Raw genomic sequence first — 96,928 nt, 5'->3', positions numbered from 1 at the left:
GGACAAACGTGATGCACCATAACCGTACGGGATGCTGATGAAGATCGTGCGTTCTCGTTTCGCCGAAGTCAACTTGCATCTGCTGTCCCATGGGCGGGTCTTCCACCGCTTCGTACTGGCGCATCGGTTTGCTTTTCGGGATACCATGCCGCTCACGCAAGTGCCGGACGAAGTGCCGAACGGTGCTCTCGCAGACGTTGGCATCCAAGCGCCGTTCCTTCAACCAGTCATGAATCTGAGCGGCCGATAGGTCCGGATATTCCCGCAACCATTGAAGAACTTGGGATTCAAACGGATCCAGCTTCTTTCGCCGCGTCTTCACCGATTCGATGAATGCCTGCATTTCTTCCGGCGACATGTTCAGATATTTGTACACGGTGTTTCGAGAAATGTTCAGTTTGCGGGCTATCTGTGAAACATTGAGCCCCAACTGTTTCAGTTGATAGATTTCAATGTACATAGGCCACCTTTCCGCAGATTTCATTCTCCTCACCCTACACTGATGAATTTCCAGCTTGATTATATCGGGTGAGGGAGAATCAGGGAATTCGTGTTCAAGATTATTTCGTGTTTCTTGTTAATTTTATTTTAGCGGTTACACAGGGTACTTGAAGGAACAATTTCCATCTCTCAAACCGAAACATGTACTGGCGGACAGGGATATGACGGCGAACCGGTATATCGCCAAATCCGGGAAATTGGAGCGTTTCCGATCATCCCGCTGATTCATCGTGTCAAGCAGCCGGAAGGCGAGGATGAGCATCTGCTTCCGACTTGCAAACAAGGTCACGCGTATGTTTACGACAGTTACGACGCCAAGCGGGATACGGTGAGATTCACAAGGCCGAAGGAATGTGCCACTTGCCCTTTTCAAGCTGACGGTTGCCGGAAAGTATTCAAATTTCGCGTGGAAGAAGATGTTCGCCGATTCACTGCACCCGGACGCGGGAGCGAAAAATGGGCACAGCTATTCAAGCAGCGAACCGCGATTGAACGCGTATTCGCCTACTTGAAGCTGTACCTGGAGTTGGGTTCAACCCGAAAACTGAAAAAGCGTGCGTTAATGGATGTTCAATTGAGTTGCTTGACTTACAACCTGTGCAAACTCGCACTGGACCGGTGGAATAAAACGATGCTGCAGTCTCAAGTTGCCTAATTTTTTTGAAAAGGCATGTCGATTATTGGACTGACTCAGCCTGTTAAATGATTTATGAAATTGACTTTTCTATAGAATTGAATTATATCAGACTCGTCTTCTTGACCTATATTTTCTCTCAAATGTAAAACAAAGTGTTTCATCCTGCTTGTAAAAGGACTATAATTTTCGAGATCTTTTCTTGCAATTATCCATGCTAACGCAAATATTAGATCTAAATAATAGAAGGGCTCACAGTATATTTCATAGTGAAACCTCCCTTGTTCGCTCCAGCATCCTGTAATAGTCTCCATACTTGCTTCGAAGCTCACTATCAGTTGCGTTTTCAAGTATATAACCTTCATGCATAAACAAAACTTTATCAAAAGGCCTGATCCATGAGTAATCATGAACAACAATTATCAATATTTTATCGGAAAAAGCTTTTTCTGTATCTTTTATAATCTTATGCTCTGTTTTTTGATCAAGGTTCGCTGTAGGTTCATCCATAAGAATGATTGGTCTATCGGTAAATAATGCTCTCGCTAATGCAATTCTCTGTTTCTGTCCACCGGACAAATTTGACCCGTTTCTGTCTAAAACTGTATTATACCCGTTTGGCAGTTGACATATGAAATGATGCGCATTTACAGCCTTGGCTGCGTCTATAATTCTATCCATATCAATCGTGCCTAATCCAATATTTTCCGCTATGGTTCCATCAAAAAATGCTGCATCCTGTTCTACATAGCTAACGTAGTTCCGTAACTCCAGCACATTTTCTACCAATTCATTATTGATATAAATTTTTCCTTTTATATCGGTCGTTAAACCTGCCAAAATTGACAAAAGTGTAGATTTACCTGCGCCACTTTTCCCTATAATGAAAAGTCTCTCACCCTTAGCAAGATCGAAACAAACATTTTTTAGTTCAAATCCTTCGCGCTTCAAGCAGATATTTTCCAAACGCAAACGATCAATTTGTCTGCTTGTAACCTGAACCGGCGGTTTGCTTTCAGGAAGCGCAAGAATTTCATTCAATCTTTTTGCGCATGCAGCTCCTTCACTGATCATGCTCATTTGGCTGCCTATACTGACCAAAGGAGTCAGAAGATTGTTATAAAGCATTATGAATGCGGTTAATTCTCCAATAGTTAAGTCTCCTGAAAGTACCAACCATCCTCCGACAAAAACATTAACCAACTCAGGTATTGCCCCCGTAAATCCCCTTACTCCAAAAATGGTGGCGTTAATCCTTGCCTTTTTAACCCGTAAAGTATGATATTCATTTAAATGTTCATGCCCTTTCTGAAGTAAATAGACTTTCAACTGATCAAATACCTTTGTTAGTTTGTTCATTCTGAGAATATCCATAAACAAATTGCTAACGGAGGATAGCTTGTTTTGCATGGAATTTGTCATTATTTCCAAGGACTTTCCAGTCTTTGACGCAAGAAATAGTACAAATATCGGAAAAAACAAATCAATACATGCCAACAACCAATTCATGTTGATCATTAGAGCGAATGTGGATATGGCATAAACACTATTCGAAAGTATTGCAATCACACGCCAACCAACCAATTGTGATGAGCCTTCGATATCCGATTGGAATCTGGTAATCCAATCGCCTTGTTGATATTTTGAAAATTGATCGTGAGAAGTATCAATTGATTTTGATAAGATTCTTTTTCTCACCGAATTCGAATATCCACTTTGTACTTTTTCCACGCAAAAATATTGTAATGACGCACCAATTTGTACAATAAGTGCCAATAAAGCAAATTGAAGCGCCAGAATAATGATCTGGGAATTTTGCATATTCCCTTTAGTCAAGTAATCTACCAACTCTTTAATAATTCTTACTTGCCAAACATCACTAAGATTAAATGCGGCAGTAGCAATTATCGCTATCAAAAGCCAACCCCAGTATGACCTTGCCCAATTAATAGTTCTAATCCATATCCAGATTATTCCTTGGTATTTGCTGTGTTTCATTCAGTTGACTCCTTACTAATTTTATGATTGTATCAAAATTTGCAAAGTTGTTTTCAGTTATTTTTTCTGCATCGAGTTTGATGTCCATTATTTCCTCTAATCCAACAACAATTTCATATACCGCCATTTTGTCAAGTTCACATTCCAATGAATACCCTAAACAGCAATCTTTTTTCTTTGGACAACTTTCCATCATGATGGTTTTCACAGCCTCATCAAGCGACATAAAACCACCCTGTAGCGAAATCATAGTTTAAAAAATTCATGAATAGGCCAGAAACACCCTGAAGTGTTTCTGGCCTAATATGCGTCAATTGTCACTTAGAGCCTATCCGAAAACCATTATAAGCAAGTAGGAAAAAGTGGCCGAGTTGGGATATGTCCTTCATTTGCGTTCGCGCGGCGAAGAGAAAGAAGAAAAAGCGGCGATTCCCGGATACCGGGCCAGACGATGGGTGGTCAACACTCTTGGATGAATCGCTTTCGCCGCTTGCTTATTCGTTGGGAAAAGAAAGTGGAGAACTACGAGGCCATGCTCCATTTTGCCTGCGCCTGGATTTGTTTCCGCTGCGCAGAGGTTTTCGGATAGGTGCTTAGTGAGATAGACTCATCAGTAGAATTCCTTTTATGATATTGATGATAGTTTATTGCATGTTTATTTATTTTTGATGGTTCCTTTATTTTTTTGCAATCGATATACGAGATCTGTGTCCTCCATTCCCCAACCCTTATAGTTCTCATCGAAATATCCTGCTTCATCTAAAAATTCGCGTCTTACAGACATGTTTGCGGTTGTGCCCAACAACCATTTAAAGCGGAACCCCTCAAGATCTTTTCCGAATTCTTCATAAAATTCAAGGAAATTATCAGGTGCGTCATGAACAATATATTGATAGATCGACTCGTTTTCGAAATCCAATAATTGATCATCAATGATTTTTGTTAATTTTTCAGGAAATAAATCTATTTCAACTAATTTGTTATTCTTTTTTAATAAATCATATAAATGATTTGTCCGTATATTTAAGTCTCTTTCAGCAAACGTTAAAATATTCCCTTTTCATCCTAATGCAACTATATTAGGTTTATCATGTGTTTTTATTTGCTCATTAAGAAATTGTGGTGTTACAATTCTGTCGTCGTCATTAAAAAGTATAATCTCGCCTTTAGCGTTTTCAATCGCCACATTTCTTGCTGCAGAACGCCCTTTGTTTGATTGCTCAATGTATGTAATTCTCAACTTATCCAGAAAGCTCTCGACAATTTGTTTTGTGTGATCAGTACTCCCATCATTCACGATTACAATTTCATAATTGAAATTACAACGTTGATATTCAAAAGACCTAAGCGTTAAGTCAAGGTAAATCAGCTTTATCAAATGTTGGTATAATAACGCTTACAATTATTTCGGAACTCTTTCCATTCACCGGGTAACCACCCCACGATTTCTATTCTCGAATAGCATTATATATACCAGATCACAATGCCGGTAGTTTATGTTTCTTGTTATTTACCAGTTTACTATGATTAATCGTGTTGTCAATAATTTTTGGGTCTATGATTATTATATTCCAATAACACATGTTCTTGACTGTATTTAATGAAATAGGCTTCGAAACGTCTTAATAAACAGATACGTTCGAAGCCCGTAATTCATCTCTACCTTTAATTATATCTAACTGATTAAGGTGCCCGTATCAATCCATCCGCCGGATGCCGTCCTCCGTGACGACGGACAGGATGAGCGGCCGCACCGCCGGCGGCTCGCCGCCGATCTCGAACGCCTCCGCGGCGAGCCGCATCGCTTCGGCTTCGGCATCGCCTTCGCGCGCGGCGTGCAGCTCCGCCAGCGGTTCGCCGGCGCCGACCCGACTGCCGAGCTTCTGCGCGAGCACGACGCCGACCGCGTGGTCGATCTGCGCGTCCTTCACCGCGCGCCCCGCGCCGAGCATCATCGCCGCAAGGCCGAGCTTCTCCGCGTCGATGCGGCGCACGTACCCGGCGCGCTCCGCCTTCACGCAGATCCGGTGCGGCGCCGAGGGCAGCCGATCCGGATCGTCGACAACTGCCGGATCGCCGCCTTGCGCGGCGACGAAAGCACGGAACTTGTCCAGCGCTTCGCCGGACTTCAGCTTCCGCTCCAGCAGCAGGAGCGCTTCATCGATGCTGGCCGCCTTGCCGCCGAGCACCGTCATATGCGCCGCCAGCGTCAGGCAGAGCGACGTCAGATCTTCCGGGCCATCACCGCGCAGCGCGGCGATCGCTTCTTTCACCTCGAGGGCGTTGCCGATCGCCCGTCCCAGCGGCTGGTCCATGTCGCTGATCACAGCCGCGGTCTTGCGGCCCACGAGCCGGCCGATCGCGACCATCGCCTCCGCAAGCCGCTCCGCATCCTCCAGCGTCTTCATGAACGCGCCGCCGCCCGTCTTCACATCGAGCACGATCGCGTCGGCGCCGGATGCGATTTTCTTGCTCATGACGGAACTTGCGATGAGCGGAATCGATTCGACCGTCGCCGTCACGTCGCGGAGCGCGTACAGTTTCTTGTCCGCCGGCGCCAGATCGCCGCTCTGGCCGGCAACGGCCAGCCCGATCTCCCCGACCTGGCGGAAGAACGCCTCGGGGGCAAGCTCCGTGCGGAAGCCCGGTATCGACTCCAGCTTGTCGATCGTGCCTCCGGTATGGCCGAGCCCGCGGCCGGACATTTTCGCAACGGGAACACCCGCCGCTGCGGCCAGCGGCGCGACGATGAGCGTCGTCTTGTCGCCGACGCCGCCCGTGCTGTGCTTGTCCACCTTGATGCCCGGAATGCCGGACAGATCGAGCTGGCTGCCGGACCGTGCCATCGCCAGCGTCAGCTCCGCCGTCTCTTCCGCGGTCATCCCCCGGAAGAGCACGGCCATGGCGAACGCGGACATCTGATAATCCGGAATGTCGCCCCGGCAGTATCCATCGATCAGGAACGCGATTTCCCCGGCGGTCAACTCCCCGCCGTCCCGCTTGCGCCGTATGATGTCAACCGCACGCATGCCTTTCCCTCCTGATCGTCAACATTTCTGTTTTCTCGGAGGCCGCTTCATGAGCTGAACCAGCACGATCAGCTCGTCAAGCGACTGGCTCAGTTCCAGCACTTCGCGGTGCTGCATGTCGTTCCTTGCCCGGAACGCCGTGTTCATTTGATTGCGCAACCATTCGACTCGTCCCAACAACTGCTTGTCCATGAAAAATTCACACTTCTCCCTCTTTCGGATTCACGGGCCATTATACGACGAAACGGAGGGAAGAACGTGTCGCACCCGGTCGAGTCGAACGGTGCATTTTCGCTTCCTGCAAAGTCCTACAAACGGGGGATGACGCCTGTGACCAGAGCCAGAAAACGGGACTTCACGCGCTCGGTCGTCTCCATCACTTCGTCATGGGACAGCGGTTGATCCAGTATGCCTGCCGCCATATTGCTGATGCAGGAAATGCCCAGCACCTCAAGTCCGATGTGGCGCGCGGCGATGACCTCCGCCACCGTCGACATGCCGACAGCGTCCGCGCCCAGCGCGCGAAGCATGCGGATTTCCGCCGGCGTCTCATACGATGGACCCAGCAGTCCGGCATAGACGCCTTCCCGCAGCTTGAGGTCCTGTTCCCGCGCCGTTTCGGTTGCGATGGCGCGCAGCCGCCGGCTGTAAGCTTCCGACATGTCCGGGAACCGGGGGCCTAGTTCGCCGTCGTTCGGCCCGACCAACGGATTGCGTCCGGTCAGGTTCAAATGGTCGGCAATCAGCATCAGATCGCCCGGTTCGAAAGACGTATTGATGCCGCCCGCCGCGTTGGTCACCACGAGCGTCTGCGCGCCGAGCGCCTTCATGACGCGAACCGGGAACGCCGTCAGCTCCGGTCCGTATCCTTCGTACATGTGGAACCGTCCGCGCATGATGACGACCGTCCGTCCGGCCAGCCGGCCGATGACCAGCTCGCCCGCGTGTCCTTCAACGGTGGAGAGCGGGAAATGCGGAATGTCCTCGTATCGGATCACGGCCGCGTCTTCCACATGATCGGCGAGCACGCCGAGGCCGGAGCCGAGAATCAGTCCGATCTCCGGCACAAGCGCCGTCTTTCCGCGGATCGATTCCGCGGCTTCGCGAATATGCACTGCCGTCAATGTCATGGGATCATCCTCCTGACTCAGGTTGCCGCGCCGGGTCTCAGGCGAGGCCGAGATCGTTAAGAAAGCTGGTGCCGTGCGGCGGGCGCTGCACGCCGAACAGTTCGGCGATCGTCGCGGCCAGATCCGCGAACGTCGAACGGGTGCCGAGCGGACGGCCGCCCATGCGCGGGTTGTACAGGAGAATCGGCACATATTCCCGCGTATGGTCGGTGCCGTGGTGAACCGGATCGTTGCCGTGGTCGGCCGTAATGATGAGCAGGCCGTCGTCGCCGGTCCGCGCTTTCAGTTCCGGCACTGCCCGGTCGAATTCCTCAAGCGCCCGCGCGTAGCCGACCGGATCCCGCCGGTGGCCGTACAGCGAATCGAAGTCGACGAGGTTCGTGAAAACGACGCCCCTGCACGGCTTCTCCATCAGTTCCAGCATCCGTCGGATTCCGTCGGCGTTGCTCTTCGTCGACCAGGCGGCCGTGATGCCTTCCCCGCTGAAAATGTCGTTGATCTTGCCCACCGCCCATACTTCGTATCCGGCGTCCTTCAGCGCGTTCAGCACCGTCGGCTGCGGCGGTTTCACCGCGTAGTCGTGCCGGTTCGGCGTGCGGGTGAACGCGCCGGGCTTGCCGACGTACGGCCGGGCGATGACGCGGCCGACCGCGTGCGGCTCGTGCAGCGTCAGCTCGCGCGCAATTTCGCACGCCCGGTACAGCTCGTCCAGCGGGATGACCTCCTCATGCGCCGCGATCTGGAAGACGCTGTCTGCGGACGTGTAGACGATCCACGCTCCGGTCCGCAACTGCTCTTCGCCGAGCTCCTCGATGATCGCGGTGCCGCTCGCCGGCTTGTTGCCGATGACCGGACGGCCCGTCCGTTTCTCGAACTCGCGGATCAGTTCCTCCGGAAAGCCGTCCGGAAACGTGCGGAACGGCACGGGAATGTGCAGGCCGGCCAGCTCCCAGTGGCCGGTCATCGTATCTTTGCCGGCCGATGTCTCGGCCATCTTGCCGAAGGCCGCTTCCGGCGCCGGATGCGGCGCCCAGTCGGCGATCTGCGCGATGTTGGCGAGGCCGAGCCGTCGCAGTTCGGGCAGATCGAAGCCCGGCACCGTTTCCGCGATGTGGCCGAGCGTATGGGCGCCCGCATCGCCGAACGCCGGTGCGTCCGGCAGCTCGCCGATGCCGACGCTGTCAAGCACGATCCAGGTCACTCTTGTGATCTTCACGGGTCAGCACCACCTCTTGTTCTCAAAGATATGCATGGATTCAAGTTGTCAAGCAGTCAAGCCGTCTAGCCGTCAACGCGCCCTCGGATGGGCCGATTCATAGACCGATTTCAGACTCGGCCGCGCCATCTTCGCGTACGCTCTCGTCGCCGAGATGTCCTTGTGGCCGAGCATCTCCTGCACGGCGCGCAGATCGGCGCCGCCCGCGACCAGGTGCGCGGCGAACGCATGGCGCAGCATGTGCGGGCTGACGCCCCCCAGGCCGGACGTCTCGGCATGCTTCTTCATCAGCTTCCAGAACCCTTGCCGCGTGAGCCGGCTTCCGCGCCGGCTGACGAACAGCGCGCGCTCCGGCCGGTCCGGACGGACCAGATGCGGACGGCCGTCCTTCAGGTAACGCTCCAGCGCCTCCGCGGACGCCTTGCCGAGCGGGATGAACCGCTCCCGTCCGTCCGGGCCCGCGCAGCGGACGTACCCGAGGGAAGGATTGACGTCGTCCACGTCGAGTCCGATCAGCTCGCCCGCGCGGACGCCGGTCGCGTACAGCAGCTCCAGCATCGCCCGGTCGCGCAGGCCGGAAGGGCCGCAGCCGTCCGGCGTCTCCAGCAGCCTGACCGCTTCCGCCTCGGTCAGAATGCGCGGCGGTTTCCGTTCCGGTTTCGGCAACCGGATATGGGCTGCCGGATCCGCCTCGATCGCCTTCAGGTCGGCGGCCAGACAGCGGAAGAACGCGCGGATGCTTGACGCGGCGCGGGCGATGCTCGCCGGCGCCTTGCCTTCCGACCTCATCCCGGCCAGATAGGCCGTGATATGATGCGGCTTCACCTGCCCGGGATCGCTGATGCCCTGTGCTTCCATCGCGGCGGTGAACGCCTTCAGATCGCGGGCGTACGAATCTGCCGTCGAGCGGGAAAAGCTGCGCGATTCCATGCGGCTCGCGAGAAACCGCTCGAGCAGATCCGGAAAGTCCGGCATGTCCGTACCCCTCCTTCCCTGCGGAAATGCGTGCTTCAGTCGCCGGTCAGATAAAACAGGCGCAGACGGTCGAGGACGAACGGCGAGGGCCCGCCGTCCGGGTCGTTCACGAACACTTTGACCGCCCGGCCTTGCGGCGCGGCATAAGGGTCCGGCATCCGCAGCCATTCGGCAAGCAGCCGGAATGCCGCCGAGATCACCAGCGTCAGCATCAGGAACAGCACGACGAACAGCAGCCTGCGCAGCATGCGGCGCAGCGACAGCACCATGCAGGATCACCTCCGCCGCCCGACGGGACGGGCTTGCTGCTAACACTCTATGTATCCGTTCCGCCCGCCAGTACCGCGAAGGGAGCTGCAGCTTGCGATCGCGGCCGTCGTTTTTTTTCACCGTCGATGCAAAAACTCCCGAACGGCCCCGCTAGGGTCCCCGTCCGGGAGCATGCGCTGCGGTTTACTCATTGGATTCGCGGGATTCGCGGCAGCGGCGGCAAATGCCCTGAAAATCGAGCCGGTGATCGATGACATGGAAGCCGTACTCCTGCTCCAGCCGTTCCTCGAGCGGGATGAGCCAGTCCTCCATAATCTCTTCCATCGAGCCGCATTGCACGCAAATCAGATGATGGTGATGGTGCTTGGAACTGTCCGTCCTCAGATCATAGCGCGCGACGCCGTCGCCAAAGTTCAATTTCTCCACGACATGCAGCTCGCTGAGCAGTTCCAGCGTCCGGTACACGGTGGCCAGACCGATCTCCGGCGCGATCTCCTTCACGAGCATAAAAACGTCTTCCGCGCTGAGATGGTCTTCCTCGTTCTCCAGCAATACGCGAACGGTCGCTTCCCGCTGCGGGGTCAACTTGTAGCCCTGCGACTGAAGCTGCTGTTTGATTTTCTCTACCCGGGCTTCCATGTTCTCCCCTCCGCGAATCGGCAACCTTCGCTGTTACGATGTTTGGAATCATTATCATTATAGAAGGAGGTTCGAACGAAAGTCAAACCTTCCGGCGCAGTCCGTGATGCGAAGTCAGGATGCAAGCAGCGGCGCCGCCCAGCCGATCAGATTCGGCGCGACATAAGCTTCGATGAACGCGCCGCCGGTCATGACGGCAAGCAGGATCAGCGCGGCGGACGTATGGGCGAGCAGCGGCTCCCTGAGGCTGCCGGACGGCTGCACCAGCCGGTACCTGAACACGTGCAGCGCAAAGGCGACGGACGAGACGCTGGCAAACAGAAGCGCCGGAAGCACCAGCAGGTTCCCGGGCACCATCGCCGCCAGGGCGAACAGCATCCCTTTCCACCCGTACGCCTGGACAAGCACGCCAAGGCTGAAGCCGATCAGCACGCCCTTCAAAAAATCGAGCACCAGCACGAACGGTGCCCCGATCACCGTCACACCCAGCAGCCAGACGGCCAGCAGCCATTTCCCGTGCAGCATCGCCCGGTCGCGCAGCGTATCCTTGACATCCGCCAGCTGCCCGGCTTCGGCCGTCAGCGCGTACCGCGCCAGATCGGAAGCCAGATTGTCCTGCTGATCGAGCGTCAGCGTCCGGCTGGCCAGCACCCCGAACACGATGCCCGCCGCCGTAAGCACCGCAATGAAGACCAGCAGCGTCTGCCGGTACGCCGCCGTCGTGAAGCTGAATTCCGCCCGCATCGCCGTCTCTCCCGTTCCGGAAAAATCAGACATGCTGTACCATTGTATGTTTCGGGTCGAAAGGGTATGCCGGCGTGCCGATTGCAGCGTTTCAGCGGATGGCGTCTAGCCCGACAGCGCCTTGCCGTAGCGGCCTCCGCCGCCCGCCTTGAGGCCGATCCGTCCTTCCCGGGCGGCGAGGATCAGCGCGGCCGTCTTGTCCCCCGCCGTTTCGGCCAGCGCTTCGGGCGAAGCGTCATGCAGCACGTTCATTTCCGTGCCGAAGCGGTCCAGCAGCCGGTCGAGCAGTTTCGGTCCGACGCCCGGGATGAACTCGAGCGGCACCTGGCAGATGTACGGCGGCCTCTCCGCATCGATCCGCGGGACGTTGCGTCCCGCGAGCCGGCCGAGGGCGTGCACGCGCCCGGACACGCCGCGGATCAGCTTCGCCGATCCGCAGAGCGGGCAGCGCATTACAGCGTCCGGGCTTGCCGGCATCTCGCCGTCCTCCACGTCCAGCGTCGTTCCGCAGCCCGCGCAATGCGTCCGGTGGTACTTGCCGAGGCGCGGATCAAGGCCGTAGTTTGCGGCGATCCCGCGGCCGTCTTCGCCGCGCAGCGCCTTGCGCAGCTCGTCGAACGACGGTTCGCCGAGGATGAGCGAGTTGTATTCCCGGCCAATGCGGGCAAGCGAGTGCGCATCCGAGTTCGTCAGGAACGGATACCGGTCCAGCTCGGGCACGAGACCGGCCATCGCCGTGTCCGCGCTCAGGCCGAGCTCGACCGCGTCGATGAGGTCGGGATCGAGCACGTCGGACAGCCGGTCCGTGCAGCTGCCGTACAGGCTGCGGTGCGGCGTGAAAATGTGGGCGGGGATGAACAGCCCGCCCCGCGCCGCCGTCTCCCGCTGCAGTTCCGGGCCGCTTGCGCGGATGCGCTGCGAGCTGAGCCCGACGTTCGTCATCCGCTCCTTGAGCCAGTCGGTGAACGAGCGCATCGCCTCGAAATCGCGCAGGAAAACGAGGTGATGCGCCGGTCCCCGGCCGGGTTCCTTCACCTCGATCTCCGTACCGAGCAGCAGCGTGACGTCCCGGTAGCGGATGCCGCCGCCCGGCGCCTCCGCCATCTCGCCGCGGTCGAGCAGTTCCGCAATGTCCCGCTGGACGCCGGGCGAATGGGCGTCGATGACGCCGAGCAGCCGGATGCCCTTGCGGCAGGCGGCTTCATGGGCGATGTTCCGGAACGTCAGCGCCCGGCTGGCGCTGATCTTCACCGGCTCGCCGCGTCCCGTGGAGCCGATGTGCAGATGCAGATCGGCGAATACGCGGCGCAGGCCAGCGCCCGGGCCGTGCTTGAGGGTTGTGCCAGTGCCGCCCATGTCAGACGAACGACCCGGTGAGCCGCTTCAGCCGCCACGCCTGCACGGCGATGATCGTCTTCGCGTCGCTGATCCTGCCTTCGCGGATGTAGCTTTGCGCCTGCTCGAACGTGATGGCGTCCACGTTCAGATGTTCGTCCTCGTCCGGCGCGAAGTTTCCGCGCGAGAGGCCGTATGCCGCGTACAAATACAGCCTCTCGTCGGCGAATCCGGGCGAGGTGTAGAAGGCATAAAGCGGCTCGAGCCGCTCCGCCCGCCAGCCGGTCTCCTCCTCGAGCTCGCGCCGCGCCGTCTCCATCGGATCTTCGCCGGGTTCGAGCTTGCCCGCCGGAATCTCAACCTGCATCTTCCCGAGCGGCTTGCGGTACTGTTCGACGACGATCAGCCTGTCGTCGTGCAGCGCGAGCACCGCGGCCGCGCCCGGGTGTCTGACAATCTCGCGCGTCGCCGTCTTCCCGCCGGGAAGTTCCACCGTGTCCACCTGCAGGGAAATCAGCCGGCCCTGAAAGACCGGCTCCGTGCGGACGGTCCGCTCGGGTTCCGGCCGCTCCTTCTCTCCGCTCCTGTCGTTCATTTTTGTTCTCTCCCCTGTGTGATAACTTGTCCGCTCCGCGCATAGGATGGGGCATACCCACCCCGAAACGGAGGTTTGATGAATGAAACAGTACAACGATCCGAACGGCATCCGCCTCGTCGGCAAAGCGTGGGAAATCCGCCACAGGCTCCGCGTGCTGGCGGGCGTGCGGAAAAAGCTGTCCGACTATGTCCGCTCGCATGGCGGCCCGGCCGGCTCGAAGTAAGCGCCGGGGCTTGCTCCGCTTTCCGCGCAGGCCGACCGAAGTGGCGGTGCGCGAATGCCCCGCTTCGCGCGGGACGCCGGGCGCGCTTCACCGCCTTGCGTCGAACAGGACGAGGGCGGCCGGCGTCGATGTCGGCTGCTCGCTTCCGCCTTTCGGCTCGGCGCTGAGCGAAATCATCTCGGCATTCGGCAGAAGAAGCGAACGAACGTGCAGATGGGCGATGCCGTCGACCAGTTTGAGCACGCCGAGGCTGTCCGCGTGCGGTCCCCGAACCGCCCAGGCCTGATAGTCGACCAGATCCGTGTCGGGCAGACCGTACAGATAGAGCAGCGCTTCCTGCGCGTCGCCGCTCAGCCAGATATAGCCCTCGCCCGCCGGTCCGAAGGAATGGACGACCTTGAACTGCGTCGTGTCCGGAGCGGTCAGGACGGTGCCCGCTTCCGGCTCGCGCATCAGCAGGTACTCGCCGGGCGATTCATGCCGCGCGGACGGCGCGAACGGATCCGCGGCCAGCCCCGCGCGATGGAGCAGTCCGGCGGTCAGCAGCACGACGGCGGCCGCCGCGGCCGCGGCGATCACCGGACCCCGCAGCCTGCGGCGCAGACCGATCGCGCGGACCGCCCGTCTGAGCGACCGCCGGCGACGCTCGGGCAGCAGCGGCACGGACGGCGCATCCTGCGGCCGGCCGCCAGGCGCGGGCGCAAGCCGCAGCCACTCCGCCCGGCGTGCGGCGCAATCACCGCATGCGCCGGCATGCGCCTCCATCGCGGCCGCATCCTTCGCATCCAGGAGCCCCAATGCGAAATCCGCCCACTCCCGATCGGTAAATCCGAGCGCGCACCGTTTCAGATCGAAGCCGCCTTCATTTCGCATCATGCCGCGTACCTCCTTCCCCGCCGCTCAGCCAGCCGCGCACGGCCAACTGTTTCCGCAGATTGGCGATGCCGCCGCGTATCCAGGACTTGACCGTGCCGAGCGGCACGTTCCACTCGTCCGCCATCTCCCGCTGCGTCTTCTCCCGGTAATAGGCGGTCGCCAGCGCGCGGCGCTGCTGACTCGGCAGCGCGGCGAACGCTTCCCGGACAGCCGCCTGCTGGAATCGCAGGACGACCGTATCCTCCAGCGCGGACGCAGCGGTCTCCAGACCCGCGATCCGTCCGATGGCCGCGTCCGCCCCTCCGGGAACGGCGCGCCGGGCCCGGCGCAGCCGATCCAGCCCGCGGCTGCGCGTCAGGACGGCCAGCCAGCTCTCGATCGACCCCCGCGAGCGGTCAAAACGTCTGCCGGTCCGCAGCACTTCGAGGAACACATCATGGCAGAGGTCTTCCGCTTCCATCCGGTCATCCATCACCCGGAGGGCGATATGCATGACAAGCGGCGCGTACCGTTCGTAGAAGAGGTCGAATGCCTCGACGGAGCCGGCGCACATCGCTTCCAGCACCGTCGCCATGTCATCTCCCCGTCTGTCCAATCCGCTATCCTCCCCGCCGACAGCATTTTCTGCTTGTTATTTTAGCAGAAGCAGGGATGGGCCGGAAGTTTCGCCGGGCGCCGAAAAAATTGGTTTGAACTCATTAATCCGCGCCCGCCGCTCGTTCGTAATGTAAGCGGAATCGCAATTTTTCAATTCAGAAGGGGGATTGGAAGCATGCTTGCCGCATGCCGCAACATCTGGATCAAGCTTGGGCTTGCCGCCCTGATCGCGGCCGGAGCGGCCGCCTCGTCCGCGGGTCAGGCCGATGCCGCGGAACCGTTTGAACTGTACACAACCTACGTCAACCTGGCCGCGCCGCCCGGGGAGTCGATCACGTACTCGGTTGAAGCGATCAACCGCAGTGATGCGACGAAAGTGTTTCCGATCACACTGGAGACGAACGGCAACAACTGGGAGTACAAAATTACGTCCGGCGGACGCACGGTCCGGGAAATTGCCGTCAAGCCGGACGAGTCGGAATCGTTCAACGTCCAGATCGAAGTACCGCTCGAAGTGAACAAGGGCGAATACCGGTTCACGGTCGTCGCCGGCAATCTGGCCCGGCTCCCGCTCGTCATCAACGTCACCGAGCAGGGCACGTTCGCGTCGGAATGGACGGTGGAGCAGCCGAACATGGAAGGGTACGCCGACGATACCTTCACGTTCTCGACCGAGCTGCGCAACCGGACCGCTGAAGAGCAGACGTATGCGCTGGCCGCGGCGGTGCAGCCGGGCTGGGACGCCCGCTTCTCGGTCAGCGGCGACAGCGTCCGTTCCGTGACGGTGGAGCCGAACGCGACGAAGACGATCTCCGTCCAGATCATTCCGCCGGAGTCGATCGAAGCCGGCACCTATCAGATTCCGATCGCGGCGACGAACAATTCGACGCAGGCCGAAACGACGCTCGAAGTCGTCATCACCGGCACGTACGGCATTGACCTGACGACGGCGGACGAGCGGCTGAACACGAAAATCAAGGCCGGCGGCACGCGCACGGTCGATCTTGTCGTCAAGAACACCGGCACGGCGAAGCTCGAAGACGTCAGCCTGACGTCCAACTCGCCCGTCGATTGGGAAGTGACGTTCGAGCCGTCCAAGATCACGTCCATCGAGCCGGGTCAGACGGCGACCGTTCAAGCCACGATCAAGTCGACGGACAAGGCGCTCGCCGGCGACTATGAAGTGGACATCACCGCCCGCTCGGCGCAGAAGTCGGACACGATCGCGCTGCGCGTCGCGGTGCAGTCATCCGTGCTGTGGGGCTGGATCGGCATTCTGATCGTCATTGCCGTTGCGGGAGGCGTCTACTACCTGTATCGCAAATACGGGAGGCGGTAATCGTGGACGTGCGCAGCGGTGAACGCGAGCCGGTCATCGAACTGAAAGGGCTGACGAAGATGTACGGCGAGCACGCGGCCGTGAACCGTCTCGACCTGACGATCGGCCGCGGCGAAGTGTTCGGCCTGCTCGGGCCGAACGGCGCCGGCAAGACGACGACGATTCTGATGATGCTCGGGCTGACCGAGCCGACTTCCGGATCGGCCCGCGTGCTCGGCCTCGATCCGACCCGCAGCCCGCTGCAGATCAAGCGACGCGTCGGCTACATGCCCGACGATATCGGCTTCTATGAAGACCGGACCGCCATCGACAACCTGATCTATACGGCGCGGCTGAACCGGATTCCGCCGGCGGAAGCCGAAGCCCGCGCGCGCGAGCTGCTCGAACGCGTCGGTCTGGCCGAAGCCGCCGATAAGCGGGTCGGCGCCTTCTCCCGCGGGATGCGCCAACGGCTCGGTCTCGCCGACGTGCTGATCAAGAAGCCCGAGATCATCATTCTCGACGAGCCGACGCTCGGCATCGACCCGGAAGGGGTGCGCGAGCTGCTGGAACTGATCACGCGGCTAAGCCGCGAAGAACGGATTACGGTGCTGCTCTCGTCCCACCATCTGCATCAGGTGCAGCAGGTGTGCGACCGGGTCGGCCTGTTCGTCAAGGGACGGCTGATCGCCTGCGGCGACATCGAGTCACTGTCGAAGCAGCTCGACGAAGACGGCACGATTACGGTCGAGCTCGAGCTCGAAGCGTGGCCAGACGCGCTGGACGAGGCGCTGAACGGACTCGGGGGCGTCGTATCCGTGAGGCGCGGCGAAGGCGGCAAAGCCTCCGTCATCTGCAGCTCGGATCTGACCGCGGACATCGCGCAGGCGGCAATCGGATGCGGCGGGCGGCTCTTGGCCATCAGCCGCCGGAAATACGGGCTGGACGACATCTATCATCGCTATTTCGAAGGAGGGGAAGCCCATGGCGCTTGACGGCAAGGCGATTCTCGGCCGGCTGACGCGCCGCGCGGGACGGCGGGACGGCGCCGAAGACACCGGCGCCAGGGAAGCGCAGGGCGCCGCGATCTCTCCTTTCTGGGTCATCGTGCAGAAGGAATTCGGCGACCATATCCGCAGCTGGCGGTTCACGATTCTGCTCGCCATCATTACGCTGGCGTGCATCGGATCGATCTACTCCGCCGTTTCCGCCATTCGGGGCGGCGCCCTGAAGGACGAGCTGGACTTCCTGTTCCTGCAGATGTTCACGATCTCGGACGGGACGCTGCCGAACTTCATTACGTTCGTCTCGTTCCTCGGCCCGCTGATGGGGATTGCCCTGGGGTTTGACGCCGTCAATTCGGAGCGGAACCGCGGGACGCTCAGCCGGCTCATGTCGCAGCCGATCTACCGGGACGACTTTATTCTGGCGAAGTTTACGGCTTCTCTGCTGCTCGTGACGGTCGTCATCTTCGCCCTGGGCCTTCTCGTCATGGGGCTCGGCCTGTTCACGATCGGCTATCCGCCGACGCCGGAAGAGTTCTGGCGCGTCTTCTTCTTCCTCGTGCTCGCGGTCGTCTACGTCGGGTTCTGGCTCAACCTGTCCATCCTGTTCTCGATCCGGTTCCGCCAGGCCGCGACATCCGCGCTGTCGAGCATCGCGCTGTGGATTTTCTTCACCGTCTTCTACGGGCTGATCCTGAACCTGATCGCGCGCGCGATCGCGCCTTCGTCGGACGCCGCGGTGCAGCGCATCCTGAACTACCAGGAGACGATGCTGTGGCTGAACCGGCTGTCGCCGGCGGAGCTGTTCTCCGAGGCGACGACGACGCTGCTGACGCCGAACGTCCGCACACTCGGACCGTTCACGCTCGAGCAGGTGTATCTCGCGATCAAGAGTCCGCTGCCGCTCGGCCAGAGCCTGCTGCTCATCTGGCCGCATGCGACCGGGCTCATCGCCGCGACGGTCATCTGCTTCGGCATCTCTTACGTCATGTTCATGCGGCAGGAAATCCGTTCGCGCTCGTAAAAGATGCCGCGCGGATACACGAAAGCCGGCCGGGAATGGCTCCCGGCCGGCTTCATTGCACCGTTCATGCTTTCATATCGGCGGCCCGCTTGATGATCTCCACGACAAGCTCCGTCGTCTTCACAAGATCGTCGGCGCGGATGCGCTCCCGCGTCGTGTGGATCTCCTCGTAGCCGACCGCGAGGTTGACGGTCGGCACGCCGTGGCCGTTGAAAATGTTCGCGTCGCTGCCGCCGCCCGAATGGAACGTCCGCGCCTTGCAGCCGATCGCTTCGATCGCCTCGACGGCGAGCTTGACGACCGGATCGGCTTCCGTATAGCGGAACGACGGATACAGAATCTCGCTCTCGAATTCCGCCCGGGCGCCGAATTCCGCCACCGCGCTCTCGAGCGCCTGCCGCATCGCTTCCACCTGCCGGTCCAGCTTCACCCGGTCAATGCTGCGCGCTTCGGCGTCGAGCCTGACGAAATCGCAGACGATGTTCGTTGCGCCGCCGCCTTCGAACCGGCCGATGTTGGCGGTCGTCTCATGGTCGATGCGGCCGAGCGGCATGCGCGAGATCGCCCGCGCGGCCACCTGGATCGCGCTGATGCCGTCCTCGGGGTTGACGCCCGCGTGCGCCGATTTGCCGTGCACCTTCATCGTGATCTTCGCCTGGGTTGGCGCCGCGACGGCGATGTCGCCGATGCTGCCGTTCGAATCGAGCGCGTAGCCGAACGCCGCCTTGAGCCGGCCGCGGTCCATGGCGCGCGCGCCGTTCAGCCCGGCTTCCTCGCCGACCGTGATGACGAACTGGACCGGTCCGTGCGGAATGTTTCGTTCCTTGATCACCCGGATCGCTTCGAGCATCGCCGCAAGGCCCGCCTTGTCGTCGCTGCCCAGAATCGTCGTGCCGTCGCTGCGGATATAGCCGTCATCGTCCAGCCGCGGCTTGATCCCCCGGCCCGGCGCGACGGTGTCCATGTGCGACGTGAAGAAAATGACCGGCGCATCCTCCGCCCCGTCGGCTTCCAGCATCGCGAACAGATTGCCCGCGCCGTGTCCCGTCTTCTCCGCGGCGTCGTCTTCCTCGACGGCAAGACCGAGACCGGCGAACTTCGCTTTGAGCACGCGGCTGATCTCCTGTTCGTGGCCGGTCTCGCTGTCGACGCGGACGAGTTCCATGAACTCGTCAATCAGTCTCTGACGATCAATCATCGCTTTCCTCCCGTCTCGCATATCGGATAAAATAGAATCTGTACAGCCTGGCTGAAAGGAGCGTTCAGCAAACCATGATCAACCGCAAATGGATCCGGATCACCGCCATCGTGATCGTCGCCGCCATGCTGCTCTCAACCGTCGTGGCCGGCATCGGCCTCCTCTTCTATTAAGGGCCCGGCGCTCCTGCCGAATACGCGGCAGAAATGCGGCACGATCTCCCGCGCCGCCCGCTCCGGCGGCATCTCCATCTCCGTCAAATCTTCGAAGCTGGTAACACCGTATTCGCGAATGCCGCACGGGATGATTCCCGCAAAGCCTTCGTTCCCGATGCCGGCGCGCAGGTTGAGCGCGAAGCCGTGGCTCGTAATGAAGCCGCGACGGCTTCGCGCTTTGTTGAATTTGACGCCGATCGCCGCGATTTTCTCTTCCCCGACCCACACGCCGGTGTAGGCTTCCTTGCGGCCGCCTTCAATCCCGTAATCGGCCAGCCAGTCGATGATAACCTGCTCAAGCGCGCGCAGATAGCCGTGCAGGTCGAGCACCGCCGGATTCAGGTAGAGCAGCGGATAGCCGACGAGCTGGCCGGGTCCGTGATAGGTGATGTCGCCGCCGCGGTCGATCTGAAACACGCGGATGCCCCGCGCGTTCAGCTCTTCCTCGCTCAGCAGCAGATGCTCCGGATGCTTCTGCGACCCGATGGTGTAGGTCGGCGGATGCTGGAGCAAGAGCAACGTCTCCGGCCGCTCGCCGCGGTCGATTCCGCGCACGATTTCCTTCTGTCTGTCCCACGCCGCGGCGTAATCGATCATCGGGATGTAGCGGATATCGAGCAGTTGGTTATCGTTCATGGCGAGCCTCTCAATACAATGTGGTCGTCTCGATGCTGTAGCTTTCGAGATTCTCTTTCACCCGCTGCAGGAACCGTCCGCAGATGACGCCGTCGAGGATGCGGTGGTCAAGCGAAAGACACAGGTTCACCATCGAGCGAATCGCGATCATGTCGCCGATGACGACCGGTTTCTTGACGATCGATTCGAACGTGATGAGCGCCGCCTGCGGGTAGTTGATAATCGGCTGCGACAGAATCGAGCCGAACGAGCCGGTGTTGTTGACCGTGAACGTTCCGCCCTGCATGTCGCTGAGCGACAGCCGGCCTTCCCGCGTCTTGCGCGCGAGGTCGTCGATCTCGCGGGCCAGCCCGGCGATGTTCTTCTGGTCGGCGTTCTTGATGACCGGTGTCCAGACGCCGTCCTCCGTGCCGACGGCCAGCGAAATGTTGATGTCGCGCTTGACGATGATTTTGTCGACGGCCCACACCGAATTCATGATCGGATAGTCCTTGATCGCGTTGATGACCGCCTTCAGGAAGAACGCGAGATATGTCAGGTTGATGCCTTCGCGCTTCATGAACTCGTCTTTCAGCTTGTTGCGCAGCGCGACAAGATTCGTCACGTCCGCCTCGATCATCGTCCAGGCGTGCGGAATCTCCGTGACGCTCTGCCGCATCCGGGTCGCGATCGTATGGCGGAGCGGCGACACGTCGATGAAGTATTCGCCGCTGCCCGGCGCCGCCGCCTCGACTTCGATCGCGGGCAGCTTCGGCTCTTCCGACAGATGCAGGCCGCTGGACCGGACCGGCTGGCGCGCCGGATCGGCCGAACGGCTGTCCGCGGGTTTGCCGGATGCGCGGCCGGATTCGATGTAGTTCAACACGTCCTTGCGGGTAATGCGCCCGCCGAGCCCGGTGCCGCGCACCTCGGCCAGATTGACGCCGTGTTCGGCGGCGAGGCGTTGCACCGCCGGCGAATAGCGGCCGCTCATAGACGCCGCGCCTTCATCCCCGTCCGATGCGGCCGCCTGCCGTGCCTGCGGCTGCGCCGCATCTCCCGAATCCGGCGCGGATTCTGCCGGAGCGCCGGCCGACGCCGTCTCGACGAGACAGATCGGTGCGCCTACGTCCACGGTCTCGCCTTCGCCGGCCAATATTTTGACCAGTTTCCCGGTGACGGTCGACGGCAGCTCCGCGTTCACCTTGTCCGTGTTGATCTCGCAGATCGGCTCGTACATGTCGATCCGGTCACCCGGCTGCTTCAGCCAGCGCTCGATCGTCGCCGACACCAGCGATTCCGCCAGCTGCGGCATGACGATTTCCTGAAGACCCTCTCTCACGTTCTCAACTCCTTCTTCCCATCCCGGATTGGACCATAAGGTCATCAATAAAGCGCCAACTGCCGCATCGCATCCCGCAGTTTCTCCCGATTCAGCATGAAATGTTTCTCGCCCGGCGCATGAATCGGCATCGCCGGCACGTCCGGACCGCACAGCCGCATGATCGGCGCGTCCAGCTCGTACAGCAGCTCCTCGGCGATGATCGCCGCCACTTCGGCGCCGACGCCGCCCGTCTTGTTGTCTTCGTGGACGATGAGCACTTTGCCCGTGCGGCGGACCGCTTCGAGGATCGCTTCCTTGTCCAGCGGCTGCAGCGTGCGGAGATCGAGAATGTGGGACGAGATGCCTTCCGCCTCCAGATCCTCGGCCGCCTGCATCGCGAAATGAAGCGGCAGGCTGTATCCGATCACCGTGATGTCATCGCCTTCGCGCAGCACGTTCGCCTTGCCGATCGGCACGATGTAGTCGTCCTCCGGCACTTCGCCGGAGACGAGACGGTAACATTTCTTGTGTTCGAAATAGAGCACCGGGTCCGGATCGCGGACGGCAGCCTTGAGCAGCCCCTTCGCGTCGTAGGCGGTGTACGGTGCGACGATTTTCAGGCCCGGCGTGCCGAAGAAGACCGATTCCACGCTCTGCGAATGGTACAAGCCGCCGAACACGCCGCCGCCGATCGGGGCGCGGATGACGACCGGGCACGTCCAGTCGCTGGCCGAACGGTAGCGGATTTTCGCCGCTTCGCTGATGATCTGGTTCGTCGCAGGGAAAATAAAGTCCGCGTACTGCATCTCGGCGATCGGCTTCAGGCCGTACATGGCGGCGCCGATCGCCGCGCCGGCGATCACCGACTCCGCAAGCGGCGTGTCCAGCACCCGCTCCGGCCCGAACTTCTCGAGCAGTCCTTTCGTCGTTGTGAAGACGCCGCCCTTATAGCCGACGTCCTCGCCGAGCACAAACACATCCTCGTCGCGGGCCATTTCTTCTTCCATGGCCAGCCGGATCGCGTCGATGTAATGCATGACCGCCATGTTACCACCCTCCTTCCGCATCGCCGGCATAGACGTGGTGCATGATCGATTCCGGAGAAGGGTATGGCGCCTTGTCCGCATACTCGGTCGCTTCGTCGAGCATCTGGCGGATGTTCGCGTCGAGCGAACGGTCCAGCTCTTCGTTCCACAGCCCGCAGTCAATCAGGTACTGTCGATAGCGCGGCAGCCCGTCCTTCGCCCGGTGCTCCTCGACTTCTTCCTTCGACCGGTAGGCCAGGTCGTTGTCGGATGTCGAGTGCGGCGACAACCGGTACATCACGGCCTCGATAAGCGTCGGACCTTCGCCGGCGACGGCGCGCTCGCGCGCTTCCTTGACGGCCTTGTACACTTCCAGCGGATCGTTGCCGTCGACCCGGACGCCGGGGAACCCGTAGCCGATCGCCCGATCGCAGATCCGCCCGGCAACCTGCCGCGAAATCGGCACCGAAATGGCGTACTGGTTGTTCTCGCACATGAAAATGACCGGCAGTTTGTTCACGCCCGCAAAGTTGCAGCCCTCATGAAAATCGCCCTGGTTGCTTGAGCCCTCGCCGAACGTCACGAACGACACATAGGGCTGCCGCTTCAGTTTGAGCGCGTATGCGATGCCGACCGCGTGCGGCACCTGGGTCGTCACCGGGCTCGATCCGGTGACGATGCGCAGCCGTTTGCAGCCGAAGTGGCCCGGCATCTGCCGGCCCGCGCTGTTCGGATCTTCTTCCTTCGCGAACAAGGACAACATCAGCTCGCGCAGCGTCATGCCGACCGCCAGCACGAAGCCATAGTCACGGTAGTAGGGAAGAAACCAGTCGTTCTCCCGATCCAGCGCGAAGGCGGCCGCCACCTGCGCGGCTTCCTGTCCGATTCCGGAGATGTGAAAATTGATCTTGCCGGCCCGCTGAAGCAGCAGTGCCCGCTCGTCGTATCGTCTTGCCATCAGCATCGTCGCGTACATCTGCACCGCTTCGTCGTCCGTAAGACCGACCTCGCGGTGGCGGAACGTCCGCTTGGTACCGGTATTGGCCATAAAATGCCTCCTTCTCCCGGCTGCAAGAGAGCCGCCCGTTCGAGGCCAGCTCTTAACACCAGGTACTAAAGGTAAGATGCATCCATTATACCCTGTTTTGCCGAAAAAAGAAATGAACCGATCGCCCCGAACCTTCGAGTCAGAACGACAAGGACACGCCGTCGATCGCCAGCATCGCCTCGCCGAGCATTTCCGACAGCGAAGGGTGCGGATGAACGAGCTGGCCGGCTTCCCATACCGAAGCGTTCAGAAGATCCGCGAGGCCCGCCTCGGACAGCAGTTCCGTCACATGCGGTCCGATCATGTGGACGCCGAGGATGTCGCCGGTCTTCCGGTCGGCGATCACTTTCACGAAGCCGTCCGTCTCGCCGAGCACGATCGCCTTGCCGCTCGCCCGGAACGGAATCCGGCTCGTCTTCACGTCATGGCCGCGGGAAAGCGCCTGGCTCTCCGTCAAGCCGATGGAGGCCACTTCCGGCCGCGAGTAGATGCAGCGCGGAATGCGGTGCGGCTGAAGCGGCTCAGTTTTGAGGCCGGCGATATGTTCGGCCGCGATCACCCCTTCGCGCGCCGCCGCGTGCGCAAGCTGCACGCCGCCGATGACGTCGCCGACCGCATAGATGTGCGGTTCGGCCGTCTGGTACGACGCGTTGACGGCGATAAAGCCGTCCTTGACCGCCACATCGGTCGCTTCCAGGCCGATCCCGTCGACGTTCGCCGTCCGTCCGATGGCGACGAGCATCCGCTCGGCGGACAGCGCGACCGCCCCCTCGCCGGTTTCGATCTTGACCGCCACGCCGTCGTCTTTCCGCTCGAACGTGTCGGTGAGCAGCTTCGCCGAAGTGATCACGCGGACGCCGCGTCTGCGGAGCAGCCGCTCCATCTCGGCGGACACGTCGGCGTCTTCCCCCGGCAGCAGGCGCGATGCCGCTTCGACCAGCGTCACGGCCACGCCGAAGTCGTTCAGCATCGACGCCCATTCGATACCGATGACGCCGCCCCCGACGATCAGCATATCGCGCGGCAGCGTCTCCATGTTCAGCGCATCGTCGCTGCTCAGCACCCGGATCCCGTCAAACTTCAGTCCCGGCAGCTCGCGCGGACGCGAACCGGTCGCGATGATCAGCTGCTGCGGCACGACCGTCTCCATCTCGCCGTTCTCCAGCTCGACCGCGACCGAACCGCTGCGCGGCGAGAAGATCGACGGCCCGATGATTCTCCCCTTCCCGTGGATAACCTCGATGTTGTGCTTTTTCATGAGCGACGTGAGTCCGCGGTAAAGCTGCTCGACGGCGGCGCGCTTCCGCTCCAGGACAGCGTCGTAGCGCAGCTCCGGCTCGCCCTGGACCGCAATGCCGTAGCGGGCGGCTTCCTTCACCGTATGGAACACTTCCGCGCTGCGCAGCAGCGACTTGCTCGGAATGCAGCCCCGGTTCAAACAGACGCCGCCAAGCCGGTCCTGCTCGATAATGACCGCTTTCTTGCCGAGCTGGGCGGCCCGGATTGCGGCTGTATAACCGCCGGGTCCTCCGCCGAGTACCGCAACGTCCGCATGTATCGTCATGTGCATTCTCCTCTTCCCGGTCTTGGGTGTTGATCCGTACTCTACTATTTTACCTTTCCCGCGCGTCATATAACAGACCTGTCCCCGCGTTGGACAGCGAATACGCTTTCGCGGTATGATATAATGTGCTGGGATTTGCGTCGCACGCTGGACAACGGAAGGATGGTAAAAACATGAGATTGGTGCTCTCGCGTTTTCTCGCCGTGCTGCTGCTTGTCATTCCCGGCATCGGGGCGGCTTACGGCTTTCTGCAGATCAAGAACACCCTGTTCGATTATTTCGCTGCCTTCGGGCCCGACGACCCGGCTCCGGTCTTCAACTGGCTTCGGTTTATTATCGGCCTCATCCTGTTCCTTGGCGGCGTCGGCTTCATCGGCGGCTGGATTTTCTTCCGCGACCGGAAGCGCAACTATGTCGCGCCGCGCTTCCGGAAGAAGCGTCCCCGACCGCCGAAGCCTGTCCGGCTGCCGGACAACGAGCAAACATGACAGAAACGCCGCATCCGGGCTTGCATCCCGATGCGGCGTTTGTCATGGCTATGCAAGCAATCCGCGCCATAACGCGGTCGACCATCCGTGTTCATGCCGCAGCTCGAACGTCGCTTCTGCGCGGCTGAACCGGGTCTTGTCCATCCACGTGAAATCGACAATGCTCCGGCTGACCGTCGCATCCAGCACGACTTTGCCGTCACGGACGAACACCAGTTTCTGGAGAGAGTCGTCGTCGACCGGGTGCCGGCCGATCGGCGTGCGGCGGATCAGGTAATCGGCATAGGATTCGTACCAGGCTCTCCCGACCTGCTCCTCCATCTCACGCCAGGTCGTGTATGGACCGAAGATGTACAGGGTATCCCATTCGAAATCCGCCGCCTCCGCCATCCCGAACTGATCCGCCGTCAGCGCGATAACCGAAAGCTCGCGAATGAACCGGCTGTCGTCGTCATACATCGTCTTGGCCCGCGTGTATTCGCCAAGCGACGCCACAACCGGAATGGCAAGCAGCACGATTGCCGCTGCGATGGTATAAACCGCAATTCTTCTCATTTCAAACCCTCGTTTCCGATCCTCATTCGAATCAGACGAGGGCGGCGCGGGAAAAGTTGCAAGCCGGGCCAGCCCCACAGGCTCCTTAGAGCCTATCCGAAAACCCTTATGACGCCCATGCTGGACGTACTACCACGAAGACGCACTTGCCCGATCGGGCAAGTGCGTCTCAATGTTCCGGGATCGATCCGATCCTCAGGAATAAATCTTCATGTAGATCCTGTACAGGAACATCGCGGTTTCCGCCCGGGTCGTTTGCGCACGGGGATTCAGATACCCGCCGCTTCCGACAATGAGGCCTTCCTGAATCAGCGCGGACAGGCTAGATGCCGCATAATCGGCGATGCGCGCCTTGTCCCGGAAACGCTCCAGCACGGCCGTATCCCCTGCAGCCGACAGGTTCAACGCGCGCGCCGCCATCACCATCATATCCTGACGCGTGATCGGCGACTCCGGATCAAACCGGTTATCGCCGCTGCCCCGGACAATGCCCAGCTGCTTCGCAATGCCCACGGCTTCCGCATAATAGGCCTCCTGCGGAACATCCGCGAAACCCGCCCCGGGTTGCCCGGGTTTGCCCGCAAGTCCCAGCGTCCGGACCAGCATCGTGACAAATTCCGCGCGGGTCACCGGCCTGCCGGGCGCAAACATGCCGCCGCCGACTCCATTCACGATGCCTTTGGACGCCAGCACTTCCACGGCATGTCGCGCCCATTCCGCACCGGCCAAATCATCGAACGTCCTTTCGACATAGACGACGGCAAAATGGCTGAAATGGGTCGTGGAGAAGCGGACTGCGCCGGCGGCGTGATCATACCGGCCGCTAGGTACGGCGACGGGAGTGCCGCTGCCGTCCACGTACCATACCGTCAGCTTGTCGGGATTCCGCATTTCCTCATCCGTCGGGGTGTAAGGAACAGTGACGATAACCGGAGCGTCCGGATTGTTCCATTCCAGCTTCACCCCGTCCAGCAACACTTCCAGTTGTATGACAGGCCTGTCGCCCACCGCCGTCTTCACATCATCCGGCAGGTCGGACGGATCGGCCCGGCGGATTATGATGGCGGCTTCCCGATCCGTGGAACCAGGCAGTTCGGACAGCATGTTGCCCGGGATCATGATGCTTCCGAGTTCCGTCTCGAGTTTCAGGATGCCCGTGCCATGGGCGCCGGACAACGAATCCATCGGCAGAGTCACGGCATACGCGTCCGCATCGGGTACGGCCGGCACGGTCAACACCGTTATACCCGGATTGGAAAACACCGTTTCGGACAGATCGTCCAATCGCACGATCGCCTCGTTCGCTTCCACCCGCATCTCGAGCGCCGTCTCTTCCAACCCCTCCGCCGCAATGATTGCAACCGGCTTGGACGGCTCGCTCGCGGCCGGCGGATTGTTCACGACGGGCGGGTTATTGGCGTTTCCGCCGCCATTCCCCGACCCGGATCCGGGATTCTCTCCGGATTCTTCGCCGGGCTCTTCCGTCGGCGGTTCGATGACGGTCGAGCCGTCTTCCTCATTGGCGTTTCCGCCGCCATTCCCCGGCCCGGATCCGGGATCCTCTCCGGGTTCTTCGCCGGGCTCTTCCGTCGGCGGTTCGATGACGGTCGAGCCGTCTTCCACGTAGGTGCCGAAAAACTCCACCTCCGACAGATTCCCGAACCAGACGCTGTCGTTGATAATCCGGATATAGCGGAAATATCGGTTGTCGGTTACGATCAGTCCCTGCCAATCCCACAAGAGTTTCGTGCGGGAATCGGTGATGGTGACAAAGTTCTTCCCGTCATTCGATCCCTGGACATAGACGCCGATCATCCGGCTGGCGTGATTGGTGGTCATGCGGGGCGCGACTTCCACGCTCGTCAACGATACGGCGCCCTCGCCAAAATCGAAGAGATAATACACACCACCACCGGCACTTTTCTCGTTCCGGACATCGACGAAGGTGGTCGTGTTGCGGTCGAACAGACGCGGACCGATTTCGGCGCCGTTGTCCGTTGGCCGGTTGAAGCTGACCGTCGCCTTGCTCATGATATCGTCTATGCGTCGGGAAACATCCGATATCAGCACCGAACTGCCGTCGGTCGTATCGGTCAACACCGCTCCTTCCGTCTCCACATTGTTGTTCTTGGCATCCAGATAGCGGTAAGTGATTTCGATGGAAGCTTTCCTGCTGGCATTGCGCCGGGCAGCTTCTTCATCCAATACGACTTCGGCGACGTAATTCAGGTCATCCACCCGGGTGACAAGCGCATCCATGCCTGCAAGCTTGACGTTCAGCTGCGTCAGCGGCTGCTTGGTCTTGATTTCCAGCCACAGCTTGTTTCCCGCAACCGCCTTTTTGACCGGCACCTGCATGCTGTTGGCGGCGTCGCTGCCTTGCATGTGCTGGGTCAGCGGAGTCGCGTCCGTATGGATGGATACATGGGAAATTCTCGTCGGAATTTCGATGCGTTCGCCGTAAATCCGGAACTCGCCCACACTCAGAATGGTATTCTTGCGGGCATAGTAGTCGGTGGATTCCAGCGTCGAAACCTTGAAGAAGCGATAGGCTTCACCGAGCCGTTCTTCTCTTACGCTCAATTGCTGCATTTTGTTTTCGTACGCGGCTTCGTCCGTCAGCCGAACCCAATTGTCGCCGTCGTTGGAGCCGAAGATGATCGCGCCGGACATGCGCTCAGGCCAGATGTTGCGAGGCTGCAGCGCGAACGCGGTCGGAGCGACCCGGAAATTCGGCCCGAAATCCATCGTGAAATATTTGGCCGTCAAATCGCCGGAGAAGGTGACCGGGTTGTTGTCGACCAGATAGGAGTCAAAACCGGGCTGCAGCGACGTGCTGACCGAGCTGCGGGTGAAGTCCAGGCTGCCGTCAGGCAGCAGCGGATTCAGAAGCTTCAGGTCCGCGACCGCTTTCGTCAGTTCGTCCAGCGCCGCATAGAAATCGCTATCCGAAGCGGAATCCAGCATGCCGAGCACCTGGTCATAAAAATGTTCGAACGACTCCAACGAATCCGACTCGTATGCCTTGTCCGGCCGGTAAGGCGCGATCACGTTCGCGATGGCAGCCATGCGGTCGGCCGCCACATGAACCGTCAGCTTCAAGGTCGATACGGATACGCCGTCGGATGCAACGATCAGACTTTGATAGGTGCCGGCTTCCGCCTCCGTGGGCGACCAGGAAAATGCGCCGGTTGCCGGATTCAGCGCCGCTCCGGGAAGCGCGTCTCCCTGCAGCTCATAGCTCACCGTATCCGAGTTGTTCGGATCTGTCGCCGAGAAATCATAATTTACGGTACTGCCCGCGAACAGGGACAGCGTCAATCCGGGACCTTCGATCTTATTGAACACAGGCGGAGTCAGCGTATTGTCGGCCTTGATGTCCATATAGTCAATGTCCACTGTGCTCCCGTCACCCACAACATTGACGTACATCAGGAAGGTCCTGTTTGGGAACTGGCCGTACGACACGGAATTTTTCCCCATGTCGAACGTGATGAATCTCCATTCGCCACCGGTATCCGGGAGCTCCAGTGTGCGGAACGGCGCCGAGTCCTTGTCCTTCTTCAATTCCAGCAACGCCCGTCCGTTGGTTCGGAACTTGAGCGCGACATTCGAGGTGTTATTCCGGTTGATGAAGAAGATCCGGTATGCCGCGAACAGGGTCTGATTGTCGCTGGCGATCGCACGGATATAGCGGACATCGCCTTCGGACTCCGTCCAAATCAGATCCGCGCTTTCCTTCACCTCGTTGGACCCGTCGATAATGCTGTAAGCTTCATCAAGCTGCAGGATGTAACGCTGCTCCTGGGGAACGCTCGGTTTCACCCTGCGCGCGATCGAATCCGCCGGTTCCTGCGCGACTTCCGCCGGGATATAGACCCACCATTCCGCCCCCGTCTCCATCCTGGCGACGTCGGCGCTCGAACCGTCGCCGGAGAAATAATGGTTCGGCTCAACCCGCGTCCGGAATGCCTTGACGAAGTACGGAGCCTTCTGCTCCAGCTCCTCTTCCGTATATCCCAACTTGTAGCGGTACACGTAGTAGAGATCCCATCCGCCAAGACCCAAATAGTGGAATCGTCCTCTGTATTCGTCCGACGGAATCATGTAGATTTTCTCTTTGGCCGTTTCGGATGCCGCCGTGGCTTTTACCGGCGTCCAGACGATATCGTAGCCCAGCGCGTTTTTCGCGTAGTAATCGGCCCCCTTCAAAATGCGGTCGTTCAGGAACTCGTAGATCGATACGCCGTTCCCGTCTTCCGCTATCGTCCCGGTAACCGGATCCACTTTGGTCCCCTGGGCATCCACCAATCTGGCAAGATTGATGAAATTGACGACGTCTCCTTCGCCATGGGCCAGGTCGCGCCCCATTTCCACGTGCTGGACATGGGGTTCAACCGGATCGCCGGTATCGTCGTTCTGCGTCATTTCCCGGAAGAGCCAGTAGATGGAGCCCGTCATGTACGGATCCGGCGCCGATGCGTTGACCGTCAGCCATTCGACCGCTTTGGCGTAATTTTCCTTGTCATCGGTGAAGATGTAAGCTGCGATCGATCCGTACAGCGGGTAGTTGTGCTGATTCATGAACTTGTCGTTGAAGTCCAGGAATGTCCGGACCGTCGGATTCACTACATGCCGGACGAACGTCTCCGTATCCTCTTCCGTCCATCTCAGCTCCTCGGACGAAGTGGTGTACCGGAGAATTTCCGCCGCCGCGATCATGTAATAGAGCGGAATGCCGTTATGGATGTGGGCGTCCGTATAGTATTGATACTTGTCCGGGTCCATCTGCCCCCAGATCCGGAGAATGCGCAGTGCGTTGGCGCGGTACGTCTCATCGCCGGTAATGAAGTACAGCAGCGCTTGCGTGAACGCCCGCTGGCCGTCATTCAACGCCATATCTCTCACGTTTCTGGCGTTGTAGGCGTCCTGTCTGATGTTTACCCCGTCCAGGGAGTTGGACATGGAGAAATTCTTGCTCGCAAACGAAGTCTCCAGCATGGCCTGGTAATAGCTGTACCATGGCTCCTGTTGGTTCAGGATCTGTGTCCGGAGATTCTCCAGCACTTCCTTGGTCAGACCGGCAACGCCGGGATGAATGAATCCTTCCGGGCTGATGGTTTCCAGCACCCGCACCTCTACCTTCAATCCGTTGATGGCGGCGGTCAGAGCCGCGGTCAACGCATCCAACTCCTCCTGGGTGATCGAGCCTCCGTCCAGTTCATCCAGAGCAGCCTGCGCTTCTGCGAGCGCTTGCAAGAGCGCCTGCCAGGTATCGTCGGAATAAGATTGCTGTCCTTTGTCGACGATCGCCTGCGCGGCATTGACCTGAATCTGCAGGTCGTCGGGATACAAGTCGCCGGCCTGCCGGAACTTTCCGTAAAACTTGATTTCGGACATATTCAGGTACCATCTGTTGTCGTTCGTAATTTTCAGATAGCGATACGATAAGGGATCGGTGATGGTCAACGTCTGCCAGTCGGCCGAGGCGGCCGCTTTGCCGCTCACCTGGATCCAGGTTTCGCCGTCATGGGATCCTTGCAGATAGGCGCCGGCGATTCTCGTGACCTGGTCCGGCCGCGCCAGCAGGTAAACCCGGTCCAGAGAAACCGCGTTGCCTTCCCCCATGTCGATGACGAGAGAGGCATACCCGTCATTGTTCGGGCCGTTCCAGTTGGCATAGGTGCTCGCATCGCGGTCCATGATCCTAGAGGCGAAGTCTCCGGCCTGAGACGAGCCGAAGTTGATGCTCCCGTTCGCTGTCGGAATGCCGAAGGCGGCGGCCAGCGTCAGCAGATCCAGATGATCGTCTGGCTCCTCCACGGTCACGCTGCTTCCGTCCGTGGAAGCGAAGGCCGTTCTTCCGTAATTCCCAGTCGTGTCCGTATAGGCGACGGCAAACGCTACCGGTTTCGGAAAATCATACGGACTGACCGTAAAGCTCGCCGTCCAGTGAATCTGGTCCTCGCTTTGGGCGGCATACGTTTTCCCGTTGACATACAGCTTCACATTGGCGATCGGTTCGGTCGAGGTGAACGATACGGTCACGGTATCGCCGGCAAGCGCTTTCGACGGATCGTCGGGATGATCGGAGAAAATGGCTACATCGCCAAGCAGGTTTTCCGGCTCAACCAATTCTCCGGAAATCCGGAGTTCCCCGATGTTGAAAATGTTGTTGCTGCCATCCCCCATGATTCGCAGGAACCGGTAAGGAACAGCCTGGTCTTCGAGCAAGATATCCAACGTCTGCATATCCGTTACGCTGCCGGACGCCCTGGAGACGGTAATTTCCTTCCAGACCGTCCCGTCCAGGGAGCCAAGCACCCGCCCGTTGCTCATGCGCGCAGCAAAATTGGCGCGGGCCTGCATACTCACCTGCGACACCTTCACGCCGTTGCCCACGCCGAAATCAAGCGTAAAATAACTGTTCGGCGTATAGAAGTCGCCGGGATGGGTGGCGGTGTCGTCGTCATTCAGTTTCGAGAGATCCACCGGAGAAAACGTTGTGCTGTTCTGGCCGAAGATGCCGGTCGCGGTCGCAAGCGACGGATAATCGAGGGTTCCGTCCGCGGGAGCCGGCGTCGCTTGCGCCGGTAATGGCGCGCACGACAAGACCATGATCGCCGACAGCCATGCAGCCACCCACCGGCGGAACCGGGAAACGCCTGCCGGTCGCAATACCCCTGCCATGCTCATCAACTCCTTTTGCGATATTGACTTGCGCAGTCGATTCGAATATAACAGGAAGCTTGCAGGGGTTGAATGCATTTTTTTTAGAATCAACCGCTGTGTTTTTAAAATCGAGTAGGAGGGGGCGACTTTAAGGGCCCTCCTTGCGGCGTCCCCTCTTCCGTGTCATGGACCACTCCGTTTACCGTGACTCCCGCGTTCAGTAAGAGCGAATCAGTTACAGGACGCGCTTGTCCCTTACTTTCCGCGTCACCCGCACCATCAGGATGTCATGGTTGACCCGGTTGAAGAACTTCTCCAAATCCATGTCCACCACCCAGCGGTATCCGTCCCGGATGTACGCCTGGGCTTGCCGCACCGTGTCATGGGTTCGCCGAATCCAAAACTCAGGTGGGAGAATCCACCGTCGATAATCGGTGTCAACACTTGCAGCAGGGCTTGCTGGATCAGACGGTCCCGATTGCGGTTACGAAGTCACTTCGCGTATTCCGCAGGCCTCCCCAGATAAGATCGTCATCTTTCCGCCCGCGACCACTGGAGTTACAGGACTGGCCCTTGGCGGCTTTGGATTTCGTCATGTCGTGGTGACTCATCCGGCCAACCCTGCCTCAAATCCCGTTCGTGAACCTTGGCCCGTGCGTTTGCCTTCGGCTTCCTTCGGATCCTGCCTCGCGACAGGCACCCTTGCCTTTGGCTAATGGTAGACGCTCGCCAGCCCCCGTTCGGGACTTCCGCCCTATAGATGACGCCCATGCTGGGCGTACACGCATCAGGCGGGGCCCACGGCCCCGGCCTGACGGCATCCGGATGCGGCACTTCGTCACCAGATGAGAAAAGACCGCCCCAGCAGACGAAGCACGCCTTCGAGGAAGAAGTAATCGCCGTAGATGATCGGCTTGCCGGTGATCCCATGGTCGCTGTGATAGGCTTCCACGCCGCCAGCGACGATGGAATCCGAATCGATGTCCCAGTTGCAGAATTTGCGGTCCGTCGCCTGCATGATCCGGACGGCGGCGTTCGCGTACAGCGGGCGTTCCAGCTCGCCGACGGCATCGGCGATCTCCAGCAGGCCGCAGGCGGCGGTGACGCCGGCCGTCGAATCGTACATCACGGGCTCCGCCGGCGCGCGGAAATCAACCAACGGCACGAAATCCGTTCCGGCCACATTGGCGATGAAATAATGCGCGACCTGCTTCGCGGCGCTCAGATACCGTTCTTCCCGCGTATGCCTATAGCTGAGCGCGAACCCGTACAGCGCCCAGGCCTGGCCGCGCGACCAGGACGAGCCCGACGCGTAGCCCTGGCCGCCGGGATTGTCGACGAATTCGCCGGTTTCCGGATCGAGAATGACGATGTGGTTGCACGATCCGTCCGGGCGCACAACATGCTTGAGCGCCGTATCCGCATGATCTTTCGCGATATGGATGAACCGCGGATCGCGCAGCGTCTCGCCTGCCCAGTACAACAGCGGGATGTTCATCATGCAGTCCACGATCATCCAGCCGGTGCAGTCGTCGTTCCAGGCGCGGATGAATCGGCCGCGCGGATTGTACCGTCCGGCCAGCAGGTTGGCCGCGTGCAAGCCCCTCGCTTTCGATCGTTCGCTGCCGGTCATCCGGCAGTTGGCCACCGCCGTATGCAGCCACATGAAGCCGACATCGTGGTGCAGTCCGGTGAAGCCGTCCAGTGCCTTGTCCAGCCTCGCCTCCACCGCCTCGGCCGCGGCCCGGTATTTCTCCTCTCCCGTGGCGTGATACATCTGCCACAGCATGCCGGGCCAGAAGCCGTTCGTCCACCAGTAAATGTCGGTTTCGCCCTTGTCCTCCGCGTATTTTCCGCCTTCCGGCGCATAAGGAATTCTGGACCCGATCCGGTCGCATTGCGCGGACATCTTGGCCTGCAGCTTGTCCCAGACCTCATTCAGCCAAGATCTTTGCTGATCATTCAGAAAATCTGCCACTGCGAAAAATCCCCCCGACTTCGTATTCTCCACTTCAGGTTCAACCTTTCACGGCACCCGTCGCGATGCCCTTGATGAAATACTTTTGCAGGAAAATGAACACCAGGAACACCGGCACAATGGACATCGTCGTGCCCGCGAAGATCATGTCCCAGCGGGACACATACTCGCCGACGAAATAGTAGATTTCAACGATCATCGTCTTCGCCTGCCCGGACGGCAGCACGAGCATCGGCATCAGGAAGTCGTTCCAGATGCCCAGCCCCTGGAGCACCACCATGGAGGCCGTACAGGGCGCCAGCAGCGGGAAGACGATCTGCCAGAACATCCGCAGGCGCGAACAGCCGTCGATTTGGGCGGACTCTTCGATCTCCACGGGCACGCCTTTCAGAAAGCTCGTGAACAGCAGCACACCGAATCCGACCGAACCGGAAATATAGATCACGATGGGACCGGCCAGATTGCCGAACAGGCCGATCATCTTCAGTTCCCGGAACAAAGGAATCATGTACACCTGAAACGGCACCATCATGCCGAGCAGGAAGTAAACGTACATCATGTTGGTCCAGCGCTTGTTCGTCCTGCCGATGGCGTACGCCGCCATCGGATTGATCACGATCATGAGCAGGATGGACAGCACGGTCAGGATGACGCTGTTGACGATCGCCCGCGGATAGCGCGTCTCCGTGAGCAGGTATTTGAAGCTGTCCAGATACAGGTCTTTCGGCAGCGCGATGGCGTCCCGCAGAATTTCGCCGTTGCTCTTGAACGCGGACATGACGTTGAAGAAGATCGGGAAGAAGAAGACAACGGCCAGGAGCGCCGTAACGGCAAACAGCAGGATGTCCTGGATCAAGCGTTCTTTGCGGTTCATGTCACATTTCAACCTCTCTTCTGCGAAGCACTCGGATCTGGATGACAGAGACGATCAGGATGATCAGGAACAGCACGATCCCCAGCGCGGTACCGAATCCTTGCCTCAGTTCGCCGAAGGCGACTTTGTAAATAATGTAGGTCAGCGTTTCCGTCTCGAACCCGGGCCCGCCGTCCGTCATGACCGCAATCTGGTCAAAGATTTTCAGTGCGCTGATCATCGACAGAATGACGCAAACCGTGATGGCGCCCGCCAGCAAGGGAAACGTGACATTCCGGAACCGTTGCCAGCGTCCGGCGCCGTCGATGCTTGCCGCTTCCAGCAGCTCTTTCGGAATGCCCTGCAATCCCGCCAGATAGATGACCATGTAATAGCCGACCGATTTCCATACGGTCGCCAGAATGATCGAAATCATCGCAAAATCGGGGTCGCCGAGCCAATCGCGTTTCCACGCCGACAATCCGATCAAATCCAGAAGCTGGTTGACCACGCCGAAATTGTAGTTCAACAAAATGACCCAGATGAACCCCATGACGATGCCGCTCATCAGCACTGGCAGATAGAAAATGCTTCGGAACAATTTACTGAACCAGCGCACCTGGTCGACAATCAGGGCCAGCGCAAGCGCGACGATATTTTCCAGAATGACAAGCACAACCGCGAGCAATAGCGTATTGTACAAGGCGTTGTGGACACGGGAGCTCGCCCAGATCTCCCGGTAATTTTCCAGTCCAATAAAACGAATATTGGAACTGATGCCATCCCACGAAGTCAGGCTGTAGTAAGAGCTGCTGACCGTCGGGAGGATGACGAACGCGGTATAGAAGACGAAGGACGGAAGGATGAACCACAGCGCGTAATGCTTCCAGGGTTGCTTTCTCTTCGGTTTCAATGTCTCGTGCAAGGCTCCGCAACCTCCCCGTGCAAGCTTTGATAAAAAGATAACCTCCGCACGGGAGGTTATCGTTCGTCATGCGCCCCTTATTGCTGATTCGCTTTCAAATCGTTGTCGTATTGCTCGTCCGCCTTTTTCATGTAGGTCACGACATCGCCGTCGTTTACCACCAGTTCTTGCAGATGCTTGTAGAACCAGTTACGGAATTGCGGCGGGATGGCGTTTTCCCCGTACCATTGGTTGAACATGAGGGACTTGGTGACGGACGGATCGGCAATCAGCCGGAGCACTTCCTGCATCTGTTCGCCCGCTTCGTACGACGCGTCCGCTGCCGTGATCGGAATGCTGTTATTCTTCTTTAGGGTTTCCCTGTAAATCTCCGGATCGTAGAAGAACCGGATGAAGGTCTTCATCGCTTCCAGCTTGTCCGGATCTTTCGCGGCCTCGGCGGAGAAGGACCAACCCGACAGCGTCGGCAGGCCTACGACGTTTACGTCCCCTTCGCGGTCGGGGATCGCGTAGAATCCGAACTCGAAATTCGGATCGGCTTCCTGGATCTGCGCGAACATCCACGGTCCGGAGTAAAGCTGCGCGGCCTTGCCGGTCACCAGGAACGACGCCGTCTGGTTGTCTGCGGTGCTCAGCCAACCCTTGTCCACGTATTTCTGGAACAGTTCCTTGTAATCCGAGATCGCCTGCACCACGTTCTCGTCGGTGAAGCTTGCCTCGCCCCTGTTGCGCTTCGAGTTCCAGTCCGGATCTTCGGAATAGACTTCATTGATCAGGAAGTAGTTGACCCAGAAGCCCATGTGCCAGATGTCCTTGCCGCCGACGACAATCGGGGAGATGCCGGACTGCTTCAGCTTCTCCTGAATTTCCAGGAATTCTTCATAGGTCTTGGGCAGTTCCGTAATGCCCGCGTCCGCATAGGCCTTCTTGCTGTAAATGATGCCGATCGGCGCCGTGCCGGCCAACGGAGCGTTGTAGTACTTGCCTTCAAATTGCGGCAAGAAGGCGAACAGGCTGTGCAGATCTTCCGGCAATTCGGCGAGTTTCCCCGCTTCGACGAACACCTTGGTGTCGCGCATTTCTACCAGGTCGGGGAATTCGCCAACCGCCTCCTTCGTCTTCAGCCAGTCCAGGTAGGATACGGAGGCCGCCGAGTCGCTGACGTTGACGACCTTGATGTGCGGATAGGCCGCGGTAAAAGCGTCAATGACGTCTTCGATCGCCTTCTTGCCCGCCGGATCCCCCGTCGCAAACCCGATCGTGAAAGAAACTTCCTTCGGCGGCTGCTCGGCCGTTCCGCCGGAACCGCTTCCCGTCGTCGTGGATGAACCCGTGGAGGAACCGTTGTTCGTCGATGTCGACTGGTTGTTCGCGCCTTTGCCCCCGCCGCAGGCCGCCAGGATCAACGCCACAGCAACCAGCAGGCTGACCAGACGCAGAGCGTTTTTTCTTTTTGCCATTGCTTGACCTCCCTTGAATTTTGTCGATTTCAGATTAGCACCGGAGACGGGAGGCATGAATGACGTTTTTTAAGGCGCAAGTGCCGTATCTTTAAGATGATGATCCGCTCCATTTCGCTCTCTGTTCCTGCCGGTAATCGTTCGGCAGCTTGCCGTACATCTTCCGGAACACACCGCTGAAATGTCGCGCATTCTGGTAGCCGACCCGCTCTGCGATTTCGTAGACCATCAGATCGGTCTGCAGCAGCAGCCGCACCGCTTCTTTCATGCGCACTTCGGTCACATACTGTTTGAAGTTCTTCCCCATGTGCTTCTTGAAGAAGGCGCTGAAATAGTACGGGTTCATGTACGCGAGCGCGGCGGCCGATTCCAGGGTGATCTCGTCCATATACTGCGTCTCGACGTATCGCTTGATTTTCTGGATCAACTGCTTGTCCTGATGGCTGGCGCTGTTTTGCAGCTGTCGGAACAGGCAGCCGATCCGGTCCCGCATCTTCATCTGCAGTTCCTGGTACGTGTCCGACCGGTTGAAATCGGCATGCACGTTGGCGGGATTGGCTTCCCATTCTTCCAGATCATAGCTGGCGTTCTTCAACTCGCGCACGAACAGGAACAGGGAGGTGACGCAGACGTTGACAGCGAGTTCCTTATTGCCGAACGTCATCCGTTCAATGCTCCGCAGAAGCTGATCCAGCGCGATGTTGGCCGCTTCCCAGTCCAGATGCGACAATCCGCAGATCACGGCCTGCTGATTCTCGTAAAGCTCCTTCTCCGAAGGCATCTCGCCGGTCAGGGGCTTCCAGGGAAGCAGCCGATTCAAGCCGCGGAAGAACTTGCTGCGCAAGGCGTCTATGGCCTGTCGGCCGGAGACCGGAACCTCCGCGGCCGTCTGCACGGAGCCGCCGATGCCGATCGACACGTCCAGCTTCAGATAGGTATTGATCTTGTGCTGCACATCCGCGGCAAAAGCCAGCACGGCGTCCGGATCCATGTCCAGAAATACCAGAAAGAACCGTCCGTCCCGAAAACACGTCATGATGGAAGGCATGCGGGAGGTCATCTCGTAAAGGACATTCCGGATCGCGAACACGACCAGATTTTTGTCTTCATCCCGCCAGCTTCCGGTCTTGCTCCCGGGCTGATCCGGTTCCATCGCCGCCACCGTGAACGTCGCAATCTCCCGGCCGTCCCCCAGCCTATTGCCGAGATGTCCGATGTTCACCGGCCGCCCGTCCAGCAGGCGGTCGAGCATCTCTTCCTCCATCTCCTGCCGCTTGCGTTCTTCCCAGAACAGGAGCCGTTCCTTGATCGTATGATCCTCGCGTTCCTTCAGGATTTGCGCTTGCGCGCTGCGCAAGGTCTCTTCCAGTTCCCGCCGGTCGATCGGTTTGACCAGATAGCCCAGGGCACCGCAGGAGACGGCATCCCGGGCATAGGAAAATTCCTTGTAGGCGCTGATGAAGATGACTTTCACCTCGAGATTCAGATCCTTGATCCGCTTGATCACTTCAATTCCCGACAGATTCGGCATCTGGATGTCGCTGACCAGAATGTCGGGCGGATCCGACAGGAGAACCGCCGCCAGTTGGGCGCCGTCCTCCACTTCGCCCACAATCGTCATCCCCATCTGCTCCCATGGCACCAGCTTGCGCAATCCCCGCAGGATGATGGGCTCATCGTCGGCCAGAAGCACCTTGATCATCGGGCTCACCTCTCTTTTCCGGATGCCAATTCCTCCCGCAGGAGCCGCTCGCCGAGATATTCCGCCAAATGAACCGACACTTCGCCTGGTTCGATCCCTTGAAGCGCTCCCGCCGTCGGCGAAATGCGCGGTTACGGTGAGGTTCGCCGATTCCTCCCGAAGCATCAGGCCAAGCTTTAAACCATGCCAGCCCATGACATCCAGCGAGGCGTCGTGGCCGCGTTCGAAGCCGATCGGGTACCAACCTTTCGCATGTTCAGGCGCCGGAAACTCGAGGCGAAGCCCGCGCATCAAGGAATATCCGCCTGCGATTCTTTCCCCGTGAACGTTCCATTCGGTCAGCAAATCAACAGAAAGCTGCATGTTCCTACCCCTCTCTCGACAACAGGTTTTAGGTGATCGTACTTGCAGCTTTACCCATAGCACGGCTGTTCTGTTTCCACGACCGTAAATTCGAACGAAACCATCAGATTCCCAAGGGGACGAAACTTCAAATGCGACCGAAACGTTCAAATTTTGCACAGGCCGGCCGCAATTCCACATTAGTCTTGAATCGCGGCGGCATAAATGACGCATTTTTATGATCGATGTGCCGGTTCTTTAAGAGGTTCGGATCGGATAGGTCAGCCGAACGCAGGTGCCGACGCCCGGTTCGCTTTCGATTTCCACGCCGTAAGGTTCGCCGCATGCCGACCGGATGCGTTCGTGCACATTTTTTAAGCCGACCTTGGCCGCGGGAGTGCGGGCATCGTGCAGACTGGCCATCAACTCGGCCAGCCGCTCCGATCCGATCCCGACGCCGTCATCCTGAACGAAAACGACAAGACGATCGCCTCGCTGCTCCAGCATGACGATGATCGATCCCCTGCCGCCGTTCGGCATGATACCGTGCTGCACGGCGTTCTCCACGATTGGCTGCAGAGACAGCTTCAAGATCATGATTTTGAGCAGACGCTCGTCGTTTACATGCACTTGAAGCCCGATGCGATTGTCGTAACGGACGCGGATGATGTAGAAGTAATCTTGCAGATGGTCCAGTTCCTGGCGCACGGTCACCCAATCTTCCCCGTAGTCGATCACGTACTTCAGTTGATTGGACAGCGACCGGATCATCTCGGCGACTTCCTCGTCGTCGTTGTAGACGGCATTCATCCGGATCACTTCCAGGGTATTGTACAAATAGTGCGGCCGAATCTGGCTTTTCAGCGCGTTCAGTTCGGCTTGCTTCTGCTTGATCTGCGCCACGTACGCATCGTTGATGAACGCGTTCAGCCGCTCGACCATCCGGTTGAAACTGTGGGCCAACCGGCCGATTTCGTCCCGTCCGTACCGCTCGATCTTGGTGTTCAGATTGCCCGACTCGACCTTGAGCATGTGCTGTAGCACGTTCTGGATCGGCGCCAGCAGCCGTTTGGAGAACCACATGCCCATCACGACGATGACCAGCGTGCAGAACACGATCGCGATGTACACCGCCGTCCGGGTCGTGGTCAGTTGCTCGAACAGATCCCGGCGGGGAATGCGCAGTATGACCTGCCCGTTGATGTACGGAACCGACTCGCGATAAACCAGATGATGGCCGTCATCCCCGCCCCCGGCCGCCGCAGCGTCCCCATAGTTCCTGGTGCTGCTGAAGAAGACGCGCTGAAGGCCGTCCAGCACGTGAATCTCTCCCTTGGCGCCCAGATCGAGCCCGTTGAACAGACTTTCGAAAGCGGCCACGTCCACATCGAAAAACAGCGTGCCCACCACCTTTGGATCCGGCTGGGGGTTGCCCGAAATGTCGATCAGATTGCGGCCGAACGTGACGACTTTCCGGTCTGTTCCCCAGTAATAGAAGTCATCATGGGTGGGAATGATCGCCAGCCGGTTCGGCTGTTCGCGCAAAGATTCCATCCATTCGCCGACCGGCAGCCTTTCCGGGGTGAACGCCGTGGTTTCCTTGGTCTGAAAGTACAATTTCCGGTCCAACGCGCGCACGAAATAGGCGGAGCGGATATGTTTGTCGCTGCTGACGATGATCTGGAGAAAGCTCTCAATGGAAGTGTTGTTGATCTTCTCTTCCTCGTTGACATTGACCGTCTGGCTGACCCAGGTATTGATCGTGCCCCCTTCATACCGGCCGGTGTACATCAGCTTGGAAATCTCGTCGTAGTCGGAAAACAGATTGTTGATGTTGTAGCTCATATAAAGCGACATTTGCTGCAAATTGTTCATGGTGAACTGTTGTACATGGCCTGTAAACGTTTGCAACGAAAAAATGCTGAGGGCGATGAGCGGGACCAATCCCACCAGCAGAAACGATGCGGAAAACTTGACAAATACGCTCTGCCACAATCTGCGGAATAGCCTCATCTCATCGCCTCCTACGGAAACCGGATTTCGCCCAAACCCGCTTTGTGTCGAATGATGCGCTTGTTCAGGGGATTGATTATACCCCCATTATAAAGCGTCGGGCAACAAAAAGATTGGTGAAATTACTTGTTCGGCGCCAGATGGATCGCCTGTCCGCCGGACGGCGCCATCGTCACGCGCAGAACGTCGCCGGCCTTCACTTCCTTCACCGAGACGGCCACCCGGGTTCGGGAAACCGCGCCTTCCGGATCGTCGGCGTAAATGCGGGCAATATATGGAATGCCCGGATCGAGGAAGTCAAGGGTAATGTCGAGCTCCCACCCGTACTCGTTCGCAATACATCCGACGAACCATTCATCTCCGCTCCGCCGGGCGATGACGGCGAATTCGCCGATCCGATGCAAATGGGTTTTCATGGCATTTTTTTAAAAAATGCCCTTTTGCGGGTTCTTTGGCATGCACATTCTTGAAATCAGCTTACATACCTGCCATTTCATCGACATATCCGCCTCATTCACCCCTCATTCGGACTCAGAACCCTGCTTTATTTCCGAGCCTCTATTTTTTAAAATCTGTCTTGACAAATAGGGCCACCTTACGCTTTCCGCGCCTGATCCACCACCACCGTGTACTTGCCGCGTTCCCGGAGGTACTTGATGTGCTGGCGGATATGGCCGGACTGCACGTGGGCCGGGTCCGTGATAGCAAACTTGTCCCGCAAATACGCCGCAAACAACTTGAGCGACTGCTCATAACTGGCCAGCGTCTTCCGGGACAGGTTTTTGGACGTGCAGTACAGCATGAAGTTTTCGATCTGGAATTCAAATTCCGTCATAAAAACACCCCTGCCATTGGTTCTGCTGCAAACCAATAAACAGGGGAATTTTATCGGCATGGATTTTCAATGTTTGTTGGCCTGAAAAATATTGGTCGGTTTCGTCAGAAAATTCACGAAAACCCGTAAACCCTTGCCCCGCCTGGCCTACGACACCTTGTGCTCGATCCGCAATTTGTCGGCAACCATTGCTATAAATTCGCTGTTCGTCGGTTTCGACTTGCTGATGTTGATCGTGTAGCCGAACAGATGGCTGATCGAGTCGATGTTGCCGCGTGTCCAGGCGACTTCGATGGCGTGCCGGATGGCGCGTTCGACGCGGGATGGCGTCGTCTTGAACTTCTCGGCGATTGCCGGATAGAGCGTCTTCGTGATCGCGCCGAGAATTTCGATGTTGTTGTACACCATCGTGATCGCTTCGCGCAGGTATTGATACCCTTTGATATGGGCAGGCACGCCGATCTCGTGGATGATGCTCGTGATGTTGGCGTCGAGATTTTTGCTCTTGCCGATCGGCACGACGTTGGTTGTCTTCGGCAGCACCGAGCCGTAGCTCGCGGCCGGCGACAACACGGGATTGTTCACCAGCTGGCGGATGCGGTTGGCCAAGATTTCCATGTCGAATGGCTTCAGTATGTAGTAGGACGCGCCGAGCTGAACCGCCTTCTGCGTAATATTCTCCTGACCGAATGCCGTCAGCATGATGATTTTCGGCATCGGATTGAGATCCATGTCGCGCAGCCGTTCAAGCACGCCAAGGCCGTCGAGATGCGGCATGATAATGTCCAGGATGAGGACGTCCGGCGCCTTGCGGGATTCCTCCAGCAGCCGAAGCACTTCTTCGCCGTTGTAGGCTACGCCCGTGACTGTCATGTCGCTCTGTTCTGAGATGTACTCGGAGAGCAGATTCGTAAATTCACGGTTGTCGTCAGCCAGCAATACTTCAATTCTTTGCAAGGTGTGAGTCCTCCTTATTCGAATGGGATTCACTTGTGGAAGGTCTGTTTCCTCCCCGATATATTACCGCTTCGACACGGGGAAGGAAATTCCTTCATGTTAAAATATTTTTCTTTACTTTTTTTGTGATGATGAATATAATAAAAATTTATTCCAAGATATCCGTGATTTCTAGGATGTTCAACATTTTTCGACACGGGCTGATGCAACGAAAGCTTAGGGCGTTAACCCGCCTTAAGCTTCCGTTGGTGCGCGTTGGGCAGAATGCCCGCGTCGCCGAGCATCCATTCGATGTAGCAGCCGTATCCCGATGACGGATCGTTGACGAATACGTGGGTGACGGCGCCGACCAGTTTACCGTCCTGGATGATCGGACTGCCGGACATCCCCTGCACGATGCCGCCCGTCCGTTTCAACAGCTTCTCGTCGGTGATCCTGATGATCATGCCTTTCGTGGCCGGCTCGGTCTGGCGCATCGCACGCGTTATCTCGATATCGAACTTCTCCACTTTCTGACCGTCGACCACCGTCAAAATATGCGCCGGCCCTTCCTTCACTTCATCGGCAAACGCGACCGGAATTGCCTTGTCGTCGTAGCTGGGCTTCGGCAGTTCACTCATCCGGCCGAATATGCCGAACTGTGTATTGCGCTCGACGGTGCCGAGCACCTTCCCTTCCTTGACGAAATGCGCTCTTTTCTCGCCGGGTTCGCCGCTGGAGCTCTTGTTGATCGACGTGACGCTTGACTGCACGATCTGCCCTTCTCCGACCCGGATCGGCGCCTGCGTGTCCATATCGGTGATGATGTGCCCCAGAGCGCCATATACGCCCTGTTCCGGCGCGTAGAATGTCAGCGTGCCTACGCCGGCAGCGGAATCCCGGATATAGAGACCGAGCCGCCACGCCCGGTCTTCCGCGTCATAGACCGGCTTGAGTTCTTTTTCAAATTTCTCGGTTCCACGCTCGATCGTGAGCTTCAGCGCCTTGCCCTCCTTGCCCGCCTGCTCGACCATCTTCGCCATCTGGCTGACTTCCTTCAGCTTGACGCCATTCACGCTCATGATCAGATCGCCGAGGCGGATGCCGGCCGACTGGGCGGGCGACAGCGTTTCGCCTTTTTCCGTCTTCACCTGATGATGACCGACGACCATGATGCCGTCCGATTTCACTTTGACGCCGATCGTCTGGCCGCCGGGTATCACTTTCAGCCCGGGAACGACATGGACGGTGACCGTCTTGAAAGGAATGGTACCGAATAATTTCATTTTCAGCTTGGCCATGCCGCTGGACTGCGGAACGATCGACAGCGGCTTGCGCAGATCAACCTTGACCGAACGGCTGTCCGAACCGTTGATGTTGACGATGGATGGATCGACCGTGATGTCGGCGTGCACCGGCATCGTGTAATCGAGCTGTCTGTGCTGGCCGAGGAACAGATTCAGCTCACTGGGGAAGGCGGCATAATGCCGAAACGGGGCGGTAAAACCGGCCGCGCAGACGAGAATGGCGAGCAGAAGACCGAACCAACGGATCCGTGCGCTGTCATTCAATGGATTCACGCTCCCTAAGGAATCTGGATGAACAGCGGGCGGGATGCGGACGGCGCATAGAAAAAAGCCGCCGATGAACCGCATGTCGGAACTAGCCCGGCATGCGGTTCTCGCGGCTTCGTCGGCGCGGGCGTGGGAACAAAGGCCGCCCGATGCGATTGAAGCCGCGGAAGCTGCCGCTCCCGTGTCTGTCGCTTCGCCCTGTTGGCGTACCTTTAAGGTAACCCCGCCCCTTTTCTTTTATGACCGATAAAACATTCCCGGACTGGCTTTCAAGCGCCCTTCTTCCGTTCGGCCAGATCCAGCATCTCCCGGGCGTGATGGCGCGTCATATCCGTCACTTCCACGCCTCCGAGCATGCGTGCCAGCTCCTCGACCCGGCCGATGCCTTGCAGCGGTTCGACCGTCGTGGACGTGCGCTCGCCGAGCGTCTGCTTGCGAATGCCGTAATGATGGTCCGCCATGCAGGCCACCTGCGGCAGGTGCGTGATCGCGAACACCTGGCAGCGTCGGGACAGCTTCGACATCTTCTCCGCGATAGCCTGCGCGGCACGTCCGCTGACGCCCGTGTCCACTTCGTCGAACACGAGAACCGGCACCCCGTCGATCGCGGCGAAAACCGTCTTCAGCGCCAGCATGATGCGCGACATTTCGCCTCCGGAAGCGATCTTCGCGAGCGGCTTCGGCGGTTCGCCCGGATTCGCGGAGAACAGGAAGACTGCCTCGTCGATTCCGTGCGGCGCCAGCTTCGGCGCGCCATCCTCGCCCGGCTGCTGATCGAGCTGCACCTTGAACGTCGTGCGCTCCATCTGCAGCTCCTTGAGCTCGCTTTCGATCTCCTTCGCCAGCCGGTCCGCCGCAAGCCGGCGCTGCTCCGAAAGCCCGAGCGCCAGGCGCTGCGCCTGCTCGCGCAGCTTGCGCTCTTCCTCGCGCAGCCGCTCAAGATGCTCGTCCCGGTTCTCCATCTTGTCGATGGCGTCGGCGATCTTCGCCCGGTATTCGAGGATATCTTCGATGCGCTCGCCGTATTTGCGCTTGAGCCCCCCGATCAGATCAAGCCGGTCTTCGATCTCGGTCAGCCGCTCGGGATCGGACTCGATGCGTTCGCGATAGTCGCGGAGCTGGTACGCCGCGTCTTCCGCCTGATAATAAGCCGACTGCAGCTGCTCCAGCAGCGGCTCGATGGCCGGGGCGTCGTACTTGCGGATATCCTCGAGCCGCGAAATCGCCCTGGCCAGCGCATCCAGCCCGGCATTGCCGTAAATGAGCTCATACGCCTCGGATGCGTTCTGCATGATGCGCTCGGCATGCGCCAGCCGCCTGCGCTCATCCTGCAGCGCCTCGTCCTCGCCGGGCTTTAGCCGCGCGTCGTCGATCTCCGCGAGCTGGAACTTGTACAGATCGAGCATCTGCATGTTTTGCCGCGAAGCGTCTTCGAGTTCCCGCAGCTTGTTCCGCGTCTCCGTATATCGCCGGTAGATCTCCTGATAATCCCGCTTCAGGTCGGCCAGCTTCCCGCCCGCATAGGCGTCGAGCCACTCGAGGTGCCGCTCCGTCTTGAGCAGCGACTGATGCTCGTGCTGACCGTGAATGTTGACGAGACATTCGCCGATCTCCCTGAGCATGGACAGATTGACGATCCGGCCGTTCACGCGGCTTACGCTCTTGCCCTGGACCGACAATTCGCGCCGCACGACAATCGGCTCATCCGGTTCCGCTTCGATGCCGAGCGATTCCAGCACTTCCCGCACCGGATGGCCGGCAGGCGGGTCGAACAGCGCTTCGATCTCGGCCTTCTCGCATCCGTAGCGCACGATGTCCGCCGCGCCGCGGCCGCCGATGACCAGGCTGAGCGCGTCGATCAGAATCGACTTGCCCGCGCCGGTCTCGCCGGTCAGCACATGGAACCCCTCCGCGAAAGATACGGATACGTGTTCGATGACAGCCAGATTGCGTATCGACAGCTCGCGAAGCATGACGTGTCCCCTTCCTGCCAATAAATACGATGGCTATTTCCGCCCCGGTTCATTCAGCAGTCCGATCAGCCGGTCGACGACGGTCTTGCTCTGCGCTTTGGTCCGGCAGATGATCAGAATCGTGTCGTCGCCGCAGATCGTGCCCATGACCTCGTTCCATTCCATCGCGTCGATGAGCGAACCGATCGCGTTCGCCGTGCCGGGCAGACATTTCATGACGATCAGATTGTCCGCGCTGTCGATATGGACAAAATGATCGAGCATCGCCCGTTTCAGCTTCTGCAGCGGGTAGACGCGGCTTTCCGCCGTCAGCGAGTATTTGTAGCGCCCGTCCTCGGTCGGCACCTTGACGAGCTGCATCTCCTTGATGTCGCGGGAGACGGTCGCCTGCGTCACGTTCAGGCCGGCTCGGCGAAGCGCCTCGACGAGCTCGTCCTGCGTCTCGATCTCCTGTTCGCCGATAATCTCCCGAATCTTCATCTGTCGGAATCCTTTCATTGCCTGGGCCTGCCTCCTTAAGCTTCCGTTCCGATCGCGAACGTGATCGTTCTCAGCCACCGCTCCCTCGGATCCGCATACACGATGCCTTCCGCCGACGGCACGAGCAGCGCGTATACGAGAAACTTGTCCCGTACGCCGGCTCCGGTCCAGTCGATCGGCATCCGGTCGCGCACCGTCTTCACCAGCCACGTCCGTCCGTCCTTCACGGCGACATAGTCGATGAACAGCCGCGACTGCATCAGCTCGCCGTCCACCTCGATCTCGATCGGCACCCGATGCTTGCCCGAGACGACCTCATAGCCGCTTGCGGTCAGGAAACGCACCGTCTCGTCGCCGGGGTCCGGCTCCGATCCTTCGCCCAGCCGGTAGACGCGGCTGGCCGGCGGCTCATGGAGCCAGACGTAGAACCGGCGAAAAAGCCAGACGGCGATCAGACCGCCGGCGGCGATCATGAGAAACCAGTCGGCCGCATTGTTCACATTCGCCGCCCCCTTCATGCAACAAGCATGCATGGAAATGCTTGCGCTATAGGTTCTCGCTTCGGGGCGGAAATTCCTTCCACAAATATAATTAATATAAACGGGAACGTTTGTTTGGTCCTAGTATACCAGAAATTTCGTGCAAACGGAAGACGCGGCTTGATCCTGCTTGCGCTCCCTTGAAAGCAAAAAGGTCAATCGATTGTTCAACCGATTGACCCCGCATGCTCTGCGCCATGGTCTTGGCGATGCCCGCGATCGACAACGATCTGCGACGGCCCCGCAACCATGGAATGGTCCATTTTCCCGCTTTCCTTCAATGGTCAAGCCCGGCGGAACGCCGCGTGCGCTTCCGCCACAAGCCGCGCGACCGCATCGGCTGATGCCTGGAAGCGCGCGTCCGCGCCCAGCCGCCAGTAAGCCAGAAACTCGATATTCCCTTCACCGCCCGTAATCGGCGAATACGTCAGCCCTTGCAAGCCGTATCCTTCGGCTTCCGCGAAGCCGCACACCCGGGCGATGACCTCCTCATGCACCGCCGGGTCGCGCACGACGCCGGACTTGCCGACGGCTTCGCGCCCCGCTTCGAACTGCGGCTTGATGAGCGCGACGACGCCCGCGCCGGGCGGAATCAGCTGCTTGAGCGTCGGCAGGATGAGCCTGAGCGAAATAAATGAAACATCGATCGCGGCAAAATCCGGCTGCGGGCCGCGCAAATCTTCCGGTTTCAGATAGCGGAAGTTCGTGCGCTCCATGACGCATACCCGGCTGTCCTGCCTGAGCGACCAGTCCAGCTGATTGTAGCCGACGTCGATGGCGTAGACATGGGCGGCGCCGTTCTTGAGCGCGCAGTCGGTAAATCCGCCGGTCGACGCCCCGATATCGAGCATGACGCGTCCTTCCATCGCGATGCCGAACGTTTCGATCGCCTTCTCCAGCTTCAGGCCGCCGCGGCTGACATACGGATGCGGCGCGCCCTTCACCGTGATCGCGGCCGTGCGCGGCACCTTGGCGCCGCTCTTCTCGATCCGTTCGCCGTCCGCGAGCACGAGCCCGGCCATGATCGCCGCCTTCGCTTTCTCCCTGCTCTCGAAAAACCCTTGCTCCACGAGGAGCACATCAATCCGTTCCTTGCCATTGAGATCCTTGTCTGACATGTGATTCCCGTCCGCTTTCTCCGCGTCAGCTGCGGATGACGCTCGCGCGCCTGCCCGGCCGGGCCCGCAGCTGCTTCACTTCGCTCACGATCCGTTCGACGGTCAGTCCGATCTCCGCACGCTGCTCTTTGATCGAGCCGTGCTCGATGAACCGGTCCGGCACGCCGATCAGCCTGATCCGCATATGGTCGATGCCGCGCAGCGCACAGAATTCCAGCACCGCGCCGCCCAGTCCGCCGTGCACCGCGCCTTCCTCGAGCACGATGACGGGCAGCCCTTCACCGGCGAGAGCGAGCAGCATCGCTTCGTCGAGCGGCTTCAGGAACCGGGCGTTTACGACGCGCAGCTGCAAGCCGTCCCGCTTGAGCTGCTCCGCCGCCTCCATCGCCAGGCCGACCATCGGGCCGCAGGCGAGCACGACCGCGCTGTCGCCCTCGCGTACCGTCTCCCATTCGCCGATCGGGATCGGCTGCGGGTCGGGATCGAGGCTCACGCCGACCCCCGCGGCCCGCGGATAGCGGACCGCGATCGGGCCGCCGTCGTAATCGACGGCCGTGCGAAGCATGCGCCTCAGTTCGTTCTCGTCCTTCGGCATCATGAGCACCATGTTCGGAATATGGCGCAGAAACGCGATGTCGAACACGCCCTGATGCGTCTCGCCGTCCGGACCGACCAGTCCTGCCCGGTCAATGGCGAAAATCACATTCGCGTTATGGCGGCAAATATCGTGCACGACCTGATCATACGCCCGCTGCAGGAACGTCGAATAGACGGCGAAAACCGGCTTCATCCCTTCCAGCGCGAGCGCGGCGCACATCGTCGCCGCGTGCTGCTCGGCAATGCCGACATCGAACATCCGGTCCGGGAACCGTTTCGCGAACTTCAGCAGCCCCGACCCGCCGGGCATCGCCGGCGTTACCGCAACGATGCGCGGATCGCGCTCCGCCAGTTCCACCAGCGCTTCCCCGAACACGTCCGTGTACGTCGGCGGGCCGACCGCCTTCAGCACCTGGCCGGATTCGATTTTGTATGGTGTGATGCCGTGCCATTTGTGCGAATCCGCTTCGGCCGGCTCGTACCCTTTCCCTTTCACGGTTAACACATGGACGAGCACCGGTCCCCCGACCGATCTCGCCTGCTGGAGCGCTTCGAGCAGCTTGCGGATGTCATGCCCGTCCACGGGACCGAGATACGTGTAGCCGAGCTCCTCGAACCACATGCCCGGCACAACCATATACTTCAGGCTGTCTTTCACCCGCTCGGCCGTCTTCGCCAGCTTCCCGCCGATCGCCGGAATCCGGTTCAGCAGCTGCTGCAGCTCTTCCTTGGCTTTCAAATAATGCCGGTCCGAGCGGATCCGGCCGAGATAATTGTGCAGCGCGCCGACGTTCGGCGCGATCGACATCTCGTTGTCGTTCAGGATGACGATCAGATCTTTCTTCTCGTGGCCGATATGGTTCAGCGCCTCGAGCGCCATGCCGCCGGTCAGCGCGCCGTCGCCGATGATCGCGACAACCTGGTGGCTTTCGCCCTTCAGGTCGCGGGCGATCGCCATGCCCATGGCACCCGACAGCGACGTGCTGCTGTGTCCGGCTTCCCAGACGTCGTGCTCGCTCTCCGCGCGCTTCACGAAACCGCACAGGCCCTTGTACTGGCGCAGCGTATCGAACCGGTGCATCCGGCCGGTGATCATCTTGTGCACATACGCCTGATGGCCGACGTCGAAAATCAGCTTGTCCTTCGGGCTGTCGAAAACATAATGCAGCGCGAGCGTCAGCTCCACAACGCCGAGATTCGACGCCAGGTGGCCGCCGGTCACGGACAGCTTCTCGATCAGAAACTGCCGCACTTCCGCCGCCAGTTCGTCGAGCTGGTCGACCGGCAGCGCCTTCAGATCTTCCGGTCCCCGGATATGTTCGAGCAGCATGCGTAAACCTCGCTTTCATCTGACAGAACAGCTCTCCGGCATGCCGGTTCAGCCGCCGGGCCGCGAGCCGGTCCGTCGAGCATCGATCGCCTTCCGGCCGTCAAATGCCCTTATGTCTGCAACGGAATCAGTTTTGCAAAATCATGTGCATGTAGGGCCATTATACCATAACCGGATCGGGCCGGCACCCGACGGAAGACCGGCCGGCCGTTTGTGCGGCAGGCGCCGCCTTCCTCAACGATCGCGGCTCATCAAATATTCGGCGATGCCGAGCAGCAGATCGGGCTTGCGCAGGCCGGCCTCAAGCAGCACCTCTTTCGCCTCGCGCGTCAGCCGCTCGACCTCTGCCCGGCTGGCATCGAGGCCGATCAGATACGGATAGGTAACTTTCTGCCGCCTCGCGTCGCTGTTCGTCTTCTTGCCGAGCACCCGCTCGTCGCCGACGACATCGAGAATGTCGTCCCGGATCTGGAACGCCAGGCCGATCCGCATGCCGAATCCCGCGAGCGCGTTGATCTGCGCGGAGTCGGCGCCGCCGGCCCGGCCGCCGGCCGTCAGCGAGAAGATGATCAAATCGCTTGTCTTGTGCAGGTGGATGTAGCGCATCTCGTCCAGCGACGTGACGCCCTGCTCGCCGAGCATGTCGGCCGCCTGACCGCCGACCATGCCGCTCACGCCGGCGAGCCTGGCCAGATCGGCCGAGATCGCCAGCGCTGCGCCCAAAGGCAGCTTGCCGGAGAGGCCGGCTTCCGCGATCAAGTGAAACGCGTGGGTAAGCAGCCCGTCTCCTGCGAGAATGGCCATCGCTTCCCCGAACACTTTGTGGTTTGTCGGTTTGCCGCGGCGGAAGTCGTCGTCATCCATCGCCGGCAGATCGTCGTGAATCAGCGAATAGGTGTGCACCAGTTCGACGGCGCAGGCGGCCGGCATCGCCGCCTCCGCCGCCGATTCGTCTCCCCTCACCGCTTCCGCGGCGGCGAGCACCAGCACCGGGCGGATGCGCTTTCCCCCGGCTTTCAGCGAATACAACATCGCTTCGCGCAGCCTGCCCGGCACATCCCATTCCGCGGGAATTGCGCTGTCCAGCGCCTGTTCGACCGTGCCGGCCAGCCGCGCGATATACGCCTCAACAGACATGTCGCTCATGAACTCCATTCAACCCAATCTCAACCGTATCTTCCCCCGAAGCGCGAAAAACACCGCGGCATCCGACCCTTATTCCTCGGGGGCGAACGGCTTGCGCTGCAGCCCCTGCTCCGTCTCGATCAGCATCTCGATCTTCCGTTCCACCTGCTCCAGCTTGCTGCCGCACAGCTGGGAGAGCCGCATGCCTTCCTGGAACAGCTCGATCGCCTGCTCGAGCGGCACATCGCCCGATTCCAGCTTCGCGACGATCGCCTCGAGCTGCTCCATCGCTTCCTCGAAGCTGACGGACGCCTCCTGCGGCGCGCCGCCGGATTCACCGCCTTGTTCGGGCATGCCGCCGCCCGTCCGCTCAAAGCTCGTTTCCGCCAAAACCGTCCTCTCCTCTCATGGACCAGATATGGCATTCCAACCTTCCGTCCGTCAGCCGCACGTTCACCATGTCGCCCGGCTGCACGTCCCGGATCGACCGGATCAGCCGCTCTTCCCGCTCGTCGTAGACGAGGCTGTACCCGCGCATCATCACCTTGAGCGGGCTGAGCGCGTCGAGCTGGCGCATCGACATCGCCAGACGCTGTGCGCTGTCCTTCACGGCCGCCCGCATGGCGGCCGCAAGCCGGCGCTCCGCCTCGCGCCGCCGGGCGGCGGCCATCTCCACCCGTCCGCCCGGATGCGCCGCGGCCAGGCGCGCCCGCACGCCGAGCAGCCGCTGCCGGCTCTGCTCGGCCCGGCGCCGCATCCGCTCGCGCAGCCGCTCGCTCGCCCGGTCGAGCCGCTCCGCGTGCGCGAGCAGGTAGCGGCGCGGATAGAGCAGCACCGGCGAGCGCCGGACGCGCGCGAGCCTTTGCCTGCGTGACTCGATGCAGGCCGACAGCGCGCCGCGCATGCGCCGCCTGAGATGCTCCAGCGTCTCCCGCAGCTCCGCGATGTGCGGCACCGCCAGCTCGGCCGCAGCCGTCGGCGTCGGGGCGCGCAGATCCGCCGCGAAATCGGCGATCGTGAAATCCGTCTCGTGCCCGACGGCGGAGATGACCGGGATGCGGGACGCCGCGATGGCGCGGGCGACGATCTCTTCGTTGAACGCCCACAGCTCCTCGAGCGAACCGCCGCCGCGCCCGACGATCAGGACGTCCGCCTCGCCGATCCGGTTGAGCAGCTCGATCGCCCGCACAATCGACGGCGCCGCGCCCTGCCCCTGGACGAGCACCGGGACGAGCGTCACCGCCGCCTGCGGATACCGGCGGCCCAGCGTCGTCAGAATGTCGCGGATGGCGGCGCCGGTCGGCGACGTGACGACGCCGATCGTCCGGGGCACCCGCGGCAGCGGCCGCTTGCGCGCCGGATCGAACAGCCCCTCGGCCTCCAGCTTCTTCTTCAGCTGCTCGAAAGCCAGATACAGGGACCCGATCCCGTCCGGCTGCATCTGCGTCACATAAAATTGATAATTGCCGTCCCGCTCGTAGACCGAAACATTGCCGCGGGCGATCACCTTCGTCCCGTCGCGCGGCATGAAAGCGAGTTTCCGGTTATGGGCGGCGAACATGATGCACTTGATCCGGCTGCCCTCGTCCTTCAGCGTGAAATACATATGCCCGCTCGAATGGTGGGTGAAGTTCGAGATCTCCCCGCGCAGCCACACGTCGCCGAGCAGTTCGTCCGATTCCAGCTTCATCCGGATGTATCGGGTAATCTCCTGGATCGAAAAAATGCGCGCCTCTCCCACAGGATCACTCCCCCGGTTCCCGCGGCCGATCAACCGATTCCGTGAATCCGCTTCGCCGCGGTCAGCGTGTTGCGAAGCAGCATCGTGATTGTCATCGGTCCGACGCCGCCCGGCACCGGCGTAATCCAGCCGGCGACTTCCGACGCGCTCTCGAAATCGACGTCCCCGGCCAGCTTGCCGTCCGGAAGCCGGTTTACGCCGACGTCGAGGACGACGGCGCCGGGTTTCACATACCGGGCGTCAATCGCCTTCGGCTTGCCGATCGCGACGACAAGGATGTCGGCTTGCCGTGCGATCTCCTCCAGATTCGCCGTGCGGGAATGGCAGATCGTCACCGTCGCGTGCTCGCGGAGCAGCAGCATGGCCGCCGGCTTGCCGACGATATTGCTGCGGCCGATGACGACCGCGTGCTTGCCGGCGATTTCAATGCCCGTCCGCTTGAGCAGTTCGATGCAGCCGGCCGGCGTGCAGGGAAGCAGACTGTCGTCGCCGATCATGAGATTTCCCGTGCTCACCGGATGGAACCCGTCAACGTCCTTGTCGACCCGGATCGCGTCGATGACGGCCTTCTCGTCGATATGCTTCGGCAGCGGAAGCTGCACGAGGATGCCGTGGATGGCCGGATCGCCGTTCAGCCGTTCGATCAGCGCAAGCAAATCGGCCTGCGGCGTCTCCGCCGGCAGCCGGTGCACCTCCGAATGAAACCCCATCGCCTGACACGCTTTCTCCTTGTTGCCGACGTACACCTTCGACGCCGGATCGTCGCCGACGAGGACAACCGCCAGCCCCGGCACGATGCCGCGCGCTTTGAGCGCCTCCGTCTCCGCGCGAATCTCCTCCCGAATCGCGCTTGCAATCTGCTTCCCGTCAATGATGGATGCCGCCATGCTCCCACTCCCTTTTCAAATTGGACGGTTCTGCTTCAATGTGTCGAGCTCGTCAAGGACCCGGCCAAGCACACCGTTGACGAACTTGCCCGAATCCTCGGTCCCGAAATGTTTCGCCAGCTCGATCGCCTCGTTCACCGCCGCCTTGGGCGGAACATCGTCCCGCCAGACGATCTCGTAGGCGGCCAGCCGCAGAATCTGCCGGTCGACGCGGGACAGCCTGTCCATCTGCCATCCGGTCAAATATTGCTGCAGCATTCCGTCGATCGCGGATCTTGCGCCGGTCACGCCTTCGACCAGCTCCAATGCCCGCGGCACCGCCTGCCGGAGAGCGGACCGCTCCGCGCCGAGCTCGCTGTCCTCCTGCGACGCTTCTTCCGCGATCATCGCAACCGCGTCCGCGGCGGTCACGTTGTTCATTTCCATCTGGTACAACGCCTGAACGGCGATCTCGCGCGCCAATCTTCGTCTCATACTGCCTCCCGATTGCTAACGGCCCGGCCTTGGAACCCGCGCCGAATCCTTGACTTTAACGAAAAAAACCTATGATCTCCTCCCTGCACCGAACGTAAGGCTGCCACCTCCGGCGCACGGAGGAAATCACAGGGTCTATCGGAACCAGCGCCACCTGTCGCCCAGCCATCCGGTCAGCCGATCCCAGGGAATCGCCGGTCCGGTCCGCTCGTCTTTCATTCTGCCTATGTAATACCCGATCCAAACGAGCAGCGCGAAAAACAGCATATCCCAGAAGCCCGCGATCAGATAAATGATGCCGAAAAACACGCCGGCCAGAACGCCGGCTGCCCGTCCCCCGTGCGTCGTCAGGAGATCCCTCCAGAACATGGCAGACTCCCCCTCTTATTCCACGCGGTTCTTGAACGTCTGGGTCCGCACGATGTTCGCGACAAAGACGGCAACATTCGCCACGGGAATTCCGGTAATTTCCTCAACGTAATCCTTGACGGACCGCTGGATTTCCTCCGACAGCGACGGAATGGGGCTGTCGCCGTCCACGACGGCGCGGATCGAAATGTCGATGCCGGCGTCGGTGACCCGGATGCGCGCGCGCAAATCCTGTACGCCGCGCTGGCGGGATGCCGCCTTGAGCGCCAGATTCTCGACGGTCTCGAGCGAAATGCGGATGTCTCCGAAGTCGGTCCGCTGATCGATCGACGGCGCGGCGCCTCCCCCGCGGCGAAGCGCAATATAGAGGAAGCGAAGGCTGATCAGCAGCGAGACGGCGGAGACGATGATGACGGCCGTGCGGACGCCCCATCCGTCATACAGCGAGCGGACCGACGCGATCGCATCCGAACTTTCGATGATGCCGGAAGCGGCGCCGAGCGCGGCGAACGAAGCCGCGAGGATGATCAGACTGTAGATGAACAGAAGCAGCTTGTCCAATACTCTGGCCAATTCGTCATCTCTCCCCATAATTAAAATCCCCCCGACGGGCGGCATGCCGTCCACGAGGGGAAAACCCGTGTAAAGCCGTTACTTCACCCGGTGTGTCTCTTCATCCTCCGTCTTCTCGGCCGTCTTGAAATGCACGTCATGGATGTGCACGTTCACCTCGACGACCGACAGGCCGGTCATCGTCTCGATCGACCGCTTCACGCTGCGCTGGATTTCGGAGGCGACTTCCGGAATCCGGTAACCGTATTCGACGACGATCGAGACATCGACCGCGGCTTCCTTCTGACCGACTTCGACTTTGACGCCCTTCGCCAGATTCTTCCGGCCGAGCAGCTCGGCGATGCCGCCGGCAATGCCGCCGCTCATGCCCGCAACGCCGCTGACTTCCACCGTCGCGAGTCCCGCGATCACCCCGATGACCTCCGGCGCGATCTGGATCGTGCCGATCTCCGTGCGTTCGAATTCGGCAGCTTCCGCAATGCTTTCCATGCTGCACCTCCCACTTCATGCTCTGACGCTTCCGCACGCCGGAGCTGTAAAACTCCGGCTGGGCGGAAACGTTCAGGGTACCGCTTCCGCGAGCCGAAGTTGAAAATCTCCGGCAGGGCGGAAACGTTCAGGGTACCGCTTCCGCGAGCCGAAGTTGAAAATCTCCGGCAGGGCGGAAACGTTCAGGGTACCGCTTCCGCGAGCCGAAGTTGAAAATCTCCGGCAGGGCGGAAACGTTAATTCAGAGCTTATCCGCGTTTATTTCTATACTATAACATTCGGCGGGAATTATGACAAACCCGTTTCGTCCGCGAACAAATCGTGCTCCTCGAGGAACTTGATATCGAAATCGCCGCGGACGAACACCGGATGGTTCAGCACCCTGAGATGGAACGGGATCGTCGTCTTGATGCCGTCGACCGCGAATTCGGCCAGCGCGCGCTTCATGCGCGCGATCGCCTCCTCGCGCGTCGGCGCCCAGACGATGAGCTTCGCGATCATCGAGTCGTAGTGGGGCGTGATGACAAACCCCGGATACGCGCTGCTATCAACGCGCACGCCGATGCCGCCCGGCGGCAGATAGAACTGCAGCGTGCCGGGAGACGGCATGAAGTTCCGCTCCGGATCTTCCGCATTGATGCGGCATTCGATCGCCCAGCCGTCGATCTTCAGATCCTCCTGCGTGAACGACAGCGGATGCCCTTCCGCGATGCGGATCATCTCGCGGATCAGGTCGACGCCCGTGATCATCTCCGTCACCGGATGCTCGACCTGGATGCGGGTGTTCATCTCCATGAAGTAGAACTGCCCGTCCGGTCCGAGCAGGAACTCGAGCGTGCCCGCCCCGACATAGCCGACCGCCCTCGCGGCACGCACGGCCGCCTGGCCCATCCGCTCCCGGAGTTCCGGCGTCAGCACCGGGCATGGCGCTTCCTCGATCAGCTTCTGCCGGCGGCGCTGCACGGAGCAGTCACGCTCGAACAGATGGACGACGTTGCCGTATTTGTCGGCCATGATCTGAATCTCGACGTGCTTCATGCCCGTCAGATATTTCTCGATGTAGACGCCGCCGTTGCCGAACGCCTTCTCGGCTTCCTGGCGGGCGGTCTCAATGCCGGCGATCAGCGCTTCCTCGTCTTCCGCGATGCGGATGCCGCGGCCGCCGCCGCCCGCCGTCGCCTTGATGATGACCGGATAGCCGATCTCGCGGGCGATGCGGACCGCTTCGTCCACATCGCTCACCAGCCCGTCGGAGCCGGGAATGACCGGCACATCCGCTTCCTTCATCGTCTGCTTCGCCGCCGATTTGTCGCCCATGCGGGCGATCGCTTCGGCCGGCGGGCCGATGAAGGTGATATTGCAGGACTCGACGATTTCCGCGAAATCCGCGTTTTCGGACAGGAAGCCGTAGCCCGGGTGGATCGCGTCGCACCCGGTCAGCGTCGCGACGCTCATGATGTTCGCGAAGTTCAGGTAGCTGTCCTTGAGCGGCGTCGGCCCGATGCAGTACGCTTCGTCCGCCAGCCGCACGTGGAGCGCGTCGCGGTCCGCCTCCGAATAGACGGCGACCGTACCGATGCCGAGCTCGCGGCAGGCGCGAATGATCCGGACGGCGATCTCACCGCGGTTGGCGATCAAGATTTTATCAAAGCTCAATTGTTGTTACCCCTTTCGACGATGCGTAAGCAGCCGCCGGCATCAGTCCGGCTTCACGAGGAACAACGGCTGTCCGTATTCAACCAGCTGCCCGTTCTCGACGAGCACCTCGACGATCTCGCCCCGCACTTCGGCCTCGAGCGGATTCATCAGCTTCATCGCCTCGAGGATGCAGACAACGGTCTTCTCCGTGACGCGGTCGCCCACATTGACGAACGGCGGCGCATCCGGCGAAGGCGCGCGATAGAACGTGCCGACCATCGGCGATACGATCTGGTGCAGGTTGCCCGCCCGGTCCGTAGCTTTGGCCGGTTCGGCGGGTGCGGCGACTTCGGGAGCCGGCGCGGAAACGGCGGCCGCCGGGGCAGCCGGTGTATGTGCAGGAACGGCTTGCGGCGCCGAAACATAAGCAACCTCGGCCTTGCCCGGCTTGCGGATGACCAGGCGCGAGCCTTCGTTTTCGACCTCCAGTTCCTGCACCGAAGTCGAATCGACCAGTTTGATCAATTCTTTGATCTCACTGAGTTTGAACATGAGCGCGTTTCACTCCTTAAGCGTCTGTACGCGGATGCGGCTGGCCGGTCCGCGCACCGGTTCCTTCACTGAACGTAAGTATTATAGCACAAACCTGAAGGAACTCGTACAACCTTTTTCCTGCCCTGCTAGCCGGGCGCCGTCACGGCCTTGTCTTCCAAGAAAAACGCCGGAGACGCGCTCCGGCGGCCGTCCGGCAGTCGGAGCATGCTCCGGACGGACATGTCCGGATTGAGCATGCTCCGAACGATCTCGCCCGGACGGAAAATGTCCCGAACGGACATCCCCCGTCAGGGCACATATTGCACCGACACCCGGTCGGCCGACACATCCATCGTCTTCATGACGAGGTCGACGATGTCGACCGCATCCTTCGTCTCCAGCTTCTCGCTCTGGACGACGACCTTGTACCGGTTGTTCTCCTCCGTCACGACGACGTTCGGGAAGCGGGACTGCAGCTCCTCCTCGATGCCGGTCATTTTCTCCTCTTTCTCCTCCAGACGGCTGAGCTGCTCCATCGCCGCCGACGATTCGCCCGGATCCAGGCTCGTGTCCGAGATGATGCCGTACAGACGCTCCGCCTCTTCCGCGAGCGCTTCGGTGCGCGCGTATTGCAGTTTCGCGATGTAATCGCCGCCCGACGAGTCGATGCCCTGCGCTTCGAGCTGGCGGAGCACTTCGGCTTCCTCCTCCGTCAGGCCGCCCGACCCGTCTGCCGCCCATTCGCTTCCCGGCTCAACCTCATCGACGACGATGCCGTGATCTTCCGCCGCCGCGTGCTGGCCTTCGGGCGAACCCGTGTCGAGATCTTCGGTGAACAAATAATACGCCGACAGCACGACCATCAGGCTCAACATCGATACCAGCCAAATCGTCTGCCTTCTCGTGTTCATGATTCCATATCCTCCCCCGTGAATGCATGGTATTCAACCCGTCTTGCGCGGCACGACAGAGATGCGGCCTGCCGGAACGCCGGTGCCTTTCTGCACGGCGTCGAGAATGAGCGCGCGGACCGTCTTGTTCTCCGCACCCTTCGCGACGACGAGAATGCCGCGGATTTTCGGCTGGATCCGCTTGACGACGACCGGCGTCTGCCCGCCCGACACCTCGTAGAGGACCACCGAGCCGTCCTGCGTGATCTGCGTGATGTGCCGGGTTCCGCCCTGCCCGTCCGTCTCGTCGGTCTGCTGCCGCGTCATCCGGCCGTTCTTCTCATAGACGATTTCTTCCGTCGAATCCACGGTGACGAGTACATCGACCGTGCCGACGCCCACGATTTTCTCCAGCATCTCCTTGAGTCTCGCCTCGAGCGGCTGCTCGATCGCTTCGAACGGCGAGACGTGCGCCGGTTCGCGGCTCAGAAAAACCTCTTCGCCCTCCGGGGGCGGGCCGGCTGCGCCGCCATCCGGTTCGACGCCGCGCAGCGAGATGAACGAATTGACGAGCAGAAGCGCCGCCCCCAGACCGCCGATGAGCAGCAGCCAGCGCAGCGATCGGACGCGCTTCTCCCCGTCCGGCCCTCCGCCGACGATCCGTTCAAGCCCATCCAGCCATTTCGCCACCCGGAATCCCTCCCGCTCGACTTGCTGCCGGCCGCCTCAGGCCGGCATCCACACCGTTATCCGTTCCGGCTCCACCCCCCAACCTTGGTGAACGACCGCCTTGATGACGGCGGCCGCTTCGGCGGGCGCCGCCTTGAGCCCTTCCGGCGCCCGCCCGGCCTCGCCGGTCTCGCCGGCGTCCGGGCCGAATGCGGAGACAGCGCCGCCGCCTGCGCCGATGCTGACGCGCACGGCGTCCACCGGATCGACGGGCTCGATCGGCCCGATCCGGATCTCTCCGCCGGTTCGATCCCCGTCTTCGCCACCCGTTTCATCCGCCGTCGACCCGGTTTCTTCCGCCACAGCCTGCTCCGATGCCCGGCCGGCCTCCAGCACGATCATGATCGACACGATCTCGGCGCCGCCTGCGCCGCTTGCGATTTCGGCCGTGACCTCCCGCGCCTTCGGGCCGTCCAGCCGGTTCACCGCCTCGCGGATCGACGTCTCGAGCGTCCGCTTCGCAAGCTCGGCCGTCTGCCGTTCCTGCCGGTCGCGCAGCGCGTAGGCTTCGCGCCGGATCTCGTCGAGGCCCGGCATCCGCGACGTCGACGCGCCCGCCGACGCGCTCCATCCGGCGAAGCCCCGGCCGAGCAGCCGCTCCGGATCTTCCTGGAACAGTTTCAGCAGCGGGCCGAGCATTGCCGTCAGGACGATGAGGCCGAGCGCAAGCCGCGTGTACCGCTCGTACGCCTTGCCGGGTACAAGCAGGTCGACGACCGCGGCGAGGAGGAGAACGGCGAGAATCTGCTTCAGCCAATCGCTCAGCCACGCCATCATGCGGCATGCCTCCCCTCGGTTTCAGCGGATCATGAGCGCCGCGTTGCCCGCGGCCAGCATGATCGTGACGGCGAGGAAGAACATCATGCCGACCGCCGCCACGGAGGCGAACACGTACACCATCGTCTTGCCGATCGTCTCGAGGCAGATCACGATCGGACTTGACCCGAGCGGCTGCAGCACGGCCGCCGACAACCGGTAGATGACGGCCAGCGCGATGATCTTCACCGCCGGGAACAGGCACAGGAAGAGCAGAATGACGACGCCCGCGATGCCGATCGCGTTCTTGACGATGACCGAAGCGCTGAGCACGGTGTCGGCTGCGTCGGAGAACATCCGGCCGACGACCGGCACGAAATTGCCGGTGACGAACTTGGCGGTGCGGAGCGCCACGCCGTCCGTGACCGAGCCGGTCGCGCCCTGCACCGTGATGACGCCGAGAAAGACGGTGAGCAGCGCGCCCAGGGTGCCGATGCCGATCGAACGGAGCAGATCCGCCAGCTGCGTCGCCTTGAACCTTTCCGAAAGCGAACTGGCGATGTGCAGCACCGCCGAGAAGAACAGCAGCGGGAACACGACCGTGTGGATCAGGGCGCCGACCGCGTAGATCATGAACACGATGAGCGGATGCATCACCGTCACGGTGACAACGTTGCCCATGGAAGCGAGCAGCGTCAGCAGGAGCGGCACCATCGCCATCATGAACTGGACCATCCCGCCGATCGCGTCCCTGGCGTAGCCGATCGCCGCATTGAAGCTGTTCGCCGCCAGCACGAGCAGCACCATGTAGGCGACGGCGTAGGCGGCCTTGCTGACCGCGCCGCGCTCGAACGCGGACTGGACGGTCTCGAGAATCATGCAGAAGACGGTCAGCAGCACGATCGTGCCGATCAGCCGCCCGCTGTAGATCACCTCGTGCAGCAGGTAGCGGACGATCCCGGTCAGCGCGTCGCCGACGTCGAGCTTTTTGCCGCCCGGCATGATAAGGTCCATGAAGCCCGGCACCTCGCGATCCGGGAAAAATCCGCCGTATTCGCGCATCAATTCGGTCCAGTACGCCTCGATCGCGCCGGTGTCGATCGCTTCGAGCTGTTCCTCCGTCAGCCGCCGCGACAGTCCGCCGTCCGCCTGGTCCGCGTCCGCTTCCGCGCCGTCCCCGTAAGACGAAGAGGGCAGGCTGGCGGGAGGCGGCTGGCCCAATGCCGCGGCGACCGCCGGTTCCGCGCCGGCCGCAAGGAGGAGCCAGAGAACCGGCATCGCGAGCAGCAGCAGGCGCAAGAGCCTTACCTCCCTTCGGGCAGCATCCCGATGACCGTCTCGATGATGACGCCAATGATGGGGATGGCCAGGACGAGGATGAACACCCGTCCCGCGGCCTCGATCTTCGACGCCACGCTTTCCTGTCCCGCGTCCCGCACGATCTGCGCGCCGAATTCGGCGATATAGGCGATGCCGATGATCTTCAGCACCGTCTCGAGATAGATGCCCGGAATGCCCGAACGGTCGGCCAGCCGCTGCAGCATTGCGATGACCTCTTCGATCCTGCCCGCCAGCGCAAGGAATACGTACAGTCCGGTGAACGCCGCGAGGAGGAATGCGAACAGCGGTTTCTGCTCCCGGATGACCAGAATGAGCACCGCTGCGACCAAACCGAGCCCGACCAATTGGATGATGTCCACGCGCGTTCACCCGTCCCATGCGTCCTTGACCGGCTACTGGAACAGAAAGATCGCCTTGATCTCCCGGAAAAGATCGTTCAGCAGCCGGACGACCATAAAAAGCACGACCACGAATCCGATCAGGGTTACCCAATGCGCCATGTCTTCCTTGCCCATCTGCTTGAGCACCGTGTGAATCATCGCGATGATGATGCCGATGCCCGCGATCTGGAAAATGGCGCTGACGTCGATACTCATTGCCCGGCCTCCCGCTACAACATGAGAATGACGACAAGCAGCGCAGCCATGAAACCAAGGCTTCTCCACATCTTGCCGTAGCGGGCCTGCTCGTCCCGCGCCTCGGCTTCTTCGGCCTGCAGCAGCGCGGCCGCCAACCGCAGATGCCGAATCTGGTCCTCCCGGTCGCTGATGCCGAGCGCGTCGCCGAGCCGGATGACCGCCGACCGCTCCGGCTCGCGCATCGCGGTAAGGGACCAGCCTTCGTCGACCGCCGCGCGCAATGCGTCGCGGACGGCAGCGCCGCCTGCGCGCAGCCGCTCCGCTGTGCGATGGAAAAGCGAGGCGACCGGTCCCGCCGCGCCCGCCGCGGCGCGCTCGAGCGCTTCCGGCAGCGGCGTGTGGCCGAAGCCGATCTCGGTCTCCAGCCGCTGCAGCGCGTGGAGCAGCTGCCGGATCTGCGCCGTGCGGTCCGCGTACCGGGCGGCCTGGCGGAAGCCGATCAGCGTGCCGGACAGCAGCACGAGAATGGCGCCGGCCAGCTTCAGCATGCTCCAGCGCCTCCCGCTAGCCCGGTCGGCTCGCGCGCCGCCGGAATCGGCCGTACGACGCGGAACGAGGTTGCGGCGCCGCGGCGCCTCAGCTCGACGACGGCCGCGAAGGTTCCCTCGTCGATGAGCCGGCGGATCGCCGTGCGTCCGCGCGCGTCCTGCAGATCGCTTGCGTGCGCCGTCGCGATGACCGGCACGCCGGCGTGCGCCGCCTCGCGGATCGCTTCGGCGTCCTCCGGCCGCCCGATCTCGTCGGCGGCCAGCAGTTCGGGCGACATCGAACGAAGCAGCATCATCATCCCCTCCGCCTTCGGACAGGCGTCCAGCACGTCGGTGCGCGGCCCGACGTCGAACACCGGCACGCCCCGGACGCACGCGGCGATCTCGGACCGCTCGTCGACGACGCCGACCTTGCGCGCCGGCCAGTCCCGCGCCTCCGGCATCGGCCAGCTGCCATAGCTGACGGACCGGATGATGTCGCGCAGCATCGTCGTCTTCCCTTGCTGCGGCGGCGCGACGATCAGCGTCGACATCAGGCTGCGGCGCGCGCGGTCGGCGATGTGCGGCAGGAGCCTTGCGGCGGCGCCGCGGACGTCGCGGGCGACGCGGATGTTGAACGCGCCGATGTCGCGCAGCCCCTTGACGGAGCCGCCTTCCAGCACCGTTCTTCCCGCCAGGCCGATCCGGTGGCCGCCGGGCACCGTGACATACCCGCGGCGCAGCTCTTCCTCCATCGCGTAGAGCGAGTGGTTGGTGATCCGCTCGAGCAGGCGGGCGCACAGCTCCGCGGTCGGCCGGTAGCCGGCCGCCGGGTCGTCGGAGACCGTTCCGGCCGCCGTTACGAATGCGAAGCCTTCGCCATGGCCGATCTCGAGCGGCCTGCCCTGCCGGATGCGGATCTCTTCCAGCCCGCCCAGAACGGATGCGGGCAGGGAGCGGATCAGCGACGCAAGCTCCGCGGGCAGAAGATTCAGCAAGCCGTCGAGCATCTTTCTCCCCCCTTTGAGGGCCGCTTGCCGCTGCGGTACTTGTCTCATCTATATGCCGCCGGAATCGCGGATTATGCCAGGCACGTCCGGGAATGCCGGACGAGATGCTATTTTTTGAGAATGCCGATCAGGAGACAGGTGACGCCGGCCGTAATCCACACCAGCTTCGACGGCGACAGCTTGTCCGCCAGGCCGGCGAGCCCGACCGCCGTTGTCGTCAGCAGCACGATCGGCCCTACAAACGCCAGCGACGAATTGACGACGAGCGCCTTGTCCACCTGGTTGAGCCTGAGCATGAGCAGCGCGGCGAGCATCTCGATGCTGCCCGACAGGAGCCGGAGCGTCGCCATCGCCAGCACGAATTTGTTGATCATGTGGCCCACCTCCGTTGGACCGTACCGTAAACGGCCGGTCCCTACACTGTATGCAGGCTCGTCCCGCCGCATGCCGGGCACCTGCCCTCGCCGGGATGCATATATTGCTCGCGAGGTTGGCGATAGGCCCATAACGATAGGCCCATAATTTGAAATGCAAGGAGAATCGGAGGATGAAACTTACCCCACGAGGGGCGTGGTCCCCCCTGCTGTTCGACCCGGTCGGCGAACGCTCGGGTCTCCGGGCTGACAGCGCAGACGGTCTTGACCTTAAGCGTTCAGGCGGCAAGACGATGGTGATCGACAAGGGCGTCGGCTGGCATGCCTACTGCGACATGATCGACGCCGCCGGTGCCTACATCGACATCATCAAGCTGGCATTCGGCACGTCCGTGCTCTATCCGACGGACCTGCTGCTCCGGAAAATCGGATATGCCCGGCGGAACGGCATCACCGTCATTCCCGGCGGCACCCTGCTGGAGACGGCGGTCCGGCATGACGCCGCATCGGCGTTTTTCGACGCGGTCTGCGCCCTCGGTTTCGACGGCATCGAAGTGTCGGAAGGCACGATCGAGCTCGGCCGCAGGGAGCGGACGGCGCTCATCCGCGAAGGACGGGCGCGCGGGCTGACCGTCTTTGCGGAATTCGGGAAGAAGGAAGCGGGGTCGGCGATCAATCCCTTTGCGCTTGCCGACGCGGCCGAGGCGGACTGGGACGCGGGGGCTTCGCTGGTGACGATCGAAGCCCGGGAATCCGGCACGGTCGGCATGTTCGACGGCGACGGCCGGCCGGATCCGGCCGTGTTCGAACAAATCATCAAGTTGATCACGGACACGGATCGGCTCATGTGGGAAGCACCGCGGAAGGAACAGCAGGTGTTTCTCATCCGCGCGGCCGGGCCGAATGTCCATCTCGGCAACATTGCGCCCGGGGATGTGCTGACGCTGGAAGCGATGCGGAGGGGGCTGCGAAACGATACGTTCATGATGCATAGGGAACCGGCAGCCCTCGAGTACATGATCTGACGGCATGCATCCGGCGGCTTGGACATACAATGGAGCGAAGCCGCCGAAAGCCCAAACCAAAGGCGGCTTCGGGAGAGAACGCCCGTGACCGGAGAAATCATCCTCGTCGCCCTGATCATCGTCGGCATCGTCGGCAGAAGTCCGATCATCTCGACGGCCGCCTGCATGCTGCTCATCATCAAACTCGTCCATCTGGACCGGTACCTCCCGTTGCTCGAGCGGCGCGGGCTCGAACTCGGCCTGCTCTGCCTGACGTTCAGCGTGCTCGTGCCGTTCGCGACGGGACGCATCCAATGGAAGGAAATCCTCGCCGCCTTCTCATCCTGGCCGGGATGGCTCGCGCTGCTCGGCGGCGCCCTCGCCACCTATGTCAACGGCAAGGGGCTGGAGATGCTCCGGTTCGATCCGCAGCTCATCGTCGGCATGGTCATCGGCTCGATCCTCGGCATCGTCTTCCTGCGCGGCATCCCGGTCGGTCCGCTCATGGCGGCCGGCATTACCGTCATCTTGTACAAGCTGCTCACGTTCATCGCGGACCGGGTGACATGACAAGCGCATGAAAAAACCGCCCGCTTCGGACAGCGGACGGTTGATTTTATCAGCAGACCAATGATTGCGATCAGCGGCGAGATCAGCGGCGCTCCTGCGGACCGCCGACGAACGCCTGCTCGTTCGTGTCGAGACCGTACGCGGTGTGGAGCGACCGGACGACATCGTTCAGCGGCTCCGCGTCGATGACGCAAGACACCTTGATCTCGGACGTGCTGACCATCTTGATGTTGACGCCGAGGCTGCTGATCGTCTGGAACATCTGCGCGGCGACGCCGGGGTTCGAGACCATGCCCGCGCCGACGATCGACACCTTCACCAAGCCGCTCTCGCTCGTCGCTTCGCGGTAGGGCACCGCGCTCCGCACCTCTTCGATGACGCGCATGGCCGCGTCAACGACATCACCGGACACGGTGAACGAGAAATCAGCTTTGCCGTCCTGCACGCCGCTCTGCACGATAATGTCGACATCGATGCCGGCGTCGGCGAGGGCGCCGAACACTTTCGCCAGCACGCCCGGCACGTCCTCCACACCCATGATGCTGATGCGGGCAACATTTTTGTCATAGGCGATGCCGCGGACGACAATGCCTTGTTCCATCGCTGCTTCCTCCTTCACTTGCGTACCTTCACGGTCCGTGAAGCTCGAGCGGACGACGAGCGTCACGTTGTACTGCTTCGCGTATTCGACTGCGCGCGGATGGAGCACCGCGGCGCCGAGATGGGCGAGCTCCAGCATTTCGTCGTAGGTGATGGCGTCCAGCTTGCGGGCGTTGCGGACAACCCTCGGGTCGGTCGAGAACACGCCGTCGACGTCCGTGTAGATCTCGCACAGATCGGCTTTCAGGGCGGCGGCCAGCGCAACGGCCGTCGTGTCCGAGCCGCCGCGGCCGAGCGTCGTGATCTCGCCCGCTTCCGTCACGCCCTGGAACCCGGCCACGATGACGATGCGGCCTTCCTTCAGCCCGGCATGGACCCGATCCGGCGCGATGCCCGTGATCTTCGCCCGGCCGTGAACCGGCTCTGTCGTGATGCCGGCCTGCCAGCCGGTCAGCGACATCGATTCGCCGCCCATCGCCTTGATCGTCATGGCGAGCAAAGCGATCGACACCTGTTCCCCGGTCGTCAGCAGCATATCCATCTCGCGCGCCGGCGGGTTCGGATTGAGCTGCTTCGACAGGTCGATCAGGTCGTCCGTCGTATCCCCCATGGCCGAGACGACGACGACGATGTCATGCCCCTCCCGCTGCCGCGCCAGGATACGCCCGGCGACGTGCCGCATTCGCTCCGGCGTGCCGACCGAGCTGCCGCCGAATTTCATTACGATCAACGACAATGCTGTCTCACTCCTATCCGAATCAATCACATACAGGTCAATATTATAGCATCAAGACAGATGTCCGGTATAGAAAATTTCACACCTTGCCGCGCCGGCTGCATGAGAAAGCCGTCCGGCGTTCCGGACGGCCTGCTTCCGCACATCAGGCGCGGGAAATGTATTTGCCTTCGCGGGTGTCGATCAGGAGCACGTCGCCTTCGTTGATGAAAAGCGGCACCTGAACGTTCAATCCGGTCTCCAGCTTCGCGTTCTTCGTCGCGCCCGTCGCCGTGTTGCCGCGGATGCCGGGCTCCGTCTCGACGACTTTGAGCTCGACGCTGTTCGGCAGATTGATGCCGATGATTTCGCCCTGGTAGCTTACGATGTGAACGTTCATGTTCTCTTTCAGGAAGTTGATCTCCCATTCAAGCTGCTTCTTGTCCAGCGTGAACTGGTCGAACGTCTCGTTGTCCATGAACGTGTATTCGTTGCCGGAGTTGTACAGGTATTGAACCTCGCGGTTTTCGATCTGCGCCCGGTTCACGTTCTCGCCCGCGCGGAACGTTTTCTCGACGATGTTGCCGTTGCGCAGATTTTTCAGTTTCGAACGGACGAACGCCGCGCCTTTGCCCGGTTTCACGTGCTGGAATTCGAGAACGGAGAAAATTTCACCGTCCACTTCAATCGTAAGACCGGTTCTGAAATCGTTGACTGAAATCACTTTTTCTCTTCCTCCCTGCATCATTGGAGCCGGCGCTGCCGGCCCGCCTTGCCTTGGCCTACCCCGTCGCGAAGAACGATTTCGGGGATGAAGTTAACACGCGGATCCCGGTATCCGTGACGACGACGTCGTCTTCGATCCGTACGCCGCCGAATCCCGGAATGTAGATGCCGGGCTCGACGGTCACGACCATGCCGGGCTCGAGCACCGTGTCGCTGCGCTGCGACAGTCTGGGCGCTTCGTGGATCTCCAGGCCGATGCCGTGGCCCGTGCCGTGTCCGAAAAACTCACCATAACCATACCTTGTGATCACATCCCGCGTCAAGGCGTCCGCCTCGCGTCCCGTCATGCCGGGCTTGATGTTCGCGAGCGCGTGCTCCTGCGCCTCGAGCACGATCGCGTAGATTTCCCTGTGGCGGTCGGTCGGCTCGCCGACGACGATCGTGCGCGTCAGGTCGGAGCAATATCCCTGATAGAGCGCGCCGAAATCGAACGTCACGAACTCGCCCGGCTGCAACTTGCGGCTTCCCGCGACGCCGTGCGGCATCGCCGAGCGCTCGCCGGAGGCGACGATCGTGTCGAACGACGGGCCGGAGGCGCCGTTCTTGCGCATGAACGACTCCAGCTCGGCGGCGAGGTCCAGCTCCGTCACGCCCGGGCGGACGAAATGGAGGATGTGCGCGTAGGCCGCGTCCGCGAGCTTCGCCGCTTCCCGGATCACGGCGATCTCGTCCTCGTCCTTCCTGACCCGGAGCTTCTCGGCGAGCCCGTCGACGGGCACCAGCTCCACCGGCGCGAGCGCCTTCGACCAGGAGGACCAGTCGGCGTACGACACCTGCCGCTCCTCGAATCCGAGCTTCTTCACGCCCGCTTCGGCGAGCAGCCCCTTCACGGTGTCCATCATGTCCGGCGCGTGCTCCACAACCCGGTAATCGGGCGCTTGCGCCGGCGCCTGCGTCATGTAGCGGAAATCGGTCAGCAGATACTGGCCGCGCGGCGTGAACAGCAGCGCGCCGGCCGTTCCCGTGAAGCCGCTCAGGTAGCGGCGGTTGACGGCTGAAGCCACGAGCATCGCCTCGAGGCCGGCCGCCTCGAGCGCCTCGCGAAACGCGGCGATCCGTTTGCCTGTGTTCATCCTCGTCACGCTCCCCCGCCGCCCGATGCGGCCCGCGCTTCGATCTCCCGGACGAGCGCCATGAGCCCCAGCTCGTAGCCGAGGGCGCCGAAGCCGGCGATCTGGCCGGCGGCGACCGGGGCGATGACCGACACGTGCCGGAACGGCTCGCGCTTGTGGATGTTCGACAGATGCACTTCGACCACCGGCAGCGCGACGGCGCTGAGCGCGTCGCGCAGCGCGTAGCTGTAGTGCGTCAACGCGCCGGGATTGATCAGGATGCCGTCCACCCGTCCGAACGACGCGTGGATCCGGTCGATCAGGGCGCCTTCGTGGTTCGACTGGAAGCATTCGATTTCGACGCCGAGCCTGCCCGCCGCCTCGCGCAGCGACGCTTCGATCGACTCCAGCGTGACCGTCCCGTAGATGCCGGGTTCCCTGACGCCGAGCATGTTCAGGTTCGGTCCGTTCAGCACCAGCACTTTCGGCATGTCGCACCTCTCGCTTTGCAGCCTGCACAAAGATACAAGACATTTTATCACAGTCCGGTCACTTTTGAGAAGCGGACACCGGCGGCGGCGGGGCGTAAACGGCTCGAAGGCCCGGGCGGACGGCCCGGGCCTTCGAGCTTCACGCTTCGAACAAGATTCGCTCGGTCTCCCGCATCATGCGGTTTTTGAGCTCGTGGCTTCCTTCCCGCTCCTCGTTGCTCATGTAAATGACGACGATGTCCCGGTCCAGCCAGCGGTCGAATTCGGCGCTGTATCCGGGCCAGTAGCCGGCGTGCGACACCTTCCTTCCCCGCCGCGAATCGTCCGCGACGAACCAGCCGAGCCCGTTCCTGGCGGACGATCCGTCGTTAAGCCGCGCCGGCCGGTACGCCTCCCCGAGCGCGGCGCGGCCGAGCAGCTCCTCCGTCCGGAGCACCCGGTCCCAGCGCAGCAGCTCGGCGGCCGAGGCGTGGACGTTGCCGTCGCCCTGGATCGCGTCGAGGTACCAGACGAACTCCCAGCCCGGCACCGTATGGGGCGGGACGGCTTCCCCGTCTTCCCTTATCCAGTGTCCGACCGCATAGTCGGCTAGCCGCTCCGCGCGATCGGAATGCCGGCATTCGGTCAGCCGCGCAAAGCCGCACGGGCGGAAGATGCGCCGCTCGAGAAAATCGTGGAACGGGACGTCCGCGACTTTCTCGATCAGCATCGCAAGCAGCATGTAGCCGGTGTTGCTGTAGCAGTTTCTCTCCCCCGGCGGAAAATCCGGCTCCGGCTGCGCCTCGCAAATGTTCCTTAGCAGGCCGGCGTTGTCCGCCTGGACGGTTCGCTCCTTCGGCGTTTCGATCAGACCCTTGCGCACGAGCGGGATATAGTTCGGAATGCCCGACGTATGGGCAAGCAATTGGCGGATCGCGGCGCCCCGCCAGGGAAGTTCGGGAAACCAGCGGTCGATCGGCTCGTCCAGACGAAGCCGGCCTTCCTGGACGAGCAGCAGGACGGCCGCCGCCGTGAACGTCTTGCCGACCGACGCGACGTTGAACATCGTGTCCGCGGTCAGGCGGCGCCGGCGGTACCGGTCCGCCCAGCCCGCGGTCACGTCGGCGATCGGCTCGCCGTCCTTGGCGACGAGCAGCCTGCCGTTGAACCATCCCTGCTCCGCACAGGCTTCGAACAGACGCCGGATGCGTTCGCCTTTTTCCGTCCAGGCCGGCATGCGGTACGGGCCCGCGCCGACGCTTTTGCCTCTGCCCATGACGCCCGGCCTCACGACGTGAAGCTCCTGACGAGCTCGGCGATCGCGTGGCGGATTGCGAACGGCCCGTTCGTCGCCGCGGCGATGTCGATGAAATGGACGTTGCCGTTCTTCACGGCCTTCAGGCTGTTCCAGACGCCGTTCTTTTCGAACTCCGCGATCTTGGCCTCATACTCCGACGTGTACTCGAAGATGACGAGATGATCAGAGTCCATCCCGGCGAGCCCTTCCAGGCTCACCACCTGCCAGGTTTCCGGATAGCCTTCGGGAGCCGTGAGCCCGAGCCCGTCCTCGACTTCGTAGTAGAACTTGTACGGTTTCGTCCCCATCGCCCCGAACTGCTGCGGCCCGGCGATCCTGAGCAGCGCCGTCGTCTCGCCGCGGTACGGCTCCAGTTTCCGGTTCGCGTCCCGCATCGCCTGCTTCAATTCGGCGATGTAGCTTTCGGCCTTGTCCTCCTTGCCGATCAGCGCGGCGTATTCCCGGAGCCGGTCGTCCCATTCGCCGGCGCTTTCGAACATGACGACGGGCGCGATCGCGTTCAACTGGTCGTACACTTCCTCATGGAGCCCGAGCGTGCCGATAATGAGGTCCGGCTCAACCTCCAGCAGCTTCTCCAGATCCGGCGACACGACGTCGCCGAGATCGGCCACATCCGCGTTCGCGGCGTAATCGCCGATCGTGACCCTGAACTCCCGCAGAATTTCCGCTGCCAGCGGGGACGCCACGGGCGGCACGTCGAGCGCGAAGAAATATTCCATCTCGGCGAAATGGCCGACGGCGATCCGCTCCGGCTGCTTTTCGATCATGATCTCCTTGCCGGTGTCGTCGACGAACGTGCGCGGGAACGCCGCGGCTTCCGCTTCCGTTCGCATCCCGCCCGACGATTGCGCCGCGTCGGACGATTGCGCCCCGACCGATGTCTGCGCCCCGTTCGCCGGATTGGCGGCCGCCGGTTCGGTCCCGCTTCCGCCGCCGTCCGTCTGCCCCGAAGAGCAGGCGCCGAGCAGGGCGGCCAGCCCGAGCGCCGCCAGTTTGCCCTTCGCTTTGCCTAGGTTCAGCATGTCTTCTTCCCTTGCTCCTTCGATTGTGGATCTCTGATAATGATTCTCAATTCTATCAAGAGGATAGTCGATGGAGGCGGCAGGGTCAATGTCCGAATCGGACCCGTCATATGGACGATTCGCATATGGATGCGCGGCAATCGGACGCTCCGCGCCCGGATGTTCCGCGACGGGATGATCGGCGTCCGGCATCGCGCGCGCCATGAGCCGGTATCGGTTCGGCGGCATGCCGGTCAGCCGCTTGAACAGGCGCATGAAATAGAACATGTCGGCGTACCCGACACGCTCGGCGATCTCCTTCACGGACGATTCCGTCGTGCGCAGCAGCCGCTTCGCGTGCTCGATCCTGCACCGCGTCAGAAATTCGAGCGGCGTGTACCCCGTCCTGCGCTTGATCAGCTTCGCCAGATGCCGCTCGCTGTAATGGAACCGCTCCGCGATTCCGGCGACGCTGATCGGCTCGTGGTGGTGCAATTCGATATAGCGGATGATCCGGTCGGCGACGGACTGCCCGCTTCCCCGGGCGTGGCTCTCCGCCTGCTCGATGATTTCGTGGAACAATTGGTACAGCCGCCCCTTCAGGTTCAGGCCCGCGACCATGGGCCGTTCCCTGTCGCTCCATCCCTTCAGGATCTCTGCCACCTGCTCCTGGATCGCGAGCGGATTCGGCGGCGGAAAACCGAACGTGACCGCGGCGTCCGGCATTTCCCCGTCCGGCTGCCGGTACGGGAACGCGGGCCAGCACTGATAGTCGATCCCGCAGATTTCCACCGCGTCGGAAAGCAGCCGGCAATGGACCGCCTGCCCCCTGCCCGCGTGGATCACGCAGCAGCCGTCCGCGTGGAATTCCCGATCGCCGACGCGATGGACGGCCCGGCCCCGCATGTGGACGATGAACCGGTTCGCCCGCAGCAAGACGGGTTCCGGCGGCGCGAGACGGTCCAACCTGCGGAAATCGACGCCGACCAACCGGATATAGGACTGGTTCCATACTTTCAGCAAATGATTCCATTCCATTCGGTCGCTCACCCTGCGGCCAAGCTTCACCACTAACAAGAATGATAATCATTATCATTGCAATCGTCAAATGAAAGTCCGGGCCCCTTCCCGCCCGGGCTTTCCGCATTCACCCCGCCGTCGCGGGTTCGCCGTGCGCCGAGTCATGAAATTCGAAGGCGATCGTGTAGCCGATGAACAGTCCCCACAGCATATGGATGCTCCATTCCGTCCAGATCGTGTTCCAGCCGATCCGGTTCAGCGGCTCCGTCATCCCGGCGAACGGCCCAACCGCCGCGAAGATGGCGGCCCACCAGGCCGTGCCGTAGACGATGCCCGCCCACGGGCCGCGGAACCGGATGAAGAGCGCCCGGTACAGAAGCGCCGCGATGACGGAGAACAGGATGAACGATCCGATGCCGGCCGCATGTCCAAGCGGCGATACGAGGAAATCCCGCAGGAAAAACGGCTCGATCCAATACCCCGCGTGCACGGAGGTGAATTTGAGCAGCTCGCACAGCCAATGGAACAGCCCCCAGATCAGGCCGGCCCAGAAGCCGGTGGAGGCCGCGTGCGCCCACGCGTTCGTCCCGCCCTTGCGCCTGCGGCTTAGGGCTTCATGCCAGATGCCTGACACGGGCGGACCCTCCTTTCCAGACGTCTTGCGCGCGATGGATATTATGCCTTGCCATCCGTGCTTCCATTCTAGCCCCGCGCCGCTCGCGGGACGTTGGCAATTGCGGCCCGAATCAAGTACAATGATGCTGCATGCCACTAACGGATTCGGCATCAGGAAAGGTGGAACGCGCTTTGCCACAAGACAAACCCGCCCTGTACGGCGGCCAGGCCGTGATTGAAGGCGTCATGTTCTCCGGCAAGCATGTGAACGTGACGGCGGTCCGCCGGAAAAACGACGAAATCGTATTCTACGAAGTGCCGAAAACGACGAAGCCGTGGGTCAAGGCGCTGCTCAGGATTCCGTTCATCCGGGGCATCGTCGGACTCATTGACTCCAGCGCCAAGGGCTCGCAACACCTCAATTTCTCGATCGAGCAGTATGCGGAAGACGAAGCCGGCGAAGAAGGCGCGGAGACGAAAGCCGAGGACGGGAAGAAGGAGTCGGTCTGGAGCCTGTCGATGATCTTCGGCGTCGCGGTCGCGGGCGTCATTTCGTTCGCGCTCGGCAAGCTGGCCTTCACGGTCGTGCCCGCCGCCGTCGAAGAGCTGCTGTTCGGCAAATCGTTCGACAACATCGTACTGCACAACCTGATCGAAGGCCTGATCAAAACCCTTTTCCTGCTCGGCTATCTGTACGCGATCTCGTTCACGCCGCTCATCAAACGCCTGTTCCAGTATCACGGCGCGGAGCACAAGGTGATCAGCTGCTACGAGGCCGGCGAGGAGCTCACCGTACAGAACGTGCAGAAATATACGCGCCTTCATTACCGGTGCGGCAGCAGCTTCATCGTGCTGTCGGTCATCGTCGGCGTCATCCTCTACTCGATGCCGATCTTCGAATGGAACAGCATCTGGGAGCGGATCTACATCCGCATTCTGCTGCTGCCCGTCGTGCTCGGCGTATCCTACGAGGTGCTGCGGCTGACGAACGCGGTGCGCGACATTCCCGTGCTCCGCTATCTCGGTTATCCCGGGTTGTGGCTGCAGCTGCTGACGACGAAGGAACCGACGGACGATCAGGTCGCGGTCTCGATTGCATCGTTCAACCGGATGCGCGAGCTTGACGCCCAGATCTCGGAACAGCCGGGACAAGCTGCTGTCAATGCGTGAAGTTGAAGGGGGAACGCCCATGCGCAGGAGACTCACCCCGGTGTCGGCCATCCTGCTGACGCTTGCCGCGATCGGCCTCGTCGCAATGCTGATTGACAGGCCGATCGATCTCATCATCCCCGCCGTCGTCTTCGGCATCGTGTTCCTGCTCTACAAGTTTCCGCCAGGCCGCAGCCGGCGGGAGTACCGGCCGCCGCGGCCGTCCGCGCGCGAACGGCGGAAGACCGGCGCCGCGTTTCGGCGCAAATCCGCGCCGTTCAAGGTGATCGAAGGCGGCCGGGACGATGACGAGGACAGGCCGAGATACCACTGAAACCGCCGAATGCGCAAAGCGACCCGCTGACGATGGATCGTCGGCGGGTCGCTTTGTCGCATGCGGTCATTCGTTTTCCAGTTCGCGTCTTACGGCGGCCAGCTCTTCCAGCCGCTTCGGATCGCGCTTGAAATATTCGACGAGCGTCTCGATGCAGGTGATCGAGTCCCAGCTCAGGTGATGTTCAATGCCTTCCACGTCCTGGTAGATGTTCTCTTCCCGGACGCCGATCAGCTCCAGAAACGTCTCCAGCAGCTTGTGCCGGTCGACGAGCCGCTTGCCGATCCGCTTGCCTTTGGCCGTCAGGACGAGACCGCGGTATTTCTCGTACACCAGATAATCGTCCTTGTCGAGTTTCTGGATCATCTTCGTGACAGACGACGGGTGGACGTCTAGACCTTCCGCGATGTCGGAAACGCGGGCGTAGCCTTTCTCGTCGATCAGTCGATAGATGCGCTCCAGATAATCTTCCATGCTCGGCGTGGCCATCGGCAACCTCCTTGATTCCCCGTCGCACTCGCCCGCGGCTTAAGCTGACGGTATTGGACGAGTAATCATTGTACCATATCGCACCGGGATGCGCCACCGTCCGTCATCCGCCTGCCGCCGTCCGGATCAGAAATTGGCCTTGAGCCAATCCGGCGTGATGCTGTTCAGATAAACGGTGATGCGCGTCATCTGGTCCGTGAACAGCAGGATGCCGAGCACGACGAGCAGCGCGCCGCCGGTCTTCATCACCGCGTTCGAATAGCGGAGCAGCGCCCGCGCCGAACCGAGGAAGAAGGCAAGGATGAAGAACGGAATGGCGAAGCCGACCGCGTACGCCGTCGTCATCGAGAACCAGGAGCCGGGCGACGAAGCCTGCAGCCCGAGAATCGCCGTCAGAATCGGCCCGACGCACGGCGACCAGCCGGCGGAAAAGCCGATGCCGAAGATGAACGAGCCGAGGTATCCGGCCTTCGGTCCGCCGAACTTCAGTTTCCGCTCCTGCATGAGAAACTTCGGCTGAAAGATGCCGGCGAGAAACAGCCCCATCAGGATGACGAGCAGCGCGGAAATTTGCCGGATGAGCTGCTGGTTGTCGCGGAAGAAATCGGCAAACGCGTTGACGCCGTATCCGAGCGTATAGAAGAGCAGCGAGAAACCGAGCAGGAAGAACAGCGTGTGCGACGCCATCTTGACCCGCATCTGGCGCGTATGGGCGCCGGCCCTCAGGTCGCTTACCGAAATGCCGGTGATATAGGACAGATAGGACGGATACAGCGGCAGGCAGCACGGTGAAATGAACGACGCGAAGCCGGCGCCCAGCGCGATCCAGACGTTCAGGTCCATGGCGGGTGAGCCTCCTTGTAAATACTTATAGACTGAGCCTTCGTTTGATGACAAGCTGCGCCAGCAGGACGGCGATCAACAGCAGCACGACCGTCCCCCCGGGCGCGAGGTTCCAGTAGCCCGCGGCGAGCAGACCGGCGAGCACCGCCGCTTCGGCGATGCCGACCGCAAGCAGCACCGACTGCCGGAAGCTGCGCGCGGCGAGCAGGCCGCACGCGGCGGGAATCGTCAGCAGCGCGGAGACGAGCAGCGCGCCGACGATCTTGATCGAGACGCTGATGACGAGGGCGGTCAGCACGCTCATGATCAGGTTCAGCGTCCGGGTCGGCAGCCCGCCCACCGCGGCGGCGTCCTCGTCGAACGTCATCAGGAACCATTCCTTGTACTGCAAGAGGACCGCAGCCAGCACGAGAATCGTCACGGCGGCGATCCAGATCAGATCCGCGGTGTCCAGCGTGTAGATGCTGCCGAACAGATAGCTCGTGATGTTGACGCCGAATCCCCGGTCCAGCGAGAACAGCAGCGAAGCGAGCGCGATGCCGCCCGCCATCATGATCGCGATCGACAGTTCGGCGTACGTCTTGTACGCTTTGCGCAGACGCTCGATGGCGAGCGTCGCCAGCAGCGCCGCGGCCATGCCGCCCGCAGCGGGCGAGCCGAGCCCGAGCAGGTAGCCGGCCGCCACGCCGGCCACCGACACGTGCGAAAGCGTGTCGCCGATCATCGAGAGCCGGCGCAGCACGAGAAACAGCCCGAGCAGCGGGCCGGCGGCCGCGATGAGCGCGCCGCCGATCAGCGCGCGCTGAAAGAAATCCATGGTGAGTAGTTCCACGTTGTTGGGGCATCCTCCCTGTATCGGACCGGTCAGCGGACGAGCGCCGGTTCTTCCGCAGCGCGGCGGTATTCGCGCAAGCTGTGGGTCAGATCCGTCTCGACGCAGTCTTCCCGGTCGTGCGAGTGGCGGACATAGAATTTCAGTCTGCCCGCTTCCGCCGCGGGCGCATCATCCAGATAGGAACGGAATCGCTCCCGGTCGTGCGACACCATCAGAAACGTGATGTTGTGATGCTGATGCATGTGCCGGATCAAATGATAGAAGCTGTCCTGCGTCTCCGCGTCGATGCCGACCGTCGGCTCGTCGAGGATGAGCAGCGCCGGGCTGTTCACCAGGGCGCGCGCGAGGAAAACCCGCTGCTGCTGCCCGCCGGACAGCATGCCGATCCGCTTGCCGGCCAGATCTTCAATCCCGAGGGCCTGCATCGCGTCATCCACCTTCTGATAATCCGCTTTCGTCAGGCGACGGAACAGCTTGTGCCGCCCGTACATGCCGGACAGGACGACTTCCCGCACCGTCGCGGGAAACAACGGATTGAACGCGTTCTTCTGCGGCACATAGCCGATCCGCTCCCGCTGCCGGAAGCGCCGGGCAGGTTCGCCGAACAGCCGGACTTCGCCGCCGTTCGGTTCGAGCAGCCCGACGATCAGCTTGAGCAGCGTCGTCTTGCCCGCCCCGTTCGGCCCGGCGAGCAGCGCGAAATCCCGCTCCCGCACGGTGAAATGGAGATGTTCGATAATCGGACGCCGCTCATAGGCGAACGAGACATCCGACAGTTCAATGACCGGCTGATGGCAGCCGGGGCCCTCCGGAATCCGTCCGGTCGGCACGGCGCGTCACCTTCTTCCGAATGCGAGGCCGGCCTGGACGGCCGGCTGTTTCAAGATTCATTGTAAAGCCTTCTTCAGATTTTGCAAATTCATTTCCATAATCGTCACATAATCGTCGCCATTAGCTTCCTGCTCGGGCGTCAGCCCTTCGACGGGGTTCAGCACCAGCGTCTCGGCGCCCGCTTCGTTCGCAAGCGTCCGCGCGAGCCGGTCCGAGACAAGCTCCTCGAAGAAAATGTACCGGATGCCGTTCTCCTTCACGAAATTGACGATCCGCTTCAGGTCCTGCGCCTTCGGCTCCGCTTCCGGCGTGAGGCCCATCACGGCGATCTGGTTCAGCCCGTAATCGCGGCACAGGTAGGCGAACGCCTGATGGGAGACAACGATGTCCCGCCGCGGCAGGCCGGACAGCTCCCGCTCATACGCTTCGTCGAGCGCCTCAAGGCGGCCGGCCAGCGTTCCATAGTGCTCCTCATAGACGGCCGCGTTCGCCGGATCAACCGCGGCGAGCGCATCCCGCACGTTCTGCGCCATCCGAAGCATCGATTTCGGGCTGACCCAGACATGCGGGTCGACGGACCCGTCGTGCCCGTGATCATGCTCGTCCTCATGCTCGTGCGCTTCGGCTTCCGGATCGAGCGGAATCAGCTCGATCCCTTCGCTCGCCTCCACGATCATCACGCCGCTGTCCGATTCGATGCCTTCGAGCAGCTCGTCCGTCCATCCTTCGAAGCCGGCGCCGCTGTACAGGAACAGATCGGCCCGCGAGATGTTGACCAGATCGCGGCTCTTCGGCGTCCAGTCATGCGGCTCCACGCCCGCCGGCACGAGATTCGAGACGTCGACCCGATCCCCGCCGATTTCGGAAGCGAGGAAAAACAGCGGGTAAAAACTCGTCACGACGCCGGGTTTCCCGCCATCCGAAAGGCCTCTTCCGCCGTTTCCTCCGCTTTCGCCGCCGCCCGCGCTCCCGCCGCTTCCTCCGGCTCCGCCTGCTCCGCCGCAGCCGGCCAGCAACATCGCCGCCGCCAGCAAGGCGGACGCCAAGGCATACCGCTTGCGCTTCACACTGCGTCTTCCGGCATCATGCATGTTTCCAACCACTCCCATCCAGACCAGGTTGCCGACATGCGGCTACCCGGTCTTTTCTCTTAATCGTAATCGTTACTATTACGGTCTCAGTATATCCGCCCGCCCGCAGGCTGTCAATACGCAGCAAGCAGGCTGTCAGCCGTGACAGGACGGCCGGATGCAGCCTGCTTGCCAACCTTGCATTATTTTACAACAGCGCCGTTCGGCATATCCTGCGGCACTTCCACGACCGCCAGTCGGCCGCCTTCGGAAGCGGCCAGGATCATGCCTTGCGACAATTCGCCGCGCAGCTTCACGGGCTTCAGATTCGTCACGCAGACGACTTTGCGGCCGACGAGCGCTTCCGGCTTGTAATGCTGGGCAATGCCGGACACGACCTGGCGCTGTTCGGAACCGAGGTCAAGCTGCAGCTTGAGCAGCTTGTCGGCGCCTTTGACCGGCTCGGCGGCGATGACCTGCGCCACGCGCAGCTCCACCTTCGCGAAATCGTCGATCACAATTTCCGGCTTGCCGGACGAAGCCTTCTCCCCGCCGCCTGCCGGCTCGCCCTTGGCACTCGCATTTTCGGCCTGCGCCGCCGAAGCCGCCGGTTTGCCGGTAATCGCGGAAGCGATATAGTGCACCTCCGCTTCGACATCGAGCCGCGGGAAGAGCGGATCGCCCTTGACGACCCGCGTGCCGGCGGGCAGCGTGCCGAACGTTCTGACCGTATCCCATTCGGTCAGCGGCCCCTGCTCGATGCCGAGCTGCCGCCACATCTCCTTCGGCGCGCGCGTCAGGAACGGCTGGATCAGAATCGAGATGATGCGCAGCGACTCGGCCAGATGGTACAGCACCGACTTCAGCTGCGGCGCCGAAGCCTCGTCCTTCGCGAGCAGCCACGGCTGCGTCTCGTCGATGTATTTGTTCGTCCGGCCGATGAACTGCCAGATCGCCGCGAGCGCGACGGAGAACTCCATCTTCTCCATCGCCGCCTCCATGGCCTCGATCGCCTCCCGCGCAGCCGCTTCGAGCGAGGCGTCGTAGGCCGTCACATGCCCCTCGTACGCCGGCACGACGCCTCCGGTATATTTCTCCATCATCGCGACGGTCCGGTTCAGCAGGTTGCCGAGGTCGTTCGCCAGGTCGAAGTTCGTCCGTTCGACGAAGCTTTCCGGCGTGAACACGCCATCCGAGCCGAACGGCGTATCCCGGAGCAGCCAGTAGCGCAGCGCATCGAGCCCGTAGCGCTCGATCAGCACGACCGGATCGATGACGTTGCCCTTCGACTTCGACATCTTCCCTTCCTTCGTCTGGAACCAGCCATGGCCGAACACCTTCTTCGGCAGCGGGAGATCAAGCGCCATCAGCATGATCGGCCAGTAGATCGTATGGAAGCGGACGATCTCCTTCCCGACAAGATGGACATCCGCCGGCCAGAACGTCTTGAACAGCGAATCGTCGTCCGACCCGTAGCCGAGCGCCGTAATATAGTTCGTCAGCGCGTCGATCCAGACATAGATGACGTGCTTCGGATCGCCCGGCACCCTGATGCCCCAGTCGAACGTCGTCCGCGAGACGGCCAGATCTTCCAGCCCCGGCTTGATGAAGTTGTTGATCATCTCGTTCCGGCGCGACTCCGGCTGAATGAAGTCCGGGTTTTCCTCGTAATACTGCAGGAGCCGGTCGACATATTTGCCCAGCCGGAAGAAGTAGCACTCCTCCTTGAGCAGCTCGACGGGCCGCCCGCAGTCCGGACAATTGCCGTTCACCAACTGCCGCTCGAGGAAGAATGACTCGCACGGCGTACAGTACCAGCCTTCGTACTCGCCCTTGTAGATGTCTCCCTGCTCGACCAGCCGGGCGAAAATTTTCTCGACCACCTGCTTGTGCCGGTCTTCGGTCGTGCGGATGAAGTCATCGTACGAAATGTCCAGCTTCCGCCACAGCTCCTGGATGCCGGCCACGATGCCGTCGACGAACGGCTTCGGCTCCATGCCGCGCTCCCGCGCGCGGCGCTCGATCTTCTGCCCGTGCTCGTCCGTTCCCGTCAGGAAATGGACGCGGTAGCCGCGCAGCCGCTTGTATCGCGCCATCGCGTCGCCCGCCACGGTCGTGTACGCGTGGCCGATATGCAATTTGTCGCTGGGGTAATAGATCGGTGTCGTCAAATAGAACGTTTTGTCCGCGTTCGCCATTCCATTTGCCTCCTGTCATGAACTTCCTCATGCATGCAAAAAAGCCCCCGCCCGACATGGGACGAGAGCTTCGCTCACGTGGTACCACCCAATTTCCTCCCGGCCGACCGAAAATTTCAGCCGGAAGCTCGCTTTCGCCTGCATCCGCAGACTGTTCCCTTAACGCGGGGCACGTCCGCCCCTTGCGGCCCGCCTCCGGCTGACTCAAGCCGGCGCCGCTCGAAGCGGAATCCTCCGGGACCATCTTCCGAAGCCCGCGCCATGCCGGTTCGCAGCCCCCCGGCTCTCTGGAATGGGCGGCATCTCCGTACTCATCCCTTCATCGGAAAGGGTATGGAAAGGATTGTTCATTATCCTAACGGATCGCGGCACTTCTTGTCAAGCCGGCGGCTTCCCCGGCGGCGGCACGGGATCGATGCCGCCCGGATGGAACGGATGACAACGCAGGATGCGCTTGATCGCCAGCCAGCTGCCGCGCAGCGCGCCGTGCACTTCGATCGCTTCGAGCGCGTACTCGGAACACGTCGGGTGGAAGCGGCAGGTCGGCGGCTTGAGCGGCGAGATGAAGCGGCGGTAGAAGACGATGCCCGCCTTCAGCAGCGTTCGCATGTCCGACCCTCCCGCCGTCAGCGGTTTCCGGCCGCCGTCTCGGCGCCCGCGCAGTCGCCGCAGTAGCCGAACACTTCAAACTTGTGCTTCACGATGACGAAATCATCGGGAACGTCCGTCGCTTCCATCGGACAATGGGTCAGCGGGTACGTCTTGCCGCATTGCAGACAGATCAGATGATGGTGATGGTCGTGCTCGCGGCAATGCAGCTTGAACTTCACACCGTCCTCGAAGACGACCTGTTCGAGCACGCCCAGCTCGTCGAGCAGCCGCAGGTTGCGGTAGACGGTGTCGAAGCTGAGGCCCGAATAGAAGCGGCCCATATAGTCATAGACGTCCTTCGGCGACAGATAACCGGGCGTGTCGGCGAACAGCCTGGCCAGCGTCCGCCGCTGGTCCGTAATGCGCAGTCCCTGGCTCGCCATCATCCGAATGATGTCATCCGTATCCAATGATCTGACCTCCGGAAGGTTTGTTCAAAGACAAGAATTTATAAGCCTGGCGGTTATCAATCGATCTTGTCTTTTTGCGCAAAACGGATGCGCCTTGTCAGGCGTACGGCGCAAGCCGTTTTTCTTACCTTCCATCATGCCTGAAAACGCGGTTAACGTCAAACCCGCGGACCTCGCCGCGCCTTACGTCCGCTCTTCCGGCAGCGGCTCGAACATGAGGGCGATCGGCAGATTGCTGCCGGAAGCCGGCGTGAACACGATCTCGACCGTCTCGGCGCGGTTGCCGCTCCGATACAGCACGCACGCTTCGTCCTGGTTCTTCAGGATGCTGCCCTTCGTCACTTCGACGACGCTGCCGTTGACGATGAACGCTCCCGTATAGTGGCCGCCCCGCGCGTTGAGCGAAATCAGCGTGCGCGGCGCGACGTTCACCTTCATCCGGTAGAGCACGCCGTAGTTCCCGACGTTGAGCTCGTTTTTGCCCGTGCCGTCGTCAATGCCCCACAGGTTCGGGTCATACTTGTTGTCGCCGAACATGAGGCGCTGCTTCGTCTGGCCCAGCTGCTCCTCGATCGTGATGCTGCGGTCGGTGTAGTCGAACGAGCCGCGCACATGGACGCCGTCGCGCGGCAGCATCGGCAGCTTCTCGAGCTCCTGCAGCGGATCGACGCCTTGCGGCACGATCACCACGCGATACCGGACGTAATCGTTCGACGTAATGTCCGCGTAGGCGGAGAAAATCTGGTTCGGCTTGATCGGCACGGCGGACAGTTTGTCAGCGAGCAGGACGGCCGATTCTTTCGGCCGCAGGCGCAGCGTACCGGCCTGGACGCCCCGGTTCACCGCATCCAGATAGCGAAGCGTCGACATCTTGCCCGCGTTCGTCGAGTACGGGTCCGGGCCGCCGGCGCCATGGGCGCCGATCGAGATGTCAACGGCCGTTCCGTTGAAGTTCGTGGCGACGAGATACACATTGACGTTGTAAGACATCGCGTTCTGGTTGTAGATCAGGAACCGCGTTTTGCCGGTCTGGATCGTGTCGTAGGCGATGCCGGTCTCGCGCAGCACTTCCGGGCTGTTGCTCCTCACGAGCCGCACGTTTTCCCTTTTGAACGTGTACTCCACCGGCGTGTAGCCGAGCACCTCGGAACCCGACAATGCGTATTTGCCCCCGATATCGGTGAACAGCTTGTCGTACTCTTCCTTCGTGTACAGCACTTCATCCGTAACCGTGATGAATTTCGACACCCGGTGCGTGAGTCCGTGCTTGTCTTCCACTTCCAATTCGACCAGCTTCTCGCCGGATTCGAAGAAGACCGGCTCGTTGCCGACCCAGGTGCGGCGCACGATCGCGTCTTCGTCGTCCGCGCTGAGATCACGGTACTCGATGTGCTCGCCGATCCGGTAGGTCTCCTTGTCGGTCCTGAAATCCGCGACAGGCGGAAGGTTCGGCGGCAGAACTTCAACGGTAACCGAGTATGGTTCGCTCCAGTTGCCAGCCGCATCCATCACCCGGCGCGTGACGGTGTACCATCCGGCTTCGGGAAACACGTCATAACGCCCTTCCCAGACGTCCTGCACGATGGGCAGTCCGTTCGGATGGCTCGCCAGATCCTTGTAGAAGACGACCGTCTGCCCGGCGTGGATTTCGTCATCGGCTTCGATCTCGAACGCGGCGGACGGCACGGCGATGCTCCAGCTGAGCGTAATCTGCCGGCCGGACACGTTGATGCGGCTGTCCGTCAGGTCCGCCCACATTCTGAGCGGCACCATCATGTAGCCCTCCTGGGCGAATACCGGTCCGGGGCCTTTCACGGCCGATCCGTTGACCTTGATGAACGGGCTGTCGGCCTTGAATCTCAGTTCCAGGACGTTCGACTTCGCCACCGCTTCCTTCGTCTTCGCATCAAAGTACAGCGTGAAGCCGTACACCGAAGCGATGCCGTTCAGCGGAATATACGCCGCGCCGTCCTTGTACGTGACCGGCTGCGCGGCCCGGATTTCCTCGCCGTTGAACAGCATGATGTCGCTGTCCTTCGCCAGCTGCAGCACGTTGAATCCCCCGGCTGACGACGAGTCGGCACGGGCGGTTGCGAATGGAATGATCAATGCGATAACGGTTAACAGGACAATTGCAATTTTGAATGGTTTCGATCTCATGCTTCTTCTCCTTCTCAAGCCGGCATTCTTTTTTGTTTCGATAGACACTGTTATAGACGCGGACGGACCGGATTGGTTGCGCCCCCCGCCCAAAATCGACGCCCGGGGATGCGTTCAAGATGAAAACCCCCGCCGTCCGGAACGTGCGCTCCGGTCTGACGGGGGCGGCATGGCGTTTTCGACATTCAGACGTACCAGCGATCGAGGATCAGGAAGAAAACAACCGCGCTGATCACGGCTCCGCCAAACGAAATCCATCCCGCGCGGAACCGCTGCTGGAACATGCGGAGAATGCCGAGGCTGAGCAGCGAGAAAATCAGCAGGATAAAAATAACGCCAAGGATGAACAGATCGGCGGATATATCCGACACATTGGTGACCGTCACTTGCGCACACTCCCGACTTAATGGGGTTTCGGCGGGTTCCATGTCCCTGTCCTAACCGCATTATAGCGGAAAAGCACGGGGATCCGCCAGCGGACAGTCCATCCGAATTGTAACCAAAGTGTGACAATTCTATGCGGCCGCGAACCCCCGCGCCGGGCGGAATCATCCGGGGTGCGTCCGCCCGCATGGGCATTCGCGCAATTCATCCTGATGCCGGTCAAACGTCCAAAAGGCACAGCCGGGTAAGGCATAGACTGCAATTGTGATCCCGCATCACACTATAAAAAAACAGGAGGGAAGCAATCCATGAGCTACGCAGGAGGTTACGGCGGTTTCTTCAGAACGAGCACGGGCGTCATTCTGGTGCTCTACATCCTGCTGGTCATCGTGCTGCGCTCCGGTTGGTTCTGATTGAATGCATGAAGCGCGGGCTGCGCGGCGGCATCTTCCGCCTCGCGGCCCGCGTCTTTTATTGGGAACCTCAGACGGCCGGTTTCCCTTCCGGCCGGGCGAATTGACTGTAATACAGTTCGGCATAGAAGCCGCCCTTCGCCAGCAGTTCCTCGTGTGTGCCCTGCTCGATGACGCGGCCGCGGTTCATGACGAGAATGACGTCCGCGCCGCGGATCGTCGACAGGCGGTGGGCGATGACGAAGCTGGTCCGTCCCCGCATGAGGCGGTTCATCGCGTCCTGGATCTGGTATTCCGTGCGCGTGTCGACGTTGCTGGTCGCCTCGTCCAGGATCAGGATGGCCGGATCGGCCAGCACCGCCCGCGCGATCGTGAGCAGCTGCTTCTGCCCCTGCGACAGATTGGCCGCTTCCTCGTTCAGCACCGTGTCATACCCGTCCGGCAGCGTCCGGATGAACCGGTCCGCGTACGCGGCTCTCGCGGCCGCGATGATTTCCTCCTCCGTTGCATCCTCCCGGCCGAATGCGATGTTGTCCCGGATCGTGCCGCCAAAAAGCCACGTGTCCTGCAGCACCATGCCGAACAGGCTGCGCAGCCTGCCCCGCTCCATGGTGCGGATGTCGCGGCCGTCGATCGAGATCGAGCCGCCCTGGATGTCGTAGAAGCGCATGAGCAGATTGACGAGCGTCGTCTTGCCCGCTCCGGTCGGCCCGACGATGGCGACCGTCTGGCCGGGCTTCACCTCGAAGCTCAGATCGTCAAAAAGAAGCTCATCCGGCGCATAACCGAACCGCACGTTCCGGAACGCCACCGCTCCCCGCGGTCCGTCCTGCGCCGCAGGCTGATCCGCCGCGGCATCCGGCGTCTCTTCCGCTTCATCCAGCAGCTCGAATACACGCTCGGCCGAGGCGACGGTCGACTGGATGATGTTCGCGATCCCCGCAAGCTGCGTAATCGGCATGTTGAACTGCCGCGCATACTGGATGAACGCCTGCACGTCGCCGATCGCGATCCGCGATCCGGCCACGAGAATGCCGCCGACGACGCAGATGATGACATACCCCAGATTGCCGATAAAGCCGGTAAGCGGCATCAGAATGCCGGAGATGAACTGCGCGCGCCAGCCGGAATCGTACAGACGGCCGTTGATGCCGTCGAACTTGCGCATCGCGTCTTCCTCGCGGCCGAACGCCTTGACGATGCGGTGTCCGGCGATCATTTCTTCCACATGCCCGCTCAGTTCGCCGAGCGAACGCTGCTGACCCGCGAACTGGACCTGCGAACGCTTCGCGACGCCGGCCGCCGCCCACGCGGAAAGCGGCAGCGTCACCAGGCAGACCAGCGTCAGCAGCGGGCTGATGTACAGCATCATGGCGATGACGCCGGCGATGGTCACGAGCGACGTCACGAGCTGCATCAGGCTCTGCTGCAGCGTGTTGCCGATGTTGTCCACATCGTTCGTGACGCGGCTCAACGTCTCCCCATGCGGTCTGGCGTCGAAATAGCGGAGCGGCAGCCGGGGCAGCTTCTCGTTCACTTCCTTCCGCAGCGTGTAGATGGTCTTCTGCGCGATTCCGGCCATCCAATACTGCTGGATCCAGGTGAACACCGAACTGACGGCATAGAGCGCCAACAGGATCAGAACGATGTTCCCGATGCCGCGGTAATCGACCTCCGCCGGCACACCGGCGATGCGTGCCGTCACCACCTCGAACAGCTTCGTTGTAATGTCGCCCAGCAGCTTCGGCGCGATGATCGAGAACGCCGTCCCGAGCACGCCCATGACGAGGACGGCGAGCAATTGGCCGGAGTACGGCTTCAAATAGCCGGTCAGCCGCTTCACCGTTCCCTTGAAATCTTTCGGCTTCTGGGGCGGCATCCCGAAGCCCGGAAATCCGCCCCGCGGGCCGCCGAATCCCGGGCCGCGGGGTCCGGGGGGCCGGTAATTCGTCTGCGATTCGCGGCTCCCTTTCATGCGATCTCCTCCTCCGTCAGCTGCGTAGCCGCAATTTCCCGATAAACTTCGTTCTCCCTGAGGAGCTGCTCATGCGTGCCGATGCCCGCGATCCGGCCGCCGTCCAGGACGATGATCTGATCCGCATCGACAACGGTGCTGATGCGCTGGGCGACGATCAGGACGGCCGCATTCCCCGTCTCGGCTCTCAGCGCCTTGCGCAGTGCGGCGTCCGTCTTGTAGTCGAGCGCCGAGAAGCTGTCATCGAACAGATAGATGCCGGGTCTGCGCACGAGGGCGCGCGCGATGGCCAGACGCTGTTTCTGGCCGCCCGACAGATTCTTGCCGCCCTGCGCCACCTGCGCGTCGAACCCGCCTTCCAGACCTGAGATGAACTCGAGCGCCTGCGCCGTCTCCGCCGCGCGCCGCACTTCCTCGTCGGAAGCGTCCTCCTTGCCCCAGCGGATGTTGTCGGCGATCGTGCCCGTGAACAGCATCGCCTGCTGCGGAACATAACCGATCCGGGCGCGCAGCATCTCCTGCGGCCAGTTCCGCACGTCCACGCCGTCCACCAGCACGCTGCCGCTCTCGGCGTCATAGAAGCGCAGGATGAGGTTGAACAGCGTAGTTTTGCCCGAACCGGTGCCGCCGATGATCGCCGTCACCTCTCCCGGCTTCGCGGTGAACGAGATGTTCGCGAGCGCCGGCTGCTCGGCGCCGGGGTACCGGAAGGTGACGTCCCGGAATTCGATCAGGCCGCCCGCTCCCGCCTGCTCCGGCCGTGCGGGGCGCGCGGGGGAATCCGCGTCGCGGACGGATGCGGGAAGCTCCAGCACTTCCCGGATTCTGCCCGCGGACACGGCGGCGCGCGGCAGCATGACGAACAGCATCGACATCATCATCAGCGAGAACAGAATCATCATCGCGTACTGGATGAACGCCATCAGATCGCCGACCATCAGTTCACCCCGGTCGATGCGGATGCCGCCGAACCAGACGATGGCGACGGACGAGAAATTGACAATCAGCATCATGGCCGGCATCGTGAACGCCATGAGCCGGGTGGCCTTGAGAGCCGTATCGGTCAGTTCCCGGTTCGCGCCGTCGAACCGCCGCCGTTCATGCTCCGTTCGGTTGAACGCGCGGATGACGCGCACGCCGGTCAGGCCTTCGCGCTGCACCCGATTGAGCCGGTCCAGCCGGGCCTGCATCGACCGGAAGAGCGGCATCGCCTTGCGCGAAATCACAAAGATCGTCAGCGCCAGCACCGGGATGACGGCGATGATGACAATGGCCAATTGCGCGTCCTTGGCCAGCGCCATGATCATGCCGCCGACGGCCATCATCGGCGCAGCCGCCATCATGCGCAGCATCATGATGAGCGTCTGCTGGACCTGCGACACGTCGTTCGTCACGCGCGTCATGAGCGACGCGGCGCCGAAACGGTCAAACTCCCGCATCGAGAATCCGCTGACATGCCGGAACAACCTGCTGCGCAGATCCCGCCCGAACCCCGACGACGCCCGGGCGGAAAAGTAACTGGCCGCGATATTGCAGGCAACGCCGAACGCCGCCGTCAGCAGCATGAAGACGCCCGTCCGCATAATGTAGGCGGTGTCCCCTTTCAGCACGCCGATATTGACGATGTCCGCCATAAGCGTAGGCAGATAAAGTTCGGACAGCGACTGCAGCAGGACCAGCAGCAGCACGAGGACGGCGAGCCGGCGATACGGCTTGAAATAACGAAGAATTCCGGTCACGTTCGATCACCTTTCCAGCGAGAGTCGTTGCAGCGGGTTTGCGGTCGGGTGAGGCGGCATGCGGATGTTGCGCGATGCCCTGTGCGCGGCGTCAATTGCCGCCTTCTTCCGCCGTCTGTCCCGGGACGGACCGGTCGGTTGTTCCGGTCCCGGACGGCGCATCGTTCGCCGAAGCCGGGCCGGATGCGCTTGACAGGTCCGGTGCAGGCTCCCCGGCCTGAACGGACGCGCCCGCCCGGTCAGGCGTTTCCTGCACCGGTCTGTTCGGCTCTCTGCCCGCTGCCGCTTCATATTGCCGCCAGAACGCCCGCTGCCGTTCCGACAGATAGGCGTTCACTTTCCTCATTGTCCGGATGAGATGCAGGCACTCCTCTTCCCCGAGGTAGTCCGCCAGCCCGGCGAACATTTCGAGACGGGATTGATTCATGCGCTCGACGTATTGTCGTCCCTGGTCGGTCAGCCGGATCCGTACAACCCGGCGGTCCGATGAATCCGCGAATCGTTCCGCGAGGCCCTGCTCTTCCAGCCGGTTGATGTGCTGCGTCACTGTCGGCGACGTGACGCGCAGCCATCCGCCGATCTCCGACACCGTGACGCCGCGGCCATCGTCCCGGGAGTGGATGACGTGCAGCACCATCAGCTCGCCCGGACGGCGCATCGCCTCTCCGCCGCCCGTCCCTTTGAAGCATTGTCTGGAATGCGCGAAGGTTTCCATGAGCAGCCTAGCAATCTCTTCCCGCTTGTCCGGCATCATGCGGGTTCCCCCCTTTCGCAAGTTTGCAGTCCGCCATGCATCCATCCAGACGATACGTCAGGATAGGCATCCGGCAGCCAATTCATTAGGTCACTTATTATTTAGGTTATCTAATTATATATCCGGATTGAAGAAGCCGTCAAGACCGTCCGCATGCAGAGGGCGCCGGAGCGATGCCGGCGCCCGCATTCCCGGAAGCGCCGCGACGGTCAAAGCGTCGCATCGATCAGCCGCAGCAGCGCGAAGATCGCCCCGGCGGCGGCGACAAACGCCGCATCCTGCCGCGTGAACCGGATCGGAAGCGCCCGTTCGGCCGCCCGCCTGCCGCTGTCAAAGCCGCGCAGCGTGAGCGACACGGCCACCCGGTCCGCAATCTGCAGCATGGCGAGCAGGAACGGCACGAGCACGGCGGGCAGCGCGCGGAACGGAATGCGTCCCGGCGGCACCGGATGCTTGCCGCGGGCGACGCCGATCCGCGCGAACCGGCTCCACTCCGCCGCCATGAGCGGAATGAAGCGAAACAGCAGCGCCACCGACAGTCCGACGGCCCAGATCGTCCGCTGCGGCAGACGGACGGCGGCCAGCAACCGCTCCACGGCCTGCTGCAGCCGGTAAGGCGTGATCAGTGCGAGAAGCGGCATGCCGAGCAGCATGACCGCGAGCAGCCGCATCATCAGCCATACCGTATCGAGCGCGGCGCCGGCGTCCAAGTTGAACGCGGGCGTGAATCTGGCGCCGGTGAGGAGCGCAAGCGCCGCGGTGAGCGCGAGATAATAGACGATCACGCCGCGGTACGGGCGAACGAGCCGGCCGACGGGCAGCATCAGGGCGCAGACGACGGCGAGGCTTGCCGCCGTGTCCGCCGGACCGTCCATCGCGAGGACGCCCGATGCCGCCAGCAGGTACGCCGCCCACAGCGCGCGTGGATCGAGCCCGGCCAGGCGCCGCTGGAGCGCGGAAGCCGGCTTCCCCTGCGCGGCGGAAGCCGGCGGCCGTGCCCGGGCCGGCCCGGCCGGTTCGGCCGGTTCGGCCGGCGCCGATTCCGGCGGCCCGAAGCCTGCGATGTCCGGCCCGATGCGCCCGGCATCGGCCGCAAGCGCGCAGGCTTCCTGCAGCCGCGCAGGCTGCAGCGCCCGCAGCGCCGCGGCCGTCCGCAGCGCCTGCGGCAGCGCTTCGGGCGGCATGACGCTGCCGCCCGCCAGCACGGCCTGCGCCCAGGCCGACGCCGGCGCCGCCTCGCGGATTTCGCCGCCGGCGACGACGACGACATCGTCGATGAGCGGCCACAGCGCGTCCAGATCATGCGTCGCGATGACCGCGCCGCCGCCCTTCGCGCGGTGGGCCGCCAGCCAGGCGCGCAGCGCGGCCGCGCCGGCGGCGTCAAGCCCGGCCGTCGGCTCGTCCATCAGCAGCCACGGCGCGCCCGCCGCAAGCAGACACGCCCAGGACAGGCGGCGCTGCTCGCCGCCGCTGAGCGTCCACGGCACGCGGCCCATGACGGCCGTTTGCAGCCCGGTCCTTTCAAGCGCCGCTTCCGCCCGGGCCGGCCGCTCGTCCGCCGGCACCGCATACGGGCGCATCGCATAGAACAGCTCGCCGCGCACCGTATCGGCGAACCAGGCCGACTCCGACCGCTGCATCGCCAGGCCTAACCGCAGCAGCCGGTCGCGCCGCGGCCTGCGGCCCTGCCAGAGCGAAACGCCGCCGAGCGTCACGCCGCCGGCGTCCGGGCGGCGCAGGCCCGCCATCGTCTCGAGCAGCGTCGTCTTCCCCGCGCCGTTCGGTCCGACGACGGCCGTTATGCGTCCGCCGCGGAAGACGGCCGAAACATCCCGCAGCACGGCCGCTCCGCCGTCGCCGTACACCGACAGCCCGTCGATCCGCCAATCTTCGGCCGTCCCGCCGCCGGACCCGTCCATGCCGCCCTGTCCGGCGGATCCGCAGGCGGGATCCGGATCGTTCGTCAAATCCCCGTCAAGCTCCGCAAGCATCCGCTCGAGCCCGTCCGGCAGTTCGCCGCGCGCCGCAATCCCCCTCGCCAGCTCTTCCGGTGTGAGCGGAAGCGGATCGAGCGGAATGCCGCGCCGTTTCAAGGCCAGCGCCGTCCGGACGGCATGCGGCGCTTCGCATCCGAGCCGCTCGCACGGACTCTCGGCCTCACCCGCCGGCAGGAAGAACGACTCGGCCGGACCGTCGAAGATGATGTTCCCGTCGAGCAGCCCAACGACCCGGTCGCCATGCGCGATGTCCTCCGCCGCGTGGGAGATCCAGACGACCGCAGCGCCCGCCTCCCGCAGGCGGCGCGCGCCGCTCAGGACATGCGCCCTGCCGGCGCTGTCCAGCATCGAGGCCGCTTCGTCGAACACGATGAGCGGCGCCCCCGATGCGATGCAGCCGGCGGCGGCGAGCATCTGCTTCTGTCCGCCGGACAGCTGCTCGACGGGAACGTCGCGCCGTTCCCACAGGCGGCACAGGCGCAGCAGACGCTCGATCTCGGCCAGTGCCTCCTCGCCGCCGATCCCCCGCGCTTCGAGGGTGAGCGCCAGATCTTCCCAAGGCGTCGATCCGGCGATCGCCGCTTCCGGATCCTGCGTAACATAAGGAAGCGGCTGGTCCCCCGCGAAGCCGCGGGTAATCGTGCCGGCGGCATAAGCCTTCCCGCCGGCCGCCATCTCCGGAATGCCCGCGATCAGCCGGGCCAGCGTGCTCTTCCCGCTGCCGTTCGGCCCGGTGACATGCAGCCATTCACCAGGCGCGATCTCCAGAACATCAACCCGCAGCAGCGGCCGCCCGTCCTCCAGCCGCACGTCCGCCCCGCATATCCGAAAATGTTCCGCCTGCATCATTTTTTTCATCAAACCCCTGTACCGGCAAGTCCATCCATGTTACAATGCAATTGGTTAACCACCCGACCAGATTAAGGTTAACAATCAAGGAGCGAAATTGCAATCATGAATTTTCCGATTCGCGACATTGTCTACACGGCGCTGTTCGCCGCCATGTTCATCGTCATGAGCATGATCAAAGTTCCGCTGCCGTTCTCGCCCGTTCCGATTACGCTGCAGAATCTCGTCGTCATGCTGGCCGGAGCGTTTCTCGGCGCGCGGGGCGGTTTCCTCAGCATCGGTCTGGTCATCGCGCTGACTTCCCTTGGTCTGCCGCTTCTGCACGGACAAGGCGGACTCTCCTACGTGCTCGGTCCGACCGGCGGATTTCTGCTTGCGTTTCCGTTCTGCGCCGCGGCGGTTGGCTGGTGCACCGGAAAGCTGCTGAAAACCGGCCTGCACGGAAGGAACCGCGCCCTTTTCACGCTCGCGCTGTTTTTCATCTTTATCGGCTGCGGTTCGCTCCTGTCCTATCTCGCCGGGGTGCCGTGGCTGGCGAAGGTTTACGATCTTTCCCTCGCCGGCGCGATCGCCGCAGGGTTCACGCCCTTTATCGGCGGCGACATCGTCAAAGCCGTCGTCGCCGCCTTCGCTGCAGCGGCGCTGCTGCCGCATGCCCGCGGGCTGCGGAACCCGGCGCGGCCGGCCGGCGTCCCGGGCAGCGGTGCGGATGCCTGACAGTCCCCCATAAAAAATCCAAACCTCCGGCCGTCTGATGACGTTCAGACTTGCCGGAGGCTTGGTCCCTTGCACGTTCCTCTTAGGCTTCCGCGCGGGACGTATGTCCGCTTCACGGAAGCCTTTCTTCCTTGTATGCGCCTTGCCCTTTCGATCAATCGCTGCAGTCCGCGGGCGCCGCCGGCGCGGGTTCGCCCTCGACATCCAGCTTCTTCGCGACGGTGTCGCGGATGACCGACACGACCAGCTGCAACAGATAGTTGATATCCGACTGGCTTTGCTGGAAATCGACGACGATCGGCATCTGATCCAGCTCGTCCTGCAGCGCCTCGATCTCGGCCTCGATTTTTTTCACCATCTCCGGATTCTGGAACCGTTCGAACGCGACGATCTCCTTCTGTTTCTTCTTGATCTGCGCGATGATCGACTGCACTTTCTCGCTCGCCTTGATCTGCGCCTCGGCCTTGCGATAATGCTGCACTTCGTCCGAGGTGTAGATCATCTCGGCCAGTTCCTTCGCCTTCGCCATGATGTCGGCGCGAATGACGAGATCCCGCGAATCGAATTTCGGAATGCCGCATCCTCCCGCATGGTCATGATCGTGGCCGTGATCAGCCATTCCTTCATCTCTCCTTGCCGCGGACAGCCGGTCAGGAGACCGCTCCGGTCTCCTGCCGCACAGGTTCCGCCTTGATATACCAGGTCTGCGGATCGGTCACCCGCACATGGACGAACGAACCGATCCATTCCGGCGGTCCCTCGAAGTGGACCAGCTTGTTCGTGCGCGTCCGTCCGGACAACACGTTCGGGTTGCTCTTGCTTCGGCCTTCCACCAACACTTCGACGACGCGGCCGCGCAGCGCTTCGTTGCTCCGCTTGCTCAGCTCGGCGACCAGGTCGTTCAGCCGGATCAGCCGCTCCTTCTTCACTTCCATCGGCACGTTGTCTTCCATCTCGGCGGCCGGCGTGCCGGCGCGCGGCGAGTAGATGAACGTGTACGCCGAATCGAAGCCGACTTCGCGGACGAGCGACATCGTCTCCTCGAACTGCTCCTCCGTCTCGCCCGGGAAGCCGACGATGATGTCCGTCGTCAGCACTACGCCCGGAATGGCGGCCTTGATCTTGCGCACAAGTTCCAGATACGATTCGCGCGTATATTTGCGGCTCATCCGCTTCAGAATCTCCGTGCTGCCGGATTGCACCGGCAGATGGATGTGCTCCACGAGATTGCCGCCTCGGCTGAGCACTTCGATCAGCTTGTCGTCGAAATCGCGCGGGTGGCTCGTCGTGAACCGGATGCGCGGAATGTCGATCTTCGACAGGTCGGCCATCAGATCCGCGAACCGGTAGTCCCGGTCCGTGAAATCTTTGCCGTAGGCGTTGACGTTCTGGCCGAGCAGCGTAATCTCCCGGTATCCCTGGCGCGCCAGTTCGCGCACTTCCGCGATGACGTCCTCGGGCAGCCGGCTGCGCTCCTTGCCGCGCGTGTACGGCACGATGCAGTACGTGCAGAATTTGTCGCAGCCGTACATGATGTTCACCCAGGCGCGCATCCCTTCGCGCTTCTTCGGCAGATTCTCGATGATGTCGCCTTCCTTCGACCACACTTCGACGACCATCTCTTTGCCGAAATATGCGTCCCGGAGCAGAATCGGGAGGCGGTGAATGTTATGGGTCCCGAAAACGAGATCGACATATGCGTGCTTCTGCAGAATGCGCCCTACGACGGACTCTTCCTGCGACATGCAGCCGCAGACGCCGAGGATCAGCTCCGGCTTCTCGAGCTTCAGCGATTTCAGGTTGCCGAGCTCGCCGAACACCTTGTCCTCCGCGTTCTCCCGCACGGCGCACGTGTTGAGCAGGATGACGTCCGCTTCCCGGCGGTCGTCCGTCCATTCGAACCCCATATGCTCGAACAGACCTTTCATCACTTCGGTGTCGTGCTCGTTCATCTGGCAGCCGTAAGTTTGGATGATATATTTTTTCCCCTTGCCGAACGTCCGGAGCTCTTCCGGCACCGCCTCTTCGTACAGCACCTTGATTTCTTCCTTGCCGCGCTGCTTCTCCCGGCGGTAGCTCGGTTCGGACATGATGAAAATTTCGCGTCCGCCGATCCGGATCCGCTTGCCGTGTTCGTCTTCGGAGATGATTTTCGCGTCCGAGAAATCGAAATAGCGGCTGTAGTCCTTCGTCTCGTTCGCCACGAACCATCGCCTCGCTTCCATAATCCCGCCTATTATAGCATGAAACGAGGCCGGCGCGCTACCGCAAGCCCGGCATCGTCTGAGTCAAGTCAGCGTGGGCACCTTATTGGGGATGCTGGATCACAACCGAAAAAAGAGCCAATCCCTTGTTAGCGGTTTCAGTTTTTCTTCCTTCAGGAACTGCTCCAGATCCCTGGTATCAGTATCCTCTAAGTCCTTTTAATGCCATTCCAGTCGGGCGACTTTGCCATTGGCTTCTGAGCAGTCGGA

At 61.4% G+C, this 96,928-nt stretch carries 94 protein-coding genes and 3 pseudogenes; 14 read left to right on the top strand and 83 right to left on the bottom strand.

What is annotated here, in order from left to right:
- Positions 1 to 460 (bottom strand): helix-turn-helix domain-containing protein (locus C6W55_RS05155; protein WP_286891770.1); only part of this gene is annotated, 460 nt, incomplete at its 3' end.
- A 145-nt stretch (positions 461 to 605) separates the two neighbouring features.
- Between C6W55_RS05155 and C6W55_RS18260 the strand changes: the two are divergent.
- Positions 606 to 1,156, top strand: a pseudogene (locus C6W55_RS18260) (transposase); the annotation flags it as partial.
- A gap of 243 nt (positions 1,157 to 1,399) precedes the next feature.
- Here the strand turns inward: C6W55_RS18260 and C6W55_RS05145 are convergent.
- Together C6W55_RS05145 and C6W55_RS05140 are read right to left on the bottom strand one after the other, a co-directional pair.
- Positions 1,400 to 3,133 carry an ABC transporter ATP-binding protein gene (locus C6W55_RS05145; protein WP_286891768.1) on the bottom strand — a complete coding sequence of 578 codons (1,734 nt, stop codon included), beginning with the start codon at positions 3,131 to 3,133 and terminating at the stop codon, positions 1,400 to 1,402.
- Positions 3,090 to 3,359 (bottom strand): hypothetical protein, encoded by a 270-nt coding sequence (locus tag C6W55_RS05140; RefSeq protein ID WP_157373560.1) that lies wholly within the window; start codon positions 3,357 to 3,359, stop codon positions 3,090 to 3,092. The genes C6W55_RS05145 and C6W55_RS05140 overlap by 44 nt, the downstream gene beginning before the upstream one ends.
- Positions 3,360 to 3,489: 130 nt before the next feature.
- Here C6W55_RS05140 and C6W55_RS05135 point away from each other — a divergent pair.
- A pseudogene (locus C6W55_RS05135) lies at positions 3,490 to 3,722 on the top strand (IS5/IS1182 family transposase); the annotation flags it as partial.
- A gap of 66 nt (positions 3,723 to 3,788) precedes the next feature.
- On the opposite strand, the gene C6W55_RS18050 reads toward C6W55_RS05135, so the two are convergent.
- The 12 genes from C6W55_RS18050 to C6W55_RS05080 form a co-directional block, all read right to left on the bottom strand.
- On the bottom strand, positions 3,789 to 3,917 hold the full coding sequence (locus C6W55_RS18050; protein WP_353682008.1) for a glycosyltransferase family 2 protein: 129 nt from the start codon (positions 3,915 to 3,917) through the stop codon (positions 3,789 to 3,791).
- A 276-nt stretch (positions 3,918 to 4,193) separates the two neighbouring features.
- A complete protein-coding gene (locus C6W55_RS05130) occupies positions 4,194 to 4,511 on the bottom strand; it encodes a glycosyltransferase family A protein (RefSeq protein ID WP_083883188.1) in 318 nt (105 codons plus the stop codon).
- Between the two features lie 319 nt (positions 4,512 to 4,830).
- Positions 4,831 to 6,162: a pyrimidine-nucleoside phosphorylase gene (locus C6W55_RS05125; RefSeq protein WP_286891767.1), complete on the bottom strand. Its 1,332-nt coding sequence runs from the start codon at positions 6,160 to 6,162 to the stop codon at positions 4,831 to 4,833.
- An 18-nt stretch (positions 6,163 to 6,180) separates the two neighbouring features.
- Positions 6,181 to 6,354 carry an aspartyl-phosphate phosphatase Spo0E family protein gene (locus C6W55_RS05120; RefSeq protein ID WP_015254804.1) on the bottom strand — a complete coding sequence of 58 codons (174 nt, stop codon included), beginning with the start codon at positions 6,352 to 6,354 and terminating at the stop codon, positions 6,181 to 6,183.
- A 116-nt stretch (positions 6,355 to 6,470) separates the two neighbouring features.
- Positions 6,471 to 7,292 carry a purine-nucleoside phosphorylase gene (locus tag C6W55_RS05115; protein ID WP_286891766.1) on the bottom strand — a complete coding sequence of 274 codons (822 nt, stop codon included), beginning with the start codon at positions 7,290 to 7,292 and terminating at the stop codon, positions 6,471 to 6,473.
- A 37-nt stretch (positions 7,293 to 7,329) separates the two neighbouring features.
- Entirely contained in the window at positions 7,330 to 8,508 is a 1,179-nt protein-coding gene (locus C6W55_RS05110; protein WP_286891765.1) for a phosphopentomutase, read from the bottom strand.
- Positions 8,509 to 8,580: 72 nt separating this feature from the next.
- Positions 8,581 to 9,483: a tyrosine recombinase gene (locus C6W55_RS05105; protein WP_286891764.1), complete on the bottom strand. Its 903-nt coding sequence runs from the start codon at positions 9,481 to 9,483 to the stop codon at positions 8,581 to 8,583.
- A 35-nt stretch (positions 9,484 to 9,518) separates the two neighbouring features.
- Positions 9,519 to 9,752, bottom strand: a complete 234-nt coding sequence (locus C6W55_RS05100) for a DUF4227 family protein (RefSeq protein ID WP_286891763.1) — start codon at positions 9,750 to 9,752, stop codon at positions 9,519 to 9,521.
- 184 nt (positions 9,753 to 9,936) lie between these two features.
- Complete coding sequence (fur, locus tag C6W55_RS05095) at positions 9,937 to 10,392, bottom strand: ferric iron uptake transcriptional regulator (RefSeq protein WP_286891762.1); 456 nt, start codon at positions 10,390 to 10,392, stop codon at positions 9,937 to 9,939.
- Positions 10,393 to 10,506: 114 nt separating this feature from the next.
- Complete coding sequence (spoIIM, locus tag C6W55_RS05090) at positions 10,507 to 11,136, bottom strand: stage II sporulation protein M (protein WP_286891761.1); 630 nt, start codon at positions 11,134 to 11,136, stop codon at positions 10,507 to 10,509.
- Positions 11,137 to 11,241: 105 nt separating this feature from the next.
- Positions 11,242 to 12,492, bottom strand: coding sequence for an endonuclease Q family protein (locus C6W55_RS05085; protein WP_286891760.1), 1,251 nt, complete (start codon positions 12,490 to 12,492; stop codon positions 11,242 to 11,244).
- Position 12,493: 1 nt separating this feature from the next.
- Positions 12,494 to 13,066, bottom strand: a complete 573-nt coding sequence (locus C6W55_RS05080) for an NUDIX hydrolase (protein ID WP_015254812.1) — start codon at positions 13,064 to 13,066, stop codon at positions 12,494 to 12,496.
- A gap of 82 nt (positions 13,067 to 13,148) precedes the next feature.
- Here C6W55_RS05080 and mciZ point away from each other — a divergent pair, with 82 nt between their 5' ends.
- Entirely contained in the window at positions 13,149 to 13,292 is a 144-nt protein-coding gene (gene mciZ, locus C6W55_RS05075) for a Z-ring formation inhibitor MciZ (protein WP_015254813.1), read from the top strand.
- A gap of 87 nt (positions 13,293 to 13,379) precedes the next feature.
- Here the strand turns inward: mciZ and C6W55_RS05070 are convergent, their stop codons facing one another.
- Both C6W55_RS05070 and C6W55_RS05065 read right to left on the bottom strand, forming a co-directional pair.
- The gene (locus C6W55_RS05070; RefSeq protein WP_286891759.1) at positions 13,380 to 14,168 is read right to left on the bottom strand and encodes an anti-sigma factor; all 789 of its coding nucleotides are present in this window, start codon (positions 14,166 to 14,168) and stop codon (positions 13,380 to 13,382) included.
- Entirely contained in the window at positions 14,155 to 14,763 is a 609-nt protein-coding gene (locus tag C6W55_RS05065) for a sigma-70 family RNA polymerase sigma factor (protein ID WP_015254815.1), read from the bottom strand. Before C6W55_RS05065 ends, C6W55_RS05070 begins: the two co-directional genes overlap by 14 nt.
- Positions 14,764 to 14,940: 177 nt before the next feature.
- On the opposite strand from C6W55_RS05065, the gene C6W55_RS05060 reads away from it, so the two are divergent.
- From C6W55_RS05060 to C6W55_RS05050, 3 genes are read left to right on the top strand one after another with little or no spacing between them, the layout of a single operon-like run.
- Positions 14,941 to 16,104 carry a COG1470 family protein gene (locus tag C6W55_RS05060; RefSeq protein ID WP_015254816.1) on the top strand — a complete coding sequence of 388 codons (1,164 nt, stop codon included), beginning with the start codon at positions 14,941 to 14,943 and terminating at the stop codon, positions 16,102 to 16,104.
- 59 nt (positions 16,105 to 16,163) lie between these two features.
- Positions 16,164 to 17,078, top strand: a complete 915-nt coding sequence (locus tag C6W55_RS05055) for an ABC transporter ATP-binding protein (protein WP_286891773.1) — start codon at positions 16,164 to 16,166, stop codon at positions 17,076 to 17,078.
- Positions 17,068 to 18,111 (top strand): ABC transporter permease, encoded by a 1,044-nt coding sequence (locus C6W55_RS05050; RefSeq protein WP_015254818.1) that lies wholly within the window; start codon positions 17,068 to 17,070, stop codon positions 18,109 to 18,111. Before C6W55_RS05055 ends, C6W55_RS05050 begins: the two co-directional genes overlap by 11 nt.
- A gap of 64 nt (positions 18,112 to 18,175) precedes the next feature.
- Here the strand turns inward: C6W55_RS05050 and C6W55_RS05045 are convergent, their stop codons facing one another.
- Positions 18,176 to 19,309, bottom strand: coding sequence for a M20/M25/M40 family metallo-hydrolase (locus C6W55_RS05045; RefSeq protein ID WP_286891758.1), 1,134 nt, complete (start codon positions 19,307 to 19,309; stop codon positions 18,176 to 18,178).
- 74 nt (positions 19,310 to 19,383) lie between these two features.
- Here C6W55_RS05045 and prli42 point away from each other — a divergent pair, with 74 nt between their 5' ends.
- Positions 19,384 to 19,482: a stressosome-associated protein Prli42 gene (prli42, locus tag C6W55_RS05040; protein ID WP_015254821.1), complete on the top strand. Its 99-nt coding sequence runs from the start codon at positions 19,384 to 19,386 to the stop codon at positions 19,480 to 19,482.
- Here prli42 and lipB read toward each other — a convergent pair.
- The 5 genes from lipB to lpdA form a co-directional block, all read right to left on the bottom strand.
- Positions 19,444 to 20,160 (bottom strand): lipoyl(octanoyl) transferase LipB, encoded by a 717-nt coding sequence (lipB, locus tag C6W55_RS05035; protein WP_286891757.1) that lies wholly within the window; start codon positions 20,158 to 20,160, stop codon positions 19,444 to 19,446. The two genes, prli42 and lipB, sit on opposite strands and share 39 nt — an antisense overlap.
- Before the next feature lie 10 nt (positions 20,161 to 20,170).
- A complete protein-coding gene (locus C6W55_RS05030) occupies positions 20,171 to 21,454 on the bottom strand; it encodes a dihydrolipoamide acetyltransferase family protein (RefSeq protein WP_286891772.1) in 1,284 nt (427 codons plus the stop codon).
- 71 nt (positions 21,455 to 21,525) lie between these two features.
- Complete coding sequence (locus C6W55_RS05025) at positions 21,526 to 22,509, bottom strand: alpha-ketoacid dehydrogenase subunit beta (RefSeq protein WP_286891756.1); 984 nt, start codon at positions 22,507 to 22,509, stop codon at positions 21,526 to 21,528.
- Position 22,510: 1 nt separating this feature from the next.
- On the bottom strand, positions 22,511 to 23,536 hold the full coding sequence (locus C6W55_RS05020; protein WP_286891755.1) for a thiamine pyrophosphate-dependent dehydrogenase E1 component subunit alpha: 1,026 nt from the start codon (positions 23,534 to 23,536) through the stop codon (positions 22,511 to 22,513).
- Positions 23,537 to 23,675: 139 nt separating this feature from the next.
- Positions 23,676 to 25,100 carry a dihydrolipoyl dehydrogenase gene (gene lpdA / locus C6W55_RS05015; RefSeq protein ID WP_286891754.1) on the bottom strand — a complete coding sequence of 475 codons (1,425 nt, stop codon included), beginning with the start codon at positions 25,098 to 25,100 and terminating at the stop codon, positions 23,676 to 23,678.
- 173 nt (positions 25,101 to 25,273) lie between these two features.
- On the opposite strand from lpdA, the gene C6W55_RS05010 reads away from it, so the two are divergent.
- The gene (locus C6W55_RS05010) at positions 25,274 to 25,588 is read left to right on the top strand and encodes a DUF2627 domain-containing protein (RefSeq protein ID WP_213485048.1); all 315 of its coding nucleotides are present in this window, start codon (positions 25,274 to 25,276) and stop codon (positions 25,586 to 25,588) included.
- Between the two features lie 48 nt (positions 25,589 to 25,636).
- On the opposite strand, the gene C6W55_RS05005 is transcribed toward C6W55_RS05010, so the two are convergent.
- The 37 genes and pseudogenes from C6W55_RS05005 to C6W55_RS04825 all read right to left on the bottom strand — a co-directional run bounded on the left by C6W55_RS05005 (position 25,637) and on the right by C6W55_RS04825 (position 65,505).
- Positions 25,637 to 26,143, bottom strand: a complete 507-nt coding sequence (locus tag C6W55_RS05005) for a hypothetical protein (protein WP_286891753.1) — start codon at positions 26,141 to 26,143, stop codon at positions 25,637 to 25,639.
- Positions 26,144 to 26,338: 195 nt separating this feature from the next.
- Positions 26,339 to 32,833: an S-layer homology domain-containing protein gene (locus C6W55_RS05000; protein ID WP_286891752.1), complete on the bottom strand. Its 6,495-nt coding sequence runs from the start codon at positions 32,831 to 32,833 to the stop codon at positions 26,339 to 26,341.
- A gap of 131 nt (positions 32,834 to 32,964) precedes the next feature.
- Positions 32,965 to 33,289 (bottom strand): annotated as a pseudogene (locus tag C6W55_RS04995) (reverse transcriptase domain-containing protein); the annotation flags it as partial.
- A 364-nt stretch (positions 33,290 to 33,653) separates the two neighbouring features.
- Positions 33,654 to 34,793: a glycoside hydrolase family 88 protein gene (locus C6W55_RS04990; RefSeq protein WP_286891751.1), complete on the bottom strand. Its 1,140-nt coding sequence runs from the start codon at positions 34,791 to 34,793 to the stop codon at positions 33,654 to 33,656.
- A gap of 40 nt (positions 34,794 to 34,833) precedes the next feature.
- Positions 34,834 to 35,667, bottom strand: a complete 834-nt coding sequence (locus tag C6W55_RS04985; RefSeq protein WP_286891750.1) for a carbohydrate ABC transporter permease — start codon at positions 35,665 to 35,667, stop codon at positions 34,834 to 34,836.
- A 1-nt stretch (position 35,668) separates the two neighbouring features.
- Entirely contained in the window at positions 35,669 to 36,571 is a 903-nt protein-coding gene (locus C6W55_RS04980) for a carbohydrate ABC transporter permease (RefSeq protein WP_286891749.1), read from the bottom strand.
- Between the two features lie 77 nt (positions 36,572 to 36,648).
- A complete protein-coding gene (locus tag C6W55_RS04975; RefSeq protein WP_286891748.1) occupies positions 36,649 to 38,031 on the bottom strand; it encodes an ABC transporter substrate-binding protein in 1,383 nt (460 codons plus the stop codon).
- A 91-nt stretch (positions 38,032 to 38,122) separates the two neighbouring features.
- Entirely contained in the window at positions 38,123 to 39,733 is a 1,611-nt protein-coding gene (locus tag C6W55_RS04970) for a response regulator (protein ID WP_286891747.1), read from the bottom strand.
- Positions 39,734 to 40,333: 600 nt separating this feature from the next.
- A complete protein-coding gene (locus C6W55_RS04965; RefSeq protein ID WP_286891746.1) occupies positions 40,334 to 42,088 on the bottom strand; it encodes a cache domain-containing sensor histidine kinase in 1,755 nt (584 codons plus the stop codon).
- A 122-nt stretch (positions 42,089 to 42,210) separates the two neighbouring features.
- Positions 42,211 to 42,504, bottom strand: a complete 294-nt coding sequence (locus tag C6W55_RS04960; RefSeq protein WP_286891745.1) for a glycoside hydrolase family 97 C-terminal domain-containing protein — start codon at positions 42,502 to 42,504, stop codon at positions 42,211 to 42,213.
- Between the two features lie 179 nt (positions 42,505 to 42,683).
- Positions 42,684 to 42,923 (bottom strand): site-specific integrase, encoded by a 240-nt coding sequence (locus C6W55_RS04955; protein WP_286891744.1) that lies wholly within the window; start codon positions 42,921 to 42,923, stop codon positions 42,684 to 42,686.
- A gap of 147 nt (positions 42,924 to 43,070) precedes the next feature.
- Complete coding sequence (spo0A, locus tag C6W55_RS04950) at positions 43,071 to 43,880, bottom strand: sporulation transcription factor Spo0A (protein WP_286891743.1); 810 nt, start codon at positions 43,878 to 43,880, stop codon at positions 43,071 to 43,073.
- Positions 43,881 to 44,104: 224 nt separating this feature from the next.
- Complete coding sequence (gene spoIVB, locus C6W55_RS04945) at positions 44,105 to 45,430, bottom strand: SpoIVB peptidase (RefSeq protein WP_213485044.1); 1,326 nt, start codon at positions 45,428 to 45,430, stop codon at positions 44,105 to 44,107.
- Between the two features lie 272 nt (positions 45,431 to 45,702).
- Positions 45,703 to 47,406 (bottom strand): DNA repair protein RecN, encoded by a 1,704-nt coding sequence (recN, locus tag C6W55_RS04940; protein WP_015254832.1) that lies wholly within the window; start codon positions 47,404 to 47,406, stop codon positions 45,703 to 45,705.
- A gap of 33 nt (positions 47,407 to 47,439) precedes the next feature.
- Entirely contained in the window at positions 47,440 to 47,904 is a 465-nt protein-coding gene (gene ahrC, locus C6W55_RS04935) for a transcriptional regulator AhrC/ArgR (RefSeq protein WP_015254833.1), read from the bottom strand.
- Positions 47,905 to 47,921: 17 nt separating this feature from the next.
- Complete coding sequence (locus C6W55_RS04930; RefSeq protein WP_286891742.1) at positions 47,922 to 48,386, bottom strand: hypothetical protein; 465 nt, start codon at positions 48,384 to 48,386, stop codon at positions 47,922 to 47,924.
- A gap of 323 nt (positions 48,387 to 48,709) precedes the next feature.
- Entirely contained in the window at positions 48,710 to 49,543 is an 834-nt protein-coding gene (locus C6W55_RS04925; RefSeq protein ID WP_286891741.1) for a TlyA family RNA methyltransferase, read from the bottom strand.
- 25 nt (positions 49,544 to 49,568) lie between these two features.
- Positions 49,569 to 51,470, bottom strand: a complete 1,902-nt coding sequence (gene dxs, locus C6W55_RS04920; protein WP_286891740.1) for a 1-deoxy-D-xylulose-5-phosphate synthase — start codon at positions 51,468 to 51,470, stop codon at positions 49,569 to 49,571.
- A 234-nt stretch (positions 51,471 to 51,704) separates the two neighbouring features.
- On the bottom strand, positions 51,705 to 52,607 hold the full coding sequence (locus C6W55_RS04915; RefSeq protein ID WP_286891739.1) for a polyprenyl synthetase family protein: 903 nt from the start codon (positions 52,605 to 52,607) through the stop codon (positions 51,705 to 51,707).
- A 78-nt stretch (positions 52,608 to 52,685) separates the two neighbouring features.
- Positions 52,686 to 52,949, bottom strand: a complete 264-nt coding sequence (xseB, locus tag C6W55_RS04910) for an exodeoxyribonuclease VII small subunit (RefSeq protein ID WP_213485101.1) — start codon at positions 52,947 to 52,949, stop codon at positions 52,686 to 52,688.
- Positions 52,950 to 52,965: 16 nt separating this feature from the next.
- Positions 52,966 to 54,285, bottom strand: a complete 1,320-nt coding sequence (xseA, locus tag C6W55_RS04905) for an exodeoxyribonuclease VII large subunit (RefSeq protein ID WP_483316350.1) — start codon at positions 54,283 to 54,285, stop codon at positions 52,966 to 52,968.
- 80 nt (positions 54,286 to 54,365) lie between these two features.
- Entirely contained in the window at positions 54,366 to 55,223 is an 858-nt protein-coding gene (gene folD / locus C6W55_RS04900) for a bifunctional methylenetetrahydrofolate dehydrogenase/methenyltetrahydrofolate cyclohydrolase FolD (protein WP_015254840.1), read from the bottom strand.
- 15 nt (positions 55,224 to 55,238) lie between these two features.
- Complete coding sequence (gene nusB, locus C6W55_RS04895; RefSeq protein ID WP_015254841.1) at positions 55,239 to 55,697, bottom strand: transcription antitermination factor NusB; 459 nt, start codon at positions 55,695 to 55,697, stop codon at positions 55,239 to 55,241.
- 135 nt (positions 55,698 to 55,832) lie between these two features.
- Positions 55,833 to 56,066: a DUF2273 domain-containing protein gene (locus C6W55_RS04890; RefSeq protein ID WP_015254842.1), complete on the bottom strand. Its 234-nt coding sequence runs from the start codon at positions 56,064 to 56,066 to the stop codon at positions 55,833 to 55,835.
- A 15-nt stretch (positions 56,067 to 56,081) separates the two neighbouring features.
- On the bottom strand, positions 56,082 to 56,639 hold the full coding sequence (amaP, locus tag C6W55_RS04885) for an alkaline shock response membrane anchor protein AmaP (protein WP_015254843.1): 558 nt from the start codon (positions 56,637 to 56,639) through the stop codon (positions 56,082 to 56,084).
- Positions 56,640 to 56,717: 78 nt separating this feature from the next.
- Positions 56,718 to 57,128 carry an Asp23/Gls24 family envelope stress response protein gene (locus C6W55_RS04880; protein WP_015254844.1) on the bottom strand — a complete coding sequence of 137 codons (411 nt, stop codon included), beginning with the start codon at positions 57,126 to 57,128 and terminating at the stop codon, positions 56,718 to 56,720.
- A gap of 288 nt (positions 57,129 to 57,416) precedes the next feature.
- Positions 57,417 to 58,784: an acetyl-CoA carboxylase biotin carboxylase subunit gene (gene accC / locus C6W55_RS04875; protein ID WP_286891737.1), complete on the bottom strand. Its 1,368-nt coding sequence runs from the start codon at positions 58,782 to 58,784 to the stop codon at positions 57,417 to 57,419.
- A 42-nt stretch (positions 58,785 to 58,826) separates the two neighbouring features.
- Positions 58,827 to 59,318, bottom strand: a complete 492-nt coding sequence (gene accB, locus C6W55_RS04870) for an acetyl-CoA carboxylase biotin carboxyl carrier protein (protein ID WP_286891736.1) — start codon at positions 59,316 to 59,318, stop codon at positions 58,827 to 58,829.
- Positions 59,319 to 59,608: 290 nt separating this feature from the next.
- Positions 59,609 to 60,211, bottom strand: a complete 603-nt coding sequence (locus C6W55_RS04865) for a SpoIIIAH-like family protein (RefSeq protein ID WP_286891735.1) — start codon at positions 60,209 to 60,211, stop codon at positions 59,609 to 59,611.
- A 33-nt stretch (positions 60,212 to 60,244) separates the two neighbouring features.
- Positions 60,245 to 60,880: a stage III sporulation protein AG gene (gene spoIIIAG, locus C6W55_RS04860; RefSeq protein ID WP_286891734.1), complete on the bottom strand. Its 636-nt coding sequence runs from the start codon at positions 60,878 to 60,880 to the stop codon at positions 60,245 to 60,247.
- A 36-nt stretch (positions 60,881 to 60,916) separates the two neighbouring features.
- Complete coding sequence (locus tag C6W55_RS04855; RefSeq protein ID WP_286891733.1) at positions 60,917 to 61,696, bottom strand: stage III sporulation protein AF; 780 nt, start codon at positions 61,694 to 61,696, stop codon at positions 60,917 to 60,919.
- Between the two features lie 21 nt (positions 61,697 to 61,717).
- Positions 61,718 to 62,974: a stage III sporulation protein AE gene (gene spoIIIAE, locus C6W55_RS04850; protein ID WP_286891732.1), complete on the bottom strand. Its 1,257-nt coding sequence runs from the start codon at positions 62,972 to 62,974 to the stop codon at positions 61,718 to 61,720.
- 5 nt (positions 62,975 to 62,979) lie between these two features.
- The gene (gene spoIIIAD / locus C6W55_RS04845) at positions 62,980 to 63,375 is read right to left on the bottom strand and encodes a stage III sporulation protein AD (protein WP_286891731.1); all 396 of its coding nucleotides are present in this window, start codon (positions 63,373 to 63,375) and stop codon (positions 62,980 to 62,982) included.
- Between the two features lie 33 nt (positions 63,376 to 63,408).
- A complete protein-coding gene (gene spoIIIAC / locus C6W55_RS04840) occupies positions 63,409 to 63,612 on the bottom strand; it encodes a stage III sporulation protein AC (protein WP_015254852.1) in 204 nt (67 codons plus the stop codon).
- Between the two features lie 14 nt (positions 63,613 to 63,626).
- Entirely contained in the window at positions 63,627 to 64,142 is a 516-nt protein-coding gene (gene spoIIIAB, locus C6W55_RS04835; protein WP_286891730.1) for a stage III sporulation protein SpoIIIAB, read from the bottom strand.
- Positions 64,136 to 65,131: a stage III sporulation protein AA gene (gene spoIIIAA, locus C6W55_RS04830; RefSeq protein WP_015254854.1), complete on the bottom strand. Its 996-nt coding sequence runs from the start codon at positions 65,129 to 65,131 to the stop codon at positions 64,136 to 64,138. The genes spoIIIAB and spoIIIAA overlap by 7 nt, the downstream gene beginning before the upstream one ends.
- A 107-nt stretch (positions 65,132 to 65,238) precedes the next feature.
- Positions 65,239 to 65,505: a YqhV family protein gene (locus tag C6W55_RS04825; protein WP_015254855.1), complete on the bottom strand. Its 267-nt coding sequence runs from the start codon at positions 65,503 to 65,505 to the stop codon at positions 65,239 to 65,241.
- 173 nt (positions 65,506 to 65,678) lie between these two features.
- On the opposite strand from C6W55_RS04825, the gene comA reads away from it, so the two are divergent.
- Positions 65,679 to 66,530: a phosphosulfolactate synthase gene (gene comA, locus C6W55_RS04820; protein ID WP_286891729.1), complete on the top strand. Its 852-nt coding sequence runs from the start codon at positions 65,679 to 65,681 to the stop codon at positions 66,528 to 66,530.
- Positions 66,531 to 66,614: 84 nt separating this feature from the next.
- Positions 66,615 to 67,079 (top strand): DUF441 domain-containing protein, encoded by a 465-nt coding sequence (locus C6W55_RS04815; RefSeq protein WP_015254857.1) that lies wholly within the window; start codon positions 66,615 to 66,617, stop codon positions 67,077 to 67,079.
- An 82-nt stretch (positions 67,080 to 67,161) separates the two neighbouring features.
- Here C6W55_RS04815 and C6W55_RS04810 read toward each other — a convergent pair whose 3' ends face one another.
- From C6W55_RS04810 to C6W55_RS04780, 7 genes are all read right to left on the bottom strand, one after another.
- Entirely contained in the window at positions 67,162 to 68,415 is a 1,254-nt protein-coding gene (locus C6W55_RS04810) for an aspartate kinase (protein ID WP_286891728.1), read from the bottom strand.
- A 145-nt stretch (positions 68,416 to 68,560) separates the two neighbouring features.
- Complete coding sequence (efp, locus tag C6W55_RS04805) at positions 68,561 to 69,118, bottom strand: elongation factor P (RefSeq protein ID WP_015254859.1); 558 nt, start codon at positions 69,116 to 69,118, stop codon at positions 68,561 to 68,563.
- 58 nt (positions 69,119 to 69,176) lie between these two features.
- Positions 69,177 to 70,253, bottom strand: coding sequence for a M24 family metallopeptidase (locus tag C6W55_RS04800; protein ID WP_286891727.1), 1,077 nt, complete (start codon positions 70,251 to 70,253; stop codon positions 69,177 to 69,179).
- A gap of 5 nt (positions 70,254 to 70,258) precedes the next feature.
- Complete coding sequence (gene aroQ / locus C6W55_RS04795) at positions 70,259 to 70,723, bottom strand: type II 3-dehydroquinate dehydratase (protein WP_015254861.1); 465 nt, start codon at positions 70,721 to 70,723, stop codon at positions 70,259 to 70,261.
- 139 nt (positions 70,724 to 70,862) lie between these two features.
- Positions 70,863 to 71,978 (bottom strand): serine hydrolase domain-containing protein, encoded by a 1,116-nt coding sequence (locus C6W55_RS04790; RefSeq protein WP_286891726.1) that lies wholly within the window; start codon positions 71,976 to 71,978, stop codon positions 70,863 to 70,865.
- Between the two features lie 11 nt (positions 71,979 to 71,989).
- The gene (locus tag C6W55_RS04785) at positions 71,990 to 74,059 is read right to left on the bottom strand and encodes an AraC family transcriptional regulator (protein WP_286891725.1); all 2,070 of its coding nucleotides are present in this window, start codon (positions 74,057 to 74,059) and stop codon (positions 71,990 to 71,992) included.
- A 109-nt stretch (positions 74,060 to 74,168) separates the two neighbouring features.
- Positions 74,169 to 74,675, bottom strand: a complete 507-nt coding sequence (locus C6W55_RS04780; RefSeq protein WP_286891723.1) for a YqhR family membrane protein — start codon at positions 74,673 to 74,675, stop codon at positions 74,169 to 74,171.
- Between the two features lie 173 nt (positions 74,676 to 74,848).
- Between C6W55_RS04780 and C6W55_RS04775 the strand changes: the two genes are divergently transcribed.
- Together C6W55_RS04775 and C6W55_RS04770 are read left to right on the top strand one after the other, a co-directional pair.
- Positions 74,849 to 75,826: a DUF1385 domain-containing protein gene (locus C6W55_RS04775; RefSeq protein WP_286891721.1), complete on the top strand. Its 978-nt coding sequence runs from the start codon at positions 74,849 to 74,851 to the stop codon at positions 75,824 to 75,826.
- Between the two features lie 19 nt (positions 75,827 to 75,845).
- A complete protein-coding gene (locus C6W55_RS04770) occupies positions 75,846 to 76,139 on the top strand; it encodes a hypothetical protein (protein WP_286891719.1) in 294 nt (97 codons plus the stop codon).
- Between the two features lie 66 nt (positions 76,140 to 76,205).
- Here the strand turns inward: C6W55_RS04770 and mntR are convergent, their stop codons facing one another.
- The 10 genes from mntR to C6W55_RS04720 all read right to left on the bottom strand — a co-directional run bounded on the left by mntR (position 76,206) and on the right by C6W55_RS04720 (position 86,012).
- The gene (gene mntR / locus C6W55_RS04765) at positions 76,206 to 76,628 is read right to left on the bottom strand and encodes a transcriptional regulator MntR (protein ID WP_015254867.1); all 423 of its coding nucleotides are present in this window, start codon (positions 76,626 to 76,628) and stop codon (positions 76,206 to 76,208) included.
- 126 nt (positions 76,629 to 76,754) lie between these two features.
- Complete coding sequence (locus tag C6W55_RS04760) at positions 76,755 to 77,471, bottom strand: cytochrome c biogenesis CcdA family protein (RefSeq protein ID WP_286891717.1); 717 nt, start codon at positions 77,469 to 77,471, stop codon at positions 76,755 to 76,757.
- Between the two features lie 25 nt (positions 77,472 to 77,496).
- The gene (locus C6W55_RS04755) at positions 77,497 to 78,303 is read right to left on the bottom strand and encodes a metal ABC transporter permease (protein WP_041853871.1); all 807 of its coding nucleotides are present in this window, start codon (positions 78,301 to 78,303) and stop codon (positions 77,497 to 77,499) included.
- Positions 78,304 to 78,335: 32 nt separating this feature from the next.
- The gene (locus tag C6W55_RS04750) at positions 78,336 to 79,136 is read right to left on the bottom strand and encodes a metal ABC transporter ATP-binding protein (RefSeq protein WP_015254870.1); all 801 of its coding nucleotides are present in this window, start codon (positions 79,134 to 79,136) and stop codon (positions 78,336 to 78,338) included.
- Between the two features lie 57 nt (positions 79,137 to 79,193).
- Positions 79,194 to 80,228, bottom strand: coding sequence for a metal ABC transporter substrate-binding protein (locus C6W55_RS04745; RefSeq protein ID WP_286891715.1), 1,035 nt, complete (start codon positions 80,226 to 80,228; stop codon positions 79,194 to 79,196).
- A gap of 182 nt (positions 80,229 to 80,410) precedes the next feature.
- Positions 80,411 to 82,405 (bottom strand): methionine--tRNA ligase, encoded by a 1,995-nt coding sequence (metG, locus tag C6W55_RS04740; RefSeq protein WP_286891713.1) that lies wholly within the window; start codon positions 82,403 to 82,405, stop codon positions 80,411 to 80,413.
- A 378-nt stretch (positions 82,406 to 82,783) separates the two neighbouring features.
- Positions 82,784 to 83,014, bottom strand: coding sequence for a membrane protein insertion efficiency factor YidD (yidD, locus tag C6W55_RS04735; protein ID WP_015254873.1), 231 nt, complete (start codon positions 83,012 to 83,014; stop codon positions 82,784 to 82,786).
- A 17-nt stretch (positions 83,015 to 83,031) separates the two neighbouring features.
- Entirely contained in the window at positions 83,032 to 83,442 is a 411-nt protein-coding gene (locus C6W55_RS04730) for a Fur family transcriptional regulator (RefSeq protein WP_041854359.1), read from the bottom strand.
- A 207-nt stretch (positions 83,443 to 83,649) separates the two neighbouring features.
- Positions 83,650 to 85,626 carry a copper amine oxidase N-terminal domain-containing protein gene (locus C6W55_RS04725; protein WP_286891711.1) on the bottom strand — a complete coding sequence of 659 codons (1,977 nt, stop codon included), beginning with the start codon at positions 85,624 to 85,626 and terminating at the stop codon, positions 83,650 to 83,652.
- A 185-nt stretch (positions 85,627 to 85,811) separates the two neighbouring features.
- Entirely contained in the window at positions 85,812 to 86,012 is a 201-nt protein-coding gene (locus tag C6W55_RS04720) for a hypothetical protein (RefSeq protein ID WP_041853872.1), read from the bottom strand.
- 306 nt (positions 86,013 to 86,318) lie between these two features.
- On the opposite strand from C6W55_RS04720, the gene C6W55_RS04715 reads away from it, so the two are divergent.
- Positions 86,319 to 86,423: a YjcZ family sporulation protein gene (locus tag C6W55_RS04715; protein WP_213484914.1), complete on the top strand. Its 105-nt coding sequence runs from the start codon at positions 86,319 to 86,321 to the stop codon at positions 86,421 to 86,423.
- A 70-nt stretch (positions 86,424 to 86,493) separates the two neighbouring features.
- Here the strand turns inward: C6W55_RS04715 and C6W55_RS04710 are convergent, their stop codons facing one another.
- The 4 genes from C6W55_RS04710 to C6W55_RS04695 form a co-directional block, all read right to left on the bottom strand.
- A complete protein-coding gene (locus C6W55_RS04710; RefSeq protein WP_286891709.1) occupies positions 86,494 to 88,398 on the bottom strand; it encodes an ABC transporter ATP-binding protein in 1,905 nt (634 codons plus the stop codon).
- On the bottom strand, positions 88,395 to 90,137 hold the full coding sequence (locus C6W55_RS04705; protein ID WP_286891708.1) for an ABC transporter ATP-binding protein: 1,743 nt from the start codon (positions 90,135 to 90,137) through the stop codon (positions 88,395 to 88,397). Before C6W55_RS04705 ends, C6W55_RS04710 begins: the two co-directional genes overlap by 4 nt.
- 91 nt (positions 90,138 to 90,228) lie before the next feature.
- Positions 90,229 to 90,891 carry a MarR family winged helix-turn-helix transcriptional regulator gene (locus C6W55_RS04700; protein ID WP_015254880.1) on the bottom strand — a complete coding sequence of 221 codons (663 nt, stop codon included), beginning with the start codon at positions 90,889 to 90,891 and terminating at the stop codon, positions 90,229 to 90,231.
- Between the two features lie 209 nt (positions 90,892 to 91,100).
- Entirely contained in the window at positions 91,101 to 93,737 is a 2,637-nt protein-coding gene (locus C6W55_RS04695) for an ATP-binding cassette domain-containing protein (RefSeq protein ID WP_286891706.1), read from the bottom strand.
- Between the two features lie 105 nt (positions 93,738 to 93,842).
- Here C6W55_RS04695 and C6W55_RS04690 point away from each other — a divergent pair, with 105 nt between their 5' ends.
- Positions 93,843 to 94,454, top strand: coding sequence for a biotin transporter BioY (locus C6W55_RS04690; protein ID WP_015254882.1), 612 nt, complete (start codon positions 93,843 to 93,845; stop codon positions 94,452 to 94,454).
- A gap of 154 nt (positions 94,455 to 94,608) precedes the next feature.
- Here C6W55_RS04690 and C6W55_RS04685 read toward each other — a convergent pair whose 3' ends face one another.
- Positions 94,609 to 95,073, bottom strand: coding sequence for a YlbF/YmcA family competence regulator (locus tag C6W55_RS04685; protein ID WP_015254883.1), 465 nt, complete (start codon positions 95,071 to 95,073; stop codon positions 94,609 to 94,611).
- Between the two features lie 31 nt (positions 95,074 to 95,104).
- Entirely contained in the window at positions 95,105 to 96,658 is a 1,554-nt protein-coding gene (gene miaB / locus C6W55_RS04680; RefSeq protein ID WP_286891771.1) for a tRNA (N6-isopentenyl adenosine(37)-C2)-methylthiotransferase MiaB, read from the bottom strand.
- Positions 96,659 to 96,928: the final 270 nt, after the last annotated feature.

Origin of the sequence: Thermobacillus sp. (assembly GCF_003390775.1) — a bacterium.
GTDB lineage: Bacteria > Bacillota > Bacilli > Paenibacillales > Paenibacillaceae > Thermobacillus > Thermobacillus xylanilyticus.
This window is presented reverse-complemented; position numbering and strand designations above follow the sequence as displayed.

Bases quoted from the DNA above. Each gene is read 5' to 3' on its own strand.
- C6W55_RS04700 (WP_015254880.1), bottom strand. From the start codon at position 90,891: ATGATGCCGGACAAGCGGGAAGAGATTGCTAGGCTGCTCATGGAAACC.
- C6W55_RS05125 (WP_286891767.1), bottom strand. From the start codon at position 6,162: ATGCGTGCGGTTGACATCATACGGCGCAAGCGGGACGGCGGGGAGTTG.
- C6W55_RS04855 (WP_286891733.1), bottom strand. From the start codon at position 61,696: ATGATGGCGTGGCTGAGCGATTGGCTGAAGCAGATTCTCGCCGTTCTC.
- C6W55_RS04985 (WP_286891750.1), bottom strand. From the start codon at position 35,667: ATGAACCGCAAAGAACGCTTGATCCAGGACATCCTGCTGTTTGCCGTT.
- C6W55_RS05080 (WP_015254812.1), bottom strand. From the start codon at position 13,066: ATGAACGACAGGAGCGGAGAGAAGGAGCGGCCGGAACCCGAGCGGACC.
- yidD (WP_015254873.1), bottom strand. From the start codon at position 83,014: ATGCGAACGCTGCTGAAGGCGGGCATCGTCTTCTACCGCCGCTTCATC.
- C6W55_RS04745 (WP_286891715.1), bottom strand. From the start codon at position 80,228: ATGCATGATGCCGGAAGACGCAGTGTGAAGCGCAAGCGGTATGCCTTG.
- C6W55_RS04690 (WP_015254882.1), top strand. From the start codon at position 93,843: ATGAATTTTCCGATTCGCGACATTGTCTACACGGCGCTGTTCGCCGCC.
- C6W55_RS04925 (WP_286891741.1), bottom strand. From the start codon at position 49,543: ATGTCAGACAAGGATCTCAATGGCAAGGAACGGATTGATGTGCTCCTC.
- metG (WP_286891713.1), bottom strand. From the start codon at position 82,405: ATGGCGAACGCGGACAAAACGTTCTATTTGACGACACCGATCTATTAC.
- C6W55_RS04955 (WP_286891744.1), bottom strand. From the start codon at position 42,923: ATGACGGAATTTGAATTCCAGATCGAAAACTTCATGCTGTACTGCACG.
- mciZ (WP_015254813.1), top strand. From the start codon at position 13,149: ATGAAACAGTACAACGATCCGAACGGCATCCGCCTCGTCGGCAAAGCG.
- C6W55_RS04790 (WP_286891726.1), bottom strand. From the start codon at position 71,978: ATGGGCAGAGGCAAAAGCGTCGGCGCGGGCCCGTACCGCATGCCGGCC.
- fur (WP_286891762.1), bottom strand. From the start codon at position 10,392: ATGGAAGCCCGGGTAGAGAAAATCAAACAGCAGCTTCAGTCGCAGGGC.
- C6W55_RS05070 (WP_286891759.1), bottom strand. From the start codon at position 14,168: ATGATGCGAAATGAAGGCGGCTTCGATCTGAAACGGTGCGCGCTCGGA.
- prli42 (WP_015254821.1), top strand. From the start codon at position 19,384: ATGATCAACCGCAAATGGATCCGGATCACCGCCATCGTGATCGTCGCC.
- xseA (WP_483316350.1), bottom strand. From the start codon at position 54,285: ATGAAGCTGGAATCGGACGAACTGCTCGGCGACGTGTGGCTGCGCGGG.
- C6W55_RS05000 (WP_286891752.1), bottom strand. From the start codon at position 32,833: ATGGCAGGGGTATTGCGACCGGCAGGCGTTTCCCGGTTCCGCCGGTGG.
- C6W55_RS04975 (WP_286891748.1), bottom strand. From the start codon at position 38,031: ATGGCAAAAAGAAAAAACGCTCTGCGTCTGGTCAGCCTGCTGGTTGCT.
- C6W55_RS04970 (WP_286891747.1), bottom strand. From the start codon at position 39,733: ATGATCAAGGTGCTTCTGGCCGACGATGAGCCCATCATCCTGCGGGGA.
- C6W55_RS05025 (WP_286891756.1), bottom strand. From the start codon at position 22,509: ATGGCGGTCATGCATTACATCGACGCGATCCGGCTGGCCATGGAAGAA.
- C6W55_RS04800 (WP_286891727.1), bottom strand. From the start codon at position 70,253: ATGAACACAGGCAAACGGATCGCCGCGTTTCGCGAGGCGCTCGAGGCG.
- lipB (WP_286891757.1), bottom strand. From the start codon at position 20,160: ATGAACGATAACCAACTGCTCGATATCCGCTACATCCCGATGATCGAT.
- C6W55_RS05140 (WP_157373560.1), bottom strand. From the start codon at position 3,359: ATGTCGCTTGATGAGGCTGTGAAAACCATCATGATGGAAAGTTGTCCA.
- C6W55_RS04760 (WP_286891717.1), bottom strand. From the start codon at position 77,471: ATGGACCTGAACGTCTGGATCGCGCTGGGCGCCGGCTTCGCGTCGTTC.
- C6W55_RS05045 (WP_286891758.1), bottom strand. From the start codon at position 19,309: ATGATTGATCGTCAGAGACTGATTGACGAGTTCATGGAACTCGTCCGC.
- C6W55_RS05055 (WP_286891773.1), top strand. From the start codon at position 16,164: ATGTACGGCGAGCACGCGGCCGTGAACCGTCTCGACCTGACGATCGGC.
- C6W55_RS04685 (WP_015254883.1), bottom strand. From the start codon at position 95,073: ATGGCTGATCACGGCCACGATCATGACCATGCGGGAGGATGCGGCATT.
- C6W55_RS04960 (WP_286891745.1), bottom strand. From the start codon at position 42,504: ATGAAAACCCATTTGCATCGGATCGGCGAATTCGCCGTCATCGCCCGG.
- mntR (WP_015254867.1), bottom strand. From the start codon at position 76,628: ATGGCCACGCCGAGCATGGAAGATTATCTGGAGCGCATCTATCGACTG.
- C6W55_RS05010 (WP_213485048.1), top strand. From the start codon at position 25,274: ATGAGATTGGTGCTCTCGCGTTTTCTCGCCGTGCTGCTGCTTGTCATT.
- C6W55_RS04965 (WP_286891746.1), bottom strand. From the start codon at position 42,088: ATGAGGCTATTCCGCAGATTGTGGCAGAGCGTATTTGTCAAGTTTTCC.
- C6W55_RS04730 (WP_041854359.1), bottom strand. From the start codon at position 83,442: ATGATGGCGAGCCAGGGACTGCGCATTACGGACCAGCGGCGGACGCTG.
- comA (WP_286891729.1), top strand. From the start codon at position 65,679: ATGAAACTTACCCCACGAGGGGCGTGGTCCCCCCTGCTGTTCGACCCG.
- C6W55_RS05050 (WP_015254818.1), top strand. From the start codon at position 17,068: ATGGCGCTTGACGGCAAGGCGATTCTCGGCCGGCTGACGCGCCGCGCG.
- C6W55_RS05100 (WP_286891763.1), bottom strand. From the start codon at position 9,752: ATGGTGCTGTCGCTGCGCCGCATGCTGCGCAGGCTGCTGTTCGTCGTG.
- ahrC (WP_015254833.1), bottom strand. From the start codon at position 47,904: ATGAAAGGATTCCGACAGATGAAGATTCGGGAGATTATCGGCGAACAG.
- C6W55_RS05060 (WP_015254816.1), top strand. From the start codon at position 14,941: ATGCTTGCCGCATGCCGCAACATCTGGATCAAGCTTGGGCTTGCCGCC.
- C6W55_RS05085 (WP_286891760.1), bottom strand. From the start codon at position 12,492: ATGGGCGGCACTGGCACAACCCTCAAGCACGGCCCGGGCGCTGGCCTG.
- C6W55_RS04770 (WP_286891719.1), top strand. From the start codon at position 75,846: ATGCGCAGGAGACTCACCCCGGTGTCGGCCATCCTGCTGACGCTTGCC.
- C6W55_RS04695 (WP_286891706.1), bottom strand. From the start codon at position 93,737: ATGATGCAGGCGGAACATTTTCGGATATGCGGGGCGGACGTGCGGCTG.
- dxs (WP_286891740.1), bottom strand. From the start codon at position 51,470: ATGCTGCTCGAACATATCCGGGGACCGGAAGATCTGAAGGCGCTGCCG.
- xseB (WP_213485101.1), bottom strand. From the start codon at position 52,949: ATGCCCGAACAAGGCGGTGAATCCGGCGGCGCGCCGCAGGAGGCGTCC.
- C6W55_RS05115 (WP_286891766.1), bottom strand. From the start codon at position 7,292: ATGACATTGACGGCAGTGCATATTCGCGAAGCCGCGGAATCGATCCGC.
- C6W55_RS04710 (WP_286891709.1), bottom strand. From the start codon at position 88,398: ATGAAAGGGAGCCGCGAATCGCAGACGAATTACCGGCCCCCCGGACCC.
- lpdA (WP_286891754.1), bottom strand. From the start codon at position 25,100: ATGACGATACATGCGGACGTTGCGGTACTCGGCGGAGGACCCGGCGGT.
- C6W55_RS04715 (WP_213484914.1), top strand. From the start codon at position 86,319: ATGAGCTACGCAGGAGGTTACGGCGGTTTCTTCAGAACGAGCACGGGC.
- C6W55_RS04725 (WP_286891711.1), bottom strand. From the start codon at position 85,626: ATGAGATCGAAACCATTCAAAATTGCAATTGTCCTGTTAACCGTTATC.
- C6W55_RS05030 (WP_286891772.1), bottom strand. From the start codon at position 21,454: ATGCCGCAGCTGGCGGAATCGCTGGTGTCGGCGACGATCGAGCGCTGG.
- C6W55_RS04785 (WP_286891725.1), bottom strand. From the start codon at position 74,059: ATGGAATGGAATCATTTGCTGAAAGTATGGAACCAGTCCTATATCCGG.
- C6W55_RS05105 (WP_286891764.1), bottom strand. From the start codon at position 9,483: ATGCCGGACTTTCCGGATCTGCTCGAGCGGTTTCTCGCGAGCCGCATG.
- accB (WP_286891736.1), bottom strand. From the start codon at position 59,318: ATGTTCAAACTCAGTGAGATCAAAGAATTGATCAAACTGGTCGATTCG.
- aroQ (WP_015254861.1), bottom strand. From the start codon at position 70,723: ATGCCGAAAGTGCTGGTGCTGAACGGACCGAACCTGAACATGCTCGGC.
- spoIIIAA (WP_015254854.1), bottom strand. From the start codon at position 65,131: ATGCTCGACGGCTTGCTGAATCTTCTGCCCGCGGAGCTTGCGTCGCTG.
- C6W55_RS04865 (WP_286891735.1), bottom strand. From the start codon at position 60,211: ATGAACACGAGAAGGCAGACGATTTGGCTGGTATCGATGTTGAGCCTG.
- C6W55_RS18050 (WP_353682008.1), bottom strand. From the start codon at position 3,917: ATGTCTGTAAGACGCGAATTTTTAGATGAAGCAGGATATTTCGATGAG.
- C6W55_RS05120 (WP_015254804.1), bottom strand. From the start codon at position 6,354: ATGGACAAGCAGTTGTTGGGACGAGTCGAATGGTTGCGCAATCAAATG.
- C6W55_RS04915 (WP_286891739.1), bottom strand. From the start codon at position 52,607: ATGTCTGTTGAGGCGTATATCGCGCGGCTGGCCGGCACGGTCGAACAG.
- nusB (WP_015254841.1), bottom strand. From the start codon at position 55,697: ATGAGACGAAGATTGGCGCGCGAGATCGCCGTTCAGGCGTTGTACCAG.
- spoIIIAB (WP_286891730.1), bottom strand. From the start codon at position 64,142: ATGCTGAAGCTGGCCGGCGCCATTCTCGTGCTGCTGTCCGGCACGCTG.
- C6W55_RS04825 (WP_015254855.1), bottom strand. From the start codon at position 65,505: ATGATCAACAAATTCGTGCTGGCGATGGCGACGCTCCGGCTCCTGTCG.
- C6W55_RS04880 (WP_015254844.1), bottom strand. From the start codon at position 57,128: ATGGAAAGCATTGCGGAAGCTGCCGAATTCGAACGCACGGAGATCGGC.
- C6W55_RS04890 (WP_015254842.1), bottom strand. From the start codon at position 56,066: ATGTTCTGGAGGGATCTCCTGACGACGCACGGGGGACGGGCAGCCGGC.
- C6W55_RS05005 (WP_286891753.1), bottom strand. From the start codon at position 26,143: ATGAGAAGAATTGCGGTTTATACCATCGCAGCGGCAATCGTGCTGCTT.
- spoIIIAC (WP_015254852.1), bottom strand. From the start codon at position 63,612: ATGAGTATCGACGTCAGCGCCATTTTCCAGATCGCGGGCATCGGCATC.
- folD (WP_015254840.1), bottom strand. From the start codon at position 55,223: ATGGCGGCATCCATCATTGACGGGAAGCAGATTGCAAGCGCGATTCGG.
- C6W55_RS05145 (WP_286891768.1), bottom strand. From the start codon at position 3,133: ATGAAACACAGCAAATACCAAGGAATAATCTGGATATGGATTAGAACT.
- spoIIM (WP_286891761.1), bottom strand. From the start codon at position 11,136: ATGCGGGCGGAATTCAGCTTCACGACGGCGGCGTACCGGCAGACGCTG.
- C6W55_RS05020 (WP_286891755.1), bottom strand. From the start codon at position 23,536: ATGGCCAATACCGGTACCAAGCGGACGTTCCGCCACCGCGAGGTCGGT.
- recN (WP_015254832.1), bottom strand. From the start codon at position 47,406: ATGCTTCGCGAGCTGTCGATACGCAATCTGGCTGTCATCGAACACGTA.